Source organism: Acetobacter estunensis (assembly GCF_019083805.1).
In the GTDB taxonomy this organism is placed as follows: domain Bacteria; phylum Pseudomonadota; class Alphaproteobacteria; order Acetobacterales; family Acetobacteraceae; genus Acetobacter; species Acetobacter estunensis_A.
Genome location: NZ_JAHRDV010000002.1, coordinates 345,515 through 430,585, shown reverse-complemented (window position 1 = coordinate 430,585; position 85,071 = coordinate 345,515). Strand labels below are relative to the sequence as shown.

Below are 85,071 nucleotides of genomic sequence, written 5' to 3'. Positions count from 1 at the left end.
ATCGTTGCGTAGCTCAGAAATGGCAGATCCGCGATGACCAGAGCCTGTCGGCTTGCCCGCATGACGGCGCTGGCGTGATGGATCATATCATCGAGCGTGACAGGTAGCGTCGTGTCGTGGCCGAGCATTACCATGCCGAGAGAGTCACCGACCAGAAGCAGTGGAACGCCTGCACGTTCTGCAATCAAGGCAGATGAATAATCATAGACTGTCACCAAGGCGATGCGTTCGCCATCGTTTTTCATCTTTCCGACATCCGCAACCGTGATCCGCACACGCATCTCCACAAGCTTGTCCCGTTTGGACAGTGTTCAGGGAGGATGTTGTGACTCACTCGTGGCAGAACGCCAAATGCGGGCGAAGTCTCAGGTTCGTGTTCGCTCGGCATTCATGATGCAGCGATTGCGTCCTTCCTGCTTGGCCTGCGCCAGCGCGGCATCCGCTTCATGAATCAGATGTTCATAATCGGGGTGACCATCGAAAGTTGCGAGGCCGATGGAAACCGTGACTTTCGTCGTCCCCATCAAGGGCTTGTGGAAAACTTCGCTGCGGATGTGCTCCGCCACGCTGCTCGCTTCACGCTCGTCCGTTTCCACGAGAACGACAAGAAATTCCTCGCCTCCATGTCGGAAAACGAAGTCTCCGGGACGGCACAGTCCGCTGATGATTTCCGACACGCTACGCAGGATCGAATCACCCTGAGCATGACCGAAGCGGTCATTGATAAGGCGGAAGTGATCGATATCCACCAGCAGCACGGTCAGAGGGAGATTGTTTCTCAGCGCGAGCGTGACTTCGCGCGAAAGAATACTGGGAAGAAAGCGACGACTGAGAGTAGAAGTGAGGGGGTCGCGTCCGCCAGCTATCAGTTCATTTTCCGTGAACATATTGTTCAGGAGAAAGCCGATTTCCTGTTGGATTTCCTGCAGATTCTGGATTTCTCCCGGAGGGACGGGAAAAAGCTTTTCAATCCGGGGCAGAAGGTGGTGATCGAGTTGGTCGATCAATTCGTGAACTTTGGAAAAATCTGACATTTTTCCGAAAAGAGGCGTGCCCTTGTGGACCAGCCAAAGCCCGAAACCTGATTTTTCGAGAGTGGGCAGCGGTGGAGGGTGCGCGCAGCAGATCGCCAGAAGAATCTTGTGCCCCCAATCGAGCAACGCGGCTCTCTGGGCTTCTTTCTCCACTGCCAGATCCTGGCCGAGTGTGACGAGCCGACAGGCTTCGTCTGTGGCGATTTCCTTGCGGAAATCCTCCACAAATTCTCCTCCCATGATCTCCATCGCCATGTCGATCATGTTGTCCACATGCTGCACGACAGCGAGCAGCTCAGTCTGCAAGGGGAACTTCTCGAACAGCAGGGGACGTAACATGTCCTTCAGGATGCGTGCGCCATGTAGGACCAGACGCATGGGCACACGGATGCGGGCATGGACTGTACCTACCCGTTTCTGGAGCGCGATCAGAGCGGCCGGATCAGGGGGATGAAGCGAAAAAAGCGCCGTCAGCCACATCTTCAGGGCGTGCGCGAGCTGGTCCCGGACAATCTGGGTGGAGAGAAAGGCAGAGGCCGCTTCGTCATCAAGAAGAGCGGTATAGAACGTCTCCGCACAATGCTCTGCGTGTTCCCGGATGAGATGGGAGATTTCCAGACGGAGAGAAGGCTCGATCTGCCGAAGAATGGTACTCCATTCGATGATCGCACGGGAAGGCGCGTCACATATTGGCTGATGGGCAGCCCCGTCCACTCTGTTCTCCTGTTTCCGCTACAAAATGAGGGCTCGGCATTCGACGCAAATGCACGCATCTCGTCATTAGGAGTATTGGAGAGGCACATTAAAAAAAGTTTTATGCAGAGGGGCTGTCAGGTGACGGCGTCTTCAATCGCCTTGCGATAGTCGATCAGCGTGTTGGAGTGCCCCAGTTCGGTCGCGACGATCATCAGGCAGCCGATAATCATGGTGATCTTCGCACGCGCGGCGTCGGGTTCTTCTCTTTCCAGTGTCATCAGACGGCTCAGAGCGTGGGTTACGGTTGTCCGCATATCACCCATCGCGGCCGGATGACGCGCAAGGGTTGCAAACATCGCCTCCATTGTGGCCCGCGCATCGGCCGGAAGGTCGGGATCGGCCGTCATACGGCGCGCCTGCATGAGATTGCGGCCCAGTGTCATCAGGGAAAAAGCACCGCGCAGCAGGTCGTTCATCAGTTGACCGGCAATGCGGCCTCCGTTTGCAATGAGAATTTCCATATTTTCCACCAGCAGTCCCACCCACACCGGTTCTTCGACGCGCATGTCAGAACGACTGATGCGATTCAGCATGCGTTTGCTGGAATGAACGAATGCTGAGAGAAAGGATGACAGGCTGAAGGGCAGGACATGCCGGAAAATCAGAACGCCAAAACCTAGGCCGCACAACAGAGGCAGGCTGGTGTTGAGCCACTGGATCTCGTCGATGCGTCCGTGATTTTCGGGGCCGATCATATAGGGAAAGAAATTGACGAAGGAGGCGGCCATGGCGGCCGTCGCCGGGTTGCGGTTGGCAAGACCGCCGATCACCATCGGGATGCTGATAGCAAGGCAGAGCACCGGATAGTCGGAAGTGATGGGCATGACGAGAAAGACGGGGACAATGGAGAGAGCCACCGCCCATAATGCGCCATAGAGAAATGTCCGGCTGGCCAGCACCGTGTTGCTGAAGGACGCAAACCGGGCGCACACCACGGCAACAAACATGTCGAACATCGCGCCCTGTGGCCAGGCCGTGATTTCCCAGATCATCGCCCCGACGAGCACGGCAAGCCCAGAGCGCACGCCGTTAGCCCATGTCGCGCGCCAGTTGGGCGGCCGCACCAGCCGGGATTGGGCGGAGACGATAGCCTCAACCGGATCGCCCACATAGCAGGCAAGAAGATGGGCCAGTTCGTCCAGAAGCAGTCCGGTTCCTTGCAGGATGACCCGGTCACGGAGGACCGGAGACAGGTTCTCCTGGGGCACGATCAGTGCGCTTTCGATTGTCAGAGTGCGTTCTACATCGGCATGGCAGCGCAGTTTCAAAGCGCTCACTTCCTGTCGTAGCTGTATAAGAGAAGCGGGATCGGAAAGGCAGGCGGGTAGGCGGTCCAGCATATCGGTTACGGCATTCAGCAGGGCGGCCGACAAGCCCTGTGGCACATGGCCAGTAGCCGCGAGACGACTGCGCATGCCGACGCCACGCGATGTGAAGCGGGCGATCTGCCCAAGGGTGCCGCGGGCATTGCGGACCGCCGGTTCACCTCGTCCGGTCTCGATGGCGCTGAATTCCATGCGGTCATTCAGAGCAATCGCCATGGAAAGGATTTGATGGATGTCACTTTCCGGAGGAGAGCGTCCCATCAGAATGTCGCGCACGGCTTCCACCGACTGGGCAATGATACGGTCGAGCTGTTCGTGGATGGCCTTACGCGCCCTCTCAGGCACATTCGGCACGAAAATCATCGCCACCACCATTTCGCACACGACGCCGAGCAGGATGTAAGTGCCGCGTGCGACGGCGATATCGAACACCTGATCCTGCGCATCCACGGCTGAAATGGCGACGATGGCGCAGGTGTAGGCTGTCAGGACGAAGGCGTAGCTGCGGAAATTATGAACCAGTGTGCCACAGGCCGTGCACAGCCCGACCCACGTGGCCAGCAGGGGAAAGAACAGCCAAGGTTGCTGCGGCGTCATGGCTACGAGCGCCACGGCGGATGTGATTCCGGCCAGCGTGCCGATCACGCGCCAGTAGCCCTTGGAAATGCTTTCGCCGCGCGTGCCCTGTGCCACGATCCATGCGGTCATTGCGGCCCATTGCGGCTGCCCCAGCTCCATCCAGAAGGCGATGGCCAGCGCCAGAAGAGACGCCAGGGTCGTGCGCAGGGAGAAGCCCAGCGCAGCAAGGCGGGGAGCGAACAGCCAGCGCATGGAAGCGGGATCGATGCTCAGGCATCTGAAACAGCGATGGAAAAGATGCGTTGGCAGCAAAGGCATGGCTCCTCATGCCACGGCTTTTGACGCATCTCTACATATTCTGTCACACAAATGTGAAATGTCTTTCGGGTAGGCTTGGGGCGCTCACCTCGTTCCGTTAGAGTGCCCCATTATTTTCAGGGAGAATTCCATGCCCGATGGTCGGCTGGTGCTTGGAAACCGGCGTTATTCCTCGTGGTCCCTGCGGGGCTGGCTTTCCGTGCGTCTGGCAGGTCTTGATGTGACGGAAGAAGTTGTTCCATTGCGTAAGGCCGACAGCGCACCCCGCATTTCCGCGCTCTCACCCAGTGGCAAGGTTCCGTATCTGGAGCACTGGAACATCCGCGTGTGGGACAGCATGGCCATTGCGGAATACTGCGCGGAGATCGAACCTGCCCTCTGGCCGACCGACCCGGTTGAGCGCGCTCATGCACGGTCCATCTCAGCGGAGATGCATGCGGGTTTTCAGGGGGTTCGTTCCTCCATGCCGATGAATCTCGGGCGCGAAAACCGGCCACTGGCAGGTGGGATTTCCGATGCGGCGGCAAAAGACATTGCACGGATCGACGCATTATGGGTGGAAACGCGGGATATGTTCGGAGGAGAGGGCGATTACTTCTTCGGGCGGGATCTGACCAACGCGGATGTCGCGTTCGCTCCTGTGGTGGCGCGGTTCCTGAGTTATGGCGTCGCGCTTTCGCCCAAGGCGCAGGCCTATGCACAGGCGATCAGGCGGCATCCTTTGCTGAGGGAGTGGTATGACGCGGCAGCAGAAGAACCGACCGCGTGGCTTGTGGAGGATTTTGAAAACATTTCATAGGCTTGCCCCATCTTTTCTTAACTAAATACCATCAGTTAAGCCCGCTCTGATCTAAGGGATAGACGTTGCCATGCGTGAGCAAACGGTTCGTATTCCTGACGGTGATACGGAAGCACAGGACATAGATTTTCTCTGGTCGGCCATTGATGAAGTGCTCATCGTGGCTATCACGGATGCCAAGGGCATCATCACGCACGTGAACGACCGGTTTTGCCATATCAGCGGGTATGATCGGCACGAGTTGATCGGCAATACCCACCGCATTCTCAACTCCGGTTACCACAGCCCGGCCTTTTTCCGGAGCCTTTACAACACGATCAGCCGCGGCCGGATATGGCGCGGCAAGATCTGCAATCGCGCAAAAAGTGGCGCGCTTTACTGGGTGGCGACAACCATCATTCCACGCATGGATGAGGTGGGCCGTATCCAGTCCTATATCGCCTATCGTTTCGACGTGATCCACTTGTGGACGCGCTGAATCGTATCGGGTTTACCGAAAGTCTGATGGAGGAAACGCGCCAGATCACCGTCTCGGGGAGCGAGCGGACGATGGTGATGATCGATCTCGACGGTTTCAAGGAAGTCAACGACATTTACGGCCACGATGCCGGAGATACGGTTCTGGTCGAGATTGTCGAACGGTTGAGGCAGTTTGCGGGTCAGGATGCGATTATCGGACGGCTGGGCGGGGATGAATTCGCAATCATTCTCGAGGATTCCTGTCCGCCGAGGAAAATCGAATCCTGCCTCAAGCGGATGCTCGCCCTGATCGAACGTCCGGTCATGATTGGGGAAACCGGTGTCTCCGTCTCGGCAGGCATCGGCTACACTCACATCACCCGTACGGTTGCGGCGGTGCAGCAGTCTCTCAAAGACGCCGATCTTGCGCTTCTTCAGGCCAAGCAGGAGGGCGGAAAACGGATCGTGTCATTTACACCAGATCTGCGAAGTCGTGCCCGGCAGCATCAGTTGCTGATGGGGCAGGCGCGACAGGCGCTTGAGCGCGGTGAGTTCGAGCTTTATTACCAGCCTGTCATCGATCTTGCGAAAGGGTGCATCACGTTCTGTGAAGCGCTTTTGCGCTGGCACCATCCACAGTTAGGGCTGCTGACGCCCGTGGCTTTTTCCGATGTGTTCAGCGATTTCCAGATGGGCGTGCAACTGGGGCGTTTGGTGCGGGAAACGGTGGTGCGGGATCTGGCCGGATGGTCAGAAAACGGGCTCTACGACGGCGGTGTAGCGCTTAATCTCAGTGTGGCGGATTTCGGTGCAGACGGGCTGGCTGACGAGTTGTGCCGACTGACTCGCGAATATGCGGTGGCGCGTGAGAAAGTGAAGATCGAAATCACGGAGACCATCTTTCTGGGCGCGGGTCGCTCGGACCGTGTTCGTCGGGAGATAGACCGAATCGCGCGGGCTGGCTTTCCTGTCGCTTTCGATGATTTTGGAACCGGTTACGCTTCCATCAGCCACCTGCGCGAACTGCCACTGAGCCATATCAAGATCGATCGCAGTTTTATTGCCAACATCAAGGACGATGCGCGCGATCTGGCCATTACCTCTGGCCTTATCGGTCTTGCGCAGGGGATTCATCTTTCTGTTGTGGCGGAAGGGGTGGAAACGGTCGATCAGTTGAGAGTGCTGGACGATCTGGGGTGCACGGAATGTCAGGGCTTTTTGTTTGCGCGTCCTGTGCCGGCGGCGCGGGTGCCAGAGGCCGTGAGACAGGCTTGCCTCGTTCAGGCAGTCGCGCGCGATGAAGCGGGATCTTCTTTCGGAACGGAGGGAGGTGGATGCCGAATGTGATGGGCAACAAGGGGCACCAGCCAGTCCGTGAAAACCCGTAGTCGTACGGAGGCATGGCGTCGTTCGGGATAGAGCAGGGTGAGCGGAAGTGACGCGGCCCGCCAAGCGGGAAGTATTTCCACAAGTTCACCACGATCCAGCTGTGGTCTTACATCGTAGGCGGGAATCTGGATCAGGCCCAATCCCGCCACGCAGCAGGCAATCTGGGCTTCTGCACTGTTGACTCTTACGCGACTGCGTAAAGTTTGTGCGCGTACCACGCCATCTTCTTCCCATTCCCAGTCTTCAATGCGTCCGGTGGTGGGGGAAGCATAAGGCACGGCGAAATGCTCGCTCAGATCCTGTGGAGACATTGGCGTTCCGTGCCGTGCAAGATAAGACGGACTGGCGACGTTGATGATCTCAAGTCGTCCGATCAGACGTCCGATCAGACGTGAATCGGCAAGAGCGCCGACGCGCAGGGCACAGTCTACCCCTTCTTCAACCAGATCCATCGCCCGGTCGGTCACGCCAAGCATGACATCGATCCCCGGATGACGGTCGAGAAAGCCGGGGAGGGCCGGAGCCACGATCAGACGTCCGATGCGTCCGGGCATGTCCACCCGTATTAAACCCCGTGCGTCTTCAGGGGTGTGCCGAAACAGCCCTTCGGCCTCCTCCATGTCGCTCACGACACGGAGCGCGTGACCGTGAAACAGTCGCCCATCCGTTGTGAGGGCGACCTTGCGCGTCGTGCGGGCAAAAAGACGTGCGCCCACCCGTGCTTCCAGTTCTCGTATGGCAGTGGAAACGGAGGAGCGAGGCAGGTTCAGGGATATGGCCGCCTGCGAAAAACTGGAGGTTTCCGCCACACGCAGGAACACGCGAAAAAGATCGATCCGGTCCATGACAACGCTCCAATTGTTCGTAATTCACGACCAATGTTGTTAAGGAATGGATGATTTTTCGAGAGCTGTCGAACGCTAGGGTGCGGTTATCCAGATCAATCAGGGAGACAGCACATGGTGGATCATAGTCTGAAAGGAAAAACGGCTCTCATCGCAGGTGGCGCGAAGAACCTTGGGGGATTGATCGCCCGTGATCTTGCAGCGCACGGGGTGGCGGGGATTGCTATTCATTACAACAGTGATGCGGCGGCTCCTGACGCCAGGGCTCTTGTTGCAGAACTTACGAAACAGGGTGTGAAGGCCACAGCTTTTCAGGGAGACCTGACAACGGCCGCAGCAAACGCGAAACTGTTTGAAGAGTGCATTGCGTCTATCGGCAAACCCGATATTGCCATCAACACCGTGGGCAAGGTGCTGAAAAAGCCGATCCTCGAAACTGAGGAAGCTGAGTTCGACAGTATGATGGATGTGAACGCAAAAGCTGCGTTTTTCTTCATCAAAGAAGCGGGCCGTCATCTCAACGATAATGGCAAGCTGCTAACTCTGGTCACGTCGTTGCTCGGTGCCTATACGCCGTTTTACTCGACCTACGCTGGATCAAAAGCGACCGTCGAACATTTTACTCGCGCCGCATCCAAGGAATTCGGTGCGCGTGGCATTTCCGTGAACGCCATTGGTCCGGGACCGATGGACACGCCGTTCTTTTACGGTCAGGAAGCGCCGGAAGCTGTGGCCTATCACAAGACGGCCGCTGCACTTTCGGCATTCAGCAAGACGGGGCTGACGGATATTGAGGATGTGGTTCCGTTTGTGCGTCTGCTCGTATCTGAAGGTTGGTGGATGACAGGGCAGACGATTCTGGTGAATGGCGGTTATACAACGAAATAAAGCCATTCCGATCTGGTCCGATCCGTTCGGACCAGATCCGTTTTCATCAGGATCCATGAATGACCCGAGAGCCGACCGTCACGCATCTTTCTTTCCATGAGTGTGATGGATCTCGTGCTGGTGTGACCGGTTTCGCCGTCGTGTCATCTATGAAGAAGATCACGCGTTTCAACCGGCTGGACGCAACACACAGATGAACAGCCAATCCCTCGCTTCAGAAGCCCCAAGCCTGTGTAATGCGGAGCTTGTGGCGGTGGTGTTCGATCTGGAAGCAACAGGAGAAGGCGAACTCACTCCCGGTGTTCTGACAGTGCGCGCGGGAGAGGCGCTTCCGTCCGGACCGTTGCGAACGGATCATGCTTCCCTTCAGCGCGGTATGCGGCATTGGGTGGAGAGCCTGACCGGTTATCGGCTGGGTCATACGGAGCAGCTTTACACATTTGCCGATACACTTTCAGGCGGGGACATCACACGGCTTGTGCGGATTTCCTATCTGGCGTTGCTGAATCCCTCTGTCGATCCGCGAAACTGGCTGTCCATATATGAATATTTTCCATGGGAAGATCGGCGGAAGGAGGCGGAGGCAAATCAGGCGGGCAGCATTGCACGTCGCATGATGGCGTGGGCGTTGGACGATGCCACGCAGAGGACACGATGCGCTGTGGCGTTCGGTCTGGAAGGGCATGAATGGAACGACGAACTCGTGCTCCAGCGCTATGAACTGATGTGGCAGGCAGGACTTGTGCCGGAATCACCTTACGGAGTGGGGGAAAATACGATCGGCAGAGCTATGGAGCACGATCAGCGGCGCATCCTCGCCACGGCGCTTTCGCGTATTCGGGCAAAAATACGTTACACGCCCGCCGTGTTCGATCTTCTTCCCGAACGGTTCACGCTTTTTGCCGTGCAGCAGGCCGTGGAGGCACTGGCGGGACGGCCAATGCACAAACAGAACTTCCGGCGGTTGCTGCTGGGGCAGCAACTGGTAGAGGCAACGGACTCGCTGGATTCCAATGGTCACGGTCGGCCCGCGCGACTGTATCGTTTCCGGCGCGATCATGTGCAGGAGTGCTACCTGACGGGAGCGCGTCTGCCTTTGCCCTCATTGATCTGAAGGGAGCCTCACGCGGGCGTGGGGTGAGAGTGGTCTTGTATTCAGTTGCGTGTCCTCTATATGCTCAAAATGAGCATATAGAGGACTTCACTTATGGCGACGCTCGAACTGCCATCGCGGGACACACTCTTTGCACCGGTTGCCGGCCTGATGGCCCGTGCGGACTGGGAGCGGTTGTTTGCCGAGGACGTCGAGGCGATCCTGCGTCTCAAGCGTGAGCGTAATGCCGTGATCCTCGCTCATAATTACCAGACGCCGGAAATATTCCACGGCGTGGCGGATATCCGTGGTGACAGCCTCGCTCTGGCGCGGGAAGCGAGGGGGCTGGATGCCGAGGTCATTGTCATGGCGGGTGTCCACTTCATGGCCGAGACAGTGAAACTGCTCAATCCGGACAGGACTGTCCTCATCCCCGATACGCAAGCGGGGTGTTCGCTGGCCGAAGGGATTACGGCTGAAAATGTGCGGGCATTGAAAGCGGCATGGCCCGGCGTGCCAGTCGTGACGTATGTCAACAGCACGGCGGCGGTGAAGGCCGAGAGTAACGTCTGCTGCACGTCTGGAAATGCGCGCAGAGTTGTGGAAAGTCTCGGTGTACCGCGCGTTATCATGATTCCCGATGAATTTCTGGCCCGTAATATCGAGGCCGAGACAGGGATCGAGATGATTACGTGGCCTGCGCATTGCGAAGTGCATGAACGGTTCACACCGGATGAAATCCGGCAGTATCGTCGCCTTCATCGCGGGGTGAGAGTCATTGCGCACCCCGAATGTCCCCCTGAGGTGGTGGCGGAAGCCGATTTTTCGGGATCGACCGCGCAGATGATTGCGTATGTGTCGGAGAAGCGTCCGGAAAAAGTGCTGTTGGTGACAGAATGTTCCATGAGCGACAATCTGAGCGCGCTCTATCCGGAAACGCGCTTTGTGCGTCCATGCAATCTGTGTCCGCACATGAAACGCATCACGCTTTCCCGTATCCGCGTGGCACTGGAGACACTTCAGACCGAGGTCTTGATCCCGGCTGAATTGCAAGCACCCGCCCGTCAATCCGTCGAACGAATGCTGGCTGTCTGAATGCAGGGAAGGAGAACAGAGATGAGAGTGCCCTATCTTCCCGATGTCATGTGGGAGCCGGTCGTTCGTCATGCGTTGCTGGAGGATTTTGGCATCGGCGGGGACGTCACGACAGAGGCGTTGGGTTGTGCTGACAAGACCGTCGAAGCACGGTTTATCGCTCGGCAGGCGGGTGTGGTTGCCGGACTGTCGGCCGCTCGTCTGGCATTTGCGTTGCTCGATCCCTCTGTGCGTTTTGAGATCGGGATCAAAGACGGCGAAAGGATCGAGGCGGGGGATGTGCTGGCGATCGTGCAGGGACCGGCTCGCGCGGTTTTGGGCGGTGAGCGCACGGCGCTTAACCTCTTATGTCATCTCAGTGGAATTGCATCGACCACGCGCAGCATTGTCGATCTGGTGGAAGGGACAGGTGTGCAGGTGTGCTGCACGCGAAAGACTTTGCCCGGACTGCGCGCAGCACAGAAATATGCTGTGTTGGCAGGAGGCGGTTCCAATCACCGCTATCGGCTGGATGACGCCATTCTCATCAAGGACAACCACATCGCCTTGTGTGGCGGTAGCGTTGTCGCGGCAGTGGATGCTGCTCGCCTGCGTGCAGGACATCTGACGAAGGTGGAACTGGAGGTGGACACGCTGGAGCAGCTTGAAGTGGCTTTGGCGCATGGTGGCGTGGATGCGTTTCTGCTCGACAACATGACGGTCGCACAACTTCATCAAGCCGTGCAACTGATCGGTGGCCGGGCCATCGCGGAAGCGTCCGGCGGGATCACGCCTCACACAGCCCGCGCAGTGGCGGAAACAGGTGTGGACGTAATCTCGCTAGGTTGGCTCACGCAGAACGTGGCGGCGCTGGATATTGGTCTGGATATCGTGGAGGGGTAAAATTTCCCTATTTCCATAAAGAATTAAAGTGGAAACAGGGAAAAGATCAGAGGGTGGCGCTGAAAGCCATGCTGAAGACGGCTGCGTCCTTGAATATTTTCGTGCCTCCCAGCCGATTTATGTACTGGAAATCCGGCTGAATCGAGAGGCCCGGCACGATCTGGGCTGTATAGAAGAACTCGTAGATGTTCTCGTGTGATTGCACACCATAAGGCACACCGAAATTGGTGCTCTGAAATGGCAGGTCATAGGCAAGAGAAGCTCTCTGCTGACGGATGGCCGATTTACTGAAATCCGCCCACTGGAAAGTGAAGCCAAACATGTCGTGAGGCCGGTTCCAGTAATAACCGGTGTCGAGAATGGACACGGCAAAGCGTTGCTTCATGGCGGACGTTTGGCCGGAAGCGTAGCTGTACTGCAAGCCGAGCATCAGTCCGTTCATCGGCCCTTCGCCGTGACGGATGAACATCTGATCGACCATTGCCCACATGGAGGTCTGGCCGCTCTGCTTGCGGGCGGGTAGGCCAGTGACGACCCATGGGTGGCCGTGGATATCGGAATACAGGTCATTGTATTTCGAATTGTCGTACAGCGCGCCAACCTTGTAGTGGCCAATCAAGTGATTGGGACCAAACTCGGGGATCCATCCAAATTCAAGATGAGTGGAGAGTTTGCCCAGTCCATCCTGCGCCAGTGCCCAGCCGGAAATGCCACCGTTGTAGGAATGCGGCGACACGGCAAAAAGACCGCCCATGATGTAGAAATCGCGACGGGGCATCACGCGCAGCACGGTGCCGATGTTGCCCGAGGGCCAGTCACGACCACCGGCAACATATTTCGTCGGCGTGGTGTTGCCGCACATCCACACGTTCATGAAGGCGCAACCCCAGGGCGAGTTGTTGAAGAACGTCCCGGGAGGCATGACACCCACGGACCAGTCGATTCGGTTGTCCAGCCACGATTTTTCGAAATACATCCAGACCAGATGGGCCACCACGTTGCCACGTGCGCCGTAGATCTGCTGCACCTGGTTGGCGTGATCGCCTATCAGGCCGCTGAGATTGCGGCCATGACCGTTCACGGCCAGCATGTGCAGCCAGAGGTTTTTGGACCAATCTCCGCCATCGAGCAGTTTGTGCCAGTCAACATCGAGCGTCACGCCGGTCTGACCGGCGTCCGTTACGGCATGCGTTTTGCCGCCAATCGGGTTGCCGGAGAGGCTTTCATAGTCATTGATCGCCAGATAAAGCCCGCGTTTCTGAAGCCACGGTTGGATGCCGCCCCAGTCACCCAGAAGGTGATGCGTACCATAGGGCGAGCCGAAGGAGGGCGGTCCATAAGGCGACTCAAGAAATCCCGGAATGGCGTGATAGAGCGGCTCGATCGGCTGCTCTTCATCCAGCATGGCCGGTTCCGACACATATGCATCGTCTGGATCGCTGGAGCGCCGGGGAGATGTCTTGTTGATATGTGTGCCTTTGGCGGCCTGTGGCGCTCCGGGTGCGGGAGCGAGATGCACGACGCCGTCATCGGCCTCTGGTGTGGCGGCCTGTGCCTGTTCGCCACCACCAATACAGGCAAGCGCGAAAAGCGTGGCGCAGGTAGTGGTCCGCAAGCGGGGCGGTAGGACAGAAGCCGCTCGGGAGCGGCGTAGGCCGTCAAGGTTTGGAGACGCGCCACGAAAAGAAAAGCTCTTCATCAGTGCCGTGTCCTTGCCGTGGAAAAATCGTACATCGGAAGAGTATTGTTATTGTTTTTATTCATCTTCTTTGGTTCGTCCGGACTCTGGTGGTCTGGTCTGTTCCTTCCTGCAGGCAGAACAGAAAATTGTCTATCGTCGTTGCGGTCCGGAAGATAGATGGCGTGATGTATCGTTACGCACAGGGCGTGCGCTGACCCGAGGCTTTTTTCGGTTTCTTGAAATGAAGGCATTCAATTGTGTAATCCTTGTGGGCACATCGCGTCAAGAAATTTGATTAAATTTGCAATTAAGTATAAATTTTCATGTATTAATGGCATAAAAAATTACGTATATTGAAAATATAATCGAGTTTATTTTAGAAGTTATATGAATAAATTAATTTGCAATACAATTCTGTTTGAAAAAATTAAAAGTTATATTTTCATAGTGATGTATATTTGAAATATAAATATGTAATAAGGCTTTTTGCATGAGCGGAGAGGAGTTTTTCCTTTTTGTTTCAATTATATTTTCATCCAAAAGTGTGGACTGCAGTTGTTTTTGCAGATCCGGAATATTTTGTCGGCGCTTTGGCGCGCGCCCATACCTTGTTAAGCTTCCCCATGGGAGGACGACGCCAAGTTTGGTAGAGAGTCCATCGGTCGCAACATAGTGAGAGAGCCGAACGCATGAGCAAGATCATCCGCACCGAACCCAATCCGGTGCTTTCGAAAGCCGTGGAATATCATGGTTTTGTCTTTACGCAGGGCATGGTGGCCCGCGATCTGTCCTTGGATGTAACCGGGCAGACAAAGGACATTCTCGCCCAGTTCGACCAGCTTCTTGAGGAACACGGCACGGAGAAGACCCGCATTCTGCAGGCCCAGATCTGGCTGAAGAACATCGACGACCGTGGGGCGCTGAATGAAGTCTGGAGCGCATGGCTTCCGGAAAACGGCGCGCCAGCTCGTGCTTGTGTGGAGGCAAAAATGGCCGATCCGCGCATGCTTGTCGAGATCATGCTGATCACCACGAAGTGATCCGTGGCTGTCTCCGCTTCCTGCATGGAGGCGGAGACAGCCTGATCGGAGAACTATTTTCCGCGCGTCGTTGTTTTAGATAGATTTAACGGCGGGGCACGGCGTTGCTATGCCGGGTAGGTGACGGAAAACGACAAGAATCTTTTGTCATTTCCTGTCAGTGGTCATGGGATGTGTGGCGTTGTCCTCTCAGGAGAACGCATTTTTCATGTGAGGGAAAGACGAGATGGAGACGATTGCGGCGGTAGCATTCGAGGCCGGCAAACCTCTGGAAATCGAGCGTGTCCAGCTTGAAGGCCCCCGCGAGGGAGAGGTTCTCGTCGAGATCAAGGCGACCGGCCTGTGCCACACTGACAAATTTACGCTTTCCGGGGCGGACCCTGAGGGGCTGTTTCCCGCCATTCTTGGTCATGAAGGTGCGGGCATCGTGCGCGAAGTCGGCGCGGGCGTGAAGCATCTCAAGCCCGGCGATCATGTCATCCCGCTCTACACGCCCGAATGCCGGGAGTGTAAATCTTGCCTGTCGCGGAAAACCAACCTCTGTACCTCCATCCGCGCCACGCAGGGCAAGGGACTGATGCCCGATGGTACGTCGCGCTTCTCGTTCAAGGGGCAGCCGATCCATCACTATATGGGTTGCTCCACATTCTCGAATTTCACGGTCCTGCCCGAGATCGCGCTCGCGAAAATTCGTGAAGACGCGCCGTTCGACAAGGTTTGCTACATCGGTTGCGGCGTCACCACAGGTATTGGCGCGGTGATCTTCACAGCCAAGGTTGAGCCGAACTCCACGGTCGCGGTGTTCGGTCTGGGTGGCATCGGTCTGAATGTCATCCAGGGTGCGAAGCTCGTGGGGGCGGAGAAAATCATCGGTGTCGATATCAACCCGGCGCGTGAGGAAATGGCGCGCAAGTTCGGTATGACGCATTTCGTCAACCCCAAGGATTTGCCGGATGGGGATGTGGTGGGGCGTATCATCGAGCTGACGGACGGTGGCGCAGACTACACATTTGAGTGTGTCGGCAACACGACTCTGATGCGTCAGGCGCTCGAATGCGCTCATCGTGGTTGGGGCGTGTCCACTGTCATCGGAGTTGCCGGAGCGGGGCAGGAAATCAGTACACGGCCGTTCCAGCTTGTGACGGGACGCCGATGGATCGGCTCGGCTTTCGGCGGCGCGCGTGGACGCACGGATGTGCCCAAAATCGTTGACTGGTACATGGAAAACCGGATCAATATCGATGATCTGATCACGCACAAGCTGCCGCTTGAGCGAATCAACGAGGGCTTCGATATGATGTCCCGAGGCGAGAGCATCCGCACCGTCGTGGAATACTGAGCGGCAGGATGCAGCAAGAGGAGGAGCGCATGAGCCTCACCATAGCATCGCGGCATATATGCTGCGGCGGCGAACTCGGGTTCTACACGGTGCAGTCGGAGGCTCTTGGGCTTCCGACGACTTTCGGGGCGTTCATTCCTCATGGGGCATCGAAGGAAAAGCCGGTGCCCGTGCTCTATCTGCTGGCGGGGCTGACCTGCACACAGGAAACATTCCTCATCAAGGCCAACGCGGTGCGGTTCGCCGCGCAACATGGAATCGCGTTGGTCGCATGTGACACGTCACCTCGTGGAGCCAATGTGCCGGGCGAAACGGATGGCTGGGATCTTGGCGTCGGAGCAGGTTTCTACCTCGATGCAACGCAAGCGCCATGGCGGGCGCATTACCGCATGGGGACGTTCATTGGCTCGGAACTGCCCAAGCTGGTGGGACGTCATTTCGCGGTAGATGAGACGCGCCAGGGGATCATGGGACACTCCATGGGTGGTCACGGTGCGCTTGTTCATGCCTTGCGTGAGCCTGAGAAATGGAAGTCCGTTTCAGCGTTCGCGCCCATCGTTCATCCGAGTGCCGTGCCGTGGGGAGAAAAGGCGTTTACAGCCTATCTCGGCTCGGATCGCGCGAGTTGGGCGGCCTACGATGCCACAGAACTTTTGCGGGCGGGTCACGTCCATCCAACCACCATTCTTGTCGATCAGGGTGAGGCCGATCAGTTTCTCGAACGGGAACTTCAGCCGCATCATCTGGAGGAGGCGGCCAAAGCGGCGGGACAGAAGCTCACCTTGCGGCGGCAGGCGGGGTACGACCATTCGTACTGGTTCATTCAGTCTTTTATTGAAGACCATATGAACCATCATGCTGAGTTGTTGAAAAAGTAGGCCGCCGCAAAGTCTTCAGTTGTTTGCAAAAGAGTTCTGGAAATAGGCGGCAAGGCTGGTCTGACCCTTGTAGGGATGGGCAGGTTGTTCGTAGTGTCTGTCTATAAAAAGACCAGTCATGCGGACGTAGGAATGGGCAGCTTCTTCTGAAAAAATCGTCTGCCTATAGTGTGCAAGCCACGACTTTCTGGGGATGTCCTGCACGGCAACGGGACGTCTGAATAGGCGTGTAAAGACTTTCGCGACATCCGAAGCCGAATAATATTCCGGTCCTTCGATGTCGTAAATATTCATCCCTACTGCTGGTGCGTTCATAAGATGCGCAGCGAAGCGACCAACATCCTCTGGCGCAACCATGGGGACTTTCAGTTCAGCAGGCAGTAAGCAAGGAAAATATCCAGATGTTGCGGCGGTTCGTGCCAGCGGCAGCCAGTTGCTCATGTAATAGGCCGCGCGGATGATACTGAGCGGTTGATCTAACTTCTGTGTGCCTTGCTCGAACTCGTAGATCGCCGCAATGGTCACCGGGTTGTGCGCCGTAGGTTGATTGCAAAACAATTTTGTCGAATTCAATACCTTTGAGGGCCGTGAGGATGGAGTGAACCGTTCTGCGTTCTTCCTTGTCCGTATCTGTTGCAGGAGAAGCTGGCGAATTGAGTAAAAATATACGTCGAGCCTGACAGAATACATCATGTAGGGCAGATGTATCGGCAATATCCACTACAAAGACAGTGGCCCTTTTCGCGCCATGCCGCAGCTTTGGCCCGGTCGTGCGTTATGACGCCAACCTGGTGATGCGCTTGCAGAAAAGCAGTAGCGACAATGCTACCAACATGACCTGTGGCACCAAGTATAACGTGCATAACCCGTTTGTCTCCTCCGTGTGGGATACACCCGTAGGCTCTTACGACATGACGCGACAGGGCCGCAGAATTGAGTGTGGAATGTCGGTGGGCTTCCCGGTTTCGATCCGCTATAGGGGCGGGACCACGATTGCTCCGGGTGGGCGTGAAACGGAATGGTTGTCGCCGGATGCACCATTCTCCACGTGCATCAGGATTGATCCGTCCCGAGGAGAACCTGCATGCAGGCTGACGTTCCGGCCCGTTCTGCCGTTGTCGATCTGGGTTCCAATTCCGTCCGAATGGTTGTGTTCGATGGAATATCCCGCAATCCGGTGCCCATTTTCAATGAAAAGGCTGTCTTGCGGCTGGGGCGTGGGCTGACGGCCACCGGTCGTCTGAACGAGGACGGAATGGCGATGGCTGCCGATGTCATGCGTCGCTTCCATGCCATTGCCCGGGGAATGAATGCCGATCCGTTCGAGGTGCTGGCCACCGCTGCAGTACGGGACGCGACGAATGGCCCCGAATTTGTGGAGATGCTACGTCAGGTCATGCCCGGTGTGCCCATCCGTATCCTCTCCGGCATTGAGGAGGCGGATCATGCGGCGGTCGGGGTTCTGTGCGGTATTCCCGAAGCCGATGGGCTGGTGGCGGATATCGGGGGCGGGTCTCTGGAAGTTATCCGGTTGGACAAAGAGGGGCGCCACGACGCGAGCACTCTGCCGCTAGGGGTCATTCGTCTGAGTGATCGGGCAGAAGGCGATCTGTCGCGCGCCAAGGCGATCGCCGATGCCGATCTGGCGAGCGTGGAATGGCTGGAGGGCATGAAGGGGCGCACGCTCTATCTTGTGGGAGGCGCGTTCCGGGCGCTGGCTCGTCTGAATATGGCCCGCACCGATTACCCGTTGAACATCCTGCACTATTACACGCTCAATACGTCAGCGGCTCGGGAAATGACCGCGTGGCTCATTGGCTGTAACCGTAAAACGCTCGAAAAGTTGCCGAACGCGCCGCGTAAGCGTCTGGATGATGTGCCGTTTTCGGCAACCGTTCTGCGACGACTTATTCGCAAGCTGGAGCCGGAGCGCATCGTCTTCTGTGTCGATGGCCTGCGAGAAGGCTGGTATGCGTTGAATGTGGCGCCAAATCTGCAAGCGGAAGATCCGCTGGACGCCGTGGCGCGGGAAATGAGCGCCCGTCTGGGACGCAGCCGTACGCTTCCCGAGGCGCTGGTAGCATGGACTGCGCCTCTTTTCCCTGACGAAACGCCGCAGCAAGCGCGACTGCGCCGTGCGGTCTGCCAGATGTCCGATATCGGGTGCCACGACCATCCGGAATATCGGGCCGAGCAGACGTTTCTTCGCGTTCTGTGGATGCAGGGCGGCGGTTTCGATCATGAAGCACGGGCGGCGCTCGCGACGGCGCTTGCCTTGCGTTATGAGGGGGAGATCGATGCGCCGTGGCTGGCGCCAGCACGTGCGCTTCTGACAGAGGAGTTCCGTGACTGGGCCATGACGCTCGGGCTGGCTCTGCGCCTTGCCTACGCTCTCTGCGGCGGCACGGAGGTTCTTCTCGACGGCACGCATCTAGCGCGCGAACCGGACGCGCTACGTTTGTATCTCACCTCGGCGCGTGTGGCCGTTCGGGGTGATGCCGTGCGCAGGCGGCTTTCGCGTCTGGGACAGGTGATGGGGCTGGAGAGCCGTCTGGAAGAGGATGGCATGACGGACGCTGTGGCTTTCGCCTGAGACGCAACGCCGCGCTTTCGTACACGAAATTGCGAGGAGCACTTCTTCCCAAGGCAGCGTATGATCTCCATTCGACCGTCGTGGAAAGAAGACCGTCTTCCATGAACGGAGTAATTCCGGCGGGTGTCCGGAAGACTGTGATGGAGAGAGATGGTGAGTGCCCCAGACGGCATTTTCGCAATGCCGGTGCCTGCGTGTCCTGTGACAGCAGAGAAAGGACCGCCTGTCCGGGTGCTCGTAGTGGATGCTGATCCCATTGTGCGGGAGGCCATTGGGCAGAGGCTGGGACTGGCTGCTGAAACGGAAGTCTGTGCAGCGGTCGCGACGGCCGAGGACGCATTTGACGCCTTGGCCACATTGTCCCCCGACATCGTTGTTCTGCATGACGAACTTCCGAGGATGAGCGGGTTGCAGGTGACGCGCGCCATCATGGTGCGCAGGCCCACGCCCATTCTGATTGCCATGGACATGATGGCGCAGGATCCGGATTTGGCGTTCGAGTGCCTGCGTTCCGGTGCGCTGGGACTGTTGTCGCGTGCCCCAAGCTATCTTTCCTCACCCGCAGTGGTTGAGCGTATTGTTGCAGCCGCTCATGCGGCGCGGCCCTCTCGTGCTCAACCATCCACTCTTCCTCCTAAGGCCGCACCGCCGTTTCGCCCCGCTGATTTGCTGTGTTTTCTGGCAGCAGAAGGTGGACTGGGCGCCGTGCTACGTCTTCTGGGCGGGATGCCGGCCAAACCGGCACAAGCTGTCCTGCTCGCGGTTTCCATTCCGGCCATTCTGCTTGCCCCTTTTGTGGCATGGCTGAACGATGCGATGGAACAGAGCGTGGTTGTGACGGATGTTTCGGGACGGACGACGCTGACAAGAGGCGTGGTGCATGTCCTCTCCGCAAGCGATCTGGCGCAGTTGGTGCCGGGACCGCGTGTGGTGAGCATGGTGCGCAAGCAGGAGGGGGCAGCCGATCCCGCCTCGCGCAGCTTCGACGTGCTTCTGGCTTCTCTCGCCGGGTCGGTAGCCCGGCAGAGTTGTGTCGTTCTGATGGGGCACGCTGGCACAGCCGGGGCGGCTGGACTGCTGCTTGTGCATCAGGCGGACGGTCAGACCTTGGCGGAATATCCCTCGCTTTGTCCCTTTGCGGGAGCGCCGGGAGCGGCTTTGCGCATGGATGCGGTGGACGCCATTGGAACGGCGGATGAACTGGCCGAGGCTCTCTCACGGCTTCCTGCGCCGGAAAGCAACTCCGGCGCTGCCTGCATATGACCCATTCGTCTGCTGTGCTGCTTCTGGTGGAGAATGCCGCCACGCGCCGGGCAGGGCTCGCCGCCGTTCTTGTTGAAAACGGCCTTTCCGTCGAGACCGTCACAAGTGCAGAAGACGCGCTGGACAGTCTGGATCATTCTCTGCCAGCCATTCTCCTGACGGACCAGATTCTGCCGGGCATGAACGGTTGTCAGATGACGCGGTATCTGCGTCTCAACCGGGCGACACGTCCTCTGCCGGTCATTCTCCTGACGAACGGGAACGATCCCGATTTGGTGCGCGAGGCTCTGCTGGCAGGCGTGGATGCGTGTGTGCCACGTGAGACGGATGTCGCGTATCTCCTTGCGCGGATTGGCGTGTGTCTGCGTGGGTATCGCGCGTCCCATGCTCTGTTGCGGGAGCGCTTCCGTCGGCCAACGGTGGCGATCGTGACGGGACAGGATGGATTGCTGAAACATCTGCCGCACAAGAAGGGAGATAAAGGTCGATCCGGCACGTTTCCAGTGGTGGAACTGCTGAAAACCGATGGGCTGGAAGCGCTCCTACCACCTTCCACAACGCTGGCCACACCCGATCTGTGGCTAGGTGGCGTGGATTGCGTGATCGTCGATCTTACAACGTCGTCCTTCGATGCTTTGGCTCTTTGTCAGATGCTGGACCGGACGCGCCGGACCCAGCTTTCCGGCGCGGAAACGCCAGCCTGTCTGCTCGGGTTCGGAGGTGAGGAAACAGGTGATCTCGCCTATGCGATCGAGGCGTTCAAGGCCGGGGTGGATGACCTTGTTCCCTCCGATGTCACGCCTGAAAACCTCATTCTGCATGTCCGGGTTTTGTTACGCCGCAAGGCTATCCTTGATGAGAACCTGCGCAGCGCGGCCGAACGGGCCGCCCGGGACGAAGCGATGGAGGGCGCGCGGGCCAAGACCGTGCTCGCCGATGCGCTGGAACAGGCCAACGATGAATTGGCAAGCGCCAATCGCAAGTTGATCGACGCTCAGACGAAGCTCGTGCAGTCGGCCAAGATGGCGTCACTGGGCGAACTCGTGGCGGGAATCGCGCACGAGTTCAACAATCCACTGGCTTTCGTGATTGCCCATGAGGATACGGTTGCGCGTGCGCTTGAGCGTGCTGTTGCGGAACTGGAAGCCGGAAATGTGGAGATCGCCGGGGCCGTATTAGCGAAGGGGCGGGATCGGCTGGCCGCGACCTCGCTTGGGCTGGGCCGGATGCGCGACCTCGTGTCCAGTCTGCGCCGGTTCTCGCGATTGGATCAGGGCACGTTCGAGGACATCGACATGCCGGACGCGATCAACACCGTGCTGGCCCTTCTGGGGCCGAAGCTGACGGATCGCATCCGGGTTGAACTGGATTTTCAGGGACCAGCGGTTCTGAATTGTCAGGCGGCCCTTGTGCATCAGGTGGTCATGAACGTGATCAGCAATGCGGCCGATGCGCTGCATGCGCTCCCGTCTGACGATCCACGCGTACCGTGTATCCGCATTGGGACGCAGTGCGTGGAAGGACGAGAGGATCAGCCGGACATGTGGGTGGCCACCATTTGCGATAATGGCCCCGGTATTCCGCCTCTGATGCGTGAGCGCGTGTTCGAGCCGTTCTTCACCACTAAGCCGGTGGGAGAGGGGACGGGGCTCGGGCTGGCGACGGCTTACGGGATTGTGAAGGCCCATCACGGCAGCATAGAAGTTTCTGACTCCTCTGTGGGTGGCACCTGCTTCACCATAGCGATTCCCATGACCCAGCCCGGCACGTCCGTCGGAATGATCCCGTCCGTACCTGAAGGAGAAATTCGATGAGTGCCGGACTGCCTTCCCACCACTCTGCATCCGGCCCTCGGGGAACAATTCTGCTCGTGGATGACGAGGCGGAGATACTGGTCGCGCTGACGGATCTTCTTGAAGACGAGTTTTCCATCCTCACCGCCACCTCGGCGGCGGAGGCCTTTGCACTTTTGCAGGAGCATCCTGATACGGCCGTTATCGTTTCCGACCAGCGGATGCGCGATATGACGGGCGATGTGTTTCTGGCGCAGGCCCGACAAATGTCGGACGCTGGCACCATACTGCTGACAGGCTACGCCGATCTGGACACGGTTGCGGGTGCGCTCAACCGTGGTGCCATCACCTTTTGTGCCACGAAGCCATGGGATCCGGGAAGCCTGCGGGCGATGGTACGCGAGGCGGCCAATGCGTGCCGCATGCGTCGGACGCTGGCCACCGAACAGGCGTTGATGCGCAGTTTGTTCGACAATTTGCCCATGGGGCTGGCCATCACGGACGCACAGGGACGCATCACGCGGCTCAACGGTCTTGCCGCCGCTTCCTATGGCCGCCCTATGGAGAACTGTCTCGGCCATACGGAGGCCGAACTCCTGCCGGGGGAGACGCAGCGCGCCAGTGCGCTGTCAGGAGTGAGCGAGCCGATACTGGTGGCGCGTCCAGATGCCGATGGGCAGGAACGCTGGCATAGGATTTCCCGTGTGGCGCTTTCGGGTGACGGAGCCGAGGCGCGGCCGCCCGAAACCCTGTCGGTGCTGATCGATCAGGATGTGACCGATCTGATGGATATGGAGCGACGGGCCCGGCAGGCGGACAAGATGCAGGCGATCGGCACATTGGCCGGTGGCATTGCGCACGATTTCAATAATCTGCTTACGGCCATTCTCGGTTCGCTCGAACTCGTCACCGATTTGCAGCCGCCGACCGATCCCAATGTCGCGCGGCTGTTCACGAATGCGATGGACGCGGCGCGGCGTGGGGCGGTGCTGACGCAGAAACTTCTGGATTTCAGTCGTCCGCGCGATTTGAGCCGCAGGCCGGTGGATGTGCCGGAGTTGCTGGTGCAGATGCAGGGATTGCTGGCCCAGAGCATCGGCGGCGGAGGTAGCCGTGCCACTCCGGTGCATCTGAAATTGCCCGAGACACCATTGCCACGGGCCTCGACCGATCCCTCGTTGCTGGAAGTGGCATTGGTCAATCTGTGTCTCAATGCGCGTGACGCTCAGCCGCAGGGCGGGGACATCACCATTTCAGCGCACGCGGCCATTCTGTCGGATAAAAAGACCGAAAAGCGCGTGGTTGGCCGTTCCGGACGACCGCTTCCCGCTGGTACTTATGTGGTAGTCTCCGTGACCGATCATGGCGTGGGGATGTCGGAAGAGGTGCAGTCCCGTATTTTCGAGCCGTTCTTCACCACAAAGACCGTCGGCTCGGGCATCGGTCTGGGACTGCCGATGGTTTATGGGTTCGTGCAGCGCAACGGTGGCGATGTGTGTGTGTCCAGCACGCCCGGGAAAGGCACGTCCATCGAACTGTGGCTGCCCGCAGTCGTCTCTTCAAACGCTCCGGTGAAGGAGCCTGTCGTCGCCCGCAAACCAGATGAGTATCTGCGGAGCATTCTTGTCGTGGATGACGAACCGGCGGTTGCGGCTGTCACCGTGGGGTTTCTTTCGCGGGCCGGTTTCCGTGTTCTGGAATGCCATGGCGGCGCACAGGCGGTTGAACTCGTGCGTACACGTCCCGATATCGGCCTGGTTGTGATGGACCTGCTCATGCCCGGGATGAATGGCGATGAATGCGCCCGTCGCATCGGCACGTTGCGCCCGGATCTGCCGGTCATCTTCGTGACCGGCTTTGCCGACAGAGCGATCCTGCCCCCCGATGCTCGGGTGCTGGCCAAGCCGTTTACGTGAGAAGCATTGCTTTCGGATGTGACGGATCTGATTCCGAGCCGAAAATAAGCCTACCCCTCACACCCGGTGAAGGCACCATGCGACGCGCCCGATGATGGTCAGTGAGTGGCCATCTACTGGTGTGCCGAACACCGTATCTTCGGCGCGAAACGTTTCGGGCGGATAGATGGGGTTGTCCGACTGCACGAGAAACCCTGCCTCGGTGCGTGACACCCGTTTCACAAACAACGCACCACGCATGACGATAGCATAAACCCCCTCGATACGCGCCGTTTCGCGTGTGTCGATCACCAACCGGTCGCCGCTGCGGATGGTGGGCAGCATGGAATCTCCCTCTGCCGTGACGATCAGCACGGCGGATGCCTGAAGGCCGAGATCTTCCGAGACGAAGCCGCGCGGAAAACGCATCTGTGTCGGAGATTCTTGATCGCAGACGCTCCCAAAACCGGCTGAGGCGCGAGCGTTGTAGTACGGAATAGTGACGAGATCGCTCTCGCTGTGCCCTTTTGCCTCAACGGTATCCCCGAAAAACAGCCATTGCGCGCTAACTCCGAGGACAGGCGCCAGTCGCTCGATCAGGCCCGGATTCCAGACTCCTTCTGGATCGAGATGACGGCGAATGGTCGTAAGAGCCGGCTGTCCTTCTGTTTCCTCGCGAATGTCCCTGAGCGTTTTGCCTGAACGATGAATGGCGAGCGCCAGCCTGTTGTGCGGGGTGGATGCATCCGGGGGCGGCCCACCGGCCAGGCCGGGTGGCCGTCCGCGACGTTGAGAAACAGGGCGAGAAGACTGTCTCATTATCCAGCTTTCATATCATACATGAGACTAAAATGTTCCTGTTTTGTTCTTGATTTTATGATCGGAAACGATGCTTTAATCGTCACGAGACGCGCCTCCCAGCCTGCCCGGGTTGGAATTGGCCCGACCCCGGAACTTCAGGAGCCGGAACATGGCACGTGACCTTGCAGAAAGACAAGACCGTGACTGTGTTTTTGTATCATTTTTGCTCCGAAAAGTGCCGCTGAAGAAAATACAGAGCATTCATCGGAAAAGTTCGCCATGACGAAAAAATTTGCTTCGGCCCACAGAGAGTCTCTCGACAGCCAGATCGTAGCACTTGCCGCGCGGGGAGCGTCTATTCGCAGGATTGCCGAGATGACGGGTGTTTCGCGTTCCTACACTCACAGGGCGCTTGTCGCTGTGCGGGACCGTAACACCCGCATCAGCGATATCCGCCGTGAGTGCGGCGGGCAGCCGCTCGCGCCCGGTTCGAACATCTCCTGCGCCGCAATCGGTTTGCGGCCTTACAGTCCGTTCTGATCGGTCATGAAGTGTGTCCAGTGACTGTTCTTGGGGAAGGTAGTTCTTTTTCGGCGGCCTCCACGGCTTCATGCAACGTGGAGCGGATGCGCTCTGCTCCGATGAGCGCGGTCAGCCCGTGACGGTCCATGTCGCTGCGCAGCCATGGGCTAACCCGTCCGAGAAAGACCGTGACATGCTCGCTCGAGAGTTCGGCCAGCAGTTCGCGCATCGTCTGAGCGGCCGAATAATCGATGTCGGTCATCGCGCTGGCGTCCAGCACGAGGCAATGCACGGGAGAGGGGGCGTGCGCCACGATCTCGCGGATATCGTCAGCGAAATGGGTGCTGTTGGCGTAAAACAGGTCCGCGCCAAAGCGGTAGATCACCAGTCCCGGCTCACTTTCGGACCCCGGCGTTGCCGGCTCGGCCTCGAAGCCTCGTCCGTTGGGGCGTGGATGCAGGATCATGGTGTGCGGCTCATAGCTGTGGCGCACATGCCGAAATAGCGAGATGGCGATGGCAAGAAAAATACCCTGCTGCACGTTGATCGCCACCACGGCGGCAGCGGTGATCAAGGCCAGTCGAAATTCGCCGGGGCTTTCGTGTCGGAGCGCCCTGATGCCCTTCATGTTCACCATGCCCATGGCGATGACCAGCACGATGGAGGCCAGCACACAGCGCGGCAGAAACTGGAGGGGAGCCGTGAGAAAAAGCAGCACCACAAGGGCAGTAAGAGAGAAGACCACCTGTGCCCGCTGCGTGCGTGCGCCAGCCCGTACACCCATGGCCGTCTGGGTGGGACTACCGTTGACGGTGAAGGCGCCACTTATGGCAGCCGCAAGGTTGGCGGCGCTGAGGCCGAGAATATCGGCGTCTGCGTCCAGAGACTCATGAAAGCGTGTCGCGAAACTGCGGGCGGTGGCGACGCTCTGGGCGATGATGACGAACACGCAGGAAGCCGCGACGGGCAGTAATTCCAGTGTCTCGTTCCATGACAACCATGGAAGATGAAGGCTTGGCAGACCGTCTGCGACCGGTCCGATCACGGCCACGCCACGGTCGGAGAAATGCCAGTACCAGCTTGCGGCGATCGCAAAGACGATGACCAGAAGCGGTATGGGGGCATCCGGCACAAAGCGACGGCCACCTGTCACGCACAGAACGGTTGCCAGAGACAGAAAGGCGGAAAGCGGGTGCAGATGCATAAACGCTGTCAGTGTCCGTGCGAACACGATCAGGGCGGTCGGGCCGGTGATATGCAGCCCTAGCATTTCGGGAAGCATGGTCAGGGACACCTGAAGACCCACGCCTGTCAGAAAGCCCATGAGCACGGTCAGCGACAGAAAATCCGCAAGGAATCCCAGACGAAATATCCGGCCGACAAGGAGAAAGGCCGCACACAGCAACGTCACGACACCGACCATGGCCACGTAATGCGGCGATCCCGGCTCGGCCAGTGGGGCGAGACCACCCGAGAGAATGGCGGCCGTTGCGGAATCGGCTGCGACGACCAGATGGCGCGACGAGCCGAGCAGCGCGAAGGCCAGCGGAGGAAGAAGGGCCGTGTAGAGTCCGGTCACCGCTGGCATGGCGGCTATGCGGGTGTATCCCAGCACCTGCGGAATGTTGACGGAGGCAAGCGTCAGCCCGGCCACCACGTCGCGCAGGAAAGAAGGGGAGCCACTGGGCGGCCTGTTCTGGGGTGTGGGGGTGTTCATACCCGGTCGGGTCCTGTCTTGCGTCCGGGGGCTGATGCCAGCGGGAGGAGGAAGGTGCGCCTCTTGTGATCGGCGACAAAGTGCCTATTTCTCATGACCATGAATACATACCAGACTTCGCAGCACGATCCTGTCGGGTGGCACGGCACTACCATCCTCTGCGTCCGCCGGGACGGAGAGGTGGCCATGGCCGGTGATGGACAGGTGTCCCTTGGCCCGACCGTCATCAAGGGCAACGCGCGCAAGGTGCGGCGCATCGGTGCGAAGCGGAACATTCTGGCCGGGTTCGCTGGCGCCACGGCGGACGCTTTTACGTTGCTGGAGCGGCTGGAAGCCAAGCTGGAGCGCTTCCCCAACCAGCTTGAGCGCGCTTGCGTGGAACTGGCCAAGGACTGGCGCACGGATCGCTATCTGCGACGGCTGGAAGCCATGCTCATCGTGGCGGATAAGGATCATTCCTACACCGTGACGGGCAACGGCGACGTGCTGGAACCTGAGGACGGCATTATCGCTATTGGCTCCGGTGGTAATTTCGCGCTGTCTGCCGCGCGCGCTCTGCTGCCGATCGAGGGATTGTCGGCCAGTGAGGTTGCCAAGCGGGCGATGCGGATCGCGGGCGATATCTGTGTGTACACCAACCACTCGGTCACGCTGGAAGTCATTGGCGGGTCCGAGACGAAGGGTGAGTGATATCATGAGCATCATTCATTTCTCGCCGTCCGAGACGGTGGCGGAACTCGACCGCTTCATCATTGGTCAGACCGATGCCAAGCGCGCGGTAGCCATCGCGTTGCGTAACCGCTGGCGGCGGGCGCAGTTACCTGAAGGTCTGCGTGAAGAAGTCGTTCCTAAGAACATCCTCATGATTGGCCCGACGGGCTGCGGTAAGACCGAGATCGCGCGCAGATTAGCCAAGTTGGCACAGGCGCCGTTCCTGAAGGTGGAAGCCACCAAGTTCACGGAAGTGGGCTATGTCGGGCGCGATGTGGAGAGCATCGTGCGCGATCTGGTCGAGGTCGCCATCACCATGCTGCGCGATCAGCGCCGCCGCGATGTGCGTCCGCGCGCTGAGAGTGCGGCTGAGGAGCGTCTGGTGAGCGTTCTGGCTGGGGAGGCGTCCTCTGCCGACACGCGCTCGCATTTTCGCAAGCTGCTGCGTGGCGGCACTCTGGACGACAAGGAAATCGAGATCGCCATCACGCCCGATCCGGCGGCGTCATCCGGTCCCGAGATGCCGGGAATGCCGCCGGGGGCGGCGCTGAACTTTGGGGACATGATGAAGAACATCATGGGCCGTGCGCCGCAGACCAAGCGCATGACGGTTGCCGCTGCGCGTGAGCAGATCATCCGCGAAGAAGCAGACAAACTGCTGGACTCGGATGCTCTGACCCGCGAGGCGGTGCAGCATGTGCAGGACAACGGCATCGTCTTTCTCGATGAGATCGACAAGGTGTGTGCACGCTCGTCCGAGGGAGGATTTCGCGGTGGAGACGTGTCCCGTGAAGGCGTGCAACGTGATCTGCTGCCACTGATCGAGGGCACAACCGTTTCCACCAAATATGGCCCCGTGAAAACGGACCACATCCTGTTTGTGGCATCGGGCGCGTTCCATCTGGCCAAACCCTCGGATCTGCTGCCCGAGCTTCAGGGGCGCCTGCCGATCCGTGTGGAGCTTCAGCCGCTCTCGCGCGACGATTTGCGCCGCATTCTGACGGAGCCGGAGCACTCGCTGGTGCGGCAGTACAAATCTCTGCTGGAAACCGAAGGTGTCACGCTGGAGTTTGAGGACGCGGCGATCGATGCGTTGGCCGAACTGGCTGCGGATGTGAACGAGCGGGTTGAAAACATCGGTGCCCGGCGTCTGGCGACAGTGATGGAAAAGCTGCTGGAAGACATCTCTTTCACAGCGTCTGAACACAAGGGCGAGACCATTACCGTGACAGGTGACCTTGTGCGCGAACGTGTCGAACCCCTTGCCAGCAAGGGTGACCTCAGCCGGTTTATCCTGTGATGACAGTCGATCCTTTCGTCAAACCAGAAGATGAAACGGCGCAGGATGCCATTGCAGCCATTGGAGAGGAGCTTGATCTCTTCGATGACTGGATGGACCGTTATCAGTACATCATCGAATTAGGACGTAAGCTGCCGCCATTCCCGCAGCAATGGACGGATGATGCCCATCGTGTGCCCGGTTGCCAGAGTCAGGTCTGGCTGGAGGCCCACAAGGACGAGAACGGCCTGCTCTATTTTGCCGGAGCGTCCGACGCGGCCATCGTGTCCGGTCTCGTGGCGTTGTTGCTCCGGGTTTATTCAGGGCGAACGCCAGAGGAAATCTTGGCAACCGATCCGTCTTTCCTGAGTGATCTCGGGCTGGTGCAGGCCCTTTCGACCAACCGGGGCAACGGAGTGGAAGCGATGGCACGAGCCATTCGCACCCGTGCTACGCATGAGCAGGACGCGGACTGAGGAGACGGCACGCATGGACACGACGTTCTGGCTGGACAAATGGGACCGCCGCGAGACGGGTTTCCATGAGATCAGTCCCAACCCGCTGCTGACGGAGAATCTGTCGGTCCTGAATCTGAAACCGGGAGCGTCCGTGTTTGTGCCGCTCTGTGGCAAGACGCTCGATATTGGTTGGCTGCGTTCGCAAGGCTATGCAGTGGTGGGTGTGGAACTCAGTCCGTTTGCCGTGTTGGAACTGTTCGAGGATCTGCATCTCACCCCGCATACGACGAAAGCAGGGGTATTGACCTGCCATGCGGCACCCGGCTTACGGATTTTCGAAGGCAATATCTTCGATCTCGATGCCGATATGTTGGGCAAAGTGGCGGCGACGTGGGATCGGGCCGCGCTCGTTGCTCTGCCGAAAGAAGTGCGCGCGCATTATGCGGCTCATGTCACGGCCCTGACGGGGGACGCGCCACAATTGCTGGTGACGCTCGATTACGATCAGCAGCAGGTCTCCGGACCACCTTTCGCGGTGTCGGGAGATGAAGTGAAAACGCTTTATGGCACGGCGTATCGTGTCAGTGAGGTGGTTTCGCGTCCGACGTCTGTGAAGGGAAAATGCCCTGGCACTGAAAGCCTGTGGCATCTCTCGCCTGTTTTCGGAAGCTGACGCGCGTTCTCAGATCGCTTGATGAGCAAGGCGCAGGGCATGTTGTACGGTCTGTGCCCGCACGCTCTCCCTGTCGCCGTCAAAGATCTGGCTTTCCGCATAGGGAGGCTGTCCGCGTCGCTGAACACCAAACCACACCAGACCGACGGGTTTGGTGGGCGTGCCGCCGTCAGGACCGGCGATACCGGTCGTTGAGATGGAGATATCCGCATCTGGCCCGTGATCGAGAGCGCCTGAGGCCATGGCTTTCGCTACAGGCTCACTGACCGCCCCCCATGTTTTCAGCAGGTCCGGCGCAATGCCGAGACATGATTCTTTCATGGTGTTGGAATAGGTCACGAACCCGCCTGAAACGGCCACCGACGAACCGGCATGATGCGTGAGCGCGCTCGTGATGAGGCCGCCGGTGCAACTCTCGGCTGTGACGATCATGAGACCGGCGGCCTTCAGCGCTTCCAGAAGATTTTTTGCCTCGATCAGAACGGCGGAGGGAAGGGAGGCGGTCATGGACAATCCTTCCTGTGAAAAGAGACGCTGGGGACGTCCCTTCAGTCATTTTACTTCAAAAAGCCCACAAGACGCTCTGCTTCCGTGACGATCGGATCAGCAATGGCGGCTGCCCGCTGGCCACCATCGCGCAGAATGGCATCAATGTGGGGCACGTCACCCAGAAGACGCGCCGTTTCCTGTGCAATCGGCTCGATCCGGGCGACGAGAACGTCCGTCAGAGCCTTTTTGAACGGACCGAAACCCTCGCCGCCGTGCTGTTGAAGAACCTGTTCCGGAGTCTGGTCGGCAAGAGCCGCGTAGAGCCCCACGAGGTTACGGGCCTCCGGGCGTTCTGCCAGTCCTTCGGGTGAGGAGGGCAGGGGCTCGGGGTCCGTCTTGGCGCGACGGATCTTGAGAGCGATGGTGTCGGCATCATCCGTCATGTCGATGCGGCTCTGGGCGGAGGCGTCGGATTTGGACATCTTCTTCGCGCCGTCGCGCAGGCTCATCACGCGCGCGGCTTGCGGGGGCACGAAAGCTTCGATCTCGGGAAAGAACTCGACTTCGTAGTCATGATTGAACTTCTTGGCGATGTCGTTGGCCAGTTCGATATGCTGGCGCTGGTCATCGCCCACCGGCACTCGGGTGGCCTTGTAGGCCAGAATGTCGGCGGCCATCAGATTGGGATAGACATACAGGCCCGCCGAATGGTTCTCGCGGTCTTTGCCAGCCTTGTCCTTGAACTGCGTCATCCGGTTGAGCCAGCCCAGACGGGCGACGCAGTTGAAAATCCAGCCCAGACGGGTGTGGGCGCTCACGGCGGACTGGTTGAAGAGAATGTGCTTCACCGGGTCGATGCCGGAGGCGAGCAGCACGGCGGCCTGCTGGCGGGTCTGCTCACGCAGTTCAGTTGGGTTCTGCCACACCGTGATGGCGTGCAGATCCACAAGGCAGAAAATGCACTCATGGTCGGCCTGCAACGCCACCCAGTTGCGGATGGCGCCGAGATAGTTGCCCAGGTGAGGAATGCCGGTCGGCTGGATGCCGGAGAATACACGTGTCATGGGGTGATGTTCTCGGGTGTTTCAGGGCAGCGGGTCAAGCGGGGATCAGGGCATGCCCTGTGTGTGGGAGAGTTTGTCGCGCAGATTTGCCACTCCGCTCGCACCAATGCGATGGGCGCGGGCGTAGGCCACGTCTTCGGGCATGATTTTCGGAGCGGGCTTTGTGCCGCCCTGCTCGGACAGCCATGTCAGAATGGTGGCGGCCTGATCGTCCTTGAGATAGCGGAAGAGGGGCATCTCGGCGTTGTAGGGGGAGCCATTGGCCTTTATCGGACCGCTCAATCCGTTCATGAGCACAGCGGCGAGATAGGCACGGCCTTCAGGTGTAGTGGCGATCCTGTCGATGCGCCCGATCAACGGCGGGACCGAACCTGCCATCCCCTGTCCTCCGTGATGACAGATCCCGCAGTTTGATCCATAGAGATAGCGCGCGGTGGGATGGCGCGAGCAGCCTCCCAGGAAAAGGAGAATGGCCATGACCGGCAGGAGCGAGCGGCTCAGGCGGATGGTGATGGGCATGCATCCTGTGCGAGACCGGCGATATAGAAATGAAGAGATCGTTTTCCGGTCGGCTGCGTTGTTTTTCATGTACAATTCCAAGGAGCCCAGACGATGAATTCTTCTCGTCATTTCATGTCCGTCTCATTTGCCTGCGCCGTTATTGTCGGTCTTGCGACAGGGAACGTCTTGTTGTCGCAGGCCCATGCTGCGACGCGCGAGCAACAGACAGCCGCCTGCAAGGGAGATGCGCTCAAGTTCTGCACCTTCGACATTCCCAACGAGAAGAAGATTGCCTCCTGTCTTCAGGCCAAGCGTGAGAAGCTCTCTCCTGCCTGCAAGGCAATGTTTCCTGAAAAGAAGAGCAGCGCGAAGAAAAAGCCGAAGTGATAAAAGAAAACCGCCCTTTCCTGTAACGGGAAAGGGCGGTTCGAGTGTTACTCGGAGGCGTGATCCACACCCAGAAGCTGGATCTTGAAGATCAGCGGACTGTTGGATGGGATGATGCCCAGTTCACGGTTGCCATAGCCCAGCTTGGCCGGGACATAGAGCATCCATGTATCGCCCACATGCATCATGGGCAGCGCTTCCATCCAGCCCTGCACCAGCCCGTCTAGCGGCATGCGCATATAGGCGCCCTGACCGTGCTGATCGGAACTGTCGAAGATTGATCCATCCGGCAGACGGCCTTCATAGATCAGCATCATCATGTCGCCCTTGCGGGGAGATGCACCATCCTTGGGACCGGAAGTCAGCACCTTGTAGGCCAGTCCGTCCGGCAGAACCTTCACGCCCGGCTGGGAAATTTCCTTCTGCATGATCTGTTCGGCCGTAGGCTCTGGCTCGTCCTTGTTCCCGCAGGCAACGATCGGCAGACACAGGGCCCCCGCCAGTGCAAGCGGCAGGATACGATGGGATTTCGGAAAGAAACGCACCTTGTTACCTCGGATTTTGTTCAGGATCAGGCAGAAACGTGCAGTTCGCCCCGAGGTTGTTACACCACGGGGCAGAGCTGGAAGCGTCAGAGCGAGCCGCCGCGACGACCGATCTGGCCGCCCAGACGCAGGCGCAGCGCATTGAGCTTGATGAAGCCCTGCGCGTCCTGCTGGTTATAGGCGCCCTCATCATCCTCGAACGTGACGACGCGGGTGTCATACAGGCTGTTCGGGCTTTCACGACCCACGCAGATCACGTTGCCCTTGTAGAGCTTCAGACGCACGCGGCCTGTGACAGAATGCTGGGATGCGTCGATCAGAGCCTGAAGCATCCGGCGCTCGGGCGAGAACCAGAAACCATTATAGATGATCTCGGCATATTTCGGCATCAGACTGTCCTTGAGGTGCATGGCCTCGCGGTCGAGCGTGATGGATTCGATGCTGCGATGCGCCGTCAGAAGGATCGTCCCGCCCGGCGTCTCGTAAATGCCGCGCGACTTCATGCCGACAAAACGGTTTTCCACGAGATCCAGACGTCCGATGCCATTGGCGCGACCCAGCTCGTTCAGCTTGGTCAGCAGCGTGGCGGGTGACATGGCCTCGCCATTGATGGCGACTGGATCGCCCGAGACGAAATCGATAGTGATCTCGGTGGCCTTGTCGGGAGCCGCTTCCGGCGCGATCGTGCGCTGGAAGACGATCTCTTCCGCGCCGATGGCGGGATCTTCGAGGATATTGCCCTCGGAGGAGGAGTGCAGCAGGTTTGCGTCCACGGAGAACGGAGCTTCGCCGCGCTTGTCCTTGGTGACCGGAATCTGGTGCTCTTCCGCAAACGCCAGCAGGCGCGTGCGTGACGTCAGATCCCACTCACGCCACGGCGCGATCACCTGAATGTCGGGCTTGAGCGCGTAATAGGCCAGCTCGAAACGGACCTGATCGTTGCCCTTGCCGGTTGCGCCATGTGCCACGGCATCGGCGCCGACCTGCTCGGCAATCTCGATCTGACGCTGGGCGATCAGCGGGCGGGCGATGGAGGTGCCGAGGAGATACTGGCCCTCATAAAGGGTGTTCGCGCGGAACATCGGGAACACGAAATCCTTCACGAAGGTCTCGCGCAGATCCTCGACGAAGATTTCCTTCACGCCGAACATCTCGGCCTTCTTGCGGGCCGGCTCAAGCTCTTCGCCCTGACCCAGATCGGCGGTAAAGGTGACGACCTCGCAGCCATAGGTCGTCTGCAACCAGCGCAGGATGACCGAGGTGTCGAGGCCGCCCGAATAGGCCAGAACGACCTTCTTGATACGTCTGTTACCGTCGGCGCCTGCCATGCGAGCCTCTCTAGAAGTATGTGTTGATCCGTGTATCGCTCCTTCCGTCCAGTCAGATGGACAGAGGATTTGCGCTGTTCACTAGCACTCGTTGCTACTCCTGCACCACCCCTGCCTGACGGTGGAGAAGTCTTGCTGAACAGGGGAGATGAGGCCTTCAGAAACTTTCCAGCAGAAGAAATTTCGTAATGTCAGGATCGTGCTCTGCCCTTGGCGGTGAACGGCCGCACGGGTATCACTGCCATCTAATGCGCATTCTCTTCATCACGGCCACGCGGCTTGGCGATGCTGTCCTGTCCACAGGGCTGCTCGACCATCTGATTCGGACACGGCCGGATGCGCGGTTCACCGTGGCCTGCGGACCGGTGGCGGCGGGCCTGTTCGAGCGCATGCCCCGCCTTGAACGTCTGATCGTCATGACCAAGCGGCGACATGACCGGCACTGGCTGGATCTCTGGCGCGTCTGCGTGGGGCAACGCTGGGACATGGTGATCGATCTGCGCGGTTCCATGACAGGATATTTTCTTCGCGCCCGTACCCGCCGGATCATGCGGGGAGGACGCCGGAGCGGCGCACGTGTCGCGCATGTAGGAGAGGTACTTGGTCTGAATCCGCCTCCCATGCCGGTGGTGTGGACGGATGAGGCGGATCGTGCCGTCGCCTGTGACGTGCTGGGGGATGGCCCCGTGATCGCCTTTGGACCAACGGCCAACTGGGAGGGCAAGGTCTGGCCCGCAGAGCGCTTCGTGGCTCTGTGGCATGTCTTGCAGCACGCCTTTCCCGACCATCGGCTGGCGGTGTTGTATGGCCCGGGTGAGACGGAACGCGCTATGGTTGCGCCTCTTCTGGCCATTGAAGACGCGATTGACGCAGGTGGCCGTTTCTCTCTGGCCCAGACGGCGGCCATGCTGGAGCGTTGCGATCTGTTCGTGGGCAATGATTCCGGTCTCATGCACCTTGCCGCAGCCGCCGGAACACCCACTCTTGGATTGTTTGGACCTTCAAGGGCAAGCGAATACGCGCCAAGCGGGCAGCGAACCGCATGGGTGGTGGCGCCGGGGCCGGAAGGTGAGGCTCCCATCGCTGGGTTGAACATTGAAGTGGTGGCGCAAGAGGCGCTGGTTCTTCTTGGCGCATCCAGAGCAGAGGCAACGGCATGACCCTGATATCTGGCGATCTTTCACGGCATCTGGACCCGGAGCTGCTCATGCCCGGCGCCATGATGCCGGTGACGCCGGCTGTCATGCCGCGTGTCGCTCATGTGATGGCGGGTGCCGCGGCCGGTGGAGCAGAACTGTTTTTTGAGCGGCTGTGCATCGCGCAGGCAAAGACGGGCGTGCCCGTTCTGCCGGTCATTCGACGTGATGAAGCAAGGCTTGCCCGGCTGAAGGCTGGTGGGCTGACGCCTCGCGAACTGCGCTTTGGAGGGCAGGCGGATCTGCTGACCCGTCCGAAGCTCAACGCCACGTTGCGTGCCTTCCGTCCGGACGTGGTTGTGGCCTGGATGAACCGGGCCGCACGTTTCGCGCCCAGTGGGCCGTGGACACTCGCGGGGCGGCTCGGCGGGTTTTACGATCTGTCCTATTACAAACGCTGCGAGCATCTGGTGGGGAACACGCATGGTCTGGTCGCGTGGATGATCCGTCAGGGATGGCCGCAGGACCGCGCGCATTACGTGCCCAATTTCGCGACCGATATCCGTAATGTCGAGCCATGGCGTCCGCCCGAGATTCCATCCGGTGTGCCGTTCATTCTCGCGCTTGGACGGCTGCACACGAACAAGGCGTTCGATGTGCTGATCCGCGCCATGAAGCGTCTGCCCGGCGTGCGGCTTATGATCGCGGGAGAGGGGCCGGAGCGTGAAATGCTGGAGACGCTGGTGCGGACTGAGCGGGTGCGCGACCGGGTGTTCATGCCCGGCTGGGCGGACGCAGCGCGGTTGGTGCGTGCGTGCGATGTGCTGGTCTGTCCTTCGCGTCACGAACCTTTGGGCAATGTAGTGCTGGAAGGCTTTTCCGGCGTCCGCCCGGTTGTCGCGGCCGCTTCTCAGGGGCCGCGTGAACTGATCGTGCATGGCCGGAACGGTCTGCTCGCCGCCATCGACGATGATGCGGCGCTGGCGACTGAGATCGCGCGGGCGTTGGGCGATCACGCCTTGGCACGGCGTCTGGCTCTGGCGGGACGGGCGACATATGACCGGCAGTTTGCGCCGCAGCCGGTGTTGGAAGCGTGGCTCGGGTTTATGCGGAACGTGGCCCCGGACCCATCCGTTCAGCCGAGCGTCTGAAATGTGTGGCATCGCGGGTATTGCGTATCGACCGGGTGCCTCTCCCAGATCGCGGGAGGTGCTGGACCGGTTGGCGGCTGCACTTGCCCATCGCGGTCCTGATGGCGCTCATGTGGAGCGGCGTGGCGGCATCGATCTGGTGCACACGAGGCTGGCCATTGTGGACATTGCAGGCGGCGATCAGCCGCTCCATGCAGGATGTGCAGCACTTATCGCCAATGGGGAAATCTACAACGATCCTGCGATCCGTGCCCGGCTGGGGGCTGTGCGTTTCACGACTTATAGCGATTGTGAGTCCGCTCTTGTGGCGTGGCAGGAGGATGGTCGCGGTTTCGCGCGTGATCTGCGGGGCATGTACGCCATTGCTCTGGACGAGGGGCAGGATGGGCGTCTGCTTCTGGCGCGTGACCCGTTCGGTATCAAGCCGCTCTACATTGCGCGTCTGGAAGACGGCGTAGCGTTTGCCTCCGAGCCGATGGCGCTCATTCGCGCCGGGTTAGCAAAGGCAGCCATACGTTCCGAAAAGCCACTGGAACTTGTGCAGCTTCAGTTCACAACAGGCACGCAGACCATTTTTAGCGGCATCGAGCGTGTGAATCCGGGCGAGACGTTAGAGATTCATCGGGGCGAGATCGTCTCGCGTCGTTTTGTGGCTGCTACACCTGCGGCTGATGCCGAGACTATTACGGAAGACAAGGCGCTTGCACGTTTGGATGACGCATTGCTTGACAGTGTGCGCGCTCATGAGCGGGCGGATGTGCCGTTTGGACTGTTTCTTTCGGGCGGTATCGACAGTTCCTGCGTGCTGGCAGCCATGGCGAAGTTGCGTCAGGCAAGCAGCGGTTCGGCGCCGCTTCTGACATGGACGGCAGGGTTCGATGTGGCAGGTGCTGCGGATGAGACGGCCCATGCCGCAGAACTGGCCCGCAGCGTAAGGGCGGCCCATGAAATCGTGCGGGTGACGCGGAGCGATTTCTGGGCACATTTGCCTGCGATTGTCGCCTGTATGGACGACCCAGTGGCGGATTATGCCATCGTTCCCACATGGTTGCTGGCACGCAAGGCGCGGGAGCAGGTTAAGGTCGTGCTGTCGGGTGAAGGCGGCGACGAACTGTTTGCAGGATATGGGCGCTACCGTCGCGCGGCAAAGCCGTGGTGGTTGGGAGGACGGCCCATGCGCAGACACGGTCTGTTGGATGGGTTGGGTGTGTTGCGCGAACGTCCCACCGGTTGGCGGGACGGCTTGGCGGCGGCGGAACGGACATGTGTGGGGCAAGATCATCTCACGACAGCGCAGGCGGTGGATGTGCGGGAGTGGTTGCCCAACGACCTGCTGCTCAAACTTGACCGCTGCCTGATGGCGCACGGTCTGGAAGGCCGGACGCCGTTGCTTGATCCGGTGGTGGCGCAAGTGGCGTGGAATCTTCCCGCGCACCTGAAAATCCGTAACGGACAGGGGAAATACCTGCTGCGTCGCTGGCTGGAACGGGAATTGCCCTCTTCCCGACCGTTTGCGCCCAAACAGGGATTCACCGTGCCGGTAGGGGCATGGATCGAAGAGCGGGGTGCTCAACTCGGTCCGCTGGTGGCGCGACAAAGCGCTGTCGCGGGGCTGGCCAGACCGGATCGAGTGGAGGCGCTCTTTCGCGGAGCTTCGGGACGCAAAGAAGGGCTGGCCGCATGGGCGCTACTGTTTCTCGCCCTGTGGCACCGTATTCACATCGAGGGCGTGTCGCCCGATGGCTGCGTCTCTGATACCTTGCGTGCCCACTGACATTAAAGCCGTTCATCATCGGAAGGACACGGACGACCATGCGCTACGATCTGATCATCCGGGGAGGCACCTGTATTCTTCCGTGGTGCGAGGCCGAGACCGATATCGGTGTGGTGGATGGAAAAATCGCCTCGATTGCGGTCGAAGCGGGGGCCGAGGCAGCGGAGGTGATCGACGCACGCGGCCTGCATGTCCTGCCCGGGCTGATCGACGCGCATGTCCATCTGCGCGATCCGGGCAATCCGGCGGTGGAAAGCATCCCGACTGGCACGAAGGCGGCAGCGCTTGGCGGCGTGGCGACCGTGTTCGACATGCCGAACACCAAGCCTGCCGTGACCAATACGGAAATGCTGCGTTGGAAGCAGGAATACGCTTCACGGGAGTCGTGGGTCGATTTCGCGTTCTATATTGGTGCGACGCGCGAAAACACGCCGGATCTTGCGGCTTACGAGCAGTTCGATGGGGTGTGCGGCATCAAGGTTTTTGCCGGGTCATCCACCGGCGATCTGATGATTGAGGATGACGATGGCATCGAGGCCGTGTTGCGCAGCGGTCATCGGCGCGTGTCATTTCACTCCGAAGACGAATATCGCCTGCAGGCGCGCCGCAAGGAGTTCGAGGTCGGCATGCCGTACGAGATGCACGCAGTCTGGCGTGACGCGGAGTGCGCATTCCTCGGCACACGACGCATTGTGGCGCTGGCCCGCAAGACGCGCCGTCCGGTTCATATTCTGCATGTTTCGACGGAGGAGGAATACAAATTCCTCCAGAATTATCGAGACATTGCTACTACCGAATGTCTGGTGAATCATCTCTCGCAGGTTGGGCCGGAATGTTATCACGAACTCGGCGGTATGGCGGTGATGAATCCTCCAATCCGCGATCAGCGGCATCAGGACGCGGCGTGGCGGGCTGTGCAGGATGGCATGGTGGATGTGATCTCGTCCGACCATGCACCACATTCGCGTGAAGCGAAGGAAAAGCCGTGGCTGGAATGTCCGTCCGGTCTGACGGGTGTGCAGACGATCGTGCCGGTCATGCTGGACCATGTGAACGCAGGACGCTTGTCGCTTGCGCGTCTGGTGGACACGATGGCGGCGGGTCCGGCACGGGTTTACGGCCTACAGGCCAAAGGACGCTTGACGGTCGGGTATGACGCGGACTTCACGTTGGTGGACATGAAGGCGCGGCGGCGCATTTCCAACACATGGCTGGTGACACCGGCGGGCTGGAGTCCCTTCGATGGCAAGTCGATCAGGGGGTGGCCGATGGCGACCATCGTGCGCGGACGCACTGTCATGCGTGAGGACAGCATTTTGGGTGAGCCTCAGGGACGTCTTGCCTGTTTCCTGCCGTGATCCGATGAGATGAAGCGGTGCGGAAGTCTGTTTTCAGAACTTCCGAGTCGAGAACGGGGGCATGGGGCCCCCGCACAAGGACATCGCAAGATCATGACGTTTCCTGTCCGTCTGTTCGCCATTTTCGCTCTTGCCGCAGCCCCGGTCGCCGCACACGCTGAAGGTGTGTGGAGTGCGCAGGGGTGCGGCTCCGAGCCGTCCATGCCTTCGCTCGATGTGTCGTCGGTGGAGCGCTACAACGCGAGCATCGACAAGGCCACGACCTACGAGAAGGCTGCGCGCACCTACAATGCCTGCGTTTCTCGGGAAGCCACGAAACAGCAGACCGCCATCAGCAATGAAGCAAAAGTGAAGATGGGCCATATTCAGGAAGGTAGTTCAGCTGTTCAGAAGCGGATCGGCGCCAATTTCACGAAAATTGCGTCTCAGCTCAAAGCAGCGGACGCAAAGTTCGGCAAGAAACACTGAAATTCACTGAAGATATTTCTCATTTTCTTGTGATCCCAAGGAAACGAATGGGAGACATCTTCGTTCTTCCGGTCTGAATTGACGTTTCAATATGTTACAGTGTTTTTGACTGTTTCTGAAACATTCTGACCGGAGGGTTTGACGTGAGCAGCAGTAATCCGTCTCATCTAGGAGCACGAGCGGCGTCCCTTTTGCCTGCCGCTCTGGATGTTTCCGTTACGGATTACTGTAATGCCGATTGTGATTTCTGTGGCTTTGCCAAATCCCGCATGAAAGGCAAGCCGCGTCATTTCATCGATGCGGATGAGTTTATTCGCGCGCTTCCCATTCTGTCACGACGCCATATCTCTTTCGTTGATTTTCAGGGGGGCGAGCCACTGCTGCATCCCCGTATCGTTGACATGGTGGCAGCGGTACGGCGTCACGATATGAAGACGAATCTGATCACCAATGGGTGGTCATTGCCAGAACGCGCGTGTGAACTGGCGGATGCGGGCCTGAAGGCGCTGTTCATCTCCATCGATAGTGACGATATCGCTCTCCATGAGAAAAACCGGGGTCTGCGGGGAGTGGGCGAGCGTATCCGCGATGGCATTGCCTATATGAGTGCGCGCCGAATTCCGGTGATGGCATCTGTCACGGTGTCGCGTCTGGTGGATTTTGCAAAACTTCCTGACACATTGGGAAGTTTGGGATTCAGTGGAGTGACGTTTTCCTATCCACGCCGGGAAGCTTTCGACTCTTCATCGCTGGTTTTCAACGAAGACAGTGAACTCATTGATTTCACGGACGATGAACTGATTGAAGTGCTTGATCGTATTGTGGAGATGAAAAAGAGTTTTCCCGTGCTCAATCCCACGGCCTCCATACGTGACATTCAACGTCACATTCGTGGTGAACGTGAGCACTTTCCCTGTGTAGGGGGCTATAAATATTTCTACATGGACTGGAAACTGAATGTCTGGCGGTGCGAGGCATGGAACCAGCCGATGGGATCGGTTTTTGAATTCGATAAAATCGCTGATGATCGCACGCCATGCACGAACTGCATGATGTCCTGTTACCGTGATAGCAGCACGATGATGTATGCGCCGCTCGCCGCAACTGAGGCGCTGGATTATCTCGCGCAAGCGCAGGTGAGGCAGGCGGCGCAATCTGTCTTCAATCGCCGTGTTCTGGAATCGGCGAAATCCACGCTTCAGGAAGCCGGTCTGCTTTTTCGTATGTGTCGAGGTTATTCCGCCAGTTGAGGCGTACCCCTACGCTTCGTCAGCATAGGGGTTTTTCGTGCCTCGTAACTGAAGGCGGATCGGCACGCCCTCCAGTCCAAAAGTCTCGCGCAGGCCATTCACCAGATAGCGTTTGTAATCGTCGGGCAACTGGTCGGCGCGTGTGCCGAAGACCAGAAATGTGGGAGGCCGAGCTTTCACTTGCGTGATGTAGCGCAGCTTGAGGCGGCGTCCGCTTACCAGCGGCGGCGGATGACGGTCCAGCATCATCTCGAACCAGCGGTTCAGCTCACCCGTAGGCACGCGCGAGTTCCAGATATTCGCCACGTGCCGCACAGCGGGAAGCAGCTTGTTTACACCTGCGCCGGTTCGGGCGGAAAATGCCACGACCGGCAGCCCGCGCATCTGGGCCAGAGAGATGTCGAGCCGGTCATGGATTGCTTTGCGGGTTGCCACGCGATCTTCCACGGCATCCCATTTGTTCAGCGCAATGACGCAGGCGCGTCCTTCACGCTCGATCAGGCGGGCAATGTGCAGATCCTGATCGTGGATGCCAGACAACGCATCGATCACCAGCACCACGACTTCAGCACGTTTGAGCGCCTCAATCGTGGCGGACGTGGACATTTTCTCCAGTGACTCGTCGATGCGGGCCTTTCGGCGCAGACCGGCCGTATCAACGACCTGCACCTCACCGTGCTCGTCACGCGCGATGACAGCCACGGAATCCCGCGTAAGGCCGGGTTCCGGGCCGGTAATCATGCGTTCTTCGCCCAGCACGCGATTGAGAAGCGTGGACTTTCCCGCATTCGGGCGTCCGACAAAGGCGATTTTGAGCGGGCCGGGAGGAGGAACTTCGACGTCTTCTTCGGCATCCACGAGCGACACATCTTCGGGAAGCTCGGCTGTGCCTTCGAGAATATCGGACAGGCTGACTGTCGCTTCGGTCTTTTTGACGACCGGTTTTGCTGGCAGCTTCTCTTTTTTCTCGCGGGGTGTTTCGGGAGGCAGAGCGTCCACGATCATTGTCATCAGGTCTGCGATGCCGTCGCCATGTTCGGCGGAAATGCCAATTGGCGTGCCGAGCCCGAGCGAGAAGGCTTCCATGGCCGCAGCCGCTCCGGCTTTGCCCTCGGCCTTGTTGGCGACGAGAAGAATGGGACGGTTCTGGCGGCGCAGCCATGTGGCAAAATGCTCGTCGGCGGGTGTAATGCCGGCACGGGCGTCGATGCAGAACAGCACGAGATCAGCCGTCTGCACGGCCTGTTCGGAGGATGCGCGCATCCGTCCGAACAACGTGTCGGGAGCTGATTCTTCCAGTCCCGCCGTGTCGATCAGGCGAATGGTGCGCCCACGCAGCGTGGCTTCGCCTTCCTTGCGATCACGAGTGACGCCCGGCTGATCGGCCACCAGCGCCTGACGGCGGCCCACCAGACGGTTGAATATCGTCGATTTGCCGACATTGGGGCGCCCGGCAATGACCACCGTGGCCATCTGCCCGGTGGGCAGCGGCGCTTCCGGGCGGAGCGGGAGGCGCTGGTTACGGCGCGAGCCCCGTCGTGTGTGTGGTGTGTCAGCCATAGGCGGAAAGGTCACCCCGGTTATCGACGATCAGCATCAGGTCGTCGGAGAAAATAGGTTCTACGACCGTCGGCGCGGGCATCTTCTCAAGGGCAAGAAGCTGACCGTTGCGTGGGTCGAGTGAGACGAGGCCATTATCCGGTAGCGTGCTGACGCACAGGAGTTTACCATTGGCGAGAACCGGGCCGGTCCATGTCACGCCATCTTTCTTGGCGCTGACGCGGCGATACTGCCGCAACTGGGTGATCCAGCGGACCTGACCCGTGAGGCGATCGAGACAGGCCACCTGTTCATCAAGCGTAATGATGAAAAGCCAGTCATCCACGACAAGAATCGCGTTCATGCTGGCGATTGAGCGCTCCCACAGACGACGGCCGGAGCGCATATCGATGGCCACGAATGAGCCGGCCACGCTGGCGGCATAAGCCGTGCCGCCCTGCACGACGGGGAGACTGCGGATGCAGGAGAAATCGAGAGCTGAAGCCTGTCCGTTGCCGGCGCTGAGCGTGTCGCTCCAGACCACCTCGCCACTTTCCTCACGCAGTGCGGCCAGATCGCCCGAACCAAACGCCGCCAGCACGATACCGTTCACCACGGCCACCGCAGGGAGGCCGAACATCACGGTTTCCGCCAATGTGGCCGAATAGGTCCAGAGTTGGTGGCCGGATGTGGCGTCGAGCGCGAAGAGACGTCCGTCAATGGTGGTGACGAACACGCGGCCATTGGCAATGGTGGGAGCCGAACGACCCGGTGTGTCGAGGTTGATGCGCCATTTCACTTTTCCGGTCGCGGTTTCCACCGCCACCGTCTGCGACACGCCATCGACAATATAGAGCGTGTCGCCATTGGCCCCGATCCCGCCGCCGAGATCGCTGGATTTCAGGCGGCTGGGTTTGGGGTTGAAATGCCACTCTTCCTTCATGCCCGGCCATGAAAAGGCCCGCACGATTCCGGCCGCGTCCATTGTAAAGATGCGGCCCTGATGAATGACGGGCGAAGCCTGCAACACGCTTTCGCCGTTGGAACCGAGGGCAGCAAAAGCGAGAAAGTCTGGCTCCGAGGTGCCATGGCCAATGGAGCGGGTCCAGCGACGATGCAATTGACCTGACCAGGCGTAGTTCGCTCCGACATGACTGGGGGTGCGACCGCTCATTGGCCAGTCCGTCGTTTTCAGCGGAGCCGGAACGGTGATAGCGGGTTGCGGCTCATTGCTTTTGCTTACGACCAGACCGCCGCGCGAACTCAGCACTGGCACGCGATGACCGGCCAGAGTGGGCTTTTTCTCATCATCGAACAGGCTGCATCCGGCGAGGGCGGGCATCGCCACCGTTCCGGTCAGCAGGGTCCGCAGGAAACCGCGACGGCTGTTGCGGGCGAGCTGGTTCATGAAGGTATTCTCGACGATAGGGAGGGCGAAAGAGAAGGGCGCATGATCCGGTGTATCAGCCAGCTGCGCTGAGCGTCTGGAGCAGGGCGCCTGCGCGCATCCTCACGCCCGATGGCGCACCCGGATCCTGCATCAGGGCGGTCAATTTCTGGGTGGCGCTTTTCATGTCGCCCGTGCGGATGTCCAGCGCCGCCAACTGTTCGCTGGCAAGAGCGGAGAAAGCATCGTGCTGGCCGACCAAAAGGGAAAGACGGGAGCGCAGGGTGGGAATGTTTCCGTCATCAAGCTGCCACTGACACCATAAAAGCGTGGCCAGAGCACGGAGCTGTGGATCGGCCGCCGTGTTGCCTTGAATATCGCTCCACTGAGCGAGCGCCTGTTTCACCTCGCCATGGGCGGCCTGTGACGCGGCAAGCCTCAGTCGGGCGAGGGTTGCGATATCGCCCGTGCCGGAGGTGGCGACACGATCGAGTTGTGTGATGGCGGCCTTCTGCGTGTCTGTCAGTGGCGCGCTGGTGCCAGCCACGGACGTATCGGACCCCATGTCCTTCAGTGCCTTGATATAGGCCGCGGAAAGAGTGCGCGTCTGTTCCTGCATATGGGCGTGACGATAGCTCCAGCCTGCCGCGCCGACGCCGAGCACGATCACCAGGCCGATTCCCACGCCAGCAAGCCTGCGGGCCCTTTGGCGAATCTGTTCGATGCGGAATTCCGTCTCCGCTTCCTTGAAGATTTCGTCAGTCACAGGGGTTTGGGCTCTCCATCGGGCAGATTTCTCTTCCCATTTCATCGCGCGGCGACAGGGAATGAGCGGCACAGGGTATTTTGGTGGACAATAGCGGGGCGGAAGGATTGCGGCAAACCCCATGGAAAGCGACGCTTGGTAAGTGTTTCTTCATGCTGTCAGGGCACAAGCGAAGGCATGGTTAGCAAGCGTCTCATCGTTCCTTTGCTGTTGCCGATTCTGGCGGGATGTTCCGCGCCTCAGATCGGTTCGTTCGCCATGGGTCGCGATTGCAGCGCGGCCGAACTGGAGAAGGGGGTGGGCTGGTGTTCGCCGCCAGAAACGCCACCGCCACCTCAGCCATACTGCACCGCTGGGTGGAGTGGCGTCGATTGCTGGAGCCGCCCGGATCTGATGCCCAATGTGGCCCGTTCGGTTGCAGAAGGTCCGACCGGGCTTACGGCTGAGCAGAATGCAGTTCGGTTGAACAAGGATTATACCAACACGCCACCATCTTCCCAGAACAGCTACTGAACCCTACGTTAGGCAGGCTTCAATTTCCTCGGATGAAACGTCTTCAATCGTTTGCGGCTGCCATCTGGGGGCGTTGTCCTTGTCCACCATGCGCGCACGCACGCCCTCTGAGAAATCGGCGCGTGCGATGAGATGACGCACCGCGCGCGTTTCGAGAGCGAAGGCCTCATCGAGTGTGTGAGGTGATGCTTTCAGGATTTGCTGTATGCGCCACGTCACATGCAGCGAGAACGGACAAGCGTTCCGGAGTTGAGCGAGATCTCGGTCGGCTGTTTCGTCTTCAAGATGGCTGAGACGATGGAAGAGTTCATTCAATCCGGTATGAGGGGAAAGAGGCGCGCTGGCTGTAAAAGCGCTTAGAACAGCCGGCGAGTCTTCGTCTTTGAAGGGAGGCAGACTTTCCGACATAGCAGAAAGTTGTTTGCCTTCTGTGCTTTGTGGGCATTCGGCCAGATGTTCGACGAGAGACGCAAGACGCGCGGACGACATGAAGTGATCGGCAAATCCCATGTGGACGGCTTGGGATCCATGCATCCGGCAACCGAGCAGGGCATTGCGTAATCCATATGGAGCGGGAGAGCGGACAAGCAGCCACGAACCTCCGGCATCGGGTGTGAGACCAATGGCCGTCTCTGGCATGGCAAGCACGGCGCGTTCCGTCACCACGCGATGCCGGGCATGAGCGCCCAGTCCCACACCGCCTCCCATGGTGATGCCGTCCAGCAGGGTGATGATGGGCTTCGGGTAATGAGCGATGGCCAGCATGGCGTCGTAGGGTACGCACATGGCGGCGTGGGCAACGTCAGGCCCTTGGGTGGCGATGATATGACGCAGGGCTTTGATGTCGCCACCAGCGCAGAAAGCGCGGGGAGAGGAAGAAGCAATGACCACACGCAGAACGCCCGGATCATCGCGCCAGTCATTCAGGGTGTTCATGATCTCGTGTGCCATGTCGGGGTTGATGGCGTTGAGAGCGTTCGGTCGGTCGAGAGTGATGCGCCCGAGGCTGCGGTACCGCTCAGAACGGATGGAAGAAGGTGCGTTCATGCTGACAGGCTCCGTGTTTGCCAGAGAAACGAATTGGTGCCGGACTCCGTTTCCTCTTCAATGCCCGGTTGTGACGCCGTGCCCGATATCCTACGGATAGGCGCATAAAAGACGGCAGGTCGTCTATCAGGGAGCGGGGGATGCGGCAGTGAGCGTGAGCGCAGAGGCGTTTCGGGAGGCGATGGCGCGGCTTGGCGCGGCCGTAACGGTGGTTACGACCGGCTCACTGGCTCAGCCGGTGGGGTTTACGGCCTCTGCCGTCTGCTCTGTCACGGATGATCCGCCCACCGTTCTGGTCTGCCTCAAACGGTCGTCACGGGTGCGCCCGTCTTTCATCGAGGGAGCCGCAATGTGCGTGAATGTGCTGGCGGCAAATCAGGAAGAACTGTCAAATCGGTTTGCCGGTCCATTGAGCGCGGTAGAGCGTTTTGCTGCGGGACATTGGGAAACGCTGATGACAGGGGCTCCCGTGCTCAATGAAGCGGTTGTGTCATTGGATTGCCGCATCAGTCGACTGGTGGAAGAAGGGACGCACACCGTAATGTTCGGTCGTGTGCAGGCCCTGCGTCTTGGCTCGACAGCGCACGGGCTTGTTTATTTCAATCGGTCCTATCATCGCCTGCCTTATGTCGAGGCATTCGATGGTGTTATCGACAACTGAGCGAGAGAGCGGGCGGTATGGCAAGAAAAGTCAATCAGGATGTGCCGGTCATTACTGTCCGGGCACTCATCATCATGCATATCGTGCTGGCTGCCTTTATTGGCGTGATGGCTTGGATGGATTGGTCTGTAGCGCAATAAAAGCCGTCGTTTTCTGAGCGAAATCAGGCATCGAGAAGATCTTCTATCTGCTCTGCCGGACGACAGACCCGCGCGCCGCGTTCCGTGACGGCAATAGGGCGGTTGAGCAGAATGGGATGTGCGGCAATGGCGTCGAGAATACGGGCGTCATCAATGTCTGAGGCCGTCAGTTTAAGTTCCGCAGCCAGAGGTTCTTTGCTGCGCAGGAGCGCCTGGGCGTTCCCTTCCACCATTTTTGTCAGTTGTTCTAGCGTTTCACGGTCGGGTGGCGTCTTGAGATATTCGATCACCAGAACGTCGAGACCGGCATCCTGCATGCGGGCCAGAACTTTGCGGGACGTGCCGCAGCGTGGGTTGTGATAGAGCGTTGCCATCGTCTGGATCCTGTCATCGGCAGCCGGATATGCTGTGTTGCGCTAGCCTTTAGCGCCTTTTGAGGCGCGCCGCGAGAGAGGTGTTTCCTCATGAATGGGGCATGGAAAAGAGCGGAAACAGGCAGATAAACCTGTCGGTGTTTTCATGAAAGTTTAATTCCTAAAGACAAACTTTCCGCTCACTCTCCATTTCGTTCTTTTCCTTGACAGTGAGGGGAAGGGCACCTATCTCCTGTTCTGGCACTCCCGGGGTGGGAGTGCTAACGCACCGCGGCGTAGAGCGCGTGGCATACGACAGCGCTGCTTTCAGACGAGGGCGTTGTCGCAAGAAGTGTGGAGCGATCCATAATGACGAAATTCCGTCCCCTGCATGACCGTGTGGTGGTCCGTCGCGTCAACAGCGAAGAAAAGACTGTTGGCGGCATCATCATTCCTGACACGGCGAAAGAGAAGCCGATGGAAGGCGAAATCGTCTCCGTTGGTCCGGGTGCCCGTAACGAGCAGGGTCAGATTGTGGCGCTGGACGTCAAGGCCGGTGATCGCGTGCTGTTCGGCAAGTGGTCCGGCACCGAGGTGAAGATTGGCGGTGAAGAACTGCTGATCATGAAGGAGAGCGACATCATGGGCGTGATCGCCGGCTGATCCGGTTCTGATCCCTCTGTTTACTGTCCCTTTCATTTTCTCAAGGATGATTTCCAATGGTTGCCAAGGACGTCAAGTTCGGTGCTGATGCACGCCAGCGCATGCTGCGTGGTGTTGATATTCTCGCCGATGCTGTGAAGGTAACGCTCGGTCCGAAGGGCCGTAACGTGGTGCTCGACAAGAGCTTCGGTGCGCCCCGCATCACCAAGGACGGTGTGTCGGTCGCAAAAGAGATCGAACTGGCCGACAAGTTCGAGAACATGGGCGCACAGATGGTGCGTGAAGTGGCCTCGAAGACCAACGACACGGCCGGTGACGGCACGACCACGGCGACGGTGCTGGCTCAGGCCATCGTTCGTGAGGGTGCCAAGGCTGTTGCCGCTGGTATGAACCCGATGGACCTCAAGCGCGGCATCGACAAGGCAGTGGCTTCGGTCGTCGAAGAGTTGAAGAAGAACGCCAAGAAAGTAACGTCTCCGTCCGAGACGTCGCAGGTTGGCACGATCTCCGCCAACGGCGAGAAAGAGATCGGCGAGATGATCTCGCTGGCCATGCAGAAGGTCGGCGCCGAGGGCGTGATCACGGTTGAGGAAGCCAAGGGCATCCAGACCGAGCTCGACGTGGTCGAGGGCATGCAGTTCGACCGTGGCTACATCTCCCCGTACTTCGTGACCAACGCGGAGAAGATGACGGCGGATCTCGAGAATCCGTACATCCTCATCCACGAAAAGAAGCTCTCCTCGCTTCAGCCGATCCTGCCGCTGCTTGAGGCGGTTGTGCAGTCCGGTCGTCCGCTGGTGATCATCGCCGAGGATGTCGATGGCGAGGCGCTGGCGACACTGGTTGTCAACAAGCTGCGTGGTGGTCTGAAGATTGCGGCCGTGAAGGCTCCGGGCTTCGGTGATCGTCGCAAGGCGATGCTGGAAGACATTGCCATCCTCACGGGTGGTCAGGTCATCAGCGAAGACATCGGCATCAAGCTTGAGAACGTAACACTGCCGATGCTGGGCCAGGCCAAGAAGGTCCACATCAACAAGGAAAACACCACGATCGTCGAAGGTGCTGGCAACAGCGACGACATCAAGGGCCGTTGCAAGCAGATCCGTGCGCAGATCGAGGAGACCACCTCGGACTACGACCGTGAGAAGCTGCAGGAGCGTCTGGCGAAGCTGGCCGGTGGCGTTGCTGTCATCCGCGTCGGTGGTTCGACCGAGATCGAGGTGAAGGAGCGCAAGGACCGTGTGGATGACGCGCTGCACGCAACCCGCGCTGCCGTCGAGGAAGGCATCGTTCCGGGTGGTGGCACGGCTCTTGCCCGCGCTTCCTTGGCTCTGTCCGGCCTGCATTACCACAACGAAGACCAGAAGGTCGGCGGTGAGATCATCCGCAAGGCTCTTCAGGCTCCGCTGCGTCAGATCGCGCACAACGCGGGTGAAGATGGCGCTGTGATCGCAGGCAAAGTGCTTGAGAACAGCACTTACACCTTCGGCTTCGATGCGCAGGCGGGTGACTACAAGGATCTCGTCGCGGAAGGCATCATCGATCCGATGAAGGTCGTTCGCACGGCGCTGCAGGATGCGGCTTCGGTGGCCGGTCTGCTCATCACGACCGAAGCCATGGTCGCTGAGCGTCCGGAAAAGAAGGCGCCTGCTATGCCCGCCGGTGGCGACATGGGTGGCATGGGCGGCATGGACTTCTGATCGCAGCCAAGGGTTGCGATCGGGTCACCGGACAGCAGCTTTCGAGCTGTTGTCCGGCCGCTGGTCAGATGAAAAGGGCTTCTGCAACGATGGGTTGCAGAAGCCCTTTTTCTTTTTGGAGCGCAGATTTTTATGTGTCAGGTGGTTCGGTCGAGAAAGGCCGAGGCCTCCTTTACCACTTCGGCTAGAGCACCGGGTGCGAAGGGAGAAACCAGTCCGGCGTCGGCGATGAGTTTCGTGAAAGGAGCCGAGCCGCCCTGTTCGCAAAGCTGTTCGTAGGCGCGCATGGCCGCCGCCTCGTCACGCCGGGAAAGCAGCCACAACTGCATCGCGCAGCACAGGGCCAGTGTGTAGTCGATGTAATAGAACGGACTGCGATAGATATGGCCCTGAGCCTGCCAACGACCGCCCATCGCGGGATAGGCAAGATCGCCGTAATCACGCCAGGGCATGTAATGGCGCTCCAACTTTCGCCATGTTTCATGCCGTTCCTGCGGCGTCATGTCTGGGTGGGCGTACACTTCGTGCTGGAAGTGATCCACACAGACGCCATAGGGAAGGAAGCAGAGCGAACCGATGAGGTGCATGCGACGGAATCGTTCGGCGGCACCGTCTTCCACCATCAGATCCATGTGCGGCCACGTAAGAAACTCCAGTCCCATGGAGTTGATTTCAGCCGCTTCCATCGTTGGCCACAGTTCATCGATGCAGGGAAGCGTACGACTGCGCCAGTTCTGATAGGCATGGCCCATTTCGTGGGTGAAGACATTGATGTCGCCGTGTGTTCCATTGAAATTGGCGAAAATGAAGGGCATCCCCGCATCGGGGAATGAGGTGCAGAAACCGCCGCCCGCTTTTTCATCGCGGTTTTTCAGGTCGAGATAATTCCCTTCGACCATCATGCGAAAAAATACTCCGAGTTGACCGGGCATCCGGTCGAACATCGTCTGCGCCCGCTCGATCAGAAGGTCATACCCACCCGCAGGTTTCGGATTGCCGCGTGGATCGATGAAACTTTCATCCCAGTAACGTAATGCTGGCCATTGCATATCTTCGCGGCGTTTCTCCAGCAGCGCGGCGACGAGCGGGGTGACATGGGTCGCGACTTCATCGCGAAACAGCGCGACATCAGTCGGCCCGTAATCCACGCGCCGCATGCGTCGGTAACCCAGCGGTGTGTAGGTATCGAAGCCCAGAGTCTGGGCCATTCCATGCCGGAGATAGACCAAGCGGTCATAAAGGGTATCGAGTTCTTCACCTTTTTCGGCGAAGAAAGACCAGCGCGCCTGCTCGGCAGTGTGTCGGATGGTGCGATCGGGATGTTCCTGCCAAGGGGCGAGGCCCGAGAGGTTGACTGATTTGTTGTCGATAGTGATCCGGGCAGAGGCAAGAAGGGACGTGTAGTTGCCACTGAGGCGCGCCTCTTCTTCCAGTGCTGTTTCGATGCGGGAGTCGAAGGTCGTAATGTCGCTTTGCCAGAGTTCGACCACATGAGAACCGACTTTTTTCCTCACGTTTGCAATGAGATCGGCTGCCAGCAGTCGTTTTTTGATCTTCACCTCATGAGACGTGACCTTGGGCGTCAGTTGGTCAGCGTAGTCGCGCTCAGAGCGCGTCGCCTTATCGCGGGTGTTCTGGGAAAATCTCAGATGTACGAGAGCCGCCCAACTCTCGAATGTGCGACGTTCATGATCGAACCGATTGAGCGCCGCAGTGAGATCATTGGATTCAATGAGCGACAGGACGGCACCGAACCGACTGTCCAGTTCGGCGGCTGTCGGACGGGGGAAATTCAGGGAAGAGAAGGTGTTCATCATTGCCACATCGTGCATGGGGCCGATGGGTTCGTCCATCGTAATCGCAGCGCGATCATTGGCATGTGGCGCTCGGTTCTTGGGTTCGTGAGTTGGGGAAAGAAAATCGTCACGACACGCTATTGGGGTCTGTACAGAAAACTAGGTAATGCGCATAGAATACTACCCGCTATGGAAAAACGAACATGAGCGCTTCTTCTCTATGCAGCGTGGAAACAGCAAATGAGACACGGTTATGGAGAGAGTTCTCTTCTTCCGTTCTGACGCATTTGAATGAAAAATTTCGGCACGCTCAGCCTTTTCCTCATGTTTCCATAGACGGTCTCTTTAGCGCGGATTTTCTTGCTTCTGTTCTGGAAGAAGCACATGTATTGCCCCAGACATCTTGGGAACCTCATTATACGGCTCTTCAGAAAAAGCGTCAGCTTAACAGATGGGATGCCATGCCGCCGGCGCTTCTGTCTTATTTTACGGCCGTCAAATCTCCCGATTTTATCCAATTTCTTGAAAAGCTAACTGGTATTGCCGGTTTGCAACCGGATATCGAGCTTTTTGGTGGCGGATTGCATGAGGCCAGCCAGAACGGACACTTCCAGATTCATGTGGATTTCCAGAAGCATCCACGCACACAAAAACGCAATACTCTGGCTGTTATTACTTATCTCAATCCCGACTGGCAGGAAGAAGATGAGGGAAGTCTGGAACTGTGGAACAGTTCTACGGAACGACCGGAAGCCTTTATCGCACCGGTTTTTGGGCGCACGCTTGTCATGGAGCAGTCACCCACTGCTCTGCATGGCTATCCGGAACCGGTGAAGAAGGGATGCCGTCGCGCATTGATTGCCTATTTCTATACGGACAACACGGATCCTGATCCTCTTTTTGAAGTACAAACCACACGGTATTTGCGGCGTTCCGATATTCCGCTGGAACGGAGAGCGCAGATGTTCCTACGTGAACAATTGCCGCAGCCCATGGTGACGGGCATGCGGAAAGCCTGCTCACGTTTCCTTCATTACTTTAAAGACAAATAATAGAAGCGGCGTTTAGACGAGCGTTGCAACAAAGCGGCGCAGACGCTGGCACGCTTCAATAAGCAACGTGTCGGATGTAGCGCAGGACAGGCGCAGATAGGGCGCAAGACCGAACGCGCTTCCCGGCACCGTCGCAACGTAGGCTTCTTCCAGAAACGCCATGGCAAAGTCCGTGTCCGTGACCAGTTTTCGGCCTGCGGGCGTGGTTTTGCCGAGACATCCAGCCACACCCGGATACACATAGAACGCACCGGCGGGCACGGCACAGGTCAGGCCGGGAATGTCGCGCAACGCTTGAACCATCAGGTTTCGACGTCGCTCATAGGTGGTCACCATATCGCGGATCATATCCTGCGGACCATCGAGGGCCGCTGCTGCGGCGGCCTGCGCAACGGTGCAAATACCGGATGTGGCGTTGCTCTGGACCGATCTCATGGCGGCGATCAGGCGTTTCGGTCCTCCTGCAAACCCCACGCGCCAGCCGGTCATAGCATAGGCTTTTGCCATGCCGTTCATGGTGACGATACGATCGCGCAGGTCTGGCGCTATAGCGGCAAACGATGAAAAATGATGTTCATCGAATACGAGATGCTCGTATATTTCGTCCGATAAAACCCAGACGTCCGGCCATTTGCGAAGCACTTCTGCGATACCGCGCAAATCGCTCTCCGAACACAGTCCCCCTGTGGGGTTGTTGGGGAAGTTCAGCACTACCCACTTGGTGCGAGGTGTCATGGCAGCAGCCAGCCGTTCGGGACGCAGACTGAAGCCGTCAGCCTCGTCGCACACGGGATGAATGGGTACACCGCCGAACATCCGTGCAATCAGAGGATAACTCACCCAGTAGGGAGCGGGGACAGCCACTTCGTCACCGGGATCGATTGTCGCCATGAAGGCGTTGAAAATGACCTGCTTGCCACCGTTGCTAACCATCAGTTCGTCAGGTGCGAAGGTTAGACCGTTGTCGCGCTCGAACTTGCGCGCGATGGCTGCTTTCAGAGCCGGCGTGCCATCGACGGGGGGATATTTCGTCTCACCCCTCAGGGCCGCCTGATGAGCGGCCTCAACAGCATCCTCCGGCGTGGCGAAGTCAGGTTCGCCCAACGCCAGACTGATAATGTCGTGCCCCTGCGCTTTCAACGCGCGTGCCTGACGCGACATCTCGATGGTCGCAGGAGCGGGCAGACCATCGAGACGGTGGGCGAGAGTTGGTCCCGTCATATGCTGTGTTGGCCTCTTTTAGCGCAGTGAAGCGCAGAAACGCTGGATACGCGTGCAGGCTTCACGCAGGCTTTCCGTGTCCGTGGCGTAAGACACGCGGAAATGTCCGGCGAACATGAAGGCCGAACCATGCACCGCAGCCACACCTTCTTCGTCCAGCAGGGCCGTGACGAACGCCTCATCCGTATCAATCACGGTGCCGGAGCTTGTGCGTTTGCCAAAGCAGCCTGCCATGGACGGAAACACGTAGAACGCGCCTTCGGGGCGGGCGCAGGTCAGGCCTGTGGCCTGATTGAGCATCGACACCACCAGATCGCGGCGTTCGCGATAGGTTTCGCACATCGTGGCGATGAAGTCCTGCGGGCCGGTCAGAGCTTCCAGTGCTGCGGCTTGGGCGATGGAACAGGGGTTGGAAGTGGACTGCCCCTGCAGCTTGTTCATCGCCTTGGTCAGTTCCACCGGAGCGCCTGAAAAGCCGATGCGCCAGCCGGTCATGGCATAGGCCTTGGACACGCCGTTCATGGTCACCGTGCGGTCACGCAGGCGCGGTTCGACCTGTAGAATGGTGGCGGGTTTGAATCCGTCATAGACGAGTTTGTCATAGATATCGTCGGTGAAGATCCAGATATTGGGATGTTTGAGCAGCACGTCGCACAGAGGGCGCAGGTCTTCAGCGGAATAGGCCGCTCCTGTCGGATTGCAGGGGGAGTTGAGGAAGAACCATTTCGTCTTGGACGTGATGTTGGCTTCCAGTTCCTCAGCCGTCAGCTTGAAACCGTTCTTCGCACGACAGGGCACGACCACAGGAATACCATCGGCCAGTGCCACGATGTCGGGATAGGACACCCAGCACGGAGCGGGGATGATGGCTTCATCGCCCTTGTTGATGGTGGCGACCATGGCGTTGAAGATCACCTGCTTGCCGCCCGTGGAAACGATGATTTCCTCAGGCTTGTAATCGAGGCCGGAATCCTTGCGGAAGCGTTCGGCGACGGCGGCGCGGAGGGCCGGTGTTCCGGCAACGTCGGTGTATTTGGTCTGGCCGGTCTCGATGGCCTTGATCGCGGCCGCACGGATGTTGGCGGGTGTGTCGAAGTCGGGCTCGCCGGCCGAAAGGCTGATGATGTCGCGCCCGGCGGCCTTGAGGGCGCGCGCTTTGGCCGAGATAGCAATCGTCTGGCTGGGGCTGATCTTGTTCAGGCGGTCGGCGATGAAGGACATGGTCTCGTTCCCGAGGAAAAGAAAGCCGGCCTGATGGGCCGATGGCCGACCTCGCGTCGGCGGGGCGGGAAGATAGAATCTTTCCACCGTTTCCGAAACCGCTTCCTCATCACAAAGGGTAAGGAGGGCAGTGTCAGGAGGACAGCCCCGCAGCCTGACGGACCGAGTGCGGTGTGGCGCCCGCTTCGCGCAGGGCGCGGATGGAAAGCGCGCCATCCCGTTTTGCCAGACGCTTTCCGTTGGCGTCGCACAGGAGTGGATGAAAGGCATAAATCGGCTCTGGCCACCCCATCAATTCCTGGAGCAGTCTATGGATGGACGTGACATCGCGCAGGTCTTCTCCGCGTGTCACGAGCGTTACGCCTTGCGCGGCATCGTCATGCGTGACGCACAGATGATAGGACGCGGGCGTGTCGCGTCGTGCGAGAACGACGTCCCCGAATGCTTCGGGATGACAAGGCACCCGAGAATCATCCAACTCTCTCCACATCAAAGGCGCGCGCAGTGTCGCGAGCGCTTTCGCAACATCGAGCCGGAGCGTGTGCGGTTGTCCTTCCGCCAGACGCCGCTGCCGTTCTGCGGAGGCCATGTGTCGACAGGTTCCTGGATAGATCAGACTGCCATCGGGCGCGTGATGGGGAGCGGAAAAGGCTTCTGCGGCTTCGCGTCGGACTTCCGAGCGGGTGCAGAAGCACGGATAAAGCAGGCCGCGTTCACTGAGATGCGTCAGGGGCTCCTGATAGAGCGGCATTCTCCGGGACTGCCGTAGGACGCCGCCCTCCCACGCCAGCCCGACCCATGCGAGATCTTCGAGTGTCTCAGCGATAAACTCCTCGCGGCAGCGCGTGGTGTCGATATCTTCGATCCGCAGCAGGAAGCGCCCATGGGGGCCAGCATGATCGCGTGCGAAAAAGGCTGCAGTGACATGGCCAAGATGCAGAGGACCGGTTGGGCTTGGAGCGAAGCGGGTGGTGAAGGGCGTATCTGTCATGAGGACGTCATGCAAAAGAGCGGCCGCTTCCTTGCGAACGCTGCGAATAAGGGATTATGGTTCACGAAGAGTTCTCGACGACGCGTGACCACTGATGGCCGGTTTCGAGTACATGCCAGCAGGATCATGGGCCGTCTCCGGGAAAAGGATGCGCGCCTTGTCTAGTGGCAGTATGCACTATCCGTCACTCGTTCTGAATGCGGACTTTCGACCGCTTTCCTACTTTCCGCTTTCCCTGTGGTCATGGCAGGACACCATTCGGGCCGTGTGCCTCGATCGGGTGTCCGTGCTGAACGAATATGAAGCGGAGGTCCGTTCTCCAAGCTGTCGCATGAAGCTTCCGAGCGTGATCGCGCTCAAGGAATATGTGCCAACGGCCCGACGACCGGCTTTCACACGCTTCAATGTGTTTCTGCGGGACAATTTTTCCTGTCAGTACTGTCATGAGCAACTGCCCACACATGATCTGACCTTCGATCACGTCATTCCGCGCAGTCGTGGCGGCAAGACGACTTGGGAGAATGTCGTGGCGGCGTGCAGCTCGTGCAATCTGCTCAAGGCGTCGCATATGCCACATGAGATCAAGATATTTCCCCGTCGCCGTCCGGTTCAGCCCAATACCCGGCTGTTGCAGGAGAATGGGCGGGCCTTCCCGCCCAATTATCTGCATGAAAGCTGGCGTGACTATCTCTACTGGGATGTCGAACTGGAAAGCTGACCCCGCTTATTTGGTGTAGCTGTAGCCGTATTCTTCAGCGAGTGCCTGAAGATCCGGCGCCCCCTTCAGGTCCAGTGGAATGATCTTAGCGTGGTCGGCGCCGAAAATGGTGTTGTGATTGGTCAGGCGCTGACACTCATTGGCAGCAAGGGGGAAAGAGGTGTGAACCGCATCTCCCATCTGCTTGCGCAGGCAGCTTATATCGGTGTCATTCCATGTGCGGCCCATTTCGGGAGAGCACGCGGCAAGGGCAAGGGCGACAAAAGGAAAGGCCCGTCGCGCCATACGTTGCATGGAGGTGGCTTCCTGCTGTGCACGGGCGGCTGAATACGTCACCACGACCTCGTTGATTCCTGACATCTTGAAGGATGGGCTTGTGCCACGTCCGTTCTCTTCATTGAAGCCCGACCGTGACATTGCGCCCATGCGAAAGCAGTGCCGTCTCAGCCGATTACGGTGAATCCAGCCGCCTCAATGGAAGGAGCGAAGTTGCTCGGGCCGGTTTCCTTGGGATCATAGTCAATGGCAACCGATCCCTTTTCCAGTGATACTCGGACGGCGTGAACACCCGGAATGGCTTCGAGCGCGCGCGTGATGGCTTTCACGCACCCGTCGCATGTCATGCCTTCGACCATGAGCGTGGCTGTCTGCACTTGGTTTCCCTTTCCGTCGTCTTTGATCGTGTTCGATGGTGGTGATGAGATCATCCGCACCCTTTTGTCCAGCAAGCATCCCCCCCAGAGCCGCAACTGTCCAGAGCGAGCTTGTGGGCAGAGTGCAAAAGTTTAAACGGCCCATTAATAGCCATGCGATAAAGCTGAGCCGCTTACGCAAGGAAAGGCGGTCTGCATTCATGCCATCTGAAGACTTTCAGACAAGCGCGGAAAACGTGCGCGAAGGCGGCAGGCTTCTTCGTATGTGCGATGCGCTGCGGCATGATATGCGGCGCTTTTTCCATGACCGGGCAGGGAGCGCGGTAATCGAGTTTGCGATGCTGGTCATCCCGCTTTTGGGACTGATTTTCGCATCTTTCACCGTAAGTCTGATCTATTTTACGCAAAGCGCGTTGGACAGCGTGTCCGACGAGATGTCGCGGCTCCTGCTGACAGGGCAGGCGCCAGCCGCAGGACAGGCATCTGACTTCAAATCGTTGGCTTGTGCCAATCTTCCGTCATTCATGTCGTGTTCGCGGCTGGTCATCAATGTACAGACAGCCAACAATTATAGCGACGTTAATATCAGTATTCCCACGACGACGCTGGATTCCAGCGGGAATCTTACCGGCACGACACAATACGATCCAGGCAGTGCGAGCAGTGTCGTGGTTCTTCAGATGCTCTATGCCATGCCGGTTCTGGGAGATATCGGTGGATTTTCCGCTGTGACCACTGGCACCAATGCGCATCTTCTCGTCTCGACGTCCGTTATCAAAGTAGAGCCTTCTTCATGATGGAGTCGAAAAGACATGGCCTGTTGTGCCGTCTTTGGCGATGCCAGCGAGGTGCTGCTGCGATCGAATTCGCGCTTCTGCTGCCTGTTCTGGTGATGATGCTCGTCGGTGGGATTACGCTGGAGGACGCCGTCATCGTGTCGCGCAAAGTGACGGCAGCAGCTCGTACACTTGCGAATGTCACAACCCAGTACACGACCATGGCCGAATCCGATGTTTCGCTGGTGCTTTCGGCTTCCAAACTGGTGCTGGAGCCTTATTCCACTACGCCGGCTGGAATGGTTGTCTCGGAGCTTAGTGTGACCAGTGCGGGCACGGGAACGGTTGTGTGGAGCAGAGCCTCGGGAACAGCCACCGCACGGGCAACAGGCAGCACCGTTACGGTGCCTACGGATTCGAGCACGGCAAGTACTTCATATCTGATCTATGCCGAGGTCAGCTATGCTTACGTGCCCAGTCTGGCGTCAGCTTTCATGTCCAAAAATCTGACTCTTTCGGAAAAACTGTTCATGGTACCGCGGCGTTCGACGTCCATTCCGCTCACCAGTTCTTCCGGTTCTTAAGCGGACATCAGCAGTCGGGCTCACGCAGGACGTGTCGGACAAACCACAGGCACAAGGCAAGAAAGCCGAGCATGGCAGCAACCGAGTTCCACCATGCCGTGCCGGTGCCCAACGCCAGAAGATCGTCCGCTCCACTCAGTCCCGAGACGGCCGCCAGTGCCACACCCATGAGGCTTTCTCCCACGACGAGACCGGAGGCGATCATCGTGCCGTCATCCGCTCCGTGGTGGACTGCCTTCCGGCGTCGATCGAGAAACCATCGGAGCATTGCTCCCACGGCCAGTGTCGTGGAGACGGCGGGAGGCAGATAAAGCCCGATGCCGACAGCAAGCGGAGGCAGGGCAAGATTCCGGCGGCGTAGGAGGCGGTCCACCACGATCAGTGCGATGCCGATGCCCGCGCCGATGGCAAGCATCGTCCAGTCGAGATTTTGACGGAAAATGCCTGAAGCAATCATCGTGACGATGGCGGGCTGCGGTGCGGCGAGGGCATGGGTCGGGTCCATGCCGGGACGAGGAAGCGTGCCGGCAAAGCCATAAGCCTGATATAGCAGGTTCAGCACAATGGGCACGACCAGCGCGCCAACCCCGCATCCGAGCAGCAGCACCGCCTCCTGTTTCCATGGGGAAGCTCCCACCAGTTGGCCGGTTTTCAGATCCTGAAGATTGTCATTGGAGATGGAGGCGGAAGCGACAATGCCGGAGAGAATGACGATGGCGAACGCAATGGCCAAGTGATGGTCGTTGGCGGCGAAAACAGCAGGCAGCGCACCGAGATGCTCCATCAGCAGAATCAGCGAACAGACCATGACAGTGGCGATCAGCACGATTCCCGAAATGGGAGAGGAGGAAGAGCCCACCAGTCCGGCCATGTAACCGCAGGCGGCGGCTGTAAGAAAACCGAATACGAAGAGAAACAATGTGCCGAAAAGGGCAGCGGACAGGACGGATGTGGTAAAGGGCCAGAGAAAGACGGCGAGCATCCCCATGAATGCGAGAGCAAGAACGCCGCCGGTCAGTAGAATGGTACGAGGAGAAAGATCGCGGTCAGTGTCGCTACGAAGCGTGGTGGTTGAAAGCGCCTCTCGCACACCACGAATGACGGGTAGCGCCAGTTCGCCCAAGGTCCAGAAAGCGGCGAGAGCGATCGCCCCTGCACCGATGAAGCGGACATCGTGCAGCCAGATGGAGGTGGCGAAGGCGCTTGCTTCGAGGTGATGGGGATTGGGTGTGATGGCGGTCAGCCACGGCACCGCGATGAGCCACGAAAGGGCATAGCCTGTGAGCATGGCGAGCCCACCGGAAATCCCCACTAGATAGCCAGCGCCCAGAAGGGCCGGGGAGAAGCCTGTCGAGAGGCGGAAGACCCCTGAGCTAAGCGTCAGTGTCAGGGAAGCCCCATCGGCCAGCAGCCTGAGGCCGCCTGTGGCAAAGGACAGTGCAGCGGCCAATCCGGCTCCACTCAACAGAGCCGTCAATCCACGATGATTGCCGCCAGCTTCGGTCGCTTCCTGCCCGACCTTGAGAATCTCCGCCGCGGCCACGCCTTCGGGATAGGGTAGGCTGCTTTCGGTGACGAGCGCCCGGCGCAGGGGAATGGTGAAAAGCACACCGGTCATGCCACCTATGGCCGTCAGTCCCGCCGTCTCGATGAATGGAAAGCGTGCCCAGTGCCCAACGAGTATGAGCGCTGGGAAGACTGCGAAAACGGTGGAAATGGTCCCGGCTGCAGAAGCCTGACTCTGGACCATGTTGTTTTCCAGAATGCTGCCTCCACCGAGCATCCGCAACACAGCCATGGAAATGACGGCGGCGGGGATGGAGGACGCGAAGGTGAGACCGATTTTCAGGCCGAGATAGGTGTTGGACGCCGTGAACACGACGGTGATGAGAGCGCCGAGTATGAGGCCACGCACTGTAAGTTCGCGGGAAGAGGCAGACCGTGGCATTGAGGCTCCGCAAGGGGATGAAGGCTGTGCGTCACTCATGTTCGTGCCCAGCGCAGGGAGCCGAAACGGATTTCATTCGTTAACTCCCTGACAGGCCGATGGAATCGACGCGGATACATGCACACGGCATGATGACCGCACCCCGATGGCCTGAAAACAGGATGGGACGCGAAAAATGAAAGCGTCCCGTGGCGCGGAAAGGGATGGCGTGCGGATAATGGCAGGGCAGTTGAGAACATATAGAGTGATGACCGCACGAAAAATGATCTTCGATGAGACCGCATTTCCCGTCTTTTCCCGTTACTTCGCCTCCTGCGTAGCGCTTTTTTCCTGCCTGCTACTGGTTTTCACACTGCTTGCCGCACCGCTTCATGCTGCGGATGCCCCGTCCGATCATGATACGCTGATCGCGCGCCCTTCGGATGTGGTCTCTGACAAGGCTCTCGACGATCTGGAGGCCTCCATACGCCATGTTTTCATGGCGCGGGTGGACATGCACGCGGGCAGTGGCACCGATACGGTTTCGAGTCTGACACGTGAGGCATCGGCGGACGAAGCGGCGGCTCGGGCCATGGTGGCGCGGCTGGAGCCATATGAAGCGATCTATAAGAGTTTTATCGAGGCTATCGGCAAGGAACCCGGCAAGGATGAACCGGCCGAGGCCGCTTCCGTTACGGCGCAACGCAAACGCATTCTTCTCTCGCAGCAGGATCTGAAGGCGCGGCTGGCGCGAGCACGGCTGTATGCGCTTGAGGCCCATCAGATCGTGCTGGTCCTGAGCCAGCGCAACGACGCGGCCCAGCAGGCACGCCTGCTGGAGCATTTCCCATCGCCTCTTACACCTGCGTTCTGGGGACAGGTGAGGGATGAGTTTCCTGACACGCGGGCGCGACTGGGTGAATTGGGGGGCGAGGCGTCCGATGCTCTTGCGATCTCGACAAAAGGCTGGCGGCTGCTTGCACTGCTCGGCATTCTTGCCAGCGCAGGCATCGTGTTCGTCGCGCCATTTTTCCTGCAACGCCAGATACGCCGACTGGCCGCGCGTCTTCAGCCATCCGCAGGCTGTTTTCGGCAGATTCTGGCCACCGCTTTCTTTTCCGGCCTGTGCACGCTGTGCGCTGGTGGCGGGGCGTTGCTGATATGGGTCGGACTGACTAACGGCGCGGACATGGATGGAACCCATCTTGAGCAGTTGGCGGAAATGGCGGGCAGCCAATGTCTTCTGGCGGGATTCATGCTGGGAGCCTCGTTGTCTGTGCTTGCGCCCGACAATCGGGACTGGCGGCTTGTGCCATTGGGCAACACAGCGGCCCGGGCGCTAAGAGCGCATGCGCTGGGGTTTACCGTGCTGCTGCTGGTGCGCGGTGTGCTGCGCTATGTCGATCTCCAGAGCGGCATCGGGCAGACCACGGTGCAGATCCCTGATGCCGCCTTCATGCTGGCCACGGCTTTTCTGCTGTATTCCGCTCCTCGGCAGATCGTGCTCCATCCTGCCTCGTCCGGTGCGGATGAAGGTTTGCGGCAGAGCCTTCTGGGGCGCGGCGCGCGCGTAGTGGCGTTCGGCCTTTCCCTGTTCGGGGTGGCGGCGCTGATTACGGGCTACATCCCGCTTGGCTATATCGTGCTGTCATGGATCTGTTCCATGGCCGTCACGCTCATGGTGCTGGCGTTGTCCTATCTTTTGGTCAGCAACATGGCCAGCGTGGAGTTCTCCAGCAGCGGTCGCATGGGCCGGCACCTCGTCTCGCTCGGTCTGGCGCCGCGTCTGGTGGATCAGGTCAGCGTCGTCACCAGCGGTCTGTTCGGGGTTTTTCTTGTTTTCGTGGCGCTGGCCGTGGCCCAGTCGGGCGGGGATTTCGACTTCGATGTGATCGTGGACAACATCGCGCATGTGGTGTCCGGGCAGAAGATCGGCAACGTCTCGCTGTCATTCGAAGTGCTGCTTGAATGCCTCGCCCTGCCGATCCTTGGACACTATATCATCCACACGGTGCGCAAGTGGCTCTCCCGGCGCTTCTTTCCCACCACCTCGCTCGATCTTGGGGCGCAAACCTCGATTCTGACCATCCTGACCTATGTGGCGTGGATATTGGTGATGCTCACCATGATGTCGGCTCTTGGGGTGACCGTCAGCAGCATGACATGGGTGGTCAGTGCCCTGTCGGTTGGCATTGGTTTCGGTCTGCAATCCATTGTGCAGAACTTTGTTTCGGGCCTGATTCTGCTGGCGGAACGGCCTGTCACTATCGGTGACATGGTAGAGATTGGCGGCAAGGTGGGTGATATCCGACGCATCAGTGTCCGTTCCACCGATCTCGCATTGTCGGATGGGTCCACGCTGATCGTGCCGAACTCCCAGTTCATCACCTCCGCCGTGCGGAACGCGACGTTCGGACGGCCTGCGGGCAGCATGGCGTTTTCCATCAGTCTGCCGCTCGGCACCGATCTTTCGGTGGCGATCTCGGCCATTTCGGACGCGCTCTCTCATGTGAACGGATTGCTGAAAACGCCGGCTCCCACGGTGTCGCTCGGGGACATCAAATCGGACATGGTGTCGCTCGACATTGCCGGGAAAACAGCCTCGCCCCGTGATGTCAGCGCTGCCGCCAATCAGGCGCGTCTGGCCGTGTGGGAAGCCCTCCATGCAAAAGGGGTGGTCGCCACTCTCGACAACCCGGGATAAGGTGCGCCCCATTATCGGCCTTCCGGGTCGGCAGTCAGGGGTAGGACATGAGTAACGCCGCCGGAGAAACCCGGAGAATGCAGCAGGAAAGCCGGGCCTCCGTGGCGGTGTTGACGGGAGGTTCTGGGGGAATCGGCCGGATCATCGCTTCCCGCCTTCTTGGCGCGGGCTATGAAGTGATTGTGCTGGGACGGCGTCCTCCGCAGCCCGCAGCGGTGGGATTGCGACATATCGCCTGCGATCTGACAGATCTGGCGTCCGTGGAAGCCGCGGTTCGGGACGTAAGTGCGTTCACATCCACGGTGGATGTGCTGATTCACTGTGCTGGCGTCATTTCCCCCTGCGCTGTGTCGGAACTGGACGCCGCGCTGCTGGAATCGCAGGTGGCCATCAACCTGACGGCCCCCATTTTGCTGACATCGCGTCTTCTGCCTGTCATGCGGACGGGCGGCAGGATCGTCTTCGTCAATTCGCTTGCGGCCGTTTTTCCTTTGCCGGGAAGCTCTGTTTATGCCGCGACGAAGGCGGGTCTGCGCAATTTTGCTTTGGCGCTGGCAGTGGAGATGAAACCTCGGCGGATTGCTGTGTCGTCCGTGTTTCCCGGCGCTGTGAACACGGGAATGTTGCGCAACGAGATGGACCATGGCGGCTCGGTGCTCAATTTTGTCAGCGCGCCCGCTGATCCCCAGCAAATTGCCGATCTGGTCATGAAAGCTGCGGCCCGACCGGGACAGGAGTGGTTTACCCCGGTGTGCGACGGTGTGTTTGGCCGCCTGTGTATGATGTTCCCGCCGTTGCAGCGGCTTTTCCTGCCGTTGCTCACGTATCTGGGGCGTCGGGGAATGAAGCGGTTCCACAGAACCTCATCCTGACTGCTGTGACGTGAACGCCCCGTGACAGAATGTGATCGGGTCGGCATGATCCGGACCTCTTGTGGTAACGGAATGCCGAACTGATGACGCTGGTTGATTTTTCAAGGATGATGCGCCCATTTCTTTGCGCTGCCCTGATGGCGGGCACAACGCTGGGAACGGCCATGGTGGCTCCATCCCCGGCCTTCGCAGACATCGTGTCCGTGGACATGCAGACTGCGGCGCCCGTTACCCGCGAGACCCTTTCCAATGGCCTGCGTGTCGTGATCGTGCAGGACCGTCTGGCGCCGGTCGTGACCACGGAACTGAACTATCTCGTCGGTTCATCGGAGGCACCGGCTGGGTTTCCTGGAACCGCTCACGCGCTGGAACATATGATGTTCCGGGGCAGCGATGGACTGGACAAGGACCAGCTTGCGGTGCTCGGCGCGCGTCTGGGCGGCAGTTACAATGCCGATACGACCGAAGACGTGACGCAGTATTTCTACACTGCGCCGGCCGAGGATCTGGGCGTTCTGCTGCGTATCGAGGCGCTGCGGATGAAGGGGCTGACGCTTTCTGAGGCCGACTGGGACAAGGAACGCGGCGCGATCGAGCAGGAAGTCTCCCGCGATCTCTCCAGTCCGGCCTACCGCTATATCTCGCAGCTTCAGTCCATCCTGTTCAAAGGCACGCCCTATGAGCATGACGCATTGGGCGCGCGCCCCTCGTTCGACCGCACGACGGCGGCTCTTCTGCGCAGCTTTTATGAGAAGTGGTATGCACCCAATAATGCGATCCTTGTGATCGCGGGAGATGTGGATCCGCAGACCACCTTCGCGCAGATACGCGATATTTTCGGTACCATTCCCTCGCGTCCGCTCCCTGCGCGCACGCCCGTCAAGCCAGCGCCCGCTCCCGCGCAGACGCTGTCTTTTCCAACGGATTACTCGGTGGGCTTCGCCACCATCGCTTTTCCGATGCCCGGTCTAAGCGCGGAAGATTTCGCCACGGCCGATATCCTCTCCGATGTGCTGGCGAGCCAGCGTGGGGCACTGTTTCAGCTCGTTCCCGCCGGTAAGGCGCTGTATGCAGGCTTCGAGTTCGCACCCAAGAAACAGGCGGGTTTCGGGATCGCGCTGGCGGCTTTTCCAAAAGGTGGCGATTCGAAGAAAGTGCTGGCGGATGTGAGCAGCGTGCTGGCGTCCATTCGCGAGAAGGGAGTGCCCGCAGAGCTGGTTGAAGATGCCAAGACCAAGGAAGTTGCGCAGCTTGAGTTCTCGGCCAACTCGGTCAGTGGGCTGGCGGAAATCTGGTCACAGGCGCTGGCTTTCAAGAATCTCTCCTCTCCCGATGACATGATTGCGGCGTACCGCGCTGTGACACCGGAGGCGGTGAACCGTCTGGCTGCGCAATTGCTGGACCCAAGCCGCGCCGTGACGGCTGTGCTGACACCTGAGAGTTCCGGCAAGCCGGTCTCGGGTTCAGGGTTCGGCGGTGCGGAGTCGTTCACCGAAGTTCCCGAAAAGCCGGTGAAACTGCCGGACTGGGCGGAAAGCGCGCTGGCGCAGTTGAATGTGCCGCCACCCGCACCTAAACCCGATGTGGATGTGCTGTCCAACGGTCTGACTCTTATCGTTCATCCGTCGCATGTCAGTCACACTGTGGAAGTGGCCGGTTTCGTCCGTCACAACGCAGACCTTCAGGAGCCCAAGGGTAAGGAAGGCGTGGAAGACGTGACCGAGGAATTGTTTTCCTACGGCACGCAAGATCATGACCGTCTGGCCTTCCGTAAGGCGCTCGATGAAGTGCCAGCCTGGGCCAGTGCTGGATCGGGTTTCTCCCTGCGTGCGCCGTCCGCCAAGTTCGAACTGGCGATGAATCTGCTCGCGGAGAACGAACTGCGTCCGGCTTTCCCGCAGCAGGATTTCACTATCGTGCGTCAGCAGATCGCGCAGGCGCAGGCAGGACAGCTTGTCGCCCCCGGTTATCTGTTCGGCCGCGCCATCGAAGCGGCTCTTTCACCCAAGGGCGATCCGACGCTGCGTGAAACGACGCCGCAATCTGTCATGAGTGTCACGCTCGATGATGTGAAACAGTATTATGCCACTGTCTGGCGCCCCGACATGACCACCATTGTCGTGACGGGTGATGTGACACCGGCACAGGCTCGCAGTGTCGTGGAAAAGACATTCGGTGGCTGGAAGGCAGTCGGGCCGAAGCCTGTTGTGGATCTTCCCACGCGGCCTGACAGTAAGGCCTCACGAGCGCATGTGCCCGATCACAGCAGCTTGCAGGATACGGTCACGTTGCCTGAGAGCATCGGCCTGACGGCCTCAAACCCGGATCATTTCCTGCTGACGGTGGGCAATGAAGTGCTGGGAGGTGGATTTTCCTCGCGGCTTTACCGCGATCTGCGGGTGAAGACCGGCTACGTCTACAATGTCAGCAGCAGCTTTGACTGGAGCCGCACACGAGGCGCGTATTCCATCTCTTTTGGCGCGGACCCCGATAAGGTGGGCAAGGCGCGGGAGGCCGCACTGCGCGATCTCCGTGCCATGCAGGACACCCCGATCTCGGAGAACGAACTGCTGATTGCCAAGTCCGCCCTGTTGCGGGGGCTGCCGCTTGGCCGTGCCAGTCTGGGTGCCATCGCGGGAGAATATCTGCATTTGATGGAATTGGGTCTGCCGTTGGATACGCCCGACATTGCGGCGAAGGCGTATCATGATGCGACGGCGGAGGGTGTCCGCAATGCGTTCCGCAAATGGGTGCGGACAAACGATCTGGCGGAAATCGTGAAGGGACCAGCCCCGAAGTGGTAAGGAACGGAGAAAGGGACTGCGCCTGCCAGCAATCCCTTTCTCAGTCCGTTTCGTCGCGGCTCAGCACGAGTTGGTCCGTTCCTTCGTCATAATCGAACAACTCAGCATAACGGGCCCACATGATGAGCGTCTGGAGTGTCTGCCGGGCGTAAGCCGATGACATGCATTCTTCGAGTTCTTCACGGAACTTCTCGGCGCTGGCGGCGTGGTTGGGGCGTTCGTCCAGTACGGCGCAGATGGATTTCACCAGCGGGATTTCATTGAGCAGCGCGTGGCGCAGGATGATCTTGCGTTCATCGAATTCGCTGGTGGCAAAGCGATGCCCTTCCTGTGTGAGCAGGATGTCCCCGTCTTCCGGCTCGGCCAGTTCCAGAAGTTCCAAGGCTTCCACCAGCGGGAAAAGATCATCCAGTGCGAGTTGCGCCCGGGCGGCCAGCAGGGGCAGGTCGGCGCGACCTTCGAGCGGATCTGCCGCCAATGCCTCGATCAGACCAATCATACTGCCGACCGTGACGGGTGTGATCGGGGTATGCTGCGGCGTCGGTGGAAGGGCTGCACGTTCCTCGGGCAGCATCGCCTCCGAAATGACGGCCGCGCGGCGTGTCATCAGGGCGTAGATACGGTCCACCAGTTCCACGAAAGCCGGATCGTCGCGGCTGCGCGGATGTTCCAGCGTCACCGCGATCTCATGCTCCACATGCCCCGGGTTGGCGGAGAAGACGAGGATACGGTCACACATCAAGACCGCTTCCTCGATATTGTGCGTGACCATGAGGATGGATTTGACGGGCAGCTTACCCTCGCACCACAGCTCGACCAGATCGGTGCGCAGGTTTTCGCCACTCAGCACGTCCAGCGATGAAAACGGTTCGTCCATCAGCAGCAGTTCCGGATGCACCGCCAACGCCCGCGCGATACCCGCGCGCTGGGCCAGACCACCGCCGAGTTCGTGCGGACGCGCGTTCTCATGTCCTCCCAGACCGACCAGGTCCATTGCTTCTTCCGCTCGGATCTTGCGTTGCTGGCGGTTCAGTTCGGTGGCTTCAAGCACCAGCTCGACGTTGTCTTCCACATTGAGCCAGGGAAACAACGCCGGAGTCTGGAAAACCATCGCCACACCCGGAACAGGGCCACTCATGGGTGCACCATGCCACAACACGCTGCCCTCTTCGGGCTGCAATAGCCCGGACATGATGCGCAGAAGCATGGATTTGCCGGAGCCGGACCGTCCGAGCAGTCCAACGATTTCCCCGGATGCGACATCGAGCGAGATATCGTCCAGCACTTTTACAGAGGAGCCGTCGCGGGCGCCATTTTCGTGAGGATAGCTCTGGCTTATGCCCCGCAAGGACAGCAGGATGTCACTGCGGGGTGGAGGAGGAGAAGCAGAGGCGTCGGTCATGAAGGATCCTGTGCCATGCAAATATCAGGGCGCGCAGTCGCGTCGTGCGATGGCACTGGCCGTAAAATTATCCTCTCACGCGGATGGGCGGAACCCCGGATCGGTGACGATCATGCGCATGCCCCTTGATGGGGTCATGACGGGCGGCCTAAGAGCGGGCAGGCGGGCGGAGTGGGTTCCGCTGTTTTCCTGTAGTTCAAGCCGAGGGATGGGCCGTTTCCTGTCATGATCCGAGTCACTGAAATCCTCCTGCCTCTGGATCATGAACCGGACGCTCTTGTGTCAGCCGTCGCGCAACGGCTTGCTATGGCTCCACAGGATGTTCTGGCCGTGCATGTGGCCCGTCGTGGTTACGACGCCCGACACAAGGGCAACATTCGCCTCGTCTATACGCTCGATTGCGAACTGCGTGATGAAGCGGCGATCGTGGAAAAGTTTCGCGACGATCCGCGCGTGCGCCTGACGCCGGACACGCAGTACCGTTTTCCCGATGTGGATGTGCCGGCACTAACCGGGCAAGTAGGGTTTGTCCGTCCGGTCATCATCGGAGCGGGACCATGTGGGCTGATGGCGGCCCTGATTCTTGCGCAGATGGGACTGCGCCCGCTTGTACTCGAACGTGGGAAGCCGGTGCGCGAGCGAACGGTCGATACGTTCGCGCTTTGGCGCAAATCCGTGTTTACGCCCGAGAGCAATGTGCAGTTCGGCGAAGGTGGGGCCGGAACCTTTTCGGACGGCAAGCTGCACAGTCAGGTGAAAGATCCGCGTCATCTGGGCTTCAAGGTTCTGCGTGAGTTTGTCCGCGCCGGTGCGCCGGAAGAGATTCTCTATCTCTCGAAACCCCATATCGGCACGTTTCGCCTTGTCTCCATGGTTGAGCATATGCGCCGTGAAATCGAGGACGCGGGTGGGGAATACCGTTTCAGCACGCGTGTGGACGAACTGGTGCTGGATCAGGACCGGCATGTGTGCGGTGTGCGCTTGGCGTCGGGTGAAGAGATCGCGGCCTCTCATGTCATTCTTGCGGTGGGCCACAGTGCGCGCGACACGTTCACCACGCTCCATCGACAAGGAGTGGAAATGGCGACCAAGCCGTTTTCCATCGGCGTTCGCATCGAGCATCCGCAGTCATTGATCGACGCGGATCGCTTCGGACTACAGGCCGGCGCAAAGGAACTGGGAGCAGCGGATTACAAGCTTGTGCACCATGCGAGCAATGGACGCGGCGTGTATTCCTTCTGCATGTGTCCCGGCGGCACGGTCGTTGCGGCCACGTCTGAGGAAGGACAGGTGGTGACGAATGGCATGAGCCAGTATTCGCGCGCGGAACGAAACGCCAATTCCGGGATCGTGGTCGAACTGCGGCCTGGCGAGGATTACCCGGACGATCCGCTGGCGGGTATCGCCTTCCAGCGTCACTGGGAACGGCAGGCGTTTCTTGCGGGAGAAGGAGAGTACCGCGCTCCTGCCCAGCGTGTGGCGGATTTCCTCGAAAACAGGTCTTCCACTCACCTCGGCGGTGTCGAGCCGTCCTACAAGCCCGGTGTGACGCCCACCAGTTTGGACGGTTGCCTCCCGGACTTCGTTCTGCACGCCATGCGCGAAGCGCTTCCGGCTTTCGCAGGTAAACTTTCAGCCTTTGCGCTGGGGGATGCCGTTCTTACAGGCGTGGAGACGCGCACATCCTCGCCCCTACGTATCGCCCGTCAACAGAATGGCGAAAGCCCGAACACTCGCGGTCTTTTTCCCGCAGGTGAGGGTGCTGGCTATGCGGGGGGCATTCTGTCCGCGGCCATCGACGGCATCCGTGTGGCGGAGGCGGTCGCACTCTCCCTTGCTGGTCGGGAAGCGACGGGGTTGCTGCGCCAGTCCGGCAGTGCAGGCTACTGATCCACAGACAGCGTTTGCCCTGACAGCCGCAAGAGGGCAGGCTGGGTGATTATGAATCTTCCCGCCTCAACCGATCCGGAAGAACTTTTTCTTGCCCTCAAGCGCAGGCGGGAGGAAGAGCCCGACAACGCTGACATCCTTCACGCACTGGCCCGCACCGCCTATGATCTCGGACGGTTCGATCTCGCCATTGCGTATGGCGGTCTTGCGGTAAAAGCCGATCCACGTCCAGCGTGGCATGTCACGCTGGGCCTTGCTCTTTTGCGTGCCGGACATGCCGAGGCTGCTCGTGCCGCGCTGCATGTGGCCGCGCTGAACGATCCATTCGATCCGTCCATTTCTCTAGCGCTTGCGGATGTGCTGGAGACCATGGGAGAATTGGCGGCGGCGGAAAGCGAATTGCGCTGCGCCGTGAAACTTCGGCCTCTGGAAGCGGGGCATCATCTCGTTCTGGGACAATTCCTCGCTCGTACCGGTCAACCCGACCGGGCGCGGGTGGAACTGCGTGAGGCGAGGCGGCTCGCAGCGCCGGATGATGTTCTGACACGTCATGCCGAAGGCAGCTTGTTGGCGGCCCTCGGAGAATTGGATGAGGCCGAACGTCTGTTTGCCGAAATACGCACTTTACGCCCTCATGATCCAGCGGCGGCGGCTAATCATGGAGCAGTTCTGTTCGAACTTGGACGGTTGGATGCGGCCGACGAAGCTTTGACCCAAGCCTGTGTGACAGCCACTCCGACCGCCGAAACATGGACCAATCTTGGGCTAACGCGCATGGCCATGGGAGATCTGCGTTCTGCGCGTCAGGCGCTGGATCATGCGACTGCCTTGCAGCCCGATGATCCGCGTATCGTTCTCAACCGAGGCACGCTTCTGGCGGAACTTGGCCATACGGAGGAGGCGGCCGCTCTGTTTCGTGGTGTGATGGAACAGGCTCCCGAGAGCCGCGATGCGGAGCGGGCGCGTTTCAATCTGGGTACGTTGGAACTGGGGCAGGGGCTCTTTGACAAAGGGTGGCGTGATTTCGAGGCGCGGCGCAGTCTGGTGCAACCATGGCCTCGCCCGGACGTGCCGGACTGGAGGGGTGAAACCGTCAGTGGGCGCGTGTTGCTCTGCGGGGAGCAGGGGCTGGGAGACTTCATTCAGTTTCTGCGTTTCGTCCCGCTTGCTTTGCTCCGTGCTCCGGTTTTTCTGTTGGTGCCCGACAGTATGAGGCGGCTGATCGAATCTTCTCTCGATCTGCCTGTCTGGAAGGACGCGCGGCAGAGCGGACGTCTCGTGATTGGCACAGACTCCAATGCGGCAAAGGTTGCTGCGCGGACTTCGTTGCTCAGTTTGCCTCATGTGTTGGGAGTCAGTGTTCCGCCGGGTGAAACCGTTTATTTAACCGCCGGCTCTGTGCGGCGTTCCATTGCGAATAAAGGGAAAATGCGGGTGGGGCTGTGCTGGTCCGGCAACCCGGCTTACCGGTTCGATCGGCGGCGTTCGCTCAAGGTGGAGTGGCTTGGGCCACTTCTGGACGTGCCGGATATCGAGTGGATCTCACTTCAGCCGGGAGACGCGCCCGGCGGGTTCGAGCCGTTGCCTGCGGGCGACATGGCCACGACAGCCGCTGTGATGGAGACGCTGGATCTCGTGATCTCGGTCGATACGGCAATGGTGCATCTTGCAGGCGCGCTGGGTGTGCCCGTGTGGCTGCTGAACCGGTTCGGTGGAGACTGGCGGTGGCGGGCAGGGAACTGGTCCGCGCAGACGGGAGAGAGCCTGTGGTATCCGCAATTGCGAATGTTTGCGCAGACAACACCCGATCTTCCATCGGAGGCGTGGAAGGCGCCGCTGATGGAAGTGAGCAAGCAACTGAGGCGCAGAGCGCAGGCTCGTTGAAACTCAGGTGGATTTTGCTTTTTCTTCTGCCTTGACCGTGTTCCACACCGCATCGAGTTGCTCGACGGAGCAGTCGCTCGGGCCAAGTCCCTTCTGTGCAAGATGGCCTTCCACCGCTCCGAAACGGCGGGAGAACTTGTCGTTCGCCTGACGCAGACAGGCCTCCGGGTCGAGGTCGAAACGCCGGGCAAGACTCGCCACCGAGAAAAGCAGATCACCCATTTCATCCGCGAGGGCCGCTCGGTCACCTGACGCGATCTCGGCTTCCACTTCCGCCATTTCCTCGTGAACCTTGGCGATCACCCCGTCCACTTCTGGCCAATCGAACCCTACTCGGGCTGCGCGGGCCGCCAGCTTGCGGGCGCGGAGCAGAGCTGGGAGGGAAAGCGGGATACCAGCAAGAGCGCCATGCTCATTGCGTGCCCGGCGCTCCTCTTCCTTGCTCTGTTCCCATTGTGCCGAAAGATCCAGTCCTGCGGCCGTATCCTGATCGTCATTGCCGAAAACATGCGGATGGCGGCGTACCATCTTGTCCGCAATCAGGTTCGCGACATCGGCAAAATTGAAACGTTCTTTTTCCTGAGCCATGCGGGACTGGAATACAACCTGCAGCAACAGGTCGCCCAGTTCATCCGCAACTTCATTCCACGCCTCACGCTCAATAGCATCGGCCACCTCATAGGCTTCCTCTATGGCGTAGGGCGCGATGGTCCTGGGTGTCTGCTGGACGTCCCATGCGCAGCCGGTCTTGGGATCGCGCAATCGTCCCATGATCTGCACCAGACGCTCAATCGCTTTGGCGGCGTTTGTCACGGTTGGGTCGGAGGGTGCGTCAGTGGGAAAGGACTTGCTCATGGAACTCTCGGGGACAGAGGAGATTAGGCGACCGTACCGGCCAGACGGGGCAGAACGCAGGTTTTCAAGAGGGGAGCGAGGATCAATGAACCCGGCCGTGCGGGATCGATCCAGATCATGTCCGCAATCTCGGCCTGCGGCTGGGGAGTGCAGCGTGTGCTGACCGCAAAGATGGTGGCCTCCACGGTATAGCCGGGTTCATTGGCGGCAGGAGCGGAAAACGTACCGAAAGATCGCAGTACATCTGGATGAAGGACCACGCCCAGTTCTTCTTCCAGTTCGCGTAGGACAGCAGTGGTCGGATCTTCCCCATCTTCGATCTTGCCGCCGGGCAACATGAACGCGTCCGTGCCGGTTTTGCGCACCACAAGGAGATCGTCATCCTCATTGTTGATGAGGGCGGTGGCGACGCGGATCACATCTCCTGCCATGTCTGGGCTCCTGTTTGGTGACACTGGGTTTCATCCTGTTGTGCCAGTTGAAAGCTGACAACCGGTTTCCACAATGAGGGAGCGTGGATGTTTGTCAGGCCTTTTTCACGAATTCAGATTTCAGGTTCATCGCGCCGATACCCGGAATCTTGCAGGCGATGTCATGACCGTCTGCGCCATCGGTGAGGTGGATGTTCTTCACCTTGGTCCCGCCTTTGACCACCTGCGATGAGCCTTTGATTTTCAGGTCTTTGATAACGGTCACGGTGTCTCCGTCCGCCAGTACGTTGCCATTGGCGTCACGGATTTCCGGTCCTTTTGCCGCCCCCAGTTCCGAGCATTCATGACCGCAATCGGGACAGACCCACAGGCTTCCGTCGTTATAGACGTGCTCGGAGCCACACTCGGGGCATTTTTCTTCGACACTCACTCTTTGCTCTCCCCTTAGGGCCGGAGTGGCGGCTCTCCGATGAGAGCGATCCGGCTTCATGATTTATGGACGGGTCTACAGCCTGGAGCTGGTCCTGACAAAGCCAGGGGCAACAGCGAACTATAGCGTCTGTGTCCGAGTTTTGCGTTCGATAAAAACATGCAATAAAATCGAAATCTTTGTATCGAGTTGTCTTAATTTTGTAACAATGCCTCTGTCAGGTCGGTAAAACACGTTATGCCTTATGATATTTCCATCGTTCTGAATGTTCATAACGAAGGAGAACTGATCTGTCCGACTCTTCGTTCGCTGGGAGAGACGATCGCGCATGCGGGCAATCATGGACTGAAGTCCGAACTGGTGATCGTGCTGGACAACCCCGACGCAACCACGCGCCGGGTGATCGATACTTACGATTTCGCGCTTTTCAAGTCGGTGAAGAAAGAAACGATCTGTGTAAAATCGTTAGGACTCGCGCGTAATCACGGTATTCGAGCCGCGGCGGGACGCTACATTGCAACGGCCGATGCGGATGATCTGGTGTGTGTGAATTACCTTCACGCCCTGCACACGAGATTGGCACAGACTTCTGAAAGGGCGATTGTTTTTCCAGAGTATTATCATGCATTCGGGTGTGACAGTTTCGTTGCGCGATTGTACGAATTGCGTGATGTAGGTATTTACCGTCTGGCGGGCGGCCATCCTTATGTGTCGCGCATCATGGCGAGGCGCGAAGAACTTCTTGCGCTTGCTTACACCGATTGCGCCAATGACCCGCTCTATGCTTTTGAAGATTATGATTTAAATCTGCGCGCCGTGGCGGCGGGTTTTGATTTGGTCGTGGCGTCCAATGCGGTGGTGTTCTACCGACAGCGTCCCGACAGCATTATGCGGACGCTTCGTGGACGGAAACTGGCACCGAATTGCGATTTCTTTGCGCCTGACACTTTTCTTTCCTTGAGTAAGGAACAGGACAGAACGCCCGCAAAGATTGCCACGCATTATGATTTTTCCCATAGCTATACGAATTCGTCCTATATCAATTCGCTTATTTACTATGCCAATCGCATAGACCCTGAAGTGCAACCTGTTTGGGGGCATGAGAAGAAATTCTTCACCATGCTCGGCATGTCCGAGGATTTTGGGCGTGTCTATGGTAAAATCTGCCGCCGGTTTGGCGACAAGCGTTACACGGACGTGTTCCTCATGCCCTTTCTCTCAAGGGGAGGAGCGGAGAAATACATCGTCAACTTCATTCGCTCCGCCATGAAGGATCCCACACGGTCTTGCCTGCTTGTTCTTGGCCAATATCTTGAGCCGGAAAAAGCGCGCAGTCCGGTGCCGGAAGGACTGGATGTCATTGATCTGGGGGCATTGCTTCCGCCCGAACTGATGTCTCTGACATCCGAGATGACCTTGCGGGTGATCGAAAATCTTGCGCCCGATGCGCGGGTATTTCTGAAGTTCTGTCCTTACAGCGAACAACTCATGACGGATCATGGTGCGTTTCTCGCTCCCCATGAAGTAGTTTATTTCTACTTCTGTTCGTCATTTCATGTATTCGAAGGGCGTATGTACGAGGACGGCGCAGAACTGAGATTTATGCGGGAGAACCGCAGCTGGATCGATCATGTCATCTCGGATCATCAAAGAAATCTTGACGAGCTGGTGTACCGTATCCCTAGTTACAGAGGCCATACGACGGCTCTGTACGCCTGTGCGTCCGAACATGCGCCTCCTCGGTCCGATGTGACGGCCCCACGCCGGCTTATATGGGCTTCCCGTCTGGATCGCCAGAAACGCCCCGACATTCTGCGACGGATCGCGCTAGAACTGTCCTCCTCCAAAGACGCGCCGGATATTCTTGTCTATGGCTCTTCCGTGCTGGATTCTTTCGATGTAGGCTTTTTCGCCGAGTGTCCCAATGTGACCTATATGGGAGCGTTCACCGGTTTGGACAGCATCCCGTTCACCGATCAGGATGCTTTCCTCTACACGTCGCTTTTCGATGGCATGCCCAATATCATTCTGGAGGCCATCGAGAAGAAAGTGCCCATCATTTCGGTCAATGTCGGCGGCATTTCGGAACTTTTGACTGAGGATACCGCTTTTCTGGTGCGGGCAACGGCGGATGATCGCGATCTGGTTCTGCGTTATGTCGAGCAGATCGAGAGATTCATGGACTGTTCGGCGGACGCGTTGCGCGAGAGAGTGGAAAGACTGTACGGGAAATATTCGCGTCAACATGAGGCGCGGATATACGATAAAAAAGTCTCTGAAATATATTCATTGTTTCACAAGGGCTGAGAGAAAGTATGACGTATCCGTCAGATGACGTTCGCACGACAGTCCGCGACGAAATAAAAGGTAATAAGACGCTCGTTGAGGGGCTGCGCGAGTTTGCGTCTCTTGGAGCGGGTTTCTACGCGGGATATGGCAATCTGGGCGATGCGCTGATCGCACTTGGAACGCTGGATCTGTTTCGTGATCTCGGTTGTGATTTCCCACGGATCAAGGGACGTGAACAGGCAACACTCTCGGGTTACACCCATGTCGTCATGGGCGGCGGTGGTGGCTGGGTAAAAGGGTTATGGGAGACATATCTCGATCTGACCCTGTCTTTCCTGCGGGAAGGCGGCCGATTGATCATTCTGCCGAGCACTTTTTCGTCCTTCGGATCCGAATTTGTGCCCTATGCCGATCAGATCACGATGTTCTGTCGTGAAGAGGAGAGTTACCGGCAACTCATCACGCAGGGGATGCCGGAAGACCGTGTGTTTCTCTGTCATGATCTCGCGTTCTATTGCGATCCGGCGCATTTTTCTGGACTGGATATGTCGGAGCGCTATCCGGATATCGGTATTTTCCGCAACGATGAAGAGCGCCTTCTCAAAAACCGTGATCGTGCGAGCGTCGATCTCTCGCTTTTGATCAACGATATCCAGTGGATGGATGAGGCACAGTGCGCAGAACCTTTGCGTGCCGTGGCTGGGCTGATCGGTCAGTTCGATCATGTGCATACGGACCGGTTGCACATGGCTGTTCTCTCCACGCTGCTCGGGCGTACTGTCGATGTTCGTCCGGGGATATATTTCAAGAACCGCGCGGTGTTCGATTACACCCTGCACCGGTTTCCCAACGTCACGTTTCAGGAAGAAGAGACGGATTATACGCCGTCCGAGCAGGGACTTCGGTTCAGCAACCAGTTGCTGCGCGAGACGGTGCGTCGCCTGAATGCGGAGCAGCAGGCCGAACGGGAGCACACCGGCTCCATCCTGCGGCGCAACGATGCTCTTCTCAAACGTAACGATGCGCTGCTCAAACGGGTGGAGACGCTCCAGGTCGAACTTGAGCGAGAGAAGCAGACAGTGCGAGTGGATGAACAAAAAGAGGCACATATTCACGCGCTGTCGGCTGTGGTGGAGGAGATGAGAAGTTCCTGGTTCCACCAGTTGAGCAAGAGATATTATGCGTTGTTCAGAATCCCGGTGTTGGGGAAGGTTCTTCATGGATTGCGCGGGATGATGGGCAGGAAACACCCATAAATCCTGCTGCGGATATATTGTCTTTGATGCCTGTGATTTGCATGGAGTAACGCAATGACCCCCATGGAAAAGCTTGAGCGATGTTTTGCCCGTATTTCCGCGCTGAACGACGCGGTTGGCCTTCTTTCATGGGATCGGGATGTGATGATGCCAGCCGGTGCGGGGGAAAGGCGCGCATCGGATCTAGCAACACTGGAAGGTCTCCGCCATGAACTTCTGACGGCGGAGGAAAACGCCGCTCTTCTCGCAGAAGCCGACCCCGGTGACGACCCATGGCGCAGAGCTAATCTGGCGGAGATGCGGCGTCAGCACGCGCGTGCTGTGGCCGTGCCGGCGCGGCTGGTCGAAGCCCTGTCGGAGGCATGCTCCAAAGCGGAAATGACGTGGCGGGCCGCCCGGCAGGCGAGTGATTTCGCCGCGTTGCGTCCTGCGCTGGAAGAAGTGCTTGCCCTCACACGTGAACAGGCGGTTGCGATTGGAGAGGCTCTCGATCTTTCGCCCTATGACGCGCTGCTGGATGGTTTCGACCCCGGTATGCGCGAAGCCACGATTACACCGATTTTTGCGGCTCTTGCACAGAATCTGCCGCCTCTGATGCAGAAGATATTGGCGCGCCAGGAAGGGCAGTCCAAATCGGGTCATGCCGGGATAGCCCCTTATCCCTTGGCACTGCAGGAAAAACTTGGACGCACGATGATGGCGCGCGTAGGTTTCGACACACAATGCGGGCGTCTGGATGTCAGCGCACACCCTTTCTGCGGTGGTGCGATCCGGGATGTACGCATTACCACCCGCTACGACGAAATGGATTTTCTACCGGCCTTTCTTGGTGTCATGCACGAGACGGGTCACGCACTGTATGAGCAGGGGCTTCCAAAGGCGTGGGAGGCGCAGCCGGTAGGAGCCGCCCGTGGCATGACACTGCACGAGAGTCAGTCGCTTTTGCTGGAAATGCAGATCACCCGTTCGGAAGCGTTTGCCAAGTTTGCTGCCCCTCTCATGCAGAAGCTGTTCGGGGATAACGGAGACTGGAAAGCCGAGACGCTGCACCGTCAGATGACGCAGGTGAAGGCCGGGTTTATCCGTGTGGATGCCGATGAGGTGACATATCCGGCCCATATCATTGCTCGTTACGATCTTGAACGTGCCATGATCGGAGGGCAGCTTGCTGTGCGTGATCTGCCCGAGGCCTTCAATGCGCGGATCAAGGAACTGTTGGGAATAGACGTTCCGGAAGATCGGCTGGGTTGTCTTCAGGACATTCACTGGCCGCTGGGATTGTGGGGATATTTCCCGTGTTACGCGCTGGGTGCGTTGACGGCCGCCCAACTCTATGAGGCGGCCGGACGTGCTGTGCCGGGGCTGGAGGCCGAGATCGGCACAGGGAATCTGGCCCCCTTGTTAGGCTGGTTGCGCGAGAAAGTGCATGCGCGGGCAAGTTCTGTATCCACCATGCGCATCATAGAAGACGCAACGGGCCGTCCGCTCGGAGCGGAGGCCTATCTTGCGCATATCCGTCGCCGCTATCTGGATGAGGTTGCGTGAAAGACGGCTTTTCTCCCGATCGACTGGACGCCGGGCAGCTTTTGCATGAGGTGGATCGGAAGAAGATGGAAGGCATCCGTCGGGCACGGGAATTGTTCGAGGCGCGCCAGAGGGTTGAGGGTCTTGAAAAGGCAAACGCCATTCTGGAGCCGTCCTGTGCGGAACTCTCGGCGCGCGTGGACGAACTGGAAGTGTTTCGGCGGCGCTATGAAGAGATTGTCAACAGCACCACATGGCGGCTGACACGCCCGGTTCGATGGGCGCTTGAGCGGTTCGCCAGTATCCGTCGAAGGGCAAAGAGGCTCGGAGCACGCGCTTCTGTTGCGGTGGAGACGCCCATTCCAGCCGGACCTGCCATCGACGTGGTCGCGTGCGATCCGAAAGTGCTGGAAGACATCGCGCAGGGTATCGACCTTGACCATTACCAGAAACAGCTTGGACCGTGGGGAGCGACCCTCGATCACAGGATGGCCGCGGCGCATTACCTAACGCTTGGTCGGGCGGAATATCTGGACCCGCATCCTGATTTTGCTACGCGTCATTATCTGTTTCTGCATGAGGATGTCCGCAGGGCAGGGATCGATCCTTTCTGGCACTGGCTGGTGTATGGCTGCAAGGAAGGCCGCGTGGCACTCCCGCATGTTCGACGGGTGGCACAGCGTGAGTACAAGCCTTTCGTCAGCGCGGTGATCGTGGGAATTGTCGATCCAGAAACACTTGAACGTCAGATCGGGTCGATCCGCAATCAGACCTATCGCAAGATTGAGATTCTCGTTGTGGATATGGAAGAGAATGTCGGGACTTTTCATCGAGACGATGATGTCCGTGTCGTCTCCTGCCTGAAAGGAAGTGACGACCTCTCTCTGTGGCAGGCAGCTTTCAGAGAGGCGCAAGGAGATGTCATCTGGCTTCGGGAGCATGATGTGCAGCCGGAGGCCAATTTTGTTGAACGTCTGGTCCGTCATTTTGCTGATGCCAGTGTGCAGATGGCGTTCGGAAGTTCTTCGGCTGGAGAGAGCGATGTAGTTCCTGTTATCTGGTCGGCAGGAGAGTGGTTTACGACGTCGTTCGCTGAAGCCGATCTTGCGCCGGAGATCGATGGATGTCTGATGCGTCGTCATCAGGTGGACCATAAGGTTTGGCAAACGATCGCATCCCGGCACACTGGGAAGACATGGTTCTTTCTTGCTGAACTTATGGCGGGAGGACAGCTTGTACTGGATGCTTCGACAGGTATTTCCTGTGACGAGGCACGCTCCACTCCAACGCAACCGCCTGAGTTTTACAAGGAATATCAGTTTCTGATTGCACATCTGCGCAGGAAATGGGGTATCCCGGAGACTGCGGTGCGTCGTCTTGCCGAGCGCTTGCGCGAGATGTTTGAAAGCACTTCGACCGGATCCACTGTGTTCGAAGACGTTTTCGATCTCGATGCCATTCTGCGGGTCCAACACGAGCCACGTCATATCGTCTTCAACGTTCTCGGATTTATGCTTGGGGGAGGTGAGCTTTTCCCCATTGCACTGGCGAATGGACTGCTCCGGCAGGGCTATATGGTGTCGTTTCTCGTGCTGGATGATACGCGCACGGACCCGGATGTCCTTGCGTTGCTGGACAGAGCTATTCCCATCTATTCAATGTTCGAGGCGAAAGAAGTCGGTGTCTGGCGGTTCGTTCTCGAAATCCATGCGGACCTGATCCACTCCCATATCTGTCTGAGCGATTTACCGTTTTTTCCCGATGACAAGACGCTGACTGTGGTGCCCTACATCGTGACGCTGCACGGTTCTTACGAATGCGTCACGCTTGGAGAGGACATGCTCGCCCGGCTACGGCGCGATGTCACGCTCTGGGTTTATCTGGCGGAGAAAAATCTCGCACATCTACGTGGGCCGGATGGCAGCGTGCCATGCGGGGATATCGTCCATATCCCGAACGGCATGACACTGGACCCGCGTCCCTTTCCGCTTACACGCGAGCAACTCGGGATTGGCCCGGAAGACTTCATTGTGGCGGTCGCAAGTCGTGCCATTCCGGAAAAAGGCTGGGTGCAGGCGGCCCAGGCCATTGAGCGGCTCAATAAGGAAGATCCCTCGCGCCCTGTGCATCTCCTTTTGTGCGGTACGGGCGATTGTTATGAACAGTATCGCGAAGAACTCGGCCGCCTGCCGAATGTTCGTCTGCTAGGCTATCAGGATTGCATCAACGGTCTTTATCGCATGGCCGACTGCATGCTTCTGCCCACCCGTTTTCCCGGTGAGTCCTTTCCGCTGACGCTCATTCAGGCGCTTCAGGTGGGAACGCCCGCCATCGCGACGGATGTGGGCATGGTGCGGTCCATGATGACGGCGGATGATGGCGGATTGGCCGGCGAATTTCTTCCGCTCGATGCAGACGATGCTACATTCGAAAACGCCATCATCGCCGCGATCAGGGAGATGATGGACGACGCAAAGTGGACCGAATTTGCACAGCATGCGCGGGCCTGTGGCCAGCGTTATGGCATGGACCGGGTGGTGGCAGCCTATAACCGGGTTTATCGACGCTTTCTGGATGTGGAAGCGTAAAGGCGCAAACTGTCACGCCTGATTCCCGAGTTCGGGATAGAGGTAATGCACCACGCGTTCCATCGTGAGCCCTTGGGCGAAGATCGTGAATACGACAACCCCATAACAGATTGGCAGAAGCGTATTGCGCAAGGCTCCTTCGGGAAGGCTGAGGGCTAGTGCCACAGAAATACCCCCCCGCAATCCTCCCCATGTCAGAATACTGAGCAGCCGTCCGCGATCTTTTCCCGGATGGAGATGCATCGGCACGGTCGAGAGGAAAACGCTCAGACCGCGTGCCAGCACAGCCAGAGGGATGATGGCCAGTGTCAGGATGCAGTTCGACCATGTTGGTGTAATCGCGAAGATGACCAGCCCGATGAGGAGAAAGAGGAGAGCATTGAAGACTTCATCGATCAGGGTCCAGAACGTCTGAAGTTCTTCTCGGGAATGGCCGGCAATATAGGTGCGGCCGCGGACAGAGCCGAGACTCATGCCGGCCGCCACGACCGCAATGGGACCAGACATGCCCAGCGTATGCGCCAGTCCATATGTGCCGGTGGCGAGCGCCAGCGATGCCAGAAGATGGATATGGGCGTCATCGACGGTGCGCACGATCTGGAGCATCAGCCAGCCGGTCATGATCCCCAGCACGATGCCGCCACCCGCTTCGTGCAGAAACCCCATGAACACGTCACCGGGCGTGACTGTGGCGGTTTCGCCCGTCGCGACCCCGATCGCCAATGTGAAAATGACAATCCCCACACCATCATTGAACAGACTTTCTCCCGCAAAGATCGCCTGAAGATGCGGCGGAAGCCCCAGTCTGCGCAGCATGCCCACCACTGAGACGGGATCGGTGGGAGCCAGTATCGCGCCGAGAAGAATGCACCATGAAATCGGCACATGGACGCCCAGAACGGGAAAAATCAGCCACGCGGCGAAAGCGAGAAGGAGCACGGCCAGCACGGTGCCCAGGATAGCGAGCGCCACGATAGAAAACTTGCGCCGTATCAGGTGATCCAGATCCACCTGCATCGCGCCTGCAAACAGCAGGATCGCCAGAGCACCGTCGAGAAGCCACGACGGCAGATTGATGGTGTCGAGAATCTCGCGTGGAATGCTCAGAAATGCCTGATGCGGGGTCAGTGCGTTGAGGCCCATCACCAGTCCAGAGGTGACAAGGGTGAACAGCAGCACGCCGATGGTCAGCGGCAGTTTCAGCGTTTTCTGGTTGATGACGGCAAAAAGAGTGGCAAGGGTGAGAAGGACACCGACAAGCCCGAGCATGGTTGGCATGGTTTACGCTCCAGAATCAGGCCTCTGTCTATCAGACAGCATGGGCCGATCGTCGCTGTTCGGGCATGACAAAAAATGTCCCCGTCAGGAAATAGCGTCTTGGAGAAGGGATCGTTCAGAGTGTTGCGAGATCACGGATAAAGAATGTCGTCGTCTCACGACCCTGCCATGTGTCGGTGCGCAACCAGCCTGCGACATGCAGCGTCGGGCGTGAGAGATCTTCCAGCACATCAAGAATGGCATCGTCCTTGATGTTGAACATGATCGCGCCGATCTTGCGGTTGCCTTCACCCGAAAGCGCAAGGCGAATGGAGCGCTTATTCGCGCCGATGCGAAAAAACCGGTCCACTTTCACTCGCTCGACGGCGAGCAACGGCTCTTCGTTATGCTGGCCGAACGGTGCAAGAATAGCCAGCGCGGTAGCCAGTTCGGGCGTGCAGGCGCTTGGTGGCAGTACGGCGTCAATGGGCAGTTCCGGTTTGCGCGGCCGTTCGGCCGCCTGCGCAAGCCGACCATTGAGAAAGCTGTGAAACGCTGAAAGATTGTCTTTTGGCAGCGTGAAACCGCAGGCCGCCATATGACCGCCGGACGCTATGAGCAGGCCGTGTTCCTTGGCAGCAATGACGGCGGCTCCGACATCGAGACCGGGAACGGAGCGGCCCGACCCTTTGAGCGTGCCATTTTCGTCCTCGCTCGCCACGAAAGCGGGGCGATTGAATTCTTCCTTGATACGGCTGGCGACAATGCCCACGACGCCCGGATGCCAGTCACGGCTGGACACGAGCAGCGCCGGATTGCCGTCATCGAACTGCCTGCGGGCCTGTTCCATGGCGGCATCAAGAATATCGGCCTCCACGTCCTGCCGCTTGCGGTTGACGTCATTGAGGCGTTCGGCCATCTGCCGCGCTTCCAGATACTCCTGTGCCGTAAGCAGGCGCAGACCCAGATCGGCCTCCGCGATGCGCCCACCGGCATTGATGCGAGGACCGAGCGCGAAGCCGCAGGTGAAGGCGTTGGGCGTCTCACCCACGCTGGCCACTTCCATTAGCGTGCGCAGCCCCAGCCGTGCGCGCTTGTTCATCACCCGCAATCCCTGATGCACAAACGCACGGTTGAGGTCACGCAGGGGCATGACGTCACAGATCGTGGCAAGGGCGACGAGGTCGAGGCAGGCCATCAGGTCTGGCTCAGGGCGGTCATTGAACCATCCCTTCTGCCGCAGGGCGCGGGTAGCGGCGACGAGCGTGAGGAAGGTGAGGGCGGCGGCGCAGAGATGCCCCATCCCGGACGCGCAATCCGGCTGGTTCGGATTGACCACGGCCAGCACGTCGGGAAGCGTCAGTTCGGCCTTGTGGTGATCGATGACGATCACATCCGCGCGGTCCTTAAGGCAGGCGAGGATGGAAGCGGCCGCCGTACCGCAGTCAAGGCAGGCCACGAGGGATGCACCTCGTTCCGCCAGTGCGCACAGGGCCGTCTCGTTCGGGCCATAGCCTTCGCGGATGCGATCGGGGATATGGGTGTGAACGGTGCAGCCGAGATCGCGCAGCCATGTGGCGAGAAGGGCTGACGAGCACGCCCCATCGACGTCATAATCACC

At 59.0% G+C, this 85,071-nt stretch carries 75 protein-coding genes (1 of these 75 running past the window's edge); 44 read left to right on the top strand and 31 right to left on the bottom strand.

Annotated features, from left to right (window positions below; all coding sequences use genetic code 11):
- The 3 genes from KUA11_RS04755 to KUA11_RS04745 form a co-directional block, all read right to left on the bottom strand.
- The coding region (locus KUA11_RS04755; protein ID WP_368040926.1) for a 3-methyl-2-oxobutanoate hydroxymethyltransferase at positions 1-275 on the bottom strand (275 nt) is incomplete at its 3' end.
- 90 nt (positions 276-365) lie between these two features.
- A complete protein-coding gene (locus KUA11_RS04750; protein WP_368040925.1) occupies positions 366-1,748 on the bottom strand; it encodes a GGDEF domain-containing protein in 1,383 nt (460 codons plus the stop codon).
- A gap of 116 nt (positions 1,749-1,864) precedes the next feature.
- Positions 1,865-3,946, bottom strand: coding sequence for an FUSC family protein (locus KUA11_RS04745; RefSeq protein WP_217409188.1), 2,082 nt, complete (start codon positions 3,944-3,946; stop codon positions 1,865-1,867).
- Between the two features lie 196 nt (positions 3,947-4,142).
- Between KUA11_RS04745 and KUA11_RS04740 the strand changes: the two genes are divergently transcribed.
- From KUA11_RS04740 to KUA11_RS04735, 3 genes are all read left to right on the top strand, one after another.
- On the top strand, positions 4,143-4,811 hold the full coding sequence (locus tag KUA11_RS04740; RefSeq protein ID WP_217409187.1) for a glutathione S-transferase family protein: 669 nt from the start codon (positions 4,143-4,145) through the stop codon (positions 4,809-4,811).
- Between the two features lie 70 nt (positions 4,812-4,881).
- Positions 4,882-5,289 (top strand): PAS domain-containing protein, encoded by a 408-nt coding sequence (locus KUA11_RS17445; protein ID WP_254454652.1) that lies wholly within the window; start codon positions 4,882-4,884, stop codon positions 5,287-5,289.
- On the top strand, positions 5,277-6,617 hold the full coding sequence (locus KUA11_RS04735; RefSeq protein WP_368040924.1) for a putative bifunctional diguanylate cyclase/phosphodiesterase: 1,341 nt from the start codon (positions 5,277-5,279) through the stop codon (positions 6,615-6,617). Before KUA11_RS17445 ends, KUA11_RS04735 begins: the two co-directional genes overlap by 13 nt.
- Here KUA11_RS04735 and KUA11_RS04730 read toward each other — a convergent pair.
- On the bottom strand, positions 6,551-7,504 hold the full coding sequence (locus KUA11_RS04730) for a LysR family transcriptional regulator (protein WP_217409186.1): 954 nt from the start codon (positions 7,502-7,504) through the stop codon (positions 6,551-6,553). The genes KUA11_RS04735 and KUA11_RS04730 overlap by 67 nt on opposite strands.
- Positions 7,505-7,618: 114 nt before the next feature.
- Between KUA11_RS04730 and KUA11_RS04725 the strand changes: the two genes are divergently transcribed.
- From KUA11_RS04725 to nadC, 4 genes are all read left to right on the top strand, one after another.
- On the top strand, positions 7,619-8,392 hold the full coding sequence (locus KUA11_RS04725; protein ID WP_217409185.1) for an SDR family oxidoreductase: 774 nt from the start codon (positions 7,619-7,621) through the stop codon (positions 8,390-8,392).
- A gap of 193 nt (positions 8,393-8,585) precedes the next feature.
- Positions 8,586-9,506, top strand: a complete 921-nt coding sequence (locus KUA11_RS04720; protein ID WP_217409184.1) for an NUDIX hydrolase — start codon at positions 8,586-8,588, stop codon at positions 9,504-9,506.
- Between the two features lie 93 nt (positions 9,507-9,599).
- On the top strand, positions 9,600-10,580 hold the full coding sequence (gene nadA, locus KUA11_RS04715; RefSeq protein WP_217409183.1) for a quinolinate synthase NadA: 981 nt from the start codon (positions 9,600-9,602) through the stop codon (positions 10,578-10,580).
- A gap of 21 nt (positions 10,581-10,601) precedes the next feature.
- Positions 10,602-11,462, top strand: a complete 861-nt coding sequence (nadC, locus tag KUA11_RS04710; RefSeq protein WP_217409182.1) for a carboxylating nicotinate-nucleotide diphosphorylase — start codon at positions 10,602-10,604, stop codon at positions 11,460-11,462.
- Between the two features lie 46 nt (positions 11,463-11,508).
- On the opposite strand, the gene KUA11_RS04705 is transcribed toward nadC, so the two are convergent.
- Positions 11,509-13,161: a carbohydrate porin gene (locus KUA11_RS04705; RefSeq protein ID WP_217409181.1), complete on the bottom strand. Its 1,653-nt coding sequence runs from the start codon at positions 13,159-13,161 to the stop codon at positions 11,509-11,511.
- Between the two features lie 671 nt (positions 13,162-13,832).
- Between KUA11_RS04705 and KUA11_RS04700 the strand changes: the two genes are divergently transcribed.
- The 3 genes from KUA11_RS04700 (at position 13,833) to fghA (ending at position 16,400) form a co-directional block, all read left to right on the top strand.
- Positions 13,833-14,183, top strand: a complete 351-nt coding sequence (locus KUA11_RS04700) for a RidA family protein (RefSeq protein ID WP_217409180.1) — start codon at positions 13,833-13,835, stop codon at positions 14,181-14,183.
- A 226-nt stretch (positions 14,184-14,409) separates the two neighbouring features.
- On the top strand, positions 14,410-15,522 hold the full coding sequence (locus KUA11_RS04695; RefSeq protein ID WP_166313735.1) for an S-(hydroxymethyl)glutathione dehydrogenase/class III alcohol dehydrogenase: 1,113 nt from the start codon (positions 14,410-14,412) through the stop codon (positions 15,520-15,522).
- A gap of 29 nt (positions 15,523-15,551) precedes the next feature.
- A complete protein-coding gene (fghA, locus tag KUA11_RS04690; RefSeq protein ID WP_217409179.1) occupies positions 15,552-16,400 on the top strand; it encodes an S-formylglutathione hydrolase in 849 nt (282 codons plus the stop codon).
- A 15-nt stretch (positions 16,401-16,415) separates the two neighbouring features.
- On the opposite strand, the gene KUA11_RS17440 is transcribed toward fghA, so the two are convergent.
- Positions 16,416-16,925 (bottom strand): NmrA family NAD(P)-binding protein, encoded by a 510-nt coding sequence (locus tag KUA11_RS17440; protein ID WP_254454651.1) that lies wholly within the window; start codon positions 16,923-16,925, stop codon positions 16,416-16,418.
- A 559-nt stretch (positions 16,926-17,484) separates the two neighbouring features.
- Between KUA11_RS17440 and KUA11_RS04680 the strand changes: the two genes are divergently transcribed.
- From KUA11_RS04680 to KUA11_RS04665, 4 genes are all read left to right on the top strand, one after another.
- A complete protein-coding gene (locus KUA11_RS04680; protein WP_217409178.1) occupies positions 17,485-18,993 on the top strand; it encodes a Ppx/GppA family phosphatase in 1,509 nt (502 codons plus the stop codon).
- Between the two features lie 150 nt (positions 18,994-19,143).
- On the top strand, positions 19,144-20,256 hold the full coding sequence (locus KUA11_RS04675) for a chemotaxis protein CheB (RefSeq protein ID WP_217409177.1): 1,113 nt from the start codon (positions 19,144-19,146) through the stop codon (positions 20,254-20,256).
- The gene (locus tag KUA11_RS04670) at positions 20,253-22,070 is read left to right on the top strand and encodes an ATP-binding protein (protein WP_217409176.1); all 1,818 of its coding nucleotides are present in this window, start codon (positions 20,253-20,255) and stop codon (positions 22,068-22,070) included. The genes KUA11_RS04675 and KUA11_RS04670 overlap by 4 nt, the downstream gene beginning before the upstream one ends.
- Positions 22,067-23,965: a response regulator gene (locus KUA11_RS04665; protein ID WP_217409175.1), complete on the top strand. Its 1,899-nt coding sequence runs from the start codon at positions 22,067-22,069 to the stop codon at positions 23,963-23,965. Before KUA11_RS04670 ends, KUA11_RS04665 begins: the two co-directional genes overlap by 4 nt.
- A 57-nt stretch (positions 23,966-24,022) precedes the next feature.
- Here KUA11_RS04665 and KUA11_RS04660 read toward each other — a convergent pair whose 3' ends face one another.
- Entirely contained in the window at positions 24,023-24,763 is a 741-nt protein-coding gene (locus KUA11_RS04660; RefSeq protein ID WP_217409174.1) for a S24 family peptidase, read from the bottom strand.
- A gap of 261 nt (positions 24,764-25,024) precedes the next feature.
- Here KUA11_RS04660 and KUA11_RS04655 point away from each other — a divergent pair, with 261 nt between their 5' ends.
- Entirely contained in the window at positions 25,025-25,285 is a 261-nt protein-coding gene (locus tag KUA11_RS04655; RefSeq protein ID WP_217409173.1) for a helix-turn-helix domain-containing protein, read from the top strand.
- 4 nt (positions 25,286-25,289) lie between these two features.
- Here KUA11_RS04655 and KUA11_RS04650 read toward each other — a convergent pair whose 3' ends face one another.
- Positions 25,290-26,984: a SulP family inorganic anion transporter gene (locus tag KUA11_RS04650; RefSeq protein WP_217409172.1), complete on the bottom strand. Its 1,695-nt coding sequence runs from the start codon at positions 26,982-26,984 to the stop codon at positions 25,290-25,292.
- Positions 26,985-27,083: 99 nt separating this feature from the next.
- On the opposite strand from KUA11_RS04650, the gene hslV reads away from it, so the two are divergent.
- The 4 genes from hslV to tmpT are packed head-to-tail and all read left to right on the top strand — an operon-like array spanning position 27,084 to position 30,105.
- A complete protein-coding gene (hslV, locus tag KUA11_RS04645; protein WP_217409241.1) occupies positions 27,084-27,674 on the top strand; it encodes an ATP-dependent protease subunit HslV in 591 nt (196 codons plus the stop codon).
- 4 nt (positions 27,675-27,678) lie between these two features.
- Entirely contained in the window at positions 27,679-28,995 is a 1,317-nt protein-coding gene (gene hslU / locus KUA11_RS04640) for an ATP-dependent protease ATPase subunit HslU (protein WP_217409171.1), read from the top strand.
- Entirely contained in the window at positions 28,995-29,450 is a 456-nt protein-coding gene (locus KUA11_RS04635) for a SufE family protein (RefSeq protein ID WP_217409170.1), read from the top strand. Before hslU ends, KUA11_RS04635 begins: the two co-directional genes overlap by 1 nt.
- A gap of 13 nt (positions 29,451-29,463) precedes the next feature.
- The gene (tmpT, locus tag KUA11_RS04630) at positions 29,464-30,105 is read left to right on the top strand and encodes a thiopurine S-methyltransferase (RefSeq protein ID WP_217409169.1); all 642 of its coding nucleotides are present in this window, start codon (positions 29,464-29,466) and stop codon (positions 30,103-30,105) included.
- Positions 30,106-30,114: 9 nt separating this feature from the next.
- Here the strand turns inward: tmpT and KUA11_RS04625 are convergent, their stop codons facing one another.
- The 3 genes from KUA11_RS04625 to KUA11_RS04615 are packed head-to-tail and all read right to left on the bottom strand — an operon-like array spanning position 30,115 to position 32,177.
- A complete protein-coding gene (locus tag KUA11_RS04625) occupies positions 30,115-30,612 on the bottom strand; it encodes a CinA family protein (RefSeq protein ID WP_217409168.1) in 498 nt (165 codons plus the stop codon).
- A 50-nt stretch (positions 30,613-30,662) separates the two neighbouring features.
- A complete protein-coding gene (gene trpS / locus KUA11_RS04620; RefSeq protein ID WP_217409167.1) occupies positions 30,663-31,658 on the bottom strand; it encodes a tryptophan--tRNA ligase in 996 nt (331 codons plus the stop codon).
- Positions 31,659-31,703: 45 nt separating this feature from the next.
- The gene (locus tag KUA11_RS04615) at positions 31,704-32,177 is read right to left on the bottom strand and encodes a c-type cytochrome (RefSeq protein ID WP_254454650.1); all 474 of its coding nucleotides are present in this window, start codon (positions 32,175-32,177) and stop codon (positions 31,704-31,706) included.
- A 93-nt stretch (positions 32,178-32,270) separates the two neighbouring features.
- Between KUA11_RS04615 and KUA11_RS04610 the strand changes: the two genes are divergently transcribed.
- Positions 32,271-32,546, top strand: coding sequence for a hypothetical protein (locus KUA11_RS04610; protein WP_254454649.1), 276 nt, complete (start codon positions 32,271-32,273; stop codon positions 32,544-32,546).
- A gap of 47 nt (positions 32,547-32,593) precedes the next feature.
- On the opposite strand, the gene KUA11_RS04605 is transcribed toward KUA11_RS04610, so the two are convergent.
- Both KUA11_RS04605 and KUA11_RS04600 read right to left on the bottom strand, forming a co-directional pair.
- Complete coding sequence (locus KUA11_RS04605; RefSeq protein ID WP_408744148.1) at positions 32,594-33,091, bottom strand: FKBP-type peptidyl-prolyl cis-trans isomerase; 498 nt, start codon at positions 33,089-33,091, stop codon at positions 32,594-32,596.
- Between the two features lie 86 nt (positions 33,092-33,177).
- Complete coding sequence (locus KUA11_RS04600) at positions 33,178-34,419, bottom strand: argininosuccinate synthase (protein ID WP_217409166.1); 1,242 nt, start codon at positions 34,417-34,419, stop codon at positions 33,178-33,180.
- A gap of 248 nt (positions 34,420-34,667) precedes the next feature.
- On the opposite strand from KUA11_RS04600, the gene KUA11_RS04595 reads away from it, so the two are divergent.
- The 6 genes from KUA11_RS04595 (at position 34,668) to KUA11_RS04570 (ending at position 41,556) form a co-directional block, all read left to right on the top strand.
- Positions 34,668-35,579: a glycosyltransferase family 9 protein gene (locus tag KUA11_RS04595; protein WP_217409165.1), complete on the top strand. Its 912-nt coding sequence runs from the start codon at positions 34,668-34,670 to the stop codon at positions 35,577-35,579.
- Positions 35,580-35,626: 47 nt separating this feature from the next.
- Positions 35,627-36,706, top strand: coding sequence for a glycosyltransferase (locus KUA11_RS04590; RefSeq protein WP_254454680.1), 1,080 nt, complete (start codon positions 35,627-35,629; stop codon positions 36,704-36,706).
- A 1-nt stretch (position 36,707) separates the two neighbouring features.
- Entirely contained in the window at positions 36,708-38,480 is a 1,773-nt protein-coding gene (asnB, locus tag KUA11_RS04585) for an asparagine synthase (glutamine-hydrolyzing) (RefSeq protein ID WP_217409164.1), read from the top strand.
- A gap of 38 nt (positions 38,481-38,518) precedes the next feature.
- Positions 38,519-39,838, top strand: coding sequence for a dihydroorotase (locus KUA11_RS04580; RefSeq protein ID WP_217409163.1), 1,320 nt, complete (start codon positions 38,519-38,521; stop codon positions 39,836-39,838).
- Positions 39,839-39,931: 93 nt separating this feature from the next.
- On the top strand, positions 39,932-40,306 hold the full coding sequence (locus KUA11_RS04575; RefSeq protein ID WP_217409162.1) for a hypothetical protein: 375 nt from the start codon (positions 39,932-39,934) through the stop codon (positions 40,304-40,306).
- A gap of 143 nt (positions 40,307-40,449) precedes the next feature.
- Positions 40,450-41,556 carry a radical SAM protein gene (locus tag KUA11_RS04570; protein WP_368040923.1) on the top strand — a complete coding sequence of 369 codons (1,107 nt, stop codon included), beginning with the start codon at positions 40,450-40,452 and terminating at the stop codon, positions 41,554-41,556.
- Between the two features lie 9 nt (positions 41,557-41,565).
- Here KUA11_RS04570 and der read toward each other — a convergent pair whose 3' ends face one another.
- The 3 genes from der to KUA11_RS04555 form a co-directional block, all read right to left on the bottom strand.
- Positions 41,566-43,029, bottom strand: a complete 1,464-nt coding sequence (der, locus tag KUA11_RS04565) for a ribosome biogenesis GTPase Der (RefSeq protein WP_254454678.1) — start codon at positions 43,027-43,029, stop codon at positions 41,566-41,568.
- Positions 43,030-43,108: 79 nt separating this feature from the next.
- Positions 43,109-44,503, bottom strand: coding sequence for an outer membrane protein assembly factor BamB family protein (locus KUA11_RS04560; protein ID WP_217409160.1), 1,395 nt, complete (start codon positions 44,501-44,503; stop codon positions 43,109-43,111).
- A 55-nt stretch (positions 44,504-44,558) separates the two neighbouring features.
- A complete protein-coding gene (locus KUA11_RS04555; RefSeq protein WP_217409159.1) occupies positions 44,559-45,248 on the bottom strand; it encodes a hypothetical protein in 690 nt (229 codons plus the stop codon).
- A 177-nt stretch (positions 45,249-45,425) separates the two neighbouring features.
- Here KUA11_RS04555 and KUA11_RS04550 point away from each other — a divergent pair, with 177 nt between their 5' ends.
- Entirely contained in the window at positions 45,426-45,761 is a 336-nt protein-coding gene (locus KUA11_RS04550; protein WP_166313785.1) for a hypothetical protein, read from the top strand.
- Between the two features lie 3 nt (positions 45,762-45,764).
- On the opposite strand, the gene KUA11_RS04545 is transcribed toward KUA11_RS04550, so the two are convergent.
- Positions 45,765-46,808 (bottom strand): enoyl-CoA hydratase/isomerase family protein, encoded by a 1,044-nt coding sequence (locus KUA11_RS04545; RefSeq protein WP_217409158.1) that lies wholly within the window; start codon positions 46,806-46,808, stop codon positions 45,765-45,767.
- A gap of 181 nt (positions 46,809-46,989) precedes the next feature.
- Here KUA11_RS04545 and KUA11_RS04540 point away from each other — a divergent pair, with 181 nt between their 5' ends.
- Both KUA11_RS04540 and KUA11_RS17705 read left to right on the top strand, forming a co-directional pair.
- Positions 46,990-47,469 (top strand): flavin reductase, encoded by a 480-nt coding sequence (locus KUA11_RS04540; RefSeq protein ID WP_217409236.1) that lies wholly within the window; start codon positions 46,990-46,992, stop codon positions 47,467-47,469.
- 17 nt (positions 47,470-47,486) lie between these two features.
- A complete protein-coding gene (locus tag KUA11_RS17705; protein ID WP_264806520.1) occupies positions 47,487-47,609 on the top strand; it encodes a hypothetical protein in 123 nt (40 codons plus the stop codon).
- A gap of 23 nt (positions 47,610-47,632) precedes the next feature.
- Here the strand turns inward: KUA11_RS17705 and arsC are convergent, their stop codons facing one another.
- The gene (arsC, locus tag KUA11_RS04535) at positions 47,633-47,983 is read right to left on the bottom strand and encodes an arsenate reductase (glutaredoxin) (RefSeq protein ID WP_217409157.1); all 351 of its coding nucleotides are present in this window, start codon (positions 47,981-47,983) and stop codon (positions 47,633-47,635) included.
- Between the two features lie 348 nt (positions 47,984-48,331).
- On the opposite strand from arsC, the gene groES reads away from it, so the two are divergent.
- Together groES and groL are read left to right on the top strand one after the other, a co-directional pair.
- Positions 48,332-48,625, top strand: coding sequence for a co-chaperone GroES (groES, locus tag KUA11_RS04530; RefSeq protein WP_217409156.1), 294 nt, complete (start codon positions 48,332-48,334; stop codon positions 48,623-48,625).
- Between the two features lie 56 nt (positions 48,626-48,681).
- A complete protein-coding gene (groL, locus tag KUA11_RS04525; RefSeq protein WP_217409155.1) occupies positions 48,682-50,325 on the top strand; it encodes a chaperonin GroEL in 1,644 nt (547 codons plus the stop codon).
- Positions 50,326-50,462: 137 nt separating this feature from the next.
- Here the strand turns inward: groL and KUA11_RS04520 are convergent, their stop codons facing one another.
- A complete protein-coding gene (locus KUA11_RS04520) occupies positions 50,463-52,142 on the bottom strand; it encodes a M3 family oligoendopeptidase (RefSeq protein ID WP_217409235.1) in 1,680 nt (559 codons plus the stop codon).
- A 182-nt stretch (positions 52,143-52,324) separates the two neighbouring features.
- On the opposite strand from KUA11_RS04520, the gene KUA11_RS04515 reads away from it, so the two are divergent.
- Complete coding sequence (locus KUA11_RS04515) at positions 52,325-53,173, top strand: 2OG-Fe(II) oxygenase (protein WP_217409154.1); 849 nt, start codon at positions 52,325-52,327, stop codon at positions 53,171-53,173.
- 12 nt (positions 53,174-53,185) lie between these two features.
- Here the strand turns inward: KUA11_RS04515 and KUA11_RS04510 are convergent, their stop codons facing one another.
- From KUA11_RS04510 to gluQRS, 3 genes are all read right to left on the bottom strand, one after another.
- Positions 53,186-54,394: a pyridoxal phosphate-dependent aminotransferase gene (locus KUA11_RS04510; protein ID WP_217409153.1), complete on the bottom strand. Its 1,209-nt coding sequence runs from the start codon at positions 54,392-54,394 to the stop codon at positions 53,186-53,188.
- An 18-nt stretch (positions 54,395-54,412) separates the two neighbouring features.
- Positions 54,413-55,615 carry a pyridoxal phosphate-dependent aminotransferase gene (locus tag KUA11_RS04505; RefSeq protein ID WP_166313799.1) on the bottom strand — a complete coding sequence of 401 codons (1,203 nt, stop codon included), beginning with the start codon at positions 55,613-55,615 and terminating at the stop codon, positions 54,413-54,415.
- Positions 55,616-55,748: 133 nt separating this feature from the next.
- Positions 55,749-56,606: a tRNA glutamyl-Q(34) synthetase GluQRS gene (gene gluQRS, locus KUA11_RS04500; protein ID WP_217409152.1), complete on the bottom strand. Its 858-nt coding sequence runs from the start codon at positions 56,604-56,606 to the stop codon at positions 55,749-55,751.
- 148 nt (positions 56,607-56,754) lie between these two features.
- On the opposite strand from gluQRS, the gene KUA11_RS04495 reads away from it, so the two are divergent.
- Positions 56,755-57,324: an HNH endonuclease gene (locus KUA11_RS04495; protein WP_254454648.1), complete on the top strand. Its 570-nt coding sequence runs from the start codon at positions 56,755-56,757 to the stop codon at positions 57,322-57,324.
- Between the two features lie 6 nt (positions 57,325-57,330).
- Here KUA11_RS04495 and KUA11_RS04490 read toward each other — a convergent pair whose 3' ends face one another.
- Together KUA11_RS04490 and KUA11_RS04485 are read right to left on the bottom strand one after the other, a co-directional pair.
- The gene (locus KUA11_RS04490) at positions 57,331-57,750 is read right to left on the bottom strand and encodes a hypothetical protein (protein WP_254454647.1); all 420 of its coding nucleotides are present in this window, start codon (positions 57,748-57,750) and stop codon (positions 57,331-57,333) included.
- A 17-nt stretch (positions 57,751-57,767) separates the two neighbouring features.
- Entirely contained in the window at positions 57,768-57,977 is a 210-nt protein-coding gene (locus tag KUA11_RS04485; protein ID WP_368040921.1) for a heavy-metal-associated domain-containing protein, read from the bottom strand.
- Between the two features lie 200 nt (positions 57,978-58,177).
- Between KUA11_RS04485 and KUA11_RS04480 the strand changes: the two genes are divergently transcribed.
- Positions 58,178-58,774 carry a TadE/TadG family type IV pilus assembly protein gene (locus KUA11_RS04480; protein WP_217409151.1) on the top strand — a complete coding sequence of 199 codons (597 nt, stop codon included), beginning with the start codon at positions 58,178-58,180 and terminating at the stop codon, positions 58,772-58,774.
- Positions 58,771-59,337, top strand: a complete 567-nt coding sequence (locus KUA11_RS04475) for a TadE/TadG family type IV pilus assembly protein (RefSeq protein WP_254454646.1) — start codon at positions 58,771-58,773, stop codon at positions 59,335-59,337. The genes KUA11_RS04480 and KUA11_RS04475 overlap by 4 nt, the downstream gene beginning before the upstream one ends.
- A gap of 7 nt (positions 59,338-59,344) precedes the next feature.
- Here KUA11_RS04475 and KUA11_RS04470 read toward each other — a convergent pair whose 3' ends face one another.
- The gene (locus KUA11_RS04470) at positions 59,345-61,285 is read right to left on the bottom strand and encodes an OPT family oligopeptide transporter (RefSeq protein ID WP_217409150.1); all 1,941 of its coding nucleotides are present in this window, start codon (positions 61,283-61,285) and stop codon (positions 59,345-59,347) included.
- Positions 61,286-61,532: 247 nt separating this feature from the next.
- Here KUA11_RS04470 and KUA11_RS04465 point away from each other — a divergent pair, with 247 nt between their 5' ends.
- The 3 genes from KUA11_RS04465 (at position 61,533) to KUA11_RS04455 (ending at position 67,644) form a co-directional block, all read left to right on the top strand.
- Positions 61,533-63,968: a DUF3772 domain-containing protein gene (locus KUA11_RS04465; protein ID WP_254454645.1), complete on the top strand. Its 2,436-nt coding sequence runs from the start codon at positions 61,533-61,535 to the stop codon at positions 63,966-63,968.
- 47 nt (positions 63,969-64,015) lie between these two features.
- Entirely contained in the window at positions 64,016-64,840 is an 825-nt protein-coding gene (locus tag KUA11_RS04460; RefSeq protein ID WP_254454644.1) for an SDR family NAD(P)-dependent oxidoreductase, read from the top strand.
- A gap of 83 nt (positions 64,841-64,923) precedes the next feature.
- On the top strand, positions 64,924-67,644 hold the full coding sequence (locus KUA11_RS04455; RefSeq protein ID WP_217409149.1) for a M16 family metallopeptidase: 2,721 nt from the start codon (positions 64,924-64,926) through the stop codon (positions 67,642-67,644).
- Between the two features lie 40 nt (positions 67,645-67,684).
- On the opposite strand, the gene KUA11_RS04450 is transcribed toward KUA11_RS04455, so the two are convergent.
- On the bottom strand, positions 67,685-69,046 hold the full coding sequence (locus tag KUA11_RS04450) for an ABC transporter ATP-binding protein (protein WP_217409148.1): 1,362 nt from the start codon (positions 69,044-69,046) through the stop codon (positions 67,685-67,687).
- Between the two features lie 225 nt (positions 69,047-69,271).
- On the opposite strand from KUA11_RS04450, the gene KUA11_RS04445 reads away from it, so the two are divergent.
- Positions 69,272-70,936, top strand: a complete 1,665-nt coding sequence (locus tag KUA11_RS04445) for an NAD(P)/FAD-dependent oxidoreductase (protein ID WP_217409147.1) — start codon at positions 69,272-69,274, stop codon at positions 70,934-70,936.
- A 51-nt stretch (positions 70,937-70,987) separates the two neighbouring features.
- Positions 70,988-72,820 (top strand): tetratricopeptide repeat protein, encoded by a 1,833-nt coding sequence (locus KUA11_RS04440; RefSeq protein WP_217409146.1) that lies wholly within the window; start codon positions 70,988-70,990, stop codon positions 72,818-72,820.
- Between the two features lie 3 nt (positions 72,821-72,823).
- On the opposite strand, the gene mazG is transcribed toward KUA11_RS04440, so the two are convergent.
- The 3 genes from mazG to KUA11_RS04425 all read right to left on the bottom strand — a co-directional run bounded on the left by mazG (position 72,824) and on the right by KUA11_RS04425 (position 74,536).
- A complete protein-coding gene (mazG, locus tag KUA11_RS04435; RefSeq protein ID WP_217409145.1) occupies positions 72,824-73,675 on the bottom strand; it encodes a nucleoside triphosphate pyrophosphohydrolase in 852 nt (283 codons plus the stop codon).
- A 23-nt stretch (positions 73,676-73,698) separates the two neighbouring features.
- A complete protein-coding gene (locus KUA11_RS04430) occupies positions 73,699-74,106 on the bottom strand; it encodes an NUDIX hydrolase (RefSeq protein ID WP_217409144.1) in 408 nt (135 codons plus the stop codon).
- 94 nt (positions 74,107-74,200) lie between these two features.
- A complete protein-coding gene (locus tag KUA11_RS04425) occupies positions 74,201-74,536 on the bottom strand; it encodes a zinc ribbon domain-containing protein YjdM (protein ID WP_368040920.1) in 336 nt (111 codons plus the stop codon).
- 237 nt (positions 74,537-74,773) lie between these two features.
- Between KUA11_RS04425 and KUA11_RS04420 the strand changes: the two genes are divergently transcribed.
- From KUA11_RS04420 to KUA11_RS04405, 4 genes are read left to right on the top strand one after another with little or no spacing between them, the layout of a single operon-like run.
- Positions 74,774-76,843, top strand: coding sequence for a glycosyltransferase (locus KUA11_RS04420; protein ID WP_217409142.1), 2,070 nt, complete (start codon positions 74,774-74,776; stop codon positions 76,841-76,843).
- A gap of 8 nt (positions 76,844-76,851) precedes the next feature.
- Positions 76,852-78,081, top strand: a complete 1,230-nt coding sequence (locus KUA11_RS04415; RefSeq protein WP_217409141.1) for a polysaccharide pyruvyl transferase family protein — start codon at positions 76,852-76,854, stop codon at positions 78,079-78,081.
- Positions 78,082-78,135: 54 nt separating this feature from the next.
- On the top strand, positions 78,136-79,626 hold the full coding sequence (locus tag KUA11_RS04410) for a carboxypeptidase M32 (protein WP_217409140.1): 1,491 nt from the start codon (positions 78,136-78,138) through the stop codon (positions 79,624-79,626).
- Positions 79,623-82,193, top strand: coding sequence for a glycosyltransferase (locus tag KUA11_RS04405; protein WP_217409139.1), 2,571 nt, complete (start codon positions 79,623-79,625; stop codon positions 82,191-82,193). Before KUA11_RS04410 ends, KUA11_RS04405 begins: the two co-directional genes overlap by 4 nt.
- A 12-nt stretch (positions 82,194-82,205) precedes the next feature.
- Here KUA11_RS04405 and KUA11_RS04400 read toward each other — a convergent pair whose 3' ends face one another.
- Together KUA11_RS04400 and recJ are read right to left on the bottom strand one after the other, a co-directional pair.
- Entirely contained in the window at positions 82,206-83,471 is a 1,266-nt protein-coding gene (locus KUA11_RS04400; protein ID WP_217409138.1) for a cation:proton antiporter, read from the bottom strand.
- Between the two features lie 115 nt (positions 83,472-83,586).
- Positions 83,587-85,071 carry the 3' portion of a single-stranded-DNA-specific exonuclease RecJ gene (recJ, locus tag KUA11_RS04395; RefSeq protein WP_217409137.1) on the bottom strand. Its footprint extends 336 nt past the window's final position, so 1,485 of the gene's 1,821 nt are visible here — the last part of the coding sequence; the start codon falls outside the window, past its right edge; its stop codon occupies positions 83,587-83,589.

Excerpts from the sequence above, each read along its gene's own strand:
- KUA11_RS04415 (WP_217409141.1), top strand. The coding sequence starts at position 76,852 with ATGACGTATCCGTCAGATGACGTTCGCACGACAGTCCGCGACGAAATA.
- KUA11_RS04540 (WP_217409236.1), top strand. The coding sequence starts at position 46,990 with ATGGCGCGGCTTGGCGCGGCCGTAACGGTGGTTACGACCGGCTCACTG.
- KUA11_RS04600 (WP_217409166.1), bottom strand. The coding sequence starts at position 34,419 with ATGGCAGGCGCCGACGGTAACAGACGTATCAAGAAGGTCGTTCTGGCC.
- KUA11_RS04730 (WP_217409186.1), bottom strand. The coding sequence starts at position 7,504 with ATGGACCGGATCGATCTTTTTCGCGTGTTCCTGCGTGTGGCGGAAACC.
- KUA11_RS04680 (WP_217409178.1), top strand. The coding sequence starts at position 17,485 with ATGCAGGCTGACGTTCCGGCCCGTTCTGCCGTTGTCGATCTGGGTTCC.
- KUA11_RS04720 (WP_217409184.1), top strand. The coding sequence starts at position 8,586 with ATGAACAGCCAATCCCTCGCTTCAGAAGCCCCAAGCCTGTGTAATGCG.
- mazG (WP_217409145.1), bottom strand. The coding sequence starts at position 73,675 with ATGAGCAAGTCCTTTCCCACTGACGCACCCTCCGACCCAACCGTGACA.
- KUA11_RS04675 (WP_217409177.1), top strand. The coding sequence starts at position 19,144 with ATGGTGAGTGCCCCAGACGGCATTTTCGCAATGCCGGTGCCTGCGTGT.
- KUA11_RS04515 (WP_217409154.1), top strand. The coding sequence starts at position 52,325 with ATGAGCGCTTCTTCTCTATGCAGCGTGGAAACAGCAAATGAGACACGG.
- KUA11_RS04705 (WP_217409181.1), bottom strand. The coding sequence starts at position 13,161 with ATGAAGAGCTTTTCTTTTCGTGGCGCGTCTCCAAACCTTGACGGCCTA.
- KUA11_RS04430 (WP_217409144.1), bottom strand. The coding sequence starts at position 74,106 with ATGGCAGGAGATGTGATCCGCGTCGCCACCGCCCTCATCAACAATGAG.
- KUA11_RS04470 (WP_217409150.1), bottom strand. The coding sequence starts at position 61,285 with ATGCCACGGTCTGCCTCTTCCCGCGAACTTACAGTGCGTGGCCTCATA.
- tmpT (WP_217409169.1), top strand. The coding sequence starts at position 29,464 with ATGGACACGACGTTCTGGCTGGACAAATGGGACCGCCGCGAGACGGGT.
- KUA11_RS04450 (WP_217409148.1), bottom strand. The coding sequence starts at position 69,046 with ATGACCGACGCCTCTGCTTCTCCTCCTCCACCCCGCAGTGACATCCTG.
- trpS (WP_217409167.1), bottom strand. The coding sequence starts at position 31,658 with ATGACACGTGTATTCTCCGGCATCCAGCCGACCGGCATTCCTCACCTG.
- KUA11_RS04420 (WP_217409142.1), top strand. The coding sequence starts at position 74,774 with ATGCCTTATGATATTTCCATCGTTCTGAATGTTCATAACGAAGGAGAA.
- KUA11_RS04550 (WP_166313785.1), top strand. The coding sequence starts at position 45,426 with ATGGTTAGCAAGCGTCTCATCGTTCCTTTGCTGTTGCCGATTCTGGCG.
- KUA11_RS04725 (WP_217409185.1), top strand. The coding sequence starts at position 7,619 with ATGGTGGATCATAGTCTGAAAGGAAAAACGGCTCTCATCGCAGGTGGC.
- KUA11_RS04660 (WP_217409174.1), bottom strand. The coding sequence starts at position 24,763 with ATGAGACAGTCTTCTCGCCCTGTTTCTCAACGTCGCGGACGGCCACCC.
- KUA11_RS04510 (WP_217409153.1), bottom strand. The coding sequence starts at position 54,394 with ATGACGGGACCAACTCTCGCCCACCGTCTCGATGGTCTGCCCGCTCCT.
- KUA11_RS04545 (WP_217409158.1), bottom strand. The coding sequence starts at position 46,808 with ATGAACGCACCTTCTTCCATCCGTTCTGAGCGGTACCGCAGCCTCGGG.
- asnB (WP_217409164.1), top strand. The coding sequence starts at position 36,708 with ATGTGTGGCATCGCGGGTATTGCGTATCGACCGGGTGCCTCTCCCAGA.
- KUA11_RS04580 (WP_217409163.1), top strand. The coding sequence starts at position 38,519 with ATGCGCTACGATCTGATCATCCGGGGAGGCACCTGTATTCTTCCGTGG.
- hslV (WP_217409241.1), top strand. The coding sequence starts at position 27,084 with ATGAATACATACCAGACTTCGCAGCACGATCCTGTCGGGTGGCACGGC.
- KUA11_RS04665 (WP_217409175.1), top strand. The coding sequence starts at position 22,067 with ATGAGTGCCGGACTGCCTTCCCACCACTCTGCATCCGGCCCTCGGGGA.
- KUA11_RS04745 (WP_217409188.1), bottom strand. The coding sequence starts at position 3,946 with ATGCGCTGGCTGTTCGCTCCCCGCCTTGCTGCGCTGGGCTTCTCCCTG.
- KUA11_RS04655 (WP_217409173.1), top strand. The coding sequence starts at position 25,025 with ATGACGAAAAAATTTGCTTCGGCCCACAGAGAGTCTCTCGACAGCCAG.
- nadA (WP_217409183.1), top strand. The coding sequence starts at position 9,600 with ATGGCGACGCTCGAACTGCCATCGCGGGACACACTCTTTGCACCGGTT.
- der (WP_254454678.1), bottom strand. The coding sequence starts at position 43,029 with ATGGCCACGGTGGTCATTGCCGGGCGCCCCAATGTCGGCAAATCGACG.
- KUA11_RS04495 (WP_254454648.1), top strand. The coding sequence starts at position 56,755 with ATGCGCGCCTTGTCTAGTGGCAGTATGCACTATCCGTCACTCGTTCTG.
- KUA11_RS04700 (WP_217409180.1), top strand. The coding sequence starts at position 13,833 with ATGAGCAAGATCATCCGCACCGAACCCAATCCGGTGCTTTCGAAAGCC.
- hslU (WP_217409171.1), top strand. The coding sequence starts at position 27,679 with ATGAGCATCATTCATTTCTCGCCGTCCGAGACGGTGGCGGAACTCGAC.
- KUA11_RS04610 (WP_254454649.1), top strand. The coding sequence starts at position 32,271 with ATGAATTCTTCTCGTCATTTCATGTCCGTCTCATTTGCCTGCGCCGTT.
- groL (WP_217409155.1), top strand. The coding sequence starts at position 48,682 with ATGGTTGCCAAGGACGTCAAGTTCGGTGCTGATGCACGCCAGCGCATG.
- KUA11_RS04455 (WP_217409149.1), top strand. The coding sequence starts at position 64,924 with ATGACGCTGGTTGATTTTTCAAGGATGATGCGCCCATTTCTTTGCGCT.
- KUA11_RS04635 (WP_217409170.1), top strand. The coding sequence starts at position 28,995 with ATGACAGTCGATCCTTTCGTCAAACCAGAAGATGAAACGGCGCAGGAT.
- KUA11_RS17705 (WP_264806520.1), top strand. The coding sequence starts at position 47,487 with ATGGCAAGAAAAGTCAATCAGGATGTGCCGGTCATTACTGTCCGGGCA.
- KUA11_RS04740 (WP_217409187.1), top strand. The coding sequence starts at position 4,143 with ATGCCCGATGGTCGGCTGGTGCTTGGAAACCGGCGTTATTCCTCGTGG.
- KUA11_RS04505 (WP_166313799.1), bottom strand. The coding sequence starts at position 55,615 with ATGTCCTTCATCGCCGACCGCCTGAACAAGATCAGCCCCAGCCAGACG.
- KUA11_RS04695 (WP_166313735.1), top strand. The coding sequence starts at position 14,410 with ATGGAGACGATTGCGGCGGTAGCATTCGAGGCCGGCAAACCTCTGGAA.
- KUA11_RS04575 (WP_217409162.1), top strand. The coding sequence starts at position 39,932 with ATGACGTTTCCTGTCCGTCTGTTCGCCATTTTCGCTCTTGCCGCAGCC.
- KUA11_RS04460 (WP_254454644.1), top strand. The coding sequence starts at position 64,016 with ATGAGTAACGCCGCCGGAGAAACCCGGAGAATGCAGCAGGAAAGCCGG.
- arsC (WP_217409157.1), bottom strand. The coding sequence starts at position 47,983 with ATGGCAACGCTCTATCACAACCCACGCTGCGGCACGTCCCGCAAAGTT.
- KUA11_RS04490 (WP_254454647.1), bottom strand. The coding sequence starts at position 57,750 with ATGGGCGCAATGTCACGGTCGGGCTTCAATGAAGAGAACGGACGTGGC.
- KUA11_RS04465 (WP_254454645.1), top strand. The coding sequence starts at position 61,533 with ATGACCGCACGAAAAATGATCTTCGATGAGACCGCATTTCCCGTCTTT.
- KUA11_RS04560 (WP_217409160.1), bottom strand. The coding sequence starts at position 44,503 with ATGAACCAGCTCGCCCGCAACAGCCGTCGCGGTTTCCTGCGGACCCTG.
- gluQRS (WP_217409152.1), bottom strand. The coding sequence starts at position 56,606 with ATGACAGATACGCCCTTCACCACCCGCTTCGCTCCAAGCCCAACCGGT.
- KUA11_RS04615 (WP_254454650.1), bottom strand. The coding sequence starts at position 32,177 with ATGCCCATCACCATCCGCCTGAGCCGCTCGCTCCTGCCGGTCATGGCC.
- KUA11_RS04410 (WP_217409140.1), top strand. The coding sequence starts at position 78,136 with ATGACCCCCATGGAAAAGCTTGAGCGATGTTTTGCCCGTATTTCCGCG.
- fghA (WP_217409179.1), top strand. The coding sequence starts at position 15,552 with ATGAGCCTCACCATAGCATCGCGGCATATATGCTGCGGCGGCGAACTC.
- KUA11_RS04445 (WP_217409147.1), top strand. The coding sequence starts at position 69,272 with ATGATCCGAGTCACTGAAATCCTCCTGCCTCTGGATCATGAACCGGAC.
- KUA11_RS04670 (WP_217409176.1), top strand. The coding sequence starts at position 20,253 with ATGACCCATTCGTCTGCTGTGCTGCTTCTGGTGGAGAATGCCGCCACG.
- KUA11_RS04520 (WP_217409235.1), bottom strand. The coding sequence starts at position 52,142 with ATGATGAACACCTTCTCTTCCCTGAATTTCCCCCGTCCGACAGCCGCC.
- nadC (WP_217409182.1), top strand. The coding sequence starts at position 10,602 with ATGAGAGTGCCCTATCTTCCCGATGTCATGTGGGAGCCGGTCGTTCGT.
- KUA11_RS04625 (WP_217409168.1), bottom strand. The coding sequence starts at position 30,612 with ATGACCGCCTCCCTTCCCTCCGCCGTTCTGATCGAGGCAAAAAATCTT.
- KUA11_RS04440 (WP_217409146.1), top strand. The coding sequence starts at position 70,988 with ATGAATCTTCCCGCCTCAACCGATCCGGAAGAACTTTTTCTTGCCCTC.
- KUA11_RS04475 (WP_254454646.1), top strand. The coding sequence starts at position 58,771 with ATGATGGAGTCGAAAAGACATGGCCTGTTGTGCCGTCTTTGGCGATGC.
- KUA11_RS04400 (WP_217409138.1), bottom strand. The coding sequence starts at position 83,471 with ATGCCAACCATGCTCGGGCTTGTCGGTGTCCTTCTCACCCTTGCCACT.
- KUA11_RS04480 (WP_217409151.1), top strand. The coding sequence starts at position 58,178 with ATGCCATCTGAAGACTTTCAGACAAGCGCGGAAAACGTGCGCGAAGGC.
- KUA11_RS17445 (WP_254454652.1), top strand. The coding sequence starts at position 4,882 with ATGCGTGAGCAAACGGTTCGTATTCCTGACGGTGATACGGAAGCACAG.
- groES (WP_217409156.1), top strand. The coding sequence starts at position 48,332 with ATGACGAAATTCCGTCCCCTGCATGACCGTGTGGTGGTCCGTCGCGTC.
- KUA11_RS04595 (WP_217409165.1), top strand. The coding sequence starts at position 34,668 with ATGCGCATTCTCTTCATCACGGCCACGCGGCTTGGCGATGCTGTCCTG.
- KUA11_RS04590 (WP_254454680.1), top strand. The coding sequence starts at position 35,627 with ATGCCCGGCGCCATGATGCCGGTGACGCCGGCTGTCATGCCGCGTGTC.
- KUA11_RS04650 (WP_217409172.1), bottom strand. The coding sequence starts at position 26,984 with ATGAACACCCCCACACCCCAGAACAGGCCGCCCAGTGGCTCCCCTTCT.